86 protein-coding genes, 1 tRNA gene and 3 rRNA genes (2 of these 90 running past the window's edge) are annotated in these 115,343 nt (G+C 39.8%); 57 read left to right on the top strand and 33 right to left on the bottom strand.

What is annotated here, in order from left to right:
• From IPZ59_RS09830 to IPZ59_RS09875, 10 genes are all read left to right on the top strand, one after another.
• Positions 1 to 193 carry the final stretch of a hypothetical protein gene (locus tag IPZ59_RS09830; protein ID WP_236139673.1) on the top strand. Its footprint begins 3,248 nt before the window's first position, so the window shows 193 of its 3,441 coding nt (coding positions 3,249–3,441); its start codon lies off the left edge, out of view; it ends in the stop codon at positions 191 to 193.
• A gap of 167 nt (positions 194 to 360) precedes the next feature.
• Complete coding sequence (locus IPZ59_RS09835) at positions 361 to 996, top strand: hypothetical protein (protein ID WP_236139674.1); 636 nt, start codon at positions 361 to 363, stop codon at positions 994 to 996.
• A 56-nt stretch (positions 997 to 1,052) separates the two neighbouring features.
• On the top strand, positions 1,053 to 3,491 hold the full coding sequence (locus IPZ59_RS09840; RefSeq protein ID WP_236139675.1) for a heavy metal translocating P-type ATPase: 2,439 nt from the start codon (positions 1,053 to 1,055) through the stop codon (positions 3,489 to 3,491).
• Positions 3,492 to 3,493: 2 nt separating this feature from the next.
• Entirely contained in the window at positions 3,494 to 3,676 is a 183-nt protein-coding gene (gene ccoS / locus IPZ59_RS09845; RefSeq protein WP_236139676.1) for a cbb3-type cytochrome oxidase assembly protein CcoS, read from the top strand.
• Between the two features lie 2 nt (positions 3,677 to 3,678).
• Positions 3,679 to 5,811 (top strand): cytochrome-c oxidase, cbb3-type subunit I, encoded by a 2,133-nt coding sequence (gene ccoN / locus IPZ59_RS09850; RefSeq protein WP_236139677.1) that lies wholly within the window; start codon positions 3,679 to 3,681, stop codon positions 5,809 to 5,811.
• Between the two features lie 11 nt (positions 5,812 to 5,822).
• Complete coding sequence (locus tag IPZ59_RS09855; RefSeq protein ID WP_236139678.1) at positions 5,823 to 6,014, top strand: cbb3-type cytochrome c oxidase subunit 3; 192 nt, start codon at positions 5,823 to 5,825, stop codon at positions 6,012 to 6,014.
• Positions 6,001 to 6,927, top strand: a complete 927-nt coding sequence (locus IPZ59_RS09860; RefSeq protein ID WP_236139679.1) for a cbb3-type cytochrome c oxidase N-terminal domain-containing protein — start codon at positions 6,001 to 6,003, stop codon at positions 6,925 to 6,927. The genes IPZ59_RS09855 and IPZ59_RS09860 overlap by 14 nt, the downstream gene beginning before the upstream one ends.
• A gap of 100 nt (positions 6,928 to 7,027) precedes the next feature.
• Positions 7,028 to 8,440: a cytochrome c oxidase accessory protein CcoG gene (gene ccoG / locus IPZ59_RS09865; RefSeq protein WP_236139680.1), complete on the top strand. Its 1,413-nt coding sequence runs from the start codon at positions 7,028 to 7,030 to the stop codon at positions 8,438 to 8,440.
• 421 nt (positions 8,441 to 8,861) lie between these two features.
• Complete coding sequence (locus tag IPZ59_RS09870) at positions 8,862 to 9,287, top strand: FixH family protein (RefSeq protein ID WP_236139681.1); 426 nt, start codon at positions 8,862 to 8,864, stop codon at positions 9,285 to 9,287.
• Complete coding sequence (locus IPZ59_RS09875; RefSeq protein WP_236139682.1) at positions 9,287 to 9,994, top strand: sulfite exporter TauE/SafE family protein; 708 nt, start codon at positions 9,287 to 9,289, stop codon at positions 9,992 to 9,994. The genes IPZ59_RS09870 and IPZ59_RS09875 overlap by 1 nt, the downstream gene beginning before the upstream one ends.
• A 52-nt stretch (positions 9,995 to 10,046) precedes the next feature.
• On the opposite strand, the gene hemN is transcribed toward IPZ59_RS09875, so the two are convergent.
• From hemN to IPZ59_RS09890, 3 genes are all read right to left on the bottom strand, one after another.
• Entirely contained in the window at positions 10,047 to 11,408 is a 1,362-nt protein-coding gene (hemN, locus tag IPZ59_RS09880) for an oxygen-independent coproporphyrinogen III oxidase (RefSeq protein ID WP_236139683.1), read from the bottom strand.
• Between the two features lie 107 nt (positions 11,409 to 11,515).
• Positions 11,516 to 13,147 (bottom strand): putative ABC exporter domain-containing protein, encoded by a 1,632-nt coding sequence (locus tag IPZ59_RS09885; RefSeq protein ID WP_236139684.1) that lies wholly within the window; start codon positions 13,145 to 13,147, stop codon positions 11,516 to 11,518.
• Positions 13,140 to 13,856, bottom strand: coding sequence for an ABC transporter ATP-binding protein (locus IPZ59_RS09890; protein WP_236139685.1), 717 nt, complete (start codon positions 13,854 to 13,856; stop codon positions 13,140 to 13,142). Before IPZ59_RS09890 ends, IPZ59_RS09885 begins: the two co-directional genes overlap by 8 nt.
• A gap of 113 nt (positions 13,857 to 13,969) precedes the next feature.
• Between IPZ59_RS09890 and IPZ59_RS09895 the strand changes: the two genes are divergently transcribed.
• A complete protein-coding gene (locus IPZ59_RS09895; protein WP_236139686.1) occupies positions 13,970 to 14,566 on the top strand; it encodes a hypothetical protein in 597 nt (198 codons plus the stop codon).
• Positions 14,567 to 14,570: 4 nt separating this feature from the next.
• Here the strand turns inward: IPZ59_RS09895 and IPZ59_RS09900 are convergent, their stop codons facing one another.
• The 6 genes from IPZ59_RS09900 to IPZ59_RS09925 all read right to left on the bottom strand — a co-directional run bounded on the left by IPZ59_RS09900 (position 14,571) and on the right by IPZ59_RS09925 (position 21,883).
• The gene (locus IPZ59_RS09900) at positions 14,571 to 15,200 is read right to left on the bottom strand and encodes a hypothetical protein (RefSeq protein WP_236139687.1); all 630 of its coding nucleotides are present in this window, start codon (positions 15,198 to 15,200) and stop codon (positions 14,571 to 14,573) included.
• 68 nt (positions 15,201 to 15,268) lie between these two features.
• Positions 15,269 to 16,636 carry a cystathionine beta-synthase gene (locus IPZ59_RS09905; protein WP_236139688.1) on the bottom strand — a complete coding sequence of 456 codons (1,368 nt, stop codon included), beginning with the start codon at positions 16,634 to 16,636 and terminating at the stop codon, positions 15,269 to 15,271.
• Positions 16,637 to 16,721: 85 nt separating this feature from the next.
• A complete protein-coding gene (locus tag IPZ59_RS09910; RefSeq protein WP_236139689.1) occupies positions 16,722 to 17,603 on the bottom strand; it encodes an ROK family protein in 882 nt (293 codons plus the stop codon).
• Between the two features lie 80 nt (positions 17,604 to 17,683).
• Positions 17,684 to 20,011: a glucosamine-6-phosphate isomerase gene (locus IPZ59_RS09915; protein ID WP_236139690.1), complete on the bottom strand. Its 2,328-nt coding sequence runs from the start codon at positions 20,009 to 20,011 to the stop codon at positions 17,684 to 17,686.
• A gap of 106 nt (positions 20,012 to 20,117) precedes the next feature.
• Complete coding sequence (locus IPZ59_RS09920) at positions 20,118 to 21,575, bottom strand: DUF294 nucleotidyltransferase-like domain-containing protein (RefSeq protein WP_236139691.1); 1,458 nt, start codon at positions 21,573 to 21,575, stop codon at positions 20,118 to 20,120.
• Positions 21,576 to 21,691: 116 nt separating this feature from the next.
• On the bottom strand, positions 21,692 to 21,883 hold the full coding sequence (locus tag IPZ59_RS09925; protein WP_236139692.1) for a cold-shock protein: 192 nt from the start codon (positions 21,881 to 21,883) through the stop codon (positions 21,692 to 21,694).
• A gap of 89 nt (positions 21,884 to 21,972) precedes the next feature.
• Between IPZ59_RS09925 and IPZ59_RS09930 the strand changes: the two genes are divergently transcribed.
• The 5 genes from IPZ59_RS09930 to IPZ59_RS09950 all read left to right on the top strand — a co-directional run bounded on the left by IPZ59_RS09930 (position 21,973) and on the right by IPZ59_RS09950 (position 35,098).
• Positions 21,973 to 22,461, top strand: a complete 489-nt coding sequence (locus IPZ59_RS09930) for a SixA phosphatase family protein (protein ID WP_236139693.1) — start codon at positions 21,973 to 21,975, stop codon at positions 22,459 to 22,461.
• A 272-nt stretch (positions 22,462 to 22,733) separates the two neighbouring features.
• Positions 22,734 to 23,507: a class I SAM-dependent methyltransferase gene (locus IPZ59_RS09935; RefSeq protein ID WP_236139694.1), complete on the top strand. Its 774-nt coding sequence runs from the start codon at positions 22,734 to 22,736 to the stop codon at positions 23,505 to 23,507.
• 128 nt (positions 23,508 to 23,635) lie between these two features.
• A complete protein-coding gene (locus tag IPZ59_RS09940; RefSeq protein WP_236139695.1) occupies positions 23,636 to 30,253 on the top strand; it encodes a type I polyketide synthase in 6,618 nt (2,205 codons plus the stop codon).
• Positions 30,254 to 30,265: 12 nt separating this feature from the next.
• Entirely contained in the window at positions 30,266 to 34,303 is a 4,038-nt protein-coding gene (locus IPZ59_RS09945) for a non-ribosomal peptide synthetase (RefSeq protein WP_236139696.1), read from the top strand.
• A gap of 48 nt (positions 34,304 to 34,351) precedes the next feature.
• A complete protein-coding gene (locus IPZ59_RS09950; RefSeq protein ID WP_236139697.1) occupies positions 34,352 to 35,098 on the top strand; it encodes a 4'-phosphopantetheinyl transferase family protein in 747 nt (248 codons plus the stop codon).
• 69 nt (positions 35,099 to 35,167) lie between these two features.
• On the opposite strand, the gene IPZ59_RS09955 is transcribed toward IPZ59_RS09950, so the two are convergent.
• The 7 genes from IPZ59_RS09955 to IPZ59_RS09985 form a co-directional block, all read right to left on the bottom strand.
• Positions 35,168 to 35,896, bottom strand: coding sequence for an SDR family NAD(P)-dependent oxidoreductase (locus tag IPZ59_RS09955; protein WP_236139698.1), 729 nt, complete (start codon positions 35,894 to 35,896; stop codon positions 35,168 to 35,170).
• 7 nt (positions 35,897 to 35,903) lie between these two features.
• On the bottom strand, positions 35,904 to 37,310 hold the full coding sequence (gene hslU / locus IPZ59_RS09960) for an ATP-dependent protease ATPase subunit HslU (RefSeq protein ID WP_236139699.1): 1,407 nt from the start codon (positions 37,308 to 37,310) through the stop codon (positions 35,904 to 35,906).
• A 14-nt stretch (positions 37,311 to 37,324) separates the two neighbouring features.
• Positions 37,325 to 39,808: an endopeptidase La gene (gene lon, locus IPZ59_RS09965; RefSeq protein WP_236139700.1), complete on the bottom strand. Its 2,484-nt coding sequence runs from the start codon at positions 39,806 to 39,808 to the stop codon at positions 37,325 to 37,327.
• Between the two features lie 154 nt (positions 39,809 to 39,962).
• The gene (locus IPZ59_RS09970) at positions 39,963 to 42,023 is read right to left on the bottom strand and encodes a Kelch repeat-containing protein (RefSeq protein ID WP_236139701.1); all 2,061 of its coding nucleotides are present in this window, start codon (positions 42,021 to 42,023) and stop codon (positions 39,963 to 39,965) included.
• A 13-nt stretch (positions 42,024 to 42,036) separates the two neighbouring features.
• Complete coding sequence (locus IPZ59_RS09975) at positions 42,037 to 43,266, bottom strand: hypothetical protein (RefSeq protein WP_236139702.1); 1,230 nt, start codon at positions 43,264 to 43,266, stop codon at positions 42,037 to 42,039.
• A 113-nt stretch (positions 43,267 to 43,379) separates the two neighbouring features.
• Positions 43,380 to 44,693 carry an RIP metalloprotease RseP gene (gene rseP, locus IPZ59_RS09980; RefSeq protein ID WP_236139703.1) on the bottom strand — a complete coding sequence of 438 codons (1,314 nt, stop codon included), beginning with the start codon at positions 44,691 to 44,693 and terminating at the stop codon, positions 43,380 to 43,382.
• Complete coding sequence (locus tag IPZ59_RS09985) at positions 44,693 to 45,859, bottom strand: 1-deoxy-D-xylulose-5-phosphate reductoisomerase (RefSeq protein WP_236139795.1); 1,167 nt, start codon at positions 45,857 to 45,859, stop codon at positions 44,693 to 44,695. Before IPZ59_RS09985 ends, rseP begins: the two co-directional genes overlap by 1 nt.
• Before the next feature lie 186 nt (positions 45,860 to 46,045).
• On the opposite strand from IPZ59_RS09985, the gene IPZ59_RS09990 reads away from it, so the two are divergent.
• The gene (locus IPZ59_RS09990; protein WP_236139796.1) at positions 46,046 to 47,485 is read left to right on the top strand and encodes a trypsin-like peptidase domain-containing protein; all 1,440 of its coding nucleotides are present in this window, start codon (positions 46,046 to 46,048) and stop codon (positions 47,483 to 47,485) included.
• 29 nt (positions 47,486 to 47,514) lie between these two features.
• Entirely contained in the window at positions 47,515 to 47,925 is a 411-nt protein-coding gene (locus tag IPZ59_RS09995; protein ID WP_236139704.1) for a nucleotidyltransferase substrate binding protein, read from the top strand.
• 271 nt (positions 47,926 to 48,196) lie between these two features.
• Here IPZ59_RS09995 and IPZ59_RS10000 read toward each other — a convergent pair whose 3' ends face one another.
• Entirely contained in the window at positions 48,197 to 49,459 is a 1,263-nt protein-coding gene (locus IPZ59_RS10000; RefSeq protein WP_236139705.1) for a replication-associated recombination protein A, read from the bottom strand.
• 151 nt (positions 49,460 to 49,610) lie between these two features.
• On the opposite strand from IPZ59_RS10000, the gene IPZ59_RS10005 reads away from it, so the two are divergent.
• The gene (locus tag IPZ59_RS10005; RefSeq protein ID WP_236139706.1) at positions 49,611 to 50,483 is read left to right on the top strand and encodes a geranylgeranylglycerol-phosphate geranylgeranyltransferase; all 873 of its coding nucleotides are present in this window, start codon (positions 49,611 to 49,613) and stop codon (positions 50,481 to 50,483) included.
• 4 nt (positions 50,484 to 50,487) lie between these two features.
• On the opposite strand, the gene IPZ59_RS10010 is transcribed toward IPZ59_RS10005, so the two are convergent.
• Positions 50,488 to 51,153, bottom strand: a complete 666-nt coding sequence (locus IPZ59_RS10010) for a heme exporter protein CcmB (RefSeq protein ID WP_236139707.1) — start codon at positions 51,151 to 51,153, stop codon at positions 50,488 to 50,490.
• 262 nt (positions 51,154 to 51,415) lie between these two features.
• A complete protein-coding gene (locus tag IPZ59_RS10015; RefSeq protein WP_236139708.1) occupies positions 51,416 to 52,198 on the bottom strand; it encodes a formyl transferase in 783 nt (260 codons plus the stop codon).
• Between the two features lie 1,554 nt (positions 52,199 to 53,752).
• On the opposite strand from IPZ59_RS10015, the gene htpG reads away from it, so the two are divergent.
• The 16 genes from htpG (at position 53,753) to speB (ending at position 70,924) form a co-directional block, all read left to right on the top strand.
• A complete protein-coding gene (gene htpG, locus IPZ59_RS10020) occupies positions 53,753 to 55,636 on the top strand; it encodes a molecular chaperone HtpG (RefSeq protein ID WP_236139709.1) in 1,884 nt (627 codons plus the stop codon).
• 475 nt (positions 55,637 to 56,111) lie between these two features.
• A complete protein-coding gene (locus IPZ59_RS10025; RefSeq protein ID WP_236139710.1) occupies positions 56,112 to 57,071 on the top strand; it encodes a Fic family protein in 960 nt (319 codons plus the stop codon).
• A gap of 557 nt (positions 57,072 to 57,628) precedes the next feature.
• Entirely contained in the window at positions 57,629 to 58,792 is a 1,164-nt protein-coding gene (locus tag IPZ59_RS10030; protein ID WP_236139711.1) for a hypothetical protein, read from the top strand.
• A 533-nt stretch (positions 58,793 to 59,325) separates the two neighbouring features.
• Entirely contained in the window at positions 59,326 to 59,583 is a 258-nt protein-coding gene (locus tag IPZ59_RS10035; protein ID WP_236139712.1) for a hypothetical protein, read from the top strand.
• Between the two features lie 221 nt (positions 59,584 to 59,804).
• Positions 59,805 to 60,221 (top strand): RrF2 family transcriptional regulator, encoded by a 417-nt coding sequence (locus tag IPZ59_RS10040; RefSeq protein WP_236139713.1) that lies wholly within the window; start codon positions 59,805 to 59,807, stop codon positions 60,219 to 60,221.
• A 72-nt stretch (positions 60,222 to 60,293) separates the two neighbouring features.
• Positions 60,294 to 60,566: a DUF2061 domain-containing protein gene (locus IPZ59_RS10045; RefSeq protein WP_236139714.1), complete on the top strand. Its 273-nt coding sequence runs from the start codon at positions 60,294 to 60,296 to the stop codon at positions 60,564 to 60,566.
• On the top strand, positions 60,541 to 61,254 hold the full coding sequence (locus IPZ59_RS10050) for a phosphoadenylyl-sulfate reductase (protein ID WP_236139715.1): 714 nt from the start codon (positions 60,541 to 60,543) through the stop codon (positions 61,252 to 61,254). Before IPZ59_RS10045 ends, IPZ59_RS10050 begins: the two co-directional genes overlap by 26 nt.
• Positions 61,255 to 61,467: 213 nt before the next feature.
• Positions 61,468 to 62,364, top strand: a complete 897-nt coding sequence (gene cysD / locus IPZ59_RS10055) for a sulfate adenylyltransferase subunit CysD (RefSeq protein WP_236139716.1) — start codon at positions 61,468 to 61,470, stop codon at positions 62,362 to 62,364.
• A 289-nt stretch (positions 62,365 to 62,653) separates the two neighbouring features.
• Positions 62,654 to 63,916, top strand: a complete 1,263-nt coding sequence (locus tag IPZ59_RS10060) for a sulfate adenylyltransferase subunit 1 (RefSeq protein ID WP_236139717.1) — start codon at positions 62,654 to 62,656, stop codon at positions 63,914 to 63,916.
• Positions 63,917 to 64,202: 286 nt separating this feature from the next.
• Positions 64,203 to 66,305 (top strand): HEPN domain-containing protein, encoded by a 2,103-nt coding sequence (locus IPZ59_RS10065; RefSeq protein ID WP_236139718.1) that lies wholly within the window; start codon positions 64,203 to 64,205, stop codon positions 66,303 to 66,305.
• Entirely contained in the window at positions 66,302 to 67,072 is a 771-nt protein-coding gene (gene cobA / locus IPZ59_RS10070) for a uroporphyrinogen-III C-methyltransferase (RefSeq protein WP_236139719.1), read from the top strand. The genes IPZ59_RS10065 and cobA overlap by 4 nt, the downstream gene beginning before the upstream one ends.
• A gap of 298 nt (positions 67,073 to 67,370) precedes the next feature.
• The gene (locus IPZ59_RS10075; RefSeq protein WP_236139720.1) at positions 67,371 to 67,952 is read left to right on the top strand and encodes a precorrin-2 dehydrogenase/sirohydrochlorin ferrochelatase family protein; all 582 of its coding nucleotides are present in this window, start codon (positions 67,371 to 67,373) and stop codon (positions 67,950 to 67,952) included.
• A gap of 299 nt (positions 67,953 to 68,251) precedes the next feature.
• On the top strand, positions 68,252 to 68,629 hold the full coding sequence (locus IPZ59_RS10080; protein ID WP_236139721.1) for a GxxExxY protein: 378 nt from the start codon (positions 68,252 to 68,254) through the stop codon (positions 68,627 to 68,629).
• 152 nt (positions 68,630 to 68,781) lie between these two features.
• Positions 68,782 to 69,462 (top strand): hypothetical protein, encoded by a 681-nt coding sequence (locus IPZ59_RS10085; RefSeq protein ID WP_236139722.1) that lies wholly within the window; start codon positions 68,782 to 68,784, stop codon positions 69,460 to 69,462.
• 527 nt (positions 69,463 to 69,989) lie between these two features.
• On the top strand, positions 69,990 to 70,133 hold the full coding sequence (locus tag IPZ59_RS10090) for a hypothetical protein (protein ID WP_236139723.1): 144 nt from the start codon (positions 69,990 to 69,992) through the stop codon (positions 70,131 to 70,133).
• Positions 70,130 to 70,924 (top strand): agmatinase, encoded by a 795-nt coding sequence (speB, locus tag IPZ59_RS10095; protein ID WP_236139724.1) that lies wholly within the window; start codon positions 70,130 to 70,132, stop codon positions 70,922 to 70,924. Before IPZ59_RS10090 ends, speB begins: the two co-directional genes overlap by 4 nt.
• Positions 70,925 to 71,013: 89 nt before the next feature.
• Here the strand turns inward: speB and IPZ59_RS10100 are convergent, their stop codons facing one another.
• A complete protein-coding gene (locus tag IPZ59_RS10100; protein WP_236139725.1) occupies positions 71,014 to 71,793 on the bottom strand; it encodes a prohibitin family protein in 780 nt (259 codons plus the stop codon).
• 219 nt (positions 71,794 to 72,012) lie between these two features.
• Here IPZ59_RS10100 and purN point away from each other — a divergent pair, with 219 nt between their 5' ends.
• A complete protein-coding gene (gene purN, locus IPZ59_RS10105; protein WP_236139726.1) occupies positions 72,013 to 72,570 on the top strand; it encodes a phosphoribosylglycinamide formyltransferase in 558 nt (185 codons plus the stop codon).
• Between the two features lie 109 nt (positions 72,571 to 72,679).
• A complete protein-coding gene (gene purH / locus IPZ59_RS10110; protein ID WP_236139727.1) occupies positions 72,680 to 74,206 on the top strand; it encodes a bifunctional phosphoribosylaminoimidazolecarboxamide formyltransferase/IMP cyclohydrolase in 1,527 nt (508 codons plus the stop codon).
• Between the two features lie 75 nt (positions 74,207 to 74,281).
• Here purH and IPZ59_RS10115 read toward each other — a convergent pair whose 3' ends face one another.
• On the bottom strand, positions 74,282 to 75,400 hold the full coding sequence (locus IPZ59_RS10115; RefSeq protein ID WP_236139728.1) for a 6-bladed beta-propeller: 1,119 nt from the start codon (positions 75,398 to 75,400) through the stop codon (positions 74,282 to 74,284).
• A gap of 509 nt (positions 75,401 to 75,909) precedes the next feature.
• Here IPZ59_RS10115 and cysS point away from each other — a divergent pair.
• The 6 genes from cysS (at position 75,910) to IPZ59_RS10145 (ending at position 84,323) form a co-directional block, all read left to right on the top strand.
• A complete protein-coding gene (cysS, locus tag IPZ59_RS10120) occupies positions 75,910 to 77,403 on the top strand; it encodes a cysteine--tRNA ligase (RefSeq protein WP_236139729.1) in 1,494 nt (497 codons plus the stop codon).
• Positions 77,393 to 78,373 (top strand): M28 family peptidase, encoded by a 981-nt coding sequence (locus IPZ59_RS10125; RefSeq protein WP_236139730.1) that lies wholly within the window; start codon positions 77,393 to 77,395, stop codon positions 78,371 to 78,373. Before cysS ends, IPZ59_RS10125 begins: the two co-directional genes overlap by 11 nt.
• 24 nt (positions 78,374 to 78,397) lie before the next feature.
• Positions 78,398 to 79,423 carry a LacI family DNA-binding transcriptional regulator gene (locus IPZ59_RS10130; protein ID WP_236139731.1) on the top strand — a complete coding sequence of 342 codons (1,026 nt, stop codon included), beginning with the start codon at positions 78,398 to 78,400 and terminating at the stop codon, positions 79,421 to 79,423.
• Between the two features lie 34 nt (positions 79,424 to 79,457).
• Positions 79,458 to 80,519: an aldose epimerase family protein gene (locus tag IPZ59_RS10135; protein WP_236139732.1), complete on the top strand. Its 1,062-nt coding sequence runs from the start codon at positions 79,458 to 79,460 to the stop codon at positions 80,517 to 80,519.
• A gap of 383 nt (positions 80,520 to 80,902) precedes the next feature.
• Positions 80,903 to 81,883, top strand: coding sequence for a ribonucleotide-diphosphate reductase subunit beta (locus IPZ59_RS10140; protein ID WP_236139733.1), 981 nt, complete (start codon positions 80,903 to 80,905; stop codon positions 81,881 to 81,883).
• 37 nt (positions 81,884 to 81,920) lie between these two features.
• The gene (locus tag IPZ59_RS10145) at positions 81,921 to 84,323 is read left to right on the top strand and encodes a ribonucleoside-diphosphate reductase subunit alpha (protein ID WP_236139734.1); all 2,403 of its coding nucleotides are present in this window, start codon (positions 81,921 to 81,923) and stop codon (positions 84,321 to 84,323) included.
• Positions 84,324 to 84,381: 58 nt separating this feature from the next.
• Here the strand turns inward: IPZ59_RS10145 and IPZ59_RS10150 are convergent, their stop codons facing one another.
• Complete coding sequence (locus IPZ59_RS10150; RefSeq protein ID WP_236139735.1) at positions 84,382 to 85,116, bottom strand: nitroreductase family protein; 735 nt, start codon at positions 85,114 to 85,116, stop codon at positions 84,382 to 84,384.
• A gap of 87 nt (positions 85,117 to 85,203) precedes the next feature.
• Between IPZ59_RS10150 and IPZ59_RS10155 the strand changes: the two genes are divergently transcribed.
• On the top strand, positions 85,204 to 86,691 hold the full coding sequence (locus tag IPZ59_RS10155; protein ID WP_236139736.1) for a DUF5687 family protein: 1,488 nt from the start codon (positions 85,204 to 85,206) through the stop codon (positions 86,689 to 86,691).
• Positions 86,688 to 87,383 (top strand): ABC transporter ATP-binding protein, encoded by a 696-nt coding sequence (locus tag IPZ59_RS10160; RefSeq protein WP_236139737.1) that lies wholly within the window; start codon positions 86,688 to 86,690, stop codon positions 87,381 to 87,383. Before IPZ59_RS10155 ends, IPZ59_RS10160 begins: the two co-directional genes overlap by 4 nt.
• A 209-nt stretch (positions 87,384 to 87,592) precedes the next feature.
• On the opposite strand, the gene IPZ59_RS10165 is transcribed toward IPZ59_RS10160, so the two are convergent.
• From IPZ59_RS10165 to IPZ59_RS10185, 5 genes are all read right to left on the bottom strand, one after another.
• Positions 87,593 to 89,482, bottom strand: a complete 1,890-nt coding sequence (locus IPZ59_RS10165) for a carboxypeptidase-like regulatory domain-containing protein (RefSeq protein ID WP_236139738.1) — start codon at positions 89,480 to 89,482, stop codon at positions 87,593 to 87,595.
• 242 nt (positions 89,483 to 89,724) lie between these two features.
• Positions 89,725 to 90,951, bottom strand: coding sequence for an ATP-dependent Clp protease ATP-binding subunit ClpX (gene clpX / locus IPZ59_RS10170; protein WP_236139739.1), 1,227 nt, complete (start codon positions 90,949 to 90,951; stop codon positions 89,725 to 89,727).
• A gap of 2 nt (positions 90,952 to 90,953) precedes the next feature.
• Positions 90,954 to 91,625: a ClpP family protease gene (locus IPZ59_RS10175; RefSeq protein ID WP_262912275.1), complete on the bottom strand. Its 672-nt coding sequence runs from the start codon at positions 91,623 to 91,625 to the stop codon at positions 90,954 to 90,956.
• Positions 91,626 to 91,705: 80 nt separating this feature from the next.
• Positions 91,706 to 93,034, bottom strand: coding sequence for a trigger factor (tig, locus tag IPZ59_RS10180; RefSeq protein WP_236139740.1), 1,329 nt, complete (start codon positions 93,032 to 93,034; stop codon positions 91,706 to 91,708).
• 108 nt (positions 93,035 to 93,142) lie between these two features.
• A tRNA-Leu gene (locus IPZ59_RS10185) sits at positions 93,143 to 93,224 on the bottom strand.
• Positions 93,225 to 93,351: 127 nt separating this feature from the next.
• Here IPZ59_RS10185 and IPZ59_RS10190 point away from each other — a divergent pair.
• The 10 genes from IPZ59_RS10190 (at position 93,352) to rrf (ending at position 107,691) form a co-directional block, all read left to right on the top strand.
• Positions 93,352 to 95,574: a RelA/SpoT family protein gene (locus IPZ59_RS10190; protein ID WP_236139741.1), complete on the top strand. Its 2,223-nt coding sequence runs from the start codon at positions 93,352 to 93,354 to the stop codon at positions 95,572 to 95,574.
• Positions 95,575 to 95,636: 62 nt separating this feature from the next.
• Positions 95,637 to 96,104, top strand: a complete 468-nt coding sequence (locus IPZ59_RS10195; RefSeq protein ID WP_236139742.1) for a Fur family transcriptional regulator — start codon at positions 95,637 to 95,639, stop codon at positions 96,102 to 96,104.
• On the top strand, positions 96,101 to 96,445 hold the full coding sequence (locus IPZ59_RS10200; protein WP_236139743.1) for an STAS domain-containing protein: 345 nt from the start codon (positions 96,101 to 96,103) through the stop codon (positions 96,443 to 96,445). Before IPZ59_RS10195 ends, IPZ59_RS10200 begins: the two co-directional genes overlap by 4 nt.
• Positions 96,445 to 97,602 (top strand): hypothetical protein, encoded by a 1,158-nt coding sequence (locus IPZ59_RS10205; RefSeq protein ID WP_236139744.1) that lies wholly within the window; start codon positions 96,445 to 96,447, stop codon positions 97,600 to 97,602. The genes IPZ59_RS10200 and IPZ59_RS10205 overlap by 1 nt, the downstream gene beginning before the upstream one ends.
• A 119-nt stretch (positions 97,603 to 97,721) precedes the next feature.
• Positions 97,722 to 98,993, top strand: a complete 1,272-nt coding sequence (locus IPZ59_RS10210; RefSeq protein WP_236139745.1) for an adenylosuccinate synthase — start codon at positions 97,722 to 97,724, stop codon at positions 98,991 to 98,993.
• A 125-nt stretch (positions 98,994 to 99,118) separates the two neighbouring features.
• Positions 99,119 to 101,428, top strand: a complete 2,310-nt coding sequence (locus IPZ59_RS10215; RefSeq protein WP_236139746.1) for a PKD domain-containing protein — start codon at positions 99,119 to 99,121, stop codon at positions 101,426 to 101,428.
• Positions 101,425 to 102,441: a PorP/SprF family type IX secretion system membrane protein gene (locus IPZ59_RS10220; RefSeq protein ID WP_236139747.1), complete on the top strand. Its 1,017-nt coding sequence runs from the start codon at positions 101,425 to 101,427 to the stop codon at positions 102,439 to 102,441. The genes IPZ59_RS10215 and IPZ59_RS10220 overlap by 4 nt, the downstream gene beginning before the upstream one ends.
• A 412-nt stretch (positions 102,442 to 102,853) precedes the next feature.
• Positions 102,854 to 104,377, top strand: a 16S ribosomal RNA gene (locus IPZ59_RS10225).
• 154 nt (positions 104,378 to 104,531) lie between these two features.
• Positions 104,532 to 107,413 (top strand): 23S ribosomal RNA (locus IPZ59_RS10230).
• Positions 107,414 to 107,579: 166 nt separating this feature from the next.
• Positions 107,580 to 107,691, top strand: a 5S ribosomal RNA gene (gene rrf, locus IPZ59_RS10235).
• Together the 16S, 23S and 5S rRNA genes form the textbook arrangement of a ribosomal RNA operon.
• A gap of 822 nt (positions 107,692 to 108,513) precedes the next feature.
• Here rrf and menD read toward each other — a convergent pair.
• Genes menD through IPZ59_RS10250 form a run of 3 tightly spaced genes read right to left on the bottom strand, consistent with a single transcriptional unit; the run spans position 108,514 to position 111,831 of the window.
• A complete protein-coding gene (gene menD / locus IPZ59_RS10240) occupies positions 108,514 to 110,196 on the bottom strand; it encodes a 2-succinyl-5-enolpyruvyl-6-hydroxy-3-cyclohexene-1-carboxylic-acid synthase (protein WP_236135949.1) in 1,683 nt (560 codons plus the stop codon).
• Positions 110,193 to 111,407 carry a chorismate-binding protein gene (locus tag IPZ59_RS10245; RefSeq protein ID WP_236135950.1) on the bottom strand — a complete coding sequence of 405 codons (1,215 nt, stop codon included), beginning with the start codon at positions 111,405 to 111,407 and terminating at the stop codon, positions 110,193 to 110,195. Before IPZ59_RS10245 ends, menD begins: the two co-directional genes overlap by 4 nt.
• A 1-nt stretch (position 111,408) precedes the next feature.
• Positions 111,409 to 111,831, bottom strand: coding sequence for a hotdog fold thioesterase (locus IPZ59_RS10250; protein WP_236135951.1), 423 nt, complete (start codon positions 111,829 to 111,831; stop codon positions 111,409 to 111,411).
• A gap of 53 nt (positions 111,832 to 111,884) precedes the next feature.
• Between IPZ59_RS10250 and IPZ59_RS10255 the strand changes: the two genes are divergently transcribed.
• Positions 111,885 to 112,502: a histidine phosphatase family protein gene (locus tag IPZ59_RS10255; protein WP_236135952.1), complete on the top strand. Its 618-nt coding sequence runs from the start codon at positions 111,885 to 111,887 to the stop codon at positions 112,500 to 112,502.
• On the opposite strand, the gene IPZ59_RS10260 is transcribed toward IPZ59_RS10255, so the two are convergent.
• From IPZ59_RS10260 to IPZ59_RS10270, 3 genes are all read right to left on the bottom strand, one after another.
• Positions 112,492 to 112,914, bottom strand: coding sequence for a hypothetical protein (locus tag IPZ59_RS10260; RefSeq protein ID WP_236135953.1), 423 nt, complete (start codon positions 112,912 to 112,914; stop codon positions 112,492 to 112,494). The two genes, IPZ59_RS10255 and IPZ59_RS10260, sit on opposite strands and share 11 nt — an antisense overlap.
• 81 nt (positions 112,915 to 112,995) lie before the next feature.
• Positions 112,996 to 113,763 carry a zinc ribbon domain-containing protein gene (locus IPZ59_RS10265; RefSeq protein WP_236135954.1) on the bottom strand — a complete coding sequence of 256 codons (768 nt, stop codon included), beginning with the start codon at positions 113,761 to 113,763 and terminating at the stop codon, positions 112,996 to 112,998.
• Positions 113,764 to 113,766: 3 nt separating this feature from the next.
• On the bottom strand, positions 113,767 to 114,867 hold the full coding sequence (locus IPZ59_RS10270) for a Nif3-like dinuclear metal center hexameric protein (protein WP_236135955.1): 1,101 nt from the start codon (positions 114,865 to 114,867) through the stop codon (positions 113,767 to 113,769).
• Between the two features lie 47 nt (positions 114,868 to 114,914).
• Between IPZ59_RS10270 and lpxK the strand changes: the two genes are divergently transcribed.
• A protein-coding gene (gene lpxK, locus IPZ59_RS10275; protein WP_236135956.1) for a tetraacyldisaccharide 4'-kinase crosses the window boundary here: on the top strand, positions 114,915 to 115,343 show its start. It continues 639 nt past the right edge of the window; the window shows 429 of its 1,068 coding nt (coding positions 1–429); it begins with the start codon at positions 114,915 to 114,917; the stop codon falls past the right edge of the window.

A 115,343-nucleotide genomic window follows, 5' to 3' on the forward strand; every position in this document is an offset into this window, starting at 1 on the left:
TCAGCCAAATACCCCTGTTGGATATGAAATGTTGCAAGCATTGACACCGGGAAATAATGTAACATGGTCGTTTAATTGGCTCCAAAAAATAGGGGAAGGATTGCAAATGAATGTAGTCTATGAGGGAAGAAATTCTCAAGGGCTCAATCGATTGGTACACATAGGCAGAATGCAGGTTACTGCCTTATTTTAACTAAAAGAAGTATCAACTGTATATTTTTGAGTATCAACCAATCTCAAACTGCTGACTTTAGTATTTTTTTATTAGTATCAAACATGATATTTATCATGTTTTAACCTTGTTAATATCACCTTCTTTCAGCAATCCAACTTTTAGATTTGTAAATAAATATTTTTGTTATGCAGGGAAAAGTAGATCATAAGATGAAGTTTGTAGTGCCTGAGGAGATTATCTCTACCCACTACTGCGAAAAATTACCGGAAGGGTTTTCTAACCACTTATTGACGGGTGAGGACTCACTTGCTTGTAGCCCTCAACATGACCCTACTTTATTTACCGTTCATCTGCCAGAAGTCTTGGATTGGTTGCATCAGCATGATCATCCCAAGTCATTGGAGGAAGAACCTTGTCAAATTCCAGTTCTTTTGTATGATAAGCATTTGTCAATGGATCGTTTACTTTTTCATTATGACGGCACTCCTGCTTCAGCCAAACTTATTCGTAATTTCATCCAGCTATTTCAAAATAATATCAAAAACAGTCGGGCAACAATTATTTCACCTTCTTTCATTCCAAAATCTAAATTAAAAGAAGAGCAAGAGATTGTTCAATTAGTCACCGCATCAACGGAGGAGACCTCCTTCATCAAATTTAACTTCTCACGTATCGGAGATTTTTGGTCTTATGCGGTTAAACATCAGTGTACGCTATTAGTCACAACAAAAAATTACCAATCTGATTTAGCAAAGGTTCTTTTCCATTTTTACAAAGGAGGTATGTGGTATGATCGTTTGGCATTTTATCTATCTTTCTAAAATAAAAGTATGACAAAAGTCATTTTTTTGAAACAAAAATTTATAAATTAGATGAAATGAGTAACCCAGTACGATTGAAACCGATTACCGAACATCAAGCCTGTTTTCACTGTGGCGAGCAATGCACAAGCGAAATTCTCCATTTCGATGGAAAAGAGTTTTGCTGTTCGGGTTGTAAATTGGTGTACGAAGTGCTCTCTGAAAGTGAACTTTGCAGCTATTACGATATTGCTGACACACCTGGAATTAGTCAAAAATCTAATCAAGGAAAAGATAATCGGTTTGACTATTTGGATGATGCAGATATCATCGATAAGCTAGTAGACTTTAAAAATCAACAGGAAATTCACATTACTTTTTTTATCCCTTTGATTCATTGTGCATCCTGCATTTGGTTATTGGAAAATCTTCACAAACTACACTCCGGTATAGTGTCGGGTCGCGTAGATTTTATTAAGAAAAAAGTTCAGGTAAAATATAATAGTGACCAAATAAACCTGAAAGAGGTCGTTCAACTTCTTTCTAAAATTGGCTATGAACCATCCATCAATTTGGCTGATTCTGATAAAAAGAAGCCGGAAATCTCGGATAAAAAGTTGATTAAAAAACTAGCGGTTGCTGGTTTTTGCTTCGGTAATATGATGTTATTTTCCTTACCGGAGTATTTCTCGGAAGCGGAACTTTTGGGTGAAGGTTTCAAAAAGACATTTAATTACCTCAATGTATTCTTGGCATTACCGGTATTTTTCTACGCTGCTACAGATTACTATCGTTCGGCCTGGCTTTCAGTCAAGAATAGGGCCGTGAATATGGATGTGCCCATAGCGATTGGGATTGTTACCTTGTTTATCTACAGTCTCTTTGATATTTTATACTTAGGCAATGAAGGATACATGGACACCTTGGGTGGATTGTTATTCTTCCTTTTGATAGGGAAATATTATCAACAAAAAACCTACGATACCCTATCTTTTGATAGAGATTATAAATCTTACTTTCCTATCGCAGTCACTAAAGTGGTGAGAAATCGGGAAGAGGTGATTCCATTGATCAAACTTCAGGTTGGAGATATCATCAAGGTAAGAAACGAGGAATTAATTCCGGCAGACAGCATTTTATTGGAAGGGGAGGCAACCATTGATTATAGTTTTGTGACAGGTGAAGAAGTGCCCATTTCGAAGCAAAAAGGGGAGTTGATCTATGCGGGGGGAAGACAAAAGGGCAATGCCTTGACTTTGACTGTCCAAAAATCACCTTCCCAAGGGTATTTGACGGATCTTTGGAACAATGAGAGTTTTGAAAAGGATAAAATTCAAGATTTGGCATCCTTAGCTAACCGCATTTCTGGGAAGTTTACATTTATAGTAATTTTTATCGCACTCTTAGCATTTGCCTATTGGGCTTATGCGGGGCAAGTTTCTACTGCAGTGTTGGCATTTACCTCTGTATTGATCATTACTTGTCCGTGTGCTTTGGCCATGTCTACGCCATTTACTTTGGGGAATACGCTTCGAGTTTTTGGACAGGGTAAGTTTTATTTGAAAAATGCTCAAGTGATCGAACGTTTGGCTCGTGTGGACACAGTCGTTTTTGACAAAACAGGAACATTGACGGATCCTGGTAAGGCTTCGGTCACGTATTCAGGTGAGTCACTTTCCCCTGAGACACAATCCTTGATCAAGGGGATGGTCTCCCAGTCTACGCATGCTTTGAGTAATCGCATCAATTCTTGGCTCGAAGGAGTGACAGCAACTTCATTGGAACAGGTGTTGGAATTGACTGGCAAAGGACTGCAAACCATCTACAAAGGACAGCAAATTCGTTTAGGTTCGGCGGTATTTGTAGGGGCGAATACTAAGAACTTACCTAGTGGAGGTAATTTGGTGTTCCTTGCAATTGAAGAACAAGTGCTAGGGTATTTCTATATTCTTTCTGGATTGAGAGAGGGAATTGCGGAGGTAGTATCTGAGATACAGGGTCAAGCGAAAGTCCATTTGCTATCTGGGGACCAAGATCATGAGCGAGAGAATCTCCAACAAACGTTTGGGCAAGATGTGCTGATGAATTTCAATCAAAGTCCGAAAGATAAATTGACCTACATACAGCAACTCAATCAGTCAGGTGTGCAGACGTTGATGGTAGGAGATGGCCTCAATGATGCGGGGGCTCTACAGGAAAGTCAGGTAGGGATCGCTTTGACGGATAATATCACTAATTTCTCTCCAGCTTCTGATGCGATCATGGATGCCTCCATGGTGCAGAAGTTACCTCGGTTTTTGCAATTCGCTAAGACCAGTAGAAATATTATCAAAGCCAGTTTCGGCCTAAGCTTTACATACAATGTCTTTGGAGTCTTTTTCGCTGTGCAGGGCCTAGTCAGCCCGGTATTCTGTGCGATTTTGATGCCGATATCCAGCATTTCTGTGGTAGTGTTTACCACGGTTACGACTAATTATCTAGCTTACAAACGTGGGCTTAAACCAAAAATCTGGTAATCATGGAAGTAATCTTTGTGCTCATAGCCATCAGTCTTATCCTCGCAGGAACCTTTCTTTTCCTCTTTTTTAGAGCAATGAAAGGAGGACAGTTTGATGATAATCATACGCCTGCGATCAGGATTTTATTTGAGAATAAACCAAACAATAAAAATAAAGAAGTACCATCAACAAAATCGAAGTAAGTATGTCAGGAACAACTCTGGAACAGTTTAAGTACGATAACACAATTGTTAAGTACTTTGGCGTAGCCACCATAGCATGGGGCATCGTCGGAATGTTGGTTGGGGTGATAGCTGCTACCCAGCTATTTTTACCCGAAGCCAACATGGGGAATCCCTACACCACATTTGGTAGAATCAGGCCATTGCACACCAATGCTGTCATTTTTGCCTTTGTGGGTAACGCAATTTTTGCAGGAATTTACTATTCCATGCCAAGATTGCTCAAAACACCTATGTGGAGCAAAGCTTTGAGCTGGTTTCACTTTTGGGGTTGGCAATTAATTATTTTATTGGCAGCAGTTACCCTGCCTTTGGGAATTACCAGTTCCAAAGAGTATGCGGAGTTGGAGTGGCCAATTGATATATTGATTGCAGTAGTATGGGTAGCTTTTGGTGCAAACATGATTGGTTCTCTGATCAAAAGAAGAGAGAAGCACATGTATGTAGCCATTTGGTTTTACTTGGCATCCTTTGTTACAGTAGCAGTTCTCCATATATTTAATTCCTTGGCTTTGCCGGTTAGCTTTTTCAAAAGTTACTCTGCTTATGCAGGGGTGCAGGATGCCTTGGTACAGTGGTGGTATGGACACAATGCGGTAGCATTCTTCTTGACTACTCCATTCTTGGGTTTGATGTATTATTACCTTCCAAAAGCCGCTAATAGACCGGTTTATTCGTACAAACTCTCGATTATTCACTTCTGGTCCTTGATTTTCTTGTATATCTGGGCAGGACCTCACCACTTGTTATATACCTCTTTGCCTGAATGGGCTCAGATTTTGGGTGTGGTATTCTCCGTCATGTTGATTGCTCCATCTTGGGGTGGTATGGTGAATGGTCTCCTAACCTTAAGAGGTGCTTGGGATAAAGTACGTGTAGATCCTGTATTGAAATTCATGGTGGTTGCTGTGACGGCATACGGTATGGCGACCTTCGAAGGTCCTATGCTTTCTCTTAAAAATGTGAATGCCATTGCTCACTATACTGACTGGATCGTAGCACACGTGCACATCGGTGGTTTGGGCTGGAATGGTTTCTTCACCTTTGCGATGTTATACTGGTTATGGCCTAAAATGTGGAAAACCAATTTGTATTCCAATAAATTGGCGACTACTCACTTTTGGATGGGTACCTTGGGGATCATTTTCTACGCACTTCCGATGTATGTGGCAGCTTTGACGCAGTCTTTGATGTGGAAAGAATTCACAGAAGCAGGTAGATTGGCTTATCCTAACTTCCTTCAGACCGTGATTCAAATTGTCCCGATGTATATGTTGAGAGCTTTTGGCGGGTTATTATACTTGTCAGGTGTATTCTTGATGGTATATAACATGATCAAGACTGCCAAGCAAGGAACATTTATGGCTGAGGAAGCTGATGAAGCGCCTGCATTGAAGCCTCATGTGGCGCATGATGGTGAGTTTTGGCACAGAGCATGGGAAAGAAAACCAGTTTTCTTTACCGTATTGGCAACGATAGCTATCTTGATAGGTGGTGCTGTGGAGATTATCCCAACAATTTTGGTGAAGTCCAACGTGCCGACAATAGCTAGTGTAGAACCTTATACTCCGTTGGAATTGCAAGGTAGAGATTTGTATATCTCTCATGGTTGTGTAGGCTGTCACTCTCAGATGATCCGTCCGTTCCGTTCTGAAACAGAGCGTTATGGAGAGTATTCTAAAGCTGGCGAGTTTGTGTATGACAGACCATTCTTATGGGGTTCTAAGCGAACAGGTCCAGATCTACACAGAGTGGGTGGTAAGTATCCAGATAGCTGGCATTACAACCACATGGTAGACCCTACCAGCATGTCTCCAGGCTCTTTGATGCCTCCATATCCATGGATGGCAGACAATATCATGGATCACTCCATTGTTCCTGCTAAAATAAATACACTTAGAAAGCTGGGGGTTCCTTATCCAGATGGTTATGAAGAGGAAGCAAATGCCGACTTGATGGTGCAAGCAGATGGTATTGTGAAGAATCTGAAAGAGTCAGGAATTGCAGTCATGCCAGAGTCTGAAATTGTGGCTTTGATTGCCTACTTACAGCGCTTGGGTACTGACATCAAAAAGACAACCGCTTCTAACCCCTAAATAACTGAGCTATGAAAAAGGACCTTTTGAATTCTATCGAAAACATAGAAATATATCCGATCATCTCCCTCTTGATCTTTGTGATCTTCTTTGCAGGCATGTTTATATGGGTGATAACAACAGATAAGAAATATATCAATTACATGAAAGACATGCCTTTCAGTGATGAACCAGAAAAGAACAGCGACTATGAAAAAGTTTAAATTCCTTCTTATCATGATGCTTGGGTTAGCGAGTGCGCTCCCGGCATCAGCACAGACCAGTGAGATGAACTGGGTGTCTAATTTGCAAAGCCTTGATTCCAGCCAAGCAACTCTCTTAGTGATTATGGGGGTAGTACTTTTTGTAATCGTGCTCCTACTCGTATTGATGATCTACCTTATGAGTTTTATGGTGGCCGTATTCAAGAAAGAAAACCCTGCATTAGCTGCGCAACCTACATGGTGGGATGAGTTTAAACTCAAGTACATCGTAGGTAAAATGAAGCCGGTAGGAGGCAAAGAAGAAAAAGAATTGATGCTAGATCACTCTTATGACGGTATTGTAGAATTGGATAATCACATGCCTCCATGGTTAGCAAATGTATTTTACATCACCATTGCTTTTGCGGTTGTTTACTTTACGTACTACAGTGTTTTAGGACTTGGAAAAACTCAATTAGAGGAATATGCAGAAGAGCAGCGAGTGGCGGCTATCAAGATAGAGGCATACAAAGCAACACTTGCTAATTTGATTGATGAAACCAATGTGGAGTTTGACGAAAGTGCAGCAGCGCTAGCAGCTGGTAAAAGCATCTATTCGGCCAACTGTGCAGCCTGTCACGCAGCAGATGGTGGAGGAGGAGTTGGACCTAACTTTACAGATGAGTACTGGATTCATGGAGGAAGTATCAATGATATCTTCCGCATCGTGAAATATGGTGTACCTGCCAAAGGGATGATTCCTTGGCAAGACCAACTGAGTCCAGAAGAAATGCAACAGGTATCAAGCTATATCAAAACCTTGGTAGGAACTACACCGGCAAATCCTAAAGCTCCCGAAGGAGAGCTGTATAGACCAGCCGCTGAGGAAGAAGCAGAAGTGGTATCAGACGAGGCAATTGCTGAAGCTATCTGATACCATACAAAGTATCCCGATGGCCAAGTAGTGCCATCGGGATCCCTAATTGTCCCACACCACCACAACTGAGACAATTTAAATATTACACCAGTTTATCATGAGCAAAATTAATCCGAGTCTTGACCCCGAAAAATTCAGAGATTCCTTAGGTACGGTCAGTGCCGAGGGGAAGCGTAACTGGATTTACCCCAAAAAAGTAAGCGGTAAGTTCTACCAATGGAGAACCTATCTTTCTTGGGTGTTGCTCGCTATCTTGTTTATTGGCCCATTTATCATTGTAGATGGGAGACCATACATGCTTTTCAATATTTTTGAGCGGAAATTCATCATATTTGGGGCTGCTTTTTGGCCTCAGGATACGCATATTTTGATCTTTTTGTTATTGATATTCTTTGTCTTTATCATTCTCTTTACAGCTGTTTTTGGGCGTATATTTTGTGGATGGGCCTGTCCTCAAACCTTATTTATGGAGATGGTTTTTCGAAAAATCGAGTATTTGATCGAAGGAGATGCTAATCAGCAACGAAAACTAAATGAAATGCCATGGAATGGAGAAAAAATCTGGAAAAAAGGACTGAAGATGTCTATTTTCACATTGATTTCCTTGGTAATTGCACATTTGGTGATGGCCTATCTTATTGGCATTGATCAAGTCAAAGAAATTGTATCCCAGCCACCTAGCGAACACATGGCAGGCTTTATTGGGTTGATGGCATTTACTGGTGTGTTCTTATTCGTGTTTTCATGGTTTAGAGAGCAAGCTTGTATTGTAGTGTGTCCTTATGGGCGTTTGCAGGGAGTATTACTTGATGCCAACTCCATCAATGTAACCTATGACCACGTTCGAGGCGAACCTAGAGGGATGATACGAAAAAATAAAGTGGAAGAACAACCCAAGGGAGATTGTATTGATTGCGGACTTTGTGTGCAAGTATGCCCAACTGGAATAGATATCCGCAATGGAGTTCAGATGGAATGTGTCAACTGTACTGCTTGTATCGATGTATGCGATGAGGTGATGGTGAAAGTAGAAAGACCCAAAGGGCTGATTCGCTATGCCTCTGATAATAGTGTCATTGAAAAAACACAAAAGCTGATTACCCCAAGAGTCCTCGGGTATGTTGCTGTGTTGGTAGTACTGATAGGAGCCTTTATTACCTTGTTGGCAACCCGAGAAGACCTACATGCAACTGTTACTCGATTCAGAGGGATGACCTATCAAGAAAGAGAAGGTGGTCAGGTCAGTAATTTGTATGAGGTGACATTTATCAATAAAACCTTCAAAGATCAAGTGGTGGAAATTCAAACGGAAGACAATGACTTTCTAGTTGAAGTGATCGGAGACCAAAACTGGCACTTGGGAGGACAAGCGAAATTTGAAGGAAGGTTCTTCTTGGTAAAAGATCAGCAAAAAATCAATAGAAACCAGGAGGATGTCGTGCTCTTACTCTTACAAAATGGAGAAGTAATTGACAGGATTGAGACGAGCTTTGTAGCACCGGTTAGGTAGAAGCGAGAGACGAGATGCGAGAGTTTAGAAACGAGAAGCGAGATGCGAGAGTTTAGAAGCGAGAATCAAGAATCAAGAGGCAAGATGTAAGAGTGTACCAAGAACTAATTAAGGAATCATGTAAAAAAAAGAATAACCGTATTTCAACCACTAACGAAACCGTTGACTGTCGACAGTGGACCGAGGACCTCTAACCACTGGCTTCGGCTCCGCTCAACCAACAATAACTCAATAAACCAATCACTAAGATGTACCAAGTACCAAGTACGAAGAACCAAGAAGGGATTCAGGAAATAAAAAAGAATAATCGTATTTCAACCACTAACGAAACTGTTGACCGTCCACAGTGGACTGTTGACATCTAACATCTAACAACTAATCACTCAATAAACCAATCACTAATCACTAACTCACTATACCAATGGACTGGGGAAAAGGAATCATATTAACATTAACTGCTTTTGCTGGGATAATTATCAGCATGGTGGTGATTTGTGTGCGTCAGGATGACATACACTTAGTTACGCAAAATTATTACGAGGAGGAAATCAAATATCAGGATCAGATTGATAAAATGATTAATGCTAATCAATTGGACTACGAGGCAATGGCATATGATGCACAGCGTCGGTTGATAGAACTAAATCTTCCAAAAGGCTCCAAAGGTACTTTACATTTATTTAGACCATCCGATGCACGATTGGATCAAAAGTTGGATTTCGATATTCAGGATGATGAAGCCAATGCCATCAATTTGAGTGAGTTGAAGCCTGGTTACTGGAAGATCAAAATGACTTGGGTGGAGGACGAAACTTCGTATTATCTGGAGAAAAAAATAAACATCTGATGATCTGGACGGCATTTTTACTGGGGTTTTTTGGGTCTTTTCACTGCTTAGGTATGTGTGGCCCCATCGCTTTGGCTGTTTCGGCCAAGGATAACTCCCGGTTTATTGCCAATAAAATTATCTATAATCTTGGGAGAACTCTTACCTATGCTGCGCTTGGTGCAGTGATAGGCTTGGTAGGATTTTCTTTGGCTTTAGCGGGCATCCAACAGTGGATATCCATAGGGATGGGAGTGCTCATTTTGCTGATGGCATTTTTTTACAAGCGATCTGAGCGCTATATCACCCAATCTGGCTTGTTTGGTTTGGTCAATCAACTGAAATCTAAGCTTGGTTTTTTCCTAAAAAGGGGAGGAACACAAGCATTTTTTGCTTCGGGTTTGCTCAATGGATTACTGCCCTGTGGTATGGTATACATTGCCCTGATTGCCTCTTTGGCTTTGCAGAGTCCTTGGGAAGGCGCTCTGTACATGTTCTTTTTTGGGATAGGCACAATCCCCATGTTACTGGCAGTGATGTTATCCGGTAAGGTCCTCCCCTTAGTGTGGCGGGAACGCTTTGTGCGGAGTGTTCCTTATTTTGCCATGTTTATTGGTATTTTGTTTATCGTCCGAGGTCTAGGGGTTGGTAATCAATGGAGTCCTAAGCCGCCTGTAGTGGAGGTTGATGGAACAGTTACGGAGATGACGGTGTGTCATGGGGATTAAAAAAAGCCCCAATTTCTCAGGGCTTTTTTAGTGGTTAGGCTGGGTTGAACTGTCAAATTGCTTTACTAAAGCTGAATCTTTCTTGGTTTCTTGCTTGCATTCGTAAATCAAACACCATACAGATATTGCGCAAGAAGGGCAAACCTGCGGGTAGTACCTCAATACCGGAGGCATCAAAGGCGATCAGTCCTTCCTCTCTGAATGTTTTGAGCTTTTCCCAATTTCTCTTTCCTAACAGGGAGTAATAACAAAAATTCCAAGAGGCTTGCTGATTGCATATCAGTTGTAAGATCAAATTTCTATTGTCTATGTCTTCTGAACTCATACAGTGTCCTTTGCTAATAGCAAAATGGCCGGAAGCTATTTGTTCTTTGTAAAGATCGATTTCCTTGACATTCTGCGCATATGCATAGTACACATCTGATATAGAGCTATTTCCTAAGCCGATTAATATCCGCGATGGGGATGTGGTGTAGCCCATGAAGTTTCTATGCAGGGTTTTGGTCAATTTGGCAATATAAAGTGGGTCTCGAGGCAAAGCAAAATGATCCATGCCGATTTCTACGTACCCCATACCAGCCAAAATCTCCTTTCCTTTTTCATATAGGTTTCGCTTTTCTGATTCCTTTGGGAGAAATTGTTCGAAGCTTTTCTGAGCGGGAAATGACTGGGGCAAGTGAGCATAGCTGTAAAAGGCTATCCTGTCAGGCATTAGCTCAGCTACCTTTTCAAAGGTGGCTGCGATGGTCTCTGTCGTTTGATGGGGTAACCCATAAATCAAATCAAAATTCACCGAAGTATAGCCGATTTCTCGAGCTACGTCCGTTGCCTCTTGTACCCGCTCAAAGGGTTGTATTCGATGAATCGCTTTTTGTACTTCTTCATTGAAGTCCTGAATGCCGTAACTCACCCTTCTGAAACCTAGGCCAAACAATACTTGCAAGTGTTCCCGCGTGGTATTATTGGGATGCCCTTCAAAACTGAATTCTGCATCGTCCATCGGAAGGCTGCTATTGATGATAAAGCTGAGCATTTCCTGAAGGGATTCCGGTGAAAAAAATGTTGGGGTACCACCACCCAAATGGATTCCTTTCAGTTTGGGTTGCTCTCCAAGTAAGTTGAGGTAAGCATCCCATTCGTTCATGATGGCTGTAATGTAAGGTGTTTCTACTGCATGGTTTTTGGTGATTCGCTTGTTACAGCCACAGTAAGTACATAAACTTTCGCAGTAGGGAAGGTGGATGTATAAGGTGATACCATCTTCCTCTCCAAAGCTATTGTAGGCCTTTTGAACAAATCCTCTCCAACTGGTAGGTGTTAGGTCATCTTCCCACAAAGGAACAGTTGGGTAAGAAGTATAGCGAGGTGCTGGAACGTTATATTTTTGGATTAAATCGATCGTAGGAACTGACATAGGCCATTTTTATTTCCTACAAATTTCAAACAATTTCAATAGCAATTAGCTGATGAAAATCCCAAGTAAACCTGATAAAAATCAGGTTTTCAAAGAGGCCCCTGTTATTAGGCCTCTTTGAATTCTACTTTTGAAATGATATCGTAAGTCAAATGAATCATGATGGCAGTCACCAAACTCATGCCTATAGCCATCCCTAACATAGCGTAAACGAATTTTTGGCTGATGATAAACGTCAGGACACCGACTCCTACCGATGGTAAAACCCCAAATAAAATAACTCCGAAAATGATCAGGGGACGAATGAGTTTGCGGTCCCATCCTTCTTCAAATCCTACATGTGTCACAAGTGCAACGGAAAATCCAGTGACATAATACATCAACAAGACAAGTGGGAAGATAAGTACCAAGCCCCAACTTAATTGTCCAATGAGCACAGTTGGCACGATGAGGGCCAAGGAAAACAGGAAGGTCTGTATCAGATCCAAGCGGATCATGTTCCAGAACTTGGATGTCCATGAGGCAGGAATCAAGATGAAGTAAGGCTTTTTCAAATCACCAATATTGGTCCTTCCCATTCCAGAAAAGAAATAAATGACCAATAAAAAGATCATATAGCCATAGACGACTTTGTGTGAAAACCAATCAAAGTGAGAAAGCCCTGCCATGACTACGGCAATACCTGCAAAGGCTAGAGCATACACACCAAAAAGAGGATGAAAATCCTGTCGGCTTGCATGTACGTAGTTTCTCCAATACAAGGCAGTAGCTCCCGTTCCAAAGTTTTTGAGATCTAGCTTCTTCTTGGTGTTTAAACTCATCGCTGACTCGGAAGCCTCTTGTTTTTGCGCTTTTTCTTTAACTTCTTCGTTGGATTTGGTGGATTCTAAAACATCTTCGTAATAGTAGCCCGAGTGGTAAATGACCTGTTGGACTATGAGTAGGAAAATCAAGATGTATACTGTAACGAATCCACCTGCTATCCAAAGGCTTTCATGCCCTAGATAGGTGACGATTCCTCTACTCCAACCTACCAACGGGAAAAAGTCAAACCAGGGAGAACTGATCCATAGAAACATCCCCTGCCAAAATTTTTCAGCGAGTAATCCAGGAATCAGAATGAGGAGCGCTAGTGAAAGTCCTAGACCAAAAATCAGACCTTTGATGGTCGGTAAAATATGATATTTAGTATTTAAGGTATAAATTAAAAACCGTACCGGTGAAAGGATGAAGAAAAATAATGTAAAGCCTAAAGACATAATCAGAATATTGCCTACAGTCAGCTCAAATACATCGTTGAGTTGGGCTGTACTGTACACGACAAACAAAATAGAACCACCCAACGCAGGGATGATGGATCGGACCATGTAGTACAATAAAATATTGGCAGGGACAACAGGACCTGTGAAAAGTAGATTCACATCAGCCATGCTAAAAAAACTGATATTCTTTTTAGTTGCCTTGTAGAGTTGGAACATTAAAAAAATCAAGGCGATAAGTGTCAGTCCTCCTTTGATATTGATGAGTTCATAGTTGACTTCTGATAGCTGATCGGATACTTGATCCAAATCATTAGTATTAACAGAGGAGGATTTTTTTCCTCGGTTGAAATAGAAAAAGCTGAAGTAGCCTACGATGAAGATATAGGGTAAAAGACGTGCTGGATTTTTTAAAATCAGCTTGATATTATTTAAGACAATATACCAGTCTTTGCGAAGTAATAGTTTGATCTCATTCATCTTTTGTCAGTTCTAAAAATAGATCTTCTAAACTAGAGTCTTGACTTTGGCTAAAGGTTGTTTTTAAATTAGTCAAGGTGTCGTTTCCGATGATATTGCCATCTTTCATGATCATGATTCTATCAGCTATGGTCTCCACAGAATCTATCAGGTGAGTGCTTACCAAAATGGTTTTCCCACTTTCTTTAAGCTCTTTGAATATTCGCTTGGTATTCTTGATTGCTTTAGGATCGAGCCCAATCATCGGCTCATCAAAAAATAGCACTTGAGGCTCGGTTAGTAAAGCACAGCAAATAGATACTTTTTGCCTCATCCCTTTGGAAAGGTCTCTGCCTAGCTTGTCTTTTTTATCCGCAAGTTCATACACTTCCATCCAATGTTCAGCTTTTTCTTTCCAATTGGGGACATTGTAGGCTTGCGCAATGAATTGCAGGTGCTCCCAAGTAGTCAACAAATCATATACGTGAGGGGTCTCTGGGATATAAGAAAACAGTTTTTTGGCATTTACGGACAAGTGATCGTGTCCACCGATGTAAATTTCACCAGCTGTTTTCCTAAGGAGCCCGACAATACATTTCATGGTGGTGCTTTTACCAGCACCATTTGGACCCAATAGTCCGACTACTTCCCCTCCTTCTAATGAAAAAGTAATGTTATTGACAGCATTTTGTTTCCCGTATTTCTTAACCAAATCTATGACTTGAAGCATGCCTGCATTTTTTTATAAATTTCAATTCCCCAATATTAATCTTTTACCAAGTATTTACCCACTTAGTTCTATTATTTTCCTAATTTTATCAAAGAAAATAATCAAACTATACCATGAGAAAAATCATATCATCCACCATAATCGCATTGATGATGTGCGTAGGTTCAATAATGGCCCAAGAATCTGGAAAATTTCGTGTTGGATTCGATCTGGGAATGGCAGTTCCTCAGGGAGGTGGTGCAGGACTCGGATTTTACCTAGAACCGAAGTTTAACTTGAATGAACGCATGAACATAGGGATTCGCTATGGGGGTGCAGCAACCTTTAGAAATATAGAGTTGAATCAGTCCACATCAGATGTGCGGGCAGAAGTAGGGGCTACCGGAACCTTAGGTCTTACATTTGACTACTACTTTATTAATGGAAGTAAATTTGTTCCGTTTGTTGGTGGCGGTATTGGCTACTACGGTTTTGCGAATATAGAAGTTGATTCAAGTGTTATTTCTGATGATACGATGCTAGATACTTCCATGGCCATAGCCCCAATGATTCGTGGTGGGTTTGAATTTAGAAAACTTAGAGTTTCTTTAGATTATAATATTTTACCAAGTTCAGAACTTGTGAATATGCAAAATCAACGCGTTGGAATTGTGGCGAATTCGTATTTGGGGGTCACCCTTGGTCTGTATGTAGGTGGAGGTAAATGGTAAATATTTAACCTTCGAATGCTTCTTTCGTCAAATCTTCAAACAAGATATAGGTAGCATAAAAGGTTAAGGGAATCGTGATAATCAGACCTAGAAAATAAAGCAGTGCACCTGCAATATTTAACCCAATGAATATTAATGTGAGTAGGAAGAATTTAAGCCATTTTCCTGTGATGAGCTTACGGCTTTCTTCTAGGGCTTGCCATGCATTCATTCCTCCAAAGATACTCATCAATACAGCAAAGTTATAGCTCACCATCAAATAGATACCAGGTATGATGAGCAAGAGTAAACCTATGGCAGTAAGTGCTTGTCCTAAAAGCCAAATCAAAACAATTGGAGTATAGAAGGCAAAACCTCCATAGAAGTGCCCATAATGTACAGGTAGACCTTGATTCAGTTTATTTGCTACTAGGTAAAATCCAGAGAAAAGAGGAGGGAAAAGTAAGATGGAAACAACTAAACTAGCTTGTGGTAAATATTGAAAAGTCAACAAATGAATGGATAGAATCAACATGGTATAGGCAGCGCTGTTGATAGCTTGTTTTTTAAACATCAACCAAGCACGTCCTAAAATGTCTGCGATATCGAAGTCATATCCTCGCTCTCGTATCGCTGCTAACTTTTCTTGATACATATATTTTGCAAAAGGAAGGCAGTATATCTTCACATACACTGCCTTCTTACTTTAGATATTCGGTTGAATTATTTCGTCATTGCTTCCAAGATATCATGCTTCGTGACTATGTGAATCCCATGTTGCTCATCACGCACGAGTACAGCTTTTTCTTTCTCCAACATAGAAGATAATACATCCAAGGTACTATCCAATGCAACAAATTTCATAGATCCTTCCATTACTTCTGATACATCGGCATCTTTGAGTGCTGGGTTTTCTATAATCTTGTTGAGAAGCTTGCTATCTGTAATGCTACCGATGACATGGCCGTTTTCCATCACTGGAATTTGTGATACGGATTTTGTATTCATCAGGTTGATAGCTTCTTTTACGGAGTCTCCCTTTTTAGCAGTTACTAGCTGATAACTTCCATTTCTGGACGCAATGATTTCTCTTGCTGTACCAAAGGATTTGTTTTCTAGGAATCCGTGGTTTCGCATCCAGTCATCGTTGTAGATTTTGCCCAAGTAGCGCGTACCATGGTCGGGCAAGATGATGACCATTCTATCCCCTTCTTGTAGGTGTACTTTGGCATATTCCAAGGCGCCATGAACAGCAGATCCACAGGACCAACCTACAAAAAGTCCTTCCTCACGGGATAGTCTTCGAGTCATAATTGCAGCATCCTTATCGGTAACTTTGATGAAATGATCTATCATGTCGAAATCTACATTCTTAGGAAGAATGTCTTCACCTATACCTTCGGTGAGGTATGGGTAGATTTCATTTTCGTCGAAAACACCTGTTTCCTTGTATTTTTTAAAGACCGATCCATAGGTGTCAATTCCTACGGTTACGATGTTTGGGTTTTGTTCTTTTAAAAATTTGGCTGTCCCACACATAGATCCCCCAGTTCCTACACCGGCAGCATAATGCGTAATTTTACCCTCGGTATCTTTCCAGATTTCAGGTCCAGTTGTCTCATAATGTGCCACTGCATTCGAGAGATTATCGTACTGATTGGGATAAAAAGAATTGGGGATATCTTGATTGAGTTTTCTTGCAACTGAATAATAGGAGCGAGGATCCTCCGGAGATACATTAGTTGGACACACAATCACCTCTGCACCAACAGCTTTCAAGATATCAATTTTTTCTTTGGATTGCTTATCTGCCATGGTGAAAATACATTTGTAGCCCTTGGCAATGGCAGCTAAAGCTAACCCCATTCCTGTATTTCCACTGGTGCCTTCGATAATAGTTCCACCAGGCTGTAAAATGCCTGCTTTTTCCGCATCTTCAACCATTTTGATGGCCATGCGGTCTTTCATCGAATTACCTGGATTGAAATATTCTACTTTTACAAGTATTTCACCTTTAATCCCTTTGTTCAATTTATTGAGCCGAATCAATGGAGTATTACCAATCGTCTCAATGATGGAATTATAAATCATAACTATTTGGATTTCTAAGGTCGCAAGTTACAAATAATTTCAACCTTTCCCTTGCTTAGAGGATGGAACCCAAAGAATATTCTGTTTACTTTTCTCCAACGGTGCTTAGAGGAATAGCAAACTCATCAATCAAAGCAACAGCTCCGTGAATACCTGTTTCATCCAAGTCTGATATGAGGATTTTTAAATTTTTGCTTACCGATGGATATTTGAAAGTAGTGATAGAAGCCAACATGCTTTTTTCAAATAAAGGATAAGCCTTTCTGATGGATCCTCCTAAAAGGATTGCTTGTGGGGCTAAGGTGTATAAAATATACTTGATCAGCTCCCCTAGATGATGCCCATAGTCTTGAAATGCTTGAATAGCTACCTGTTCCCCATTTAAGGCTTTTTTTGCCAAAGCTTTCGGTTTTGACCCATAGTAATGGATAAAAAACTTGCTACTACAATAAAATTCAAAATCTTTATCCAGATAAGGAATTGAACACCATTCTCCCGCAGCACAATTAAACCCATTGTATAAGTGGCTATTGGCGATGATACCCGCACCTAATCCCGTGCCGAGTGTAATCCCTACTACATGTTTAAATTGACCTGCTTTTCCAAACTTATATTCCCCTAAAACGTAGCAATTCGCATCATTATTGATAAAGACAGGTCTATTGAAGCGAGCTTGCAGAAAATCTCTCAAATGTACTTTTTGGAAAGAAGGGATGTTTGAGAGATTGAGCACAATGCCATCTTCGGTGTTGATTAGACCTGGAATTCCTATGCCAATTGCAAAAAAATCGTGATGTATATAGGATTCAATGATATCAGAAATAGTCTCTAAGATGTATTCCTGTGTCTCCATGGCCGGAGTGGGGCTGCTTCGGATATCTATCAATTGATTACCCACCAAGACACCTGTCTTGATGTTAGAGCCTCCTATATCTATACCTAAAATAGGTCTTTCGGTTTTGAGCATAAAACAAATTTCAATGATAAAAACTGGAAGAGGCTACAGTGGACTTACATAGCCTTTTCGGACAGATTTGATAGTGGTTTTTATATCATACCCTCAATTGACTTTTCTAGTTCCCTAGCGTGGGCTAAAAATTCCTCAACATTCATGTCCTTGAAGAATAATAAACCATGACTCGAACGCACTTTTGCTGTTTCATGCAAATAGAAATAGTTTTTACCTAAGAGTAATTGGATGTCGCTGAGTTGACTAACCCATACTCTCTTGGCTACGGTAGAAAACTTCCCATTGTGTGAATAGCTAGGGAAAGAAGCATTTACTTGAGAAAGGTAACAGTTGCTAAAGGAATCTTCCATAACAGACATGTCGCCCAACGATACTGGTACGATGACATTGGCTTCATGAGGTTCAAATTTAAACCAAACGTTTCTGTATCCAATGATCCTTAGATCGCTTAAATCTTTTTCTTCTCCCCATTGTCTAACTGCTTCTGCGGTTGCTTGCAATACTTTGTAATGGGTGTCTGGTCCTGAACCTTCCGGATCCAGGGTCAGGCTAATTTTTGTAGGGTTGACCTGTCTGAAAAGGCTGACGATGGGTTCGACATCACGTTTCTTATCGGGTTGTTCAGTAAAGATATCGCCTGTATAAAACCCTAGCCTTAGATGGTGTACATTTTTAACTTGTACTCCGAAATGTGCCCAAACCAATTCTTCTTCAAACTCTCGGATCATTCCTTTGAGTTTTTGTATTTTGGATGGATTTTTCTCTCCATCATAGCTGTTTCTAAGGATGCTGATGACATCATTGATAGTTTCCCTGAGCTGTTGCTTATTTTTTACTTCGAAGATGTCAACTAAAGCGCGGATTACCCGGTGGCTGAGACCACGTGCACGTCCGGCTGGGTCTTCTGCTGCTACCTTTGTTAAGTAATGGTATACATCTTTATCAGTTTTGAGCTTATAGCCTATTCTAAAAAAGTCCTCATAATGGACCATCTGTATTTCTCCATTATCCAATAGTTTTTTAGTATGGAGCAGAGTTTCTATAACAAAGGTATTGGTAACTGCGGTAAAGCCAGATGTCAGAACTGAAAAATGGGCTTCATTGCTATTTTCACTTAATTGATTGGTGATATGTGGCAAAATTCCCAAGGAAATATCATCATGGTGAGGTCCCGTGTGAAGAAGGACTTCATTTTTTTCTTTGCTTATTCCTTTATTGATCTTTGCAATCATGCTGTCCATCACCTGTGTGACGGTGTTTTCGGATAAATCGGGAATTTTTGAAGCATAGCGGTCATTTTTTAGATCTTCCAGCTTTAGCCGCTGGCCATATTTTTTCAGCTTTTTACACAGTTCAAGTACTGCTCGCTCAGTTTTTTCCCAAGTCCATTCTCCTTGAAAATAGTAAGCATCCACAGAGTCATTTAAGCGAACAGCTGCTCCCTTGGTAAGGTAAAAACGGCCATTTTTCAATTTCTGTAAGACTGTGGCCGGGTAGATATTGGTCAGATCTTCTTCCAAAGAGTCCTTGACTATCTGAGCCTTGGCTTCCCCAGCTGCAATAATTATCCCAACCGCATCTTTATTGTAAACAATAGTATCTAAACCTATAGTAATAACGAGACGGTTAGCTGAAACTTCAATGCCCCCTAAATCCCCAGCAGCTACTGCCTGTGTCTCAAAATTGGTTTCTGTCAAGCGTGTGGTAGAGAATAGGTGAGACCCTCTTGTATTGAATGCAATGTGGCCATCAGGTCCTATCCCACCCAAAAAGAAACCGATTCCACCTTTATCACGAATGCGCTGTTCGTATTCTCCACACCATTTGTCTATCAAATAGATAGATTCTTGTTGGAGCTTTTCCAGGGGTGTTTGAGCTTCTCTAAATCGTAAAGATAAATCTACTTTTAAGTCAGGAAATATGTCTCGATAGTGCTTTCCTTCTGCCAGAGGAATTTCATCTGAGTTGATCAGAATTGCCTTTGCTTTACTCAATCCAAACCCCTCCAAATAAAATTTATTTACATAATCAAAAAAGCTATTTTTTTGCTTAGAAGAAATGGGGTAAAACTCATCTATTTGAACAAATGTTAAGTCTTTTAAAATGGGCTTTGGGGTGTTTTCAAGTCCGTATTGTTTTCGAATATCTTTCCCGCGCTTGCTGTCCCAGTTTTCCAATAAATACTGTGTCCATTTGATAAAGTATTCGGGAGTTTTTCCTGTAGGTAAACTGATGACACCTTCTGGATTGGCTGCCACCCATTCCAAAAACCGGCATGCAGTCATCAACCCAAGTTTAGGAAAATTATCAACTACTAAATAGGGGATTTTTGTGCTGATTTTTTCAACACCTGATTCTCTTTGAAATGCTTTCTCTACTTCGGATAGTGGATAATTGCTCAGCATAATTTCTGGTTTTGTTGATTGGCTAATTTCTCACACAAAATAAAAAAACTTTTCTCTAAAAACGCAAACTTTATAGAAAAAATTAAAAAAGATATTTTACGATTTGTTAAAATATTGTATTTGTAAAAACTACTTTCACCTTTAGCTGAAATGATTTTATAACTTTGAAGATTTCCACGAGAGTGACTAGTTGTACTTTGGTTAATTCTTGAACGTTGATAAAATTATCTGCAACCTGCCCATTTTTAATAAGTTGAACAGCCTGTTTTTCTAATCTTAAGGCCATTAAATAGTAGTATGCATGATCTAGTTCTTGTGCTTCTTTATGAGAAAATACATTAATGGATTCGAGTAATTCAATCCGTTTACCAGTATTGGTTTCCTCTATTCCGTTTTTTAAAGCAAAGACCCGTACGAGGTCCACTAGTGGATTCATCATTTCTTTGCTATTGATTTTCTTCTCTCCATCAATTTTGATGGTTTTGATGCCTTTGAAGATTGTTAATGGGGGATTGTACTTGAGTGCATTTTCTCCCATGTGTACCCAAAATCGTTCACCTGCTTGGCTAAGTAATTGATTGGTATAAATTTTTAATTCTTCAAGTAATGAAAAATCCCCATAAATCGCTCTACAGTCAAAAAAGGTCGCATATTTCATAATGGTTTCTTCAGTAGATTCTTGAATCCAAGCTTCGTAATTTCTTTTCCAGTGGCTCAGAGAATGAGTCCACTTGGGGTTTTTGGCCATGAATCCCCCTTTACAAAAATCTATTCCGATTTCATTTAATTCGGTAGATATGCGATCGGCAAATGAAAGAAAGTATGCCCGTACTTCTTCCCGATGTTCGTTGGCTTTGTCTTCGTAGATAATGGCATTGTCTTGATCTGTTTTCAGTGTTTGTTCTCCTCTTCCTTCCGATCCTAGCACAAAAAAAACAAATTGAGCTGGAGGCGATCCCATTTCATGAATAGTGTTTTCAATTACACGAAGCGTGATAGTATCTGCAATGCTGGTAATGATTTGATTGATGATGGATGCCTTGAGCCCTTGCTGTACCAGTCGATTGACAAGATGAGGTACTTGCTTCCACTTTTTTCTCAATTCATAGGTGTCCAATGCTTGCCTGACAGATTGGATAAAAATAAAGGGACTGTTAGATTGCTCCATCAGAATTTTGGTTCGGCTGATCCAGCCTATGAAAGATTCTCCGTTTTTTACTAAAAGGTAGCGGGTTTTAGTCTGAAACATTAACAGCAAGGCTTTGTAGAGATATTCATATTGATCAATACTGATGATATTATCCTCCATAATTGAGGAAATGGGATGTTCTGAACTGATTCCTTTGGCCAGAACGTTATCTCTTAAGGTAATATCTGTAATGTATCCAACTAGTTTTTCTGACTCATCTTTTACAAAAAGTATAGATATTTTTTCTTGAGCCATGAGTACCGCTGCTTGCTGAATACTGCTGTCGGTCTTGGTAGTTGTAATACCATGATAGTGAAGTTCGCTGAGTTTTCGCGAAAAAAATTGCTCAGAAAAAGAAGCGTTCAAGGTACTCATATTATTTTCAACTGGAGGTTTTTGATTAAGTCAGCATACAAAAGCTTACTCAAAAATAAAGAGACCAAATACGAATTTGGTCTCTTTATAATTTCTAGTGCTGGGTAATTTACTATTTAAACTTTTTTAACGTTTATAGCATTCAGGCCTTTTTTGCCGTCTTTTACATCGTAAATTACTTTGTCATTTTGCGCTACTTTGTCAACTAAACCTGTGGCATGGACAAAGACATCGGATTGAGATTCATCATCTACAATGAATCCGAACCCTTTTGCTTCATTGTAGAATTTTACTGTTCCGGTAAGCATGATAAATTGGATAAATATGTGGTTAAATGCCTTATAAATGTAAATAATGAATTTTAAAATTCAAACAAAAATTTCGTTAAATTGCTTACATGAAAAAACTTGTACTCGTAAGACATGCGAAGTCATCGTGGGACAACCCCACTTTATCCGATCATGCAAGGCCTTTAGCTTCGAGGGGTTTAAGAGATGCACCCTTGATGGGCAAGCGGATAAAGAACAACAGTATCCTTCCGGATTTGATCATTTCTTCTGATGCAGAACGAGCCAAAGAGACGGCATTTGTGTTTGGTGAAATCTTGAAATATCCAAAGGAGAAAATTGTACTGACCAAGAACTTGTATCATGCAGCAACTTTTGAAATCATTTCAGTGATCCGGTCAGTGTCCTCAGATGTGGAGGTGTTGTTTATTTTTGGCCATAATCCTGGTATGAATGAATTGATGTGGAAGATGGGAGGTAAGCTGGATAATCTACCAACCACAGGGATCTTTGCTGTGAACGCCACCATAACTGATTGGAAGGATTTTGAGACCAGTAAGGTGGAGTTTTGGTTTGAGGATTACCCGAAGAAGTTTTGATTGAAATGTCAGATTTCATTTCCAATTTGAAAGTAAAGAATAAAAGTTTCATGGTCAATCGTGTATTTGTTGAGTGTGCTTCCTTTTATCGAAGTTCTATTTTTTACTACAAAATTGCTTTAAACTTTATGTTTAATGATTTTTTTGTTATGTTGGACTATTGATAATTTTTATGGCTATCTCATATGAATACGAAAGAGTTACAATTTCCTGTTTACATCCCTAAAAAATCATTAAAGGGTCAAGTAAGACTATTGGTGGGTTCATTGATTTTGGAGTTAAATAAAAAATTGAAAACACGACTTGAGCGTGGGGAACATCCTCAGGGGAAGCTGGAAAGATGGGCGTTATCTGCTTTAATTATCAATCTAGAAAAAAAACAAGATTTAGATGGCTTAGCCAATTTACACGCAAAATTATGGTCTAACCCACAATATTTGTCATACTATGATCAAATAGTAGATAGAAATAAAAGGGGTTTTGCGATGTTAAAAGAAGAGTTGTTGGCAGCATTGTCAACTCTGACCACCGGAACTCACACAATTAACAGGTTGGTTGAGTTTGGTTGTGGTAATGGTTGGCTACTTAATCAGCTCTCCTACATTCCTGAACTTCATGCGATCAACGAATTTGTGGGATTAGATATTAATGACTCTCAGATCAATAAGAATAGAAAAGCTTTTGAAGAAAACGGTAAGCTGAAGTTTATACATGGAGATATCACTGCTATGCTGAAAGAAGATTTGGGAGAGAGAACTGTTTATTTTACTTTTGGAGGAGTATTGGAGTATCTTAATGGAAAACAGTTTGAAGAATTGATACAGTTAATAGCAGATAAGAAAAGTTCTGCATTAATGTTTTTTGAGCCTATTGAGGATGCACAGGCATTGGAAAGTCAAGATCAGACCAAAGTATTTGGAGTTGAATTAAGCTTCAGTCATCCTTATTCTAACCTGATTCGAAAAGGTGGATTTCAAATCGTAGTTTTTAAAACCATTTATTGGATAGGGGGGGATTGGGTATTTGTGGTTGCTGCAAAAAATTAAACCTAGGCGAACGTATTTACCTACATACTTAGTGTTATTTTTTAAATAAAGAAAAATCATTTTCATATATAAATATTTGTTTTATATTTTTCAAATTGTATTTTTGATTATATTCTTTCAGGGTAATTATGAGTTTTTTACATATATATTTCCAGAAATCGGTAAGTAGCTTTCCAGAAAGGAAGGCCTTGGTTTTAGGTGAACAATATTTGACTTTTCATAGTCTTGATGAAAAATCAAAATTTTTTGCAAGTCAAATCCATTCAAAATATGGTGAGGGAAATATAATTGGCTTAAGTGGTACCAAAAACTTAAACATGATAGTAGCGCTTTTAGCTATTTTCAGGTCGGGAAATGCGTATCTTCCATTGGATCCAACTTTCCCCAAGTCTAGGCTTCAAGATATGATTACTACTGCACAACTCAGTACAGTAATATGTCAAAACGATGAAATAAACCTATGGACGGATTTAGAATTAACCGCGTTTCCAGTTCCAAAAGAAATGACTACGGTTGAATTTGAGGACAAATTTTTTCCTTTAGCGGCAGTCTTGTTTACCTCAGGGTCCACAGGTAAGCCAAAAGGGGTGAAATTACTCCATAAAGGATTACATGGACATATCGAAAATAAATTAAACATAGGGAAGCAAATCTTTGAACTTTGTTCTGAAAAGATTTTTAAATTTACTCAGTTTGCTCATATTGGTTTTGATGCTTCTATCAAAGAAATTTTTGAATGTTTCGCAGTAGGTGGGGAGCTTCACTTATTAGGTGATGAAGTGAGAAAAGATTCTTGGGAGTTTTTAAAATACCTAAAGAGTCAATCCATTAATTCAATAGATATACCTATTGCAACGCTTACTTTATTGGTTGAAGAGGTGCTCAAGCAAAAGGAAACGCTCCCGTCGTTAAAACAAGTGACAGTCGGAGGAGAAGTCTTAAAAATAACTACTCAAATCCGTGAATTCTTTACCAATCATACAAAAGCTATTTTAGTGAATGATTATGGCCCAACTGAGGCATCGATTGCCGTAACCCATAAGGTTTTGAATGGAGCTCCTCAAGATTGGGACGAACTGCCGTCTATAGGGGAAGCCTTAGATAACGCCACACTTTTTGTTTTAAATGAGCGATTAGAAGAGGTGGGTGAAGGAGAAATCGGAGAGTTATTCATAGGTGGGCCATGTTTAGCTGAAGGCTATATACATAATCAGAGCCTAACGGATGATCGTTTTATTTTCTGGGATAGAGGAAGGGAAATTATCCGATTATACAGTACAGGTGATCAAGTTTGTAAACTCGGAAATGAGTTTTATTTTAAAGGAAGGGCAGATGATCAGATAAAAATTCATGGTAATCGTGTAGAGCTTGCTGAGATAGAGCTCGCGATTTCATCCATTCCAGGTGTAGGAGAATCTGCTGTGAAGCTTCACACGGAAGAGTCAGGTCTAAAATCGATCATTGGGTATTTCACAATAACTGACATTTCTATTGTGAATAAGGTAGATGTTTTGAAAGGGATTGCTTCAAAACTTCCATCCTACATGATTCCTGCTCAATTGATAGAATTAAATGAGATTCCAAAAACATCCACTGGGAAGATTGATAAAAGGGCGTTGCCAATTACCACGAAAGAAAGACCAGATTGGTTAGGTGAACTTTTGATACCTACTAATAAAACTGAGGAGAAAATACTTGCAATATTTAAATACTTTTTAAGGTATGAAGTTCTTGGGATTAATGATAATTTTTTTGAATTAGGAGGTAATTCCTTTTTAGCTCAGAGGACTATTTCAGAGCTTCGATTCCTTTATCAACTAACTATTCCAATAATTGAGTTTTATAAGTCTCCAACCACAAAAGCTTTAGCTGCTTTTTTAGATGGCAAAAATCAGAGCTTAGAATTATCTAATGCAAACAAATTAGATTCTCAAAGGCCTGAAGTGGCCATAATTGGAATGGAATTCAACTTTCCAGGGACTTCAAATGAAGAAAGTTTATTGAAAGTTTTAACAGAAGGTAAAGAAACCATACAGTTTTTCACCAAAGATGAACTTGATGCTTCACTTTCATCTGCATTATTGAACAATCCCAATTTAGTTGCAGCAAGGGGTATAGTTGATGGTTATAGGGAGTTTGATAGTGGTTTTTTTGGGCTCAATGTTAAAGTAGCTGAATTAGCTGACCCCCAAATTAGGAAATTGCTGGAGTTGAGCTATGCAGTTCTCGAAAAAACAGGATATGCGTCTACAGATGAAGGTGGATTGGAAATAGGTGTATTTGCAGGAGCTTCTAAGAATACTTATTACGAGCATAACCTGCTTTCTCATAAAGATTTGTTGTCTATGTATGGGGATTTTCAGGTGGATTCCCTCAATGAAAAAGACTACATAGCTTCAAGGATAGCTTATCACCTAAATCTTACTGGTCCCGCTGCAAGTGTCTACTCTGCGTGTTCGACATCACTACTAGCCGTAGCTCAAGCGGTGGAAGCAATTCAATCAGGTAAGTGTTCGATGGCTCTTGCAGGAGCAGCTAGCATACACAGTCCAGTTGAAACGGGTCATGTTTATGAAGAGGGAGGGGTTTACAGTCGTGATGGTCATGTGTATTCATTTGATTCAAGGGCAAATGGAACTGTTTTTAGTGATGGTTTGGGAGTAGTGCTATTGAAGCGGCTTGATCAAGCGCTTAAAGATGGTGATCCGGTTTTGGCGGTAGTCAAAGGTGTAGGTATAAATAATGATGGAGGTGCCAAGGGAAGTTTTTCTGGTCCAAGTGCTTTAGGACAGGCCAAAGCCATTCGAATGGCTTTCGAAAAATCAGGTTTACAGCCCAAAGATGTAAGCTATTTAGAAGCTCATGCCACAGCCACTCCTTTAGGTGATCCAATTGAGATTGATGGATTAACTATGGTCTTTGGCAAAGAAAAGTCAAAACATGGGTGTGCTATTGGAACTATCAAGGCTAATATAGGGCATTTAAACGCAGCGTCAGGGATGGCTGGAATGGTAAAAGTACTTTTGTCAATTAAATACAAGCAACTCTTTCCTCAGATCAACTACAAACAGACAAATCCAAATATCAATTTTGAGGATAGTCCATTCTATGTAAATACGGAGTTAAAAACTTGGGAAACTACGGCCAACCAACCAAGAGTTGCAGGTATCAGCTCTCTTGGAGTAGGTGGTACAAATGTTCATCTAATTCTTGGGGAGTACCAATCGAAACAAGACACTCAACTACCTAATAAAATTAGTCGTCCTGCGTACCTACTTGGTTGGTCAGCTAAATCACAGGAAAGTGCTGATGCTTATAAAGAAAAATTAGAAAGTTATTTGCAAAAAACGCCAGTCTTAGATTTGCAAGACGTGGCCTATACGCTTCATCAAAAAAGACCTTCTTTCCAATGGAAAAATTTCGCTGTAGCTAGTAAAACAGACGGATATTTTATTTTTGAGTCCGCAGTTCCATCTGTAACGAGCTTAAAGCATCAAAAAAACGTATTTTTATTTCCTGGCCAAGGTGCACAATTTGTCAATATGGGTTTGCAACTTTTCAAATCCAATGAATTTTTTAAAGCATCTGTAGATGCTTGTGATGCCATTATTCAGCGAGTTGCAGGCTTTTCGATTTGCGAATCCATTTTCAAAGAAATTGTTGATGAGCAAGCGATTTTAAACTTGAATAATACCAAATTCACGCAGCCTGCATTATTTTCGATCGAATATGCATTAGCAAAGTTAATGCAAGAACTAGGTATTCAGCCAGACTTATTATGCGGTCATAGTGTTGGTGAGTTTGTGGCAGCACATTTGGCAGGAGTTTTTTCATTGGAAGATGCTTTGAAGTTGGTTTGTGAACGTGGTCGATTGATTTCCGAACTTCCAGGAGGAATCATGATGTCCATTCGGGCTACCTTGGAAGATGTTAGTCCATTCCTCACTGAAGGAGTTTCTGTGGCTGGGGTTAATGCTGCTAAACAAATTGTTGTGGCTGGGGAGCAAGAAACTATTGAAGCACTGGAAAAAGTCCTTTCGAGGAATGGAATTGTTAATAGGATACTTCGAACTAGCCATGCATTTCATTCACACATGATGGATGCGGCCAAGGAGCCATTCCGTGAATTATTTTCCCAAATTCAACTTTCCCCACCTAAGAAACCAATCATTTCCACAGTTACTGGCCAATTATTGACAGCGGAGGAGGCTTGTGATGTAAATTATTGGGTGGGACACATGAGAGAAGCAGTCATGTTTTACGATGCAGCTTCTACAATTTTACAGCAGGAGGAATATGCAGTTTTCATTGAACTTGGACCTGGCAAAGTACTATCTTCATTGCTCAGGCAGCATTCTCAAAGTAAGGGAAAGCTCATTGTAAATACCTTAGATGAAGAAAACTCCTATGCAGCATTTTTGACTTCACTTGGAAAACTTTGGTCTATTGGGCTTCCATTAAAACTTGATACGATCAATGGTGAATCTGGTAAACTAGTGGATTTGCCAACCTATGCTTTCAGAAAACAAAAACTGTGGATCGAACCAGCTTTGCAGGCCAGAACTGAGGAAATGAAACAAGAATTTTCTCAACCTATTCAAGAACAATTTATTCAACCAATAAACAAGCCTATGGAACGCTTGACAACTCTTAAAAATAAGGTGTTTGAAATGTTGGCAGATGCTGCTGGCATTGAGTCTCAATCAGAAGACGAATCATTTTTTGAAATGGGTATAGACTCCTTACTGCTTACTCAAATGGTCAGCATGGTGAAATCCAAATTCAATGTTCCGGTGACATTTAAACAATTGAATTCAGAGCTTTCAGATGTAAAATCTTTGGCAACCTATCTAGATCAAGTATTACCAAAAGAAGCAATCCCCGTCGCGGCAGTTCAACCTGTCTCTCAGATACCAAGTCAAGCAATTCCTTTGGGGGTATCTTCTGCTGTTCCTCAGATGCAACAGGTGCAATCGATTCAACCTATTCAGTCTGGAGCAACAGGCAACCTTCATCTTCAATTGATATCCAGGCAATTGGAGTTGTTGTCGCAACAAATTCAAGTTTTAAGTGGAGGAATTACCGAAAACTCTTTGGTACCATCTCAACCAATTACTCAGGATGTCTCCCAAGCTCCCGAAGCTAATTCTCTGGTAGCTTCTGAGAAACCCGCTCCTCAAGCGCCAGTCGAGGTCAAAAAGCAGAAAACTTTTGGTGCTATGGCACGAATTGAAAAGCAACGGGCCAAGTTGAGTGCCAGTCAAGAAGTCTTTATTCACAATTTTCAAAAACGATTCAACGAAAAAACCAAGGGAAGTAAAGCATACACTCAGGAGCATAGGCCATACATGGCTGATCCTAGAGTAGTATCAGGTTTCAAACCTGCGATCAAAGAAATTACCTATTCTCTTGTAGTTAATAAATCCAAAGGAAAGTATCTCTGGGATGTTGATGGGAACCAATATTTAGATGCATTGAATGGATTTGGTTCTGTTTTCTTGGGCCATAATCCAGATTTTATCAAAAATGCCATCATTGACCAACTTGAAAAAGGCTATGAAATTGGTCCACAGCATGAATTGTCCGGTGTGGTCAGTAAAATGATACAGGAAGTATTAGGTCATGATAGAGTTGCTTTATGTAATACAGGGTCCGAAGCGGTATTGGGAGCAGTGAGGATGGCTCGGACAGTGACGGGAAGGTCTTTGGTAATTTCTTTTAACGGGTCTTATCATGGTATTTTTGATGAGGTGATTGTTCGTAGTTTGCCAAATGGGAAAAGCTACCCTGCAGCTGCTGGTATTATGCCTGAGTCGGTACATAACATAATGGTGTTGGAGTACGGTACTCCTGAGTCATTGGAAATAATCAGGCAAAGGAAGGATGATATAGCTGCTGTATTGGTAGAGCCTGTTCAGAGTAGGAGTCCAGAATTTGTGCCCATAGAGTTTTTGAAAGAAGTGAGGACTATATGTAATGAATCAGGTTCTGCGTTGATTTTTGATGAAGTGATTACAGGATTCCGAATGGGCATGCAAGGTGTGCAAGGATTAATGGGAATCAAGGCTGATATTGCAAGTTATGGTAAAGTTGTAGGAGGAGGGATTTCCATTGGTGTGATGGCTGGCTCATCTCGATTTATGGATGCATTGGATGGTGGCTTTTGGCAATATGGAGATGATTCTGTTCCTGAAGCAGGGGTAACCTATTTCGCTGGCACATTTGTCAGGCATCCCTTAGCATTGGCTAGTACCAAGGCCTCTGTTGAATACTTAATCAAAGACAATGGTGCAATTCAGAGACGGCTCAATGATTATACTACACATTTGATGAAACGCTTAAATCAGGTTTTTGAGCATTATAACCTTCCGATGTATACGGTTAATTTTGGATCACTTTGGTTGACTAAATACAAAGAAGAGTTGCCACAGTCTGAGCTTATTTTTGCTTTAATGAGAGAAAAAGGAATACACATATATGAAAACTTTCCTTGTTTCTTGACAGAACCTTATGAAACATCTGACTTGGACAGGATTGTACAATCTTTCCAAGATAGTATTCAAGAGCTTGTAGCTCACGGTTTTTTTGCTGATTATGTGGGAGAACTCAAAGAAAAAAGGTCCAATCCGTTTGAGCAGGCTCCGATTCCAGGGGCAGAATTAGGTTTGGATTCACATGGTAAACCTGCTTGGTTTAAAAAAGATACCACCCAATCCGGTACATTTTACAAAATAGACGTAAATTAGGCTACCGAGGATATGAGCGATTATAGACTTACAGAAGTAGCATACAATCCATTTTCAAAAGGGATCATTGAGCGTGTTTTTCTACCTACGGAAGCTCAAAAAGAGATATTATTGTCTTGCTATTTAGGGGGTGATGAAGCAAATCTATCTTACAATGAGTCAATTTCTTTGGATCTCAGAGGTACTTTGGATGTGCAAGCACTAGAAACATCCATTCAAAGTCTTGTCAAAAAATTTGATAGTTTAAGGATGATTTTCACCCATGATGGCAGTCATGGACTTGTCCTTAAGGAACCGATCATTGATTTTCAAGAGATAGATTACAGTCTTTTAGATGAGCTTGAAAAGCAGTTAGCTGTCCAAGAGATGGTTACTACAGAAGCATCAATACTATTTAATTTAGCAGACGGTCCTTTGATACGTTTTAGATTGCTCAAGTTATCCGGGGATTGGTATCAGTTAGTGATTGTTGCACATCATGTGGTTTGTGATGGATGGTCTTACGGACTTATTTTAGAGGACTTGGCGAAGTCTTATAATAACCCAGAGTTAGCTCATTCGAATTTTGTAAACAAAGCTATTCAATTTGCTGATTATGCTAATTTTTTAAGATCTGACGATGGTATTTCAATCAGCAAACAAGCTGAAAATTATTGGTTGCAAAAATTTCAAGATTCTCCACCTAAACTAAATCTTCCCACTATCCGAGAAAGACCTAAGTTTCGGACATTTAAAGGTAAAAGGCTTGACTTTGAGTTGAATGAAGGTGTAGTGGATTTGATTAAAAGACTCAGTGCTGCATCTAAAAGTTCTTTGGTTCATACCTTAAAAAGTTTATTTGAAATCCTGATTCATAAAATTTCGAATCAGCATGATTTTGTCATTGGATTTCCTGCAGCTGGACAAAATCTAACAGGTTTTGAGAATGTAGTTGGCCATTGTGTAAACTTGCTGCCAACACGGGTGATTATCCAAGATAATATCACTGTTTTAGACTTTATCAAACAACGGAAAAATGAAGTTTTAGATGACCTGGAATTTCAAAATTTAACTTTTGGGACACTTGTGCAACAATTAAAAATTGAGCGGGAGAGAGGACGAATTCCTTTAGTACCTGTGGTTTTTAATGTGGATTTAGGGATGGATGATTTAGTCTCTTTCGATGGGCTAGAATCCTTTGTGCTTTCTAACCCTAGATTGTATGAGAACTTCGAAATTTTTTTCAATGTTACCCAACGAGACCAAGCCCTCGTCTTAGAGTGGTCTTACAATACCCAGCTTTTTGATGAAGAGTTGATTACTTATTGGATGCACACACTGGAATGGATCATTCAAATGGTTTCAGCGTCACCTGAAATGTATGTAGAAAAAGTATTGTGCCAAAGTAAAGATTTTTCTAATTCTCTGTTAAGAATTAATACCACCGAATTTTTGCTTCAAGGGAAATCAAGTTTTTTGGAACACTTTCTTCGACAGGTCTCTAATGACCCAAAAGCTACAGCAGTTATAGCAAGAGATGAAATCTTTAGCTATCGGAAACTAGACGAACTTTCGCGGACAATTTCTCAGAATCTTAATGCATTGAATCTTCCTAAAGGTGCAATTGTAGCTATTTATTTGACTAGAAATATTGAGCTGATTGCATCTCTTTTGGGAATTTTAAGAAGTGGTTTGACCTATCTTCCGATCGATCCCAGTATGCCAAAAGAAAGGATTGATTACATTTTAGCAGATGCTCAAGTAGCATTGGTTGTCACTCATGATGATTTAAAGTATAATATTGAGGAGGATTTCCAGGTGAAGCTAATAGATGAATTATTGGAGTCAAGTCGAAATCCTGATCATTTCGAAGAGCAAGTGCCAGCATTTGATGATTTAGCCTATCTGTTGTATACCTCAGGGTCGACGGGTAAACCGAAGGGTACAAAAATCAGTCACGGGAATCTGTTGAATTTTTTAGAGAGTATGCAGCAGCGTCCAGGAATTTCTAAAGGACAGCGGCTTTTGGCTATAACTTCTATTTCATTTGATATTTCTGGTCTGGAGCTCTTATTGCCTTTGATTGCAGGGGCTACGGTTGTACTTGCGACGAGTGAAGAACATAAAGACGGGAAAGCGATAGCCCGACTTATTCAAAAATGTGATGTAGATATGATGCAGGGGACCCCTAGCACATTTAAAATGTTGAAAGCTTTGGACTGGTCACCTCCACAGCGATTGAAAATTTTATGTGGTGGTGAACCATTGTTCTCTGATTTAGCCAGATTTTTACTTAAAAATTCGAGTTCGCTTTGGAATATGTATGGACCTACCGAAACAACCATTTGGTCAACTGTCAAAGAAGTAAAAAATCCAGAATCAATAACGGTAGGCCAGCCAATTGGAAATACTCAGATTTATATTCTTTCATCTAGAGGGAATATGGTTCCATTGGGTTCTACTGGCGAAATCTGTATAGGAGGACTTGGGGTTGGGAAAGGTTATCTGAACAGGGAAGATTTAACACAGCAGCGGTTTTTACTTCATCCTGTAAATCCATCTCTGGGAATGATTTATAAAACAGGTGATATTGGTCGCATAAACCTGAAGGGTGAATTAGAGTGCTTTGGAAGGATGGATGATCAAGTGAAAATCCGTGGTTTCCGAATAGAGTTAGGAGAAATCGAGTCTGTTTTAACCAGTCTTCCCGCTATCAATAACGCCGCGGTATTGGCTTTTGATGAAAATCAGGAAAAGTTCTTAGCTGCTTTTATTACCAGATCTAATAAAAGTATGGTATTGGATGAACAGGCACTCGTTCAAGAAATTAGATCAGCATTGCTCCAGAAATTACCAGATTACATGGTACCGACAGCATGGAGTGTTTTAGAGGAGTTCCCTCTCACGACAAGTAGAAAAATAGATAAAACGAAGCTTGCTCAGTTAAAAATAGAAAAATTAAGCAAGGTTGTTTCAGCCCTACCAGAAACTGCTTCAGAGAAAAGTATTGCAGCTATTTGGCGGAAATTTTTAAAGGTAGAGGAGTTAGGAATGGATGATGATTTCTTTGAATTGGGAGGTCATTCCCTACTTGCAGTAGAAATTATGGTGGAGATTGAGCGGACACTTGGGAAAACATTTCCAGTAAACACTATTTTTCAAAGTCCTGTTTTTAGAGATTTTTGCGCCAAGGTAATAGAACAAGAGGAGTCTGATGTTTCTTGGGATGTCATTGTACCCATCAAGCCTACTGGGAATAAACCACCACTCTTTTTGATCCATGGAGCAGGTGCAAATGTCACACCATTTTACGGACTTTCCGCTCAGATGGACGAGGATCAACCTGTATACGGTATTCAGTCCAAAGGCTTGAATGGGATAGATGAACCTTTGCAAACAATTGAAGAAATGGCGGCTTTTTATTTGCAAGAAATCAAAAAAGTATGTCCCACAGGAATCTTTCATATTGGAGGACAATCTTTTGGAGCCTACGTAACATTTGAAATGGCCAAGCAAATGAAAGCCCATGGCGCAGAGATGGGTAAAGTTATCTTGTTTGACGTGCCAGCCTATCAATCTGAAACCGCTTTGGACACTTGGGGTAAAATAAAAATGAAAGTGGAGAATGAGTTCGAAAAAAGAGTAGTTGACTTGCAATTGGCAGTGAAAAATCCTGAAAGTTTCAAACGAATGAAAGTGAACTCGTTTACTAGAAAGGGAACCTTCCTCAAAAAATGGCTTGGTTTAGAAAAAGCCGATGAGGGTACCGATCTGTTTACAACCATTGAAAAAATCCGATCCATTAATCATAAGGCAAGTGATTCCTATCTACTTTCGTATTTTGAAGGCTGTATTTATTTGATAAAAGCAAAAATTAAAACATTTCTAGTTTCCGATAAATTGAATTACGGATGGCAAAAATTTGCTAAGGAAGTGGTTCCGATTGATGTGGATGGAGATCATAATTCAATGATTGATGACCCTGAGTTGGTAATGAATTTTGCGGAAAAACTGCAACAAATTCTAGATGAGAAATTGAGTTTAGATAATAATTCTCAAGAATCTGCATGATAAATAAGAAATAAAAAAACTCGAGATAAAACTATCGTTATCTCTTTAATGGAATTTTACCCAATCATATCGCAAGTGCACTGGGAAGATGCCCCTAAACATGACTTGAATCATGGTTATCAGTTGTGGAAAGTGGATATCGCACGGGATTTTTCTTCATTTGAAGTATATTATGATCTCATAAAAGAGGAGGATTGGCTAGCAATTCGGAAGTATAGACACGAGGAAGATCAACAAATACGGATTATTAGTACCCTATTTCCTAAATTACTTATTGGAGCGTATTTGAATGAAAGCCCGTGTAAAATCTCTTTTTTTACCAATGAATTTGGAAAGCCATTGTTACAAAATGACCCATCCTTTTTTTTCAATATCGCACACAACAGGAGTTACTTTATGTTGATCTGCGGGCCGAAACCTTGTGGAGTGGATGTGGAAAAACAAAAGCAAATTCCTTTAGAACGTTATTTCCTAGAAGATATCTTTCATCCAGATGAATTAGCTTATATTGAGCGAGGCCCCCAACGTGAAGATGCTTTTTTCAAACTTTGGGTGTTAAAAGAAGCCTATTTAAAGCGATTGGGTACGGGCATACAGGAAAAGCTTCATGATATCTCTATTTTCCAAAGTAGCACTTATGGTCACCACTGCCAGTCTCGGCATGTATCCGAAATACAGCAAGTATTCAAACTTTCCCAAGATCAATGGTGCGGATTAAGTTTGGAAGGTGATAAGCAGACAACTATCCGTTATATTGACTTTAAAAAAGAGATTGACTTTATCGTTGGGAAATGATGAACTTAGAAAAGGGTAATGGATGTGGGAGGAAGGAGTAGGAGGAGTCTTAATTCAAAACTCTAAGATCTAAAACTCCCTTACATCTTGCAAAACTCCTTCAAATTCCTCGAAGTTTTCGATGAGATGAATTATTTTTTGAGCAGCATATTGAGGACTGCTGAGTTGCTTGTTCTGATAGAGTCCTTGAAATTTGGCAAGCGAAGAAAAGGAAGCTGATTTGGCGGAGCGTATGTCAGTTTGCATGGCGGTATCTACCACTCCAGGTGCCACAGCAAAGTAGCGGATACCATTAGCATTGAGATTGGATTCGTTTTGAGTAGCTTCTGTGAAAAGGTTAATCGCAGCTTTGGAAGAGGAATATCCTGACCATCCATCCAACCCTTTCTTGGCAGCTCCCGAACTGATATTAATGACAATTTTCACGGCATCAACTTTTTCATAAGCTTTGGCGAAGGCATTGCATAAGATGGCTGGGGCGGTTACATTGAGATTATAAAGGCTTATGATATTCTCAGGCTCAATGTGCCCTACATGTTCGATTTGCCCAATCCAACCAGCATTATTGATCAATACAATCCTTTCGAAAGGAGTGCTTGGGAAAAAATTATCAACTTGATGAATGAGTGCGTGGACATCGGATAAATCTGATTGAAAATGTTGGTATCGCTCATGAGTCAGCGGTGAGGCCGAACGAGCGATACCAATAATATGATGGGAGGGATGCTCCAATAATTGCTCCACCAATGCAAGACCGATGCCTTTGCTACTGCCGGTAATAATGAAAAGAGAATCCATACCTGTATTACAAAATGTATTGAGATAAATCGCGGTTTTTCACTAATGAACTCAAGCGCTCTTGAACCATCTTGCGGGTAATCATGATTTTAGAGTTTGGCTCAATGCTATCCGGTACATCGAACAAGAAATCATTGAGTAAGTGACTCATGACTGTATGGAGTCTTCTTGCGCCAATATTTTCTACTTCCTCGTTAATTTTAAAGGCTAAATGAGCAATTTCGTGAATCGATTCATCATTAAAGTCTAAGTACACTTCCTCTGATTCAAACAAGGCTTGGTATTGTTTAGTCAATGCATTTTTAGGGTCCTTTAAAATCCTGTAAAAATCATCTTCCGTTAAGCTTTGAAGTTCCACACGAATCGGGAATCGACCTTGCAATTCTGGAATCAAATCTGAAGGTTTTGCCACATGGAAAGCTCCTGCAGCGATAAAAAGCACGTGATCGGTATTGATGATTCCGTACTTGGTATTTACAGCAGAACCTTCTACAATCGGAAGTAAATCTCTTTGTACGCCTTCTCTGCTTACATCGGGTCCGCCACCACTTTTACTGCTTTTGGACGCTATTTTGTCTATTTCATCAATGAAGATAATGCCATTGTTTTCCGCTAGCCGAAGTGCTTCTTCCTTCAACTCATCAAAGTCTATTAATTTAGATATTTCTTCTTCTAGTAAAACTTTGCGTGCTTCTTCAATGGTCAATTTTCTTTTTTTGGTTTTTTTAGGCATCATGCCTGAAATCATATCCTGAAGACCTTGCATGCTGGCATCATCCATCATGCCGTTACCTATCATTCCAATACCTACAGGAGGAGCTTGTTTTACTTGAATCTCAATTTTCCGATCCTCCAGTTCTCCATTTTTCAATTTTTCTCGGAATCGCTCTCTTGTACGTTCGTTTAATTCATCGTCACCGGCATTGGAAGGATCAAATGTGGAATCTTGGCTTTGGCCTCCATTGCGAACAAATCCAGGACTTTTAACAGGAGGGATAAGGATGTCCAATAACTGCTCTTCAACGGCAAGTGCTGCTTTTTCTTTTACTTCTTCGTTTTTCTTTTCGCGTACCAAGTGAACTGATTGCTCTACTAAATCACGCACCATACTTTCAACATCACGTCCTACATAACCTACTTCTGTGAATTTGGAGGCTTCTACTTTGGTAAATGGTGCATTGGCAATTTTTGCCAGCCTTCTAGCAATTTCGGTTTTACCCACTCCCGTAGAGCCTATCATCAGAATGTTGTTAGGAACAATATCTTTTTGAATATCACCTTTCACATGCATTCTGCGGATCCGATTTCTAAGAGCAATGGCTACATTTCTCTTGGCATCGTGTTGTCCAATAATATATTTATCAAGCTCTCCCACAATTTGTCTGGGAGTCAATTCGTGAAAATCTTTTCTCATAAGTTTTTGCGGGCTTAGCCCTCAGTTTTTAAGTGCTCTATTGGGAAGCTGAATTTCATAGGATCTTCAACTTTCGTTTTCAACAAAGCAATGTCCAATACTTCCTCTACTTTATCAACAAAATGGAACTGTATACCTTTCAAGTATTCCTCATCTATTTCTTCAATATCCCGTGCATTTTTACTGCATAGAATGATCTCTTTAATTCCTGCTCTGCGAGCGGCTAGAATTTTTTCTTTAATTCCTCCAACAGGCATTACTCTACCTCTTAACGTAATTTCTCCTGTCATGGCTATTTTTGCTTTCACTTTGCGTTGAGTGAAAATAGAAGCCATAGCTGTCAGCATAGTAATACCGGCTGACGGCCCATCTTTGGGCACAGCTCCAGCAGGTACGTGGATATGAAGATCGTAATGATCAAATGTTCGATAGTCTATGCCAAGTTTATCAGCCTTCGATTTCAAATAGGAAAGTGCTGTCATAGCTGATTCTTTCATGACATCTCCCAATTGTCCAGAGAGTGTGAGCTTACCTTTTCCTTTGCTTAAAGATGTTTCGATGAAAAGAATCTCACCTCCAAAAGAGGTCCAAGCCAAACCGGTTACCACACCGGCCACAGAGTTGTCCTGATAAGATTCCTTGTCAAAAATCTCTCCTCCCAATACTTTTCTGACCGTTGCAGGGGTGATTTTTTTGTTGTATTCTTCCTCCATAGCTATGGATTTAGCAACATTTCGGATGATTTTTCCGATGGCTCTTTCCAAGCTTCTGACCCCTGATTCTCTGGTATAATCTTCAATGACTTTAACAATCGCTCCCTTATCAAAGGTAATATCTCGTCCCTTCAATCCATGCTCTTTGCGTTGCTTTGGTATTAAATGGTTTTTAGCAATTTCAACTTTTTCCTCCATGGTATACCCTGTAACCTCGATAATTTCCATACGGTCACGCAAAGCAGGTTGGATGGTATCCAAAGAGTTGGCAGTAGCAATGAATAAAACCTTGGATAAATCATATTCCACTTCCAAGTAATTATCTACAAAGGTGCTGTTTTGCTCTGGGTCCAATACCTCCAAAAATGCGGAGGAAGGATCTCCTCTGAAGTCAGATTTTAACTTATCTATCTCATCCAACACGTATACTGGATTGGACGATTTCACCTTTTTCATGTTCTGGATGATTTTTCCAGGCATGGCACCTACGTATGTTTTTCGATGCCCACGGATTTCTGCCTCGTCGTGTACTCCTCCTAAGGACATGCGGATATACTTCCTGCCCAATGCTGCTGCAATAGATTTACCTAAGGAGGTTTTTCCTACTCCTGGAGGGCCATACAAACATAAAATAGGGCCTTTTAAGTCGTTTTTCAACTTCAAAACAGCCAAATATTCGATGATGCGTTCTTTTACCTTTTCCAAGCCAGAATGATCTTTGTCGAGGATAGCCTTGGCATTTTTTAAATCGAAATTATCTACTGTAAACTCATTCCAAGGTAACTCTACCATGGTCTCAGCATAATTTAAGGCGATGGGATATTCTGCAGCTGAGGGATTGATTCGAAGGATTTTATTCAGTTCTTTTTCAAAGTGTTCAGCCACAGCTTTTGGCCAATTTTTCTTGGCTGCCTTTGCACGTAATTCTTCCACTTCCTTTTCCGGTCCTTCCTCACCAAGCTCGGTTTGAAGAACCTTCATTTGTTGACGTAGGAAGTAATCTCGCTGTTGCTGATCAATATCGGTGTGTACCTTGCGGTGAATTTCACTTTTTAGTTCGAGCATTTGAATGTCCTTCATCATTAGCTCCAATAGCAAAGTAGCTCTCTCCAATCCATCATTGATTTCCAATAGGCGTTGTTTAGCTTCTACGGGCGCATTGATGTTGGAAGATAGGAAATGGGTAAGAAAAGCGGTATTGTCAATATTGTCCAATGCCACCTGAGCTTCTCTTGGGATTTCCGGGTTCAAATGAAGGATTTTGGCAGCCGCTTCCTTGATGGATTCTTCCAGGGCTTGGATTCGCTTACTGTTTTTGGGGAAATTTTCCTCCAAATATTCAACTTTTGCTGTAAAGTACGGATCCTCAGTTAATGTTTCCGCAATTTTAAATCGCTTTTTGCCTTGGATAATGATGGTAGTATTTCCATCTGGCAATACAATCATTTTTATTATTTTGGCAATAGTGCCTACATGGTAAATATCATCCCAGCTAGGTTCGTCATTATTAGGGTTTACCTGTGCACAGACCCCAATCAGTTTGTCACCTTTTTGTGCCTTTTTAACCAATTTGATGCTTCGCTGTCTTCCTACCGTGATAGGGATGACTACACCGGGAAAAAGAACAGTATTTCGTACGGATAAAATAGGGATTTCATCTGGATAGGAGTCGGCTTGGTTGCCTGTTTCTCCTTCCTCTTCTGTGATTAGATGGATTAAATCCCCCTCACCTGCAAAATCTCCTAATACTAATGATTGATATGGATTGTTGTTGTGTCTGTTCATAAAGGACAAGATGACAGGTTTACTGCCACGTTAATCGTATAAATAGAAAGAACCTTCAATGTAAGAAGGTTCTTTCAAATAATTCAATGAATATGCCAATGTTTATTTCAGTACAAATTGGCAGGTGTCTTTTGCCTCTTTGATTAACTTCCGCTTATTGATCAAATAATTTCATATTTAAATAGACTAATTGATCATCACCGCTGTACATAAAAAGTTCATCATTAATATTCACGGCCATAGATTGATTAAATTCATTGAAAAAGTTACGAGTAGCAATAATAGTTGGGTTGACTTCCATGGTCTCCATATTTAATTCATAATACCCATTTCCCACAGATAAATATACCTTATTCCCTCTTACAATAGGTTCACTTATTTGCAGATTAGGTAAGTTGACAGCAGTTAGGTCTCTTAGTTGCTCTTGAACTTCATCGAAGACAAGCAATCTTTGGCTGCCATTGAGGTGTCCGATCATAAATGTTTGACCATTGTATCTAAAACTTCGGTGAAATCTGACTCCTGCTTCACGGGATTCTGTTACTTTCGATAACAGTTGCCAAGATTGTTGTGAGTAATCAAATTTCCAGCGTTCCGTAATATAGGTTCTACCACCTATCTCTTCATTCCAAAAAGTATCTTCTGATTCTAAGTAAAAATAATCCTTCAGTGCAAGTGCTGCTCTAATGAACAATAAATTTGAAGGCAAGTTTGGTAACTTTTTCAAATTATTAGTCGCTGGATCAAATTCATAAAAATCAGAAGGGGCTTGGGAATTCCAAGGATCAGCTGCCGCTGTATAAATTTTCCCATTCGGAGATCTCATGGCGAATAGATTAGCGATAGTGTTCTTAGTTGATTCACTATTACTGTTTTTAAATGTCAATTGATTAGTTTTTGGGTCGTATTGGTAGATGCTTCTTCTTCTAAAGAAATATCCGACGTTTTTTGAATCATCACTAATACCTATACCCCCTACGCCTAATATGTTTATTTCTTCTGGTGTTAAATGAAGTATTGGTAAATAAGGGCCTATAATTTGTAAGTTGAGTGGATTTTCTGATTGATTATTTGAGTTTTTTAAATAAACCTTGTGCTGGGATTTACTCAAATTATTTACCTGTAAGATTCTAAAATTAACAGTATTAGTAGTTTCAGGAAATTGTACTTCCTGCAACTTTAAGCTTTCATTTTCTACGAAAAAGGTGTTTCCAACAGGATTTTTATTTATTACCGGAACTGTAATACGATCCAGCCAGTTGGAAATGACTAAGGGTTCTGTAGTTGTAAATTCAGTAGGGTTAATCTTAAAGCTATTTTTCACGATGTAGGGCCTCCCTCTTATCCATACATCAATAGTTGGAGTAGCTTCATTGAAACGAGCATTTAGCCTGAAGGTAAGCTGATTGTTTGATTTTTGTACGACTGTTAAAGGCTGCTGTTGATATTCCACACGTACTTCTGACGATTCTAAAAATTCTCCTTCCAACACTACGTTTTGATCATAATTCACGGCAAAAAGGGAGTTTTCTTTAAAAATAGGTTCTTGAAACTTCACCTCTTTCAGTACTGTCAAAGTGTTGTCTGCAATTTTTAGGTCAAAACGAAATATGCCTTCATCAGAGTTGCGGGTATTGAATTCAAATACTTCTGGAAAGATGAATTTAAAGCTATTTTTAGTAACCTCAATAGTTTTAGCCGGTCTGGTTTCTTCTATCCTTATATCATAATAACTGATTATTTCACTGATGTTTTCAGCTAAAACAGTAATAGTGTCACCAAAATAAAGCGGCTGAGGAATCAACATGTCGAGTAATACAAAGCCTTGAGAACCTTGACTTTCAAATCGCACATTCTCTGAGTAAATATAACCGGAGGCTGTTTGCATGTAAGCAACGACGTTGTAAGTAGTCCCTTTTTTCATGGAATGAATAGCGGTCATTTGAAAGGTTTTACCGGGCTTACCAGACTCAGAAACCTTCACAGCATTGTTGACCCTTGGAACAGCAGTGGAGGTGTACATAAAACCATGCTCTAAAATTTCCTCACTGCCAAAATCATGAACATCGGCGGATAACTGAACTCCGTTTTCGCTGATGTCTTGAATAAATGCAATTGTAAATCGGGGATGTGTGACAGGTTCTACTCGATCAGAATGGCAAGATAAGAGCGTAACGAATGAAAGGGCTACGATATAAAGTTTGGAACGGATCATGTCTGTGTGCGCGTTAATACCTAATTCCAATCAATAAAGAATTGATGACCTCGCTATACTTTGCGATGTTATTTTCTATGCGGACGGAATAGCTGCTGGGTAATAAACTTGTTTGTAATTCAACTATAAACCCCAATTTTTTGGAGTGCCTGATATGCGTGCCAAGCTTAAAAGTAGGACTGGTAATTCTTTCTTTGTAGCTCGTAAGCCTGACTTCTGTTAAAACAGTTGAGTTGATGGCTTTACTTTTACTGTCCATAATGGAAAACTCTGATTCAATTGTGGAGATGCGGTGGATGATACCTAAGCCCACAAATGATTCAAAATTTCTATTTCTTTGGAAAGAATAATTCAAAGAAAATGGAAAAAACGTAGATGAGATGCTGTATTTTTCTGTTCCTGTGAACAGTTGGTTTGGATTTTCATACCGAGCACGTACCATACTTGAAAATTCGCTTTTACCAACCCCAAGATCAAAACTAAACTTGGGTATGATCCTAAATTGGTAGAAGCGTAACCCCATTTGAATAGAGGGCAAAAATTGTTGCTCGAAGACATCGGTCCGATTGTCTGAACGATCACTGATAAGTGTCCCCATCATGTTACCTCCGACACTCAGGGTTGGAGACAGCCTCAAGCGAGGGATACTTTCAATATGTACTGTGTAAGGTAAGTTTTCGCATTTGTGGTATTTTATCAATAAGTCTAAAAAGCTTTGCTCGGAATAATAAGTCTTTTCAATTGACTTTTTTAGTGTATTTCCACAATTTCCTGCAAACAAAACCAAAAGATCGTCAACGAATGGTTTTCTGTAATTGGTGACAACCCTACCTGCAAAATTATTTTCCTCCAATATTTTATACATGTAGATCAACTCTACTTCAGTCTCTATGTAAATATCATCTTGATAACTGAGTAGGCTAAATGTACCAGAGAAAAGCTGTTGGACAAATACGTTGGTTCGCATCCCTGGAAGTTTCATACTTCTGAAAATTCTTCCATTATCTAATCCAAAGCCATTGATTTCATGAGGAGCAAAATCTTTTCGATCTCCTGAACGAGATTGGAATTTGACTACCTTGTAATTGCTTTGGTCAAAAGATCGAAGGATTTGTCCATATTCTACCTCTCCAGATAACGTGATGATGTAATCCTGATTGACCGGCTGCTGGGCTTGACATTTTTGATAACTGCTTGCAAAAATGACTAAAAAGCTAAAGCTAAGTGAGACTAAAAACTTCATATGCTAATTCAATTCATTGAAGAATTTTAACGAAAAAAGTAATACTAAAAAAGTAAATCGAGCGTAAAATTTACGCTCGATTTTTAAGTTGCTGATAAACAGGTAGTAAAATTTTAAGGAGTGAATAGTTTTAAGATGTCGTTTCCAATCGCGAATACCATCAAAGCTAACAAAACTACCATGCCCACCTTTTGTGCATTTTCCAAGAATTTATCGGAAGGTGCCCTACCTGAAATCATTTCATATAACAAAAACATCACGTGTCCTCCATCCAATGCAGGGATTGGTAGTAAATTCATAAAAGCCAAAATCATAGAAATCAAGCCTGTAATACTCCAAAATTTTACCCAATCCCATTGATTGCCATAAATCTTCGCCATGCCAATCGGGCCACTGACATTTTTAGCAGATACTTCTCCTGTAAACATTCTACCCAGGGCCTTTGCATTGATGATAACTACTCCAAATGCGCGTTCAGTTCCTTTAGTTAAAGATTCTGCAATTCCATATTTTCTAACCACAGGCTCAAGCAGAGAATTGACTGCGATGCCGATAGTGCCTTCTGAGCTAACCATTGCGGTTTTTTCCAAGGTCGCACCATCCCGCTCAATTGTAAGATTGACTTCCTGCTCTTTGACTTCTGCCAAGGCTTTTTGTAGTTCATCAAAATAGAAAATGGATTCCCCATTGACAGCTGTAATCTTATCATCTGTTTGTATACCGATTTGTTCGGCAACTGAACCAGGGGCTACTTCACGGATATCAAAAGGAAAGCGAATGTTGATAAAGCTGGACATGGCCTGCTCATTGCTGAAGGAATTGATAAACCCTCTGGGGATGGCGATCTGCATGGTTTCCCCGTTTCTTTCAATAGTGTAATAGCCACTGCTCAAAAGTGCTTCTCCTCCGCTTAATTCGGATAAGCTTCTGTAGGTTTCACCGTTGATGTCTAAAATTTTATCACCATCCTGAAAACCAATTTGCTGCCCGATTTCATAGGCTACAATGCCATGCTCCAAAACTTGATCTCTAGAGAAGTACGTTTCCCCATTTTGATATACCAATACTACAAATATGATGATACCCGTAACAACGTTGACGATGATACCTCCCAACATCACAATTAAGCGCTGCCAGGCTGGCTTGGATCGGAATTCCCATGGTTGAGGTTCGGACGACATTTGCTCGGTATCCATAGACTCATCGACCATGCCGGATATTTTGACAAATCCGCCAAGAGGAATGGCCCCAATGGAGTATTCTGTTTCACCCCACTGAAAACCGATGATTTTGGGAGGGAAACCGATGGAGAATTTCTCCACACGCATGCCAAACATTTTGGCGGTAAGGAGGTGTCCCAACTCATGTAGGCCCACCAAAATTGACAACCCAAGCAAAAGCTGGGCTACCATAATCAAAGTATCCATTATATGTTACGCGTTATTAGTTCTGTTGCCATCAACCGCGATAGTTTGTCTGTTTCTACGTAATCTTCCAAACTAGGCTGTTGAATATAATTCATTTTCACTAAGGTTTCTTCGATAATGTCTGACATTTCTAAGAAGCCAACTTTATCTTGCAAGAATGCTGCCACAACAATTTCGTTGGCGGCATTCAAAATACAGGCAGTATTTCCACCCTTTTCTAAAGCATCATAGGCCAATTGAAGGTTGCGGAATGTCTTTATGTCAGGTTGCTCAAAGGTAAGATTTGGGTAATTCATAAAATCAAACCTTGGGAAATCAGACTGAAATCTATCCGGATAGCTCAATGCAAATTGAATAGGGATACGCATATCGGGCAGCCCTAGTTGTGCTTTGATGCTTCCATCTTCAAACTGTACCAAGGAATGTACGATACTTTGAGGATGTACGATCACATCAATCTGATCTTTTCGTACGCCAAACAACCATTTTGCCTCAATGACTTCCAAGCCTTTGTTCATCAAGGAAGCTGAATCAATGGTGATTTTGGCACCCATATCCCAATTGGGATGCTTCAACGCCTGTTCTTTAGTTACATTTGCCAAAAACTCTCGGTTTTTGCCACGGAATGGTCCTCCAGAAGCCGTGAGGATTAGTTTTTCAATGGGGTTATGAAACTCACCCACCAAACACTGAAAGATAGCAGAGTGTTCTGAATCAACAGGATAAATATTGACTCCCTTACTTTTTGCCAACTCGGTGATCAATTCCCCAGCGACGACCAAGGTTTCTTTGTTGGCCAAAGCGATATGTTTGCCCGCATGAATTGCATTGATGGTGGGTAACAGTCCAGAATATCCAACTAAGGCCGTCAATACAATATCAATGCTCTCCATTTCAACTACTTGAGCAAGCGCTTTTTCACCTGCATACACTTTGATATCCAAAGGGTCTAAGGCGGCTTTGACCTGTGAATAGAGAGATTCATTGACTATGACAACAGCATTGGGTAGAAATTGCTTTGCCTGGGCAATCAATAAATCTGCATTATTTTGAGCAGTTAAGACTTCTACCACAAACTTGTCAAGATGTGCTTGGATGACATCCAAGGTCTGTGTTCCTATGCTTCCTGTCGACCCTAGAATGGCGACGTGTTTTTTTTCTGACATCAACGAATCCCTGAAGAAATTATTTGGGTTACTAAAATAATCTGACAAAATTACAAGGTTATCTTACTTTTCCTGCTAAATTTTCGTTTGTTTTTACTAGACTTCCAATTTGGCATGCAAATGGGAAAAGTAATTGGTAATTGGAATGTTGTTAACTGTTTTAATTCGAATATCGTTACAGATTGTATGGGAAAGAATTTGAAATTTATTGTATTGGCCTTTATTGCTGGTTTAGCGGGTGCATGGACCTATCAGCAGCTTTTTGTTTCTAATCAAATTACTGTAAGCGAAACAAGTCAAGCTCAACAAGTACCCTTTCAAGTGAACTTTGAGCGGGATGAAAACGTGAGCGTTGCAATGAATGCGCCGATTTCCTTTGTGGAGGCTTCGGAAAAAAGTACTCCCTCAGTAGTTTTTATCAAGAATTTTTCTGGAACAGATCAACGCAGATACAGTATTTTTGATTATTTCTTTGGTACAGGCCCCAATCAACGGGTAAGTACAGGGTCAGGTGTAATCATTAGTTCGGATGGATACATTATTACCAATAACCATGTGATTGACAGAGCGGAAACCATTGAGGTAGTCCATCAAAAACGCACGTATCCTGCACGATTGGTAGGTACTGACAAAAATACAGACATTGCAGTGTTAAAAGTGGAGGCAGCCAATCTCCCTGCAATCCAACAAGGTAGCAGCAGGGAGTTGAGGATCGGAGAATGGGTGATTGCTGTAGGAAATCCATTTAACCTTACGTCCACAGTTACAGCAGGTATTGTGTCAGCAAAAGAGCGCCAGATCAATATTTTAGGAGGGGAATTTCCCTTGGAATCATTTATACAAACGGACGCACCTATCAACCCTGGTAACTCTGGTGGAGCTTTAGTAAATGTTAAAGGAGAATTGGTTGGGATTAATACGGCTATTCTTTCTAGAACAGGCTCATATACGGGCTATGGATTTGCTGTTCCAGTAGATATTGCGGTTAAAATTGCCAATGATTTGATCAAGTTTGGAGAGGTTCAGAAAGCCATTCCAGGCGTTGATGTAGTGGAGGTTACCCCTGAACTGGCAGAGGAAATGGGATTAAATTCTTTAGATGGAGTCATTGTGACCCATGTTATTCGCAATGGAGCAGGAGAAAAAGCGGGTTTGCAAAGAAATGATGTAATTACGCGGATCGAAAACCTGCCTATTACGGGTAAGGGCAGCTTTGAAGAGGTGTTGTCCTATTACTATCCAGGGGATAAAATAACGGTTCAGCTTCGGAGGGGTAGGGAATCCAAAACAGCTCAGTTGACCCTTCAGAATCTAGAAGGAGGAACAGGAGTGATTCGAAGGGAATTCTTTACTTCCAGCATTTTAGGTGCACAGTTAGAAACTATCAATACGCTAGAGAAAGACAGATTCAATATCAGTCATGGTATCAAAATCACGGCGATGACCCGTGGTTACTTGAGAGATCTAGGATTGAACAATGGCTTTATCATCACTCAAATCAACGGTGAACCTGCTAAAAACCCGGAGCAAACCGGTCAATTCTTAGAAAAGTTCAGCGGTCGATTGCGCTTAGAAGGCATTACTGCCAATGGTCAACCGTTTATGCAATCCTATAATGTGCGCTAGAAAAATCAAAAACCTTACTCAACATTTCTATGAAATCTTTTAAAACAAGCTCCTATTCTCCACATGCCAAATTTCAAGAAGCGTTGGCTGAGTTGAATGAGTACATTCATCTGGCAGAAGCCAAGAAAGGTGATTTGAAGAAGTACCATCAGCAACTGGCACGCCTATTTGAGATCACCCACCAACAGGCCTTGCATTCGATGGAAGATTTTTTTCGGAAGCAGGGGAAGGGGCCTTTTACAGGATCAAGGGATTTGACAGTGGAGGCCTTTCATGCTGATTTGATTGATGATGGGAAGGGATGGCTGGATATGATTATTGATCGTATTAAGTTTTCGCCCGTCTATCCTGAAGATTATGATGCTGAGTTGGCAGATAAGATTATCAAAAAATACATCAAGCTCATGGATAATTTCGAACGGAAGTTTACGAAGATTTGAATACTGTTTACCGCCCCCTACTAACAGCAAATAGATCGTTGGCTTCGACTTCGCTCAGCCAACAGTGAGTGTAAACATACGAAGTACCGCAGCCTGTCCCGACCCTCGGGATACCAAGAACCAAGTAGGGATTAAGGTAAAAAAAACGAAAAGTAAGTCTACCACTAACGAAACCGAGGACTGTCGACAGTGGACAGTTGACCTCTCTCCACTAATCACTTAATCAACCAATCACTTAATAAACTAATTGTGCACTTCTCACTTCTCACTACTAATACCCATACTTCCCCTTCCATTTATCTTTCAGATAACGTTTGAGTTCTTGTTCTCGGGCATTGTTGCCAGGGCGGTAAAATGAGGTGTTTTTGAGTTCGTCGGGTAGGTATTCTTGGTTGATAAAATTTCCCTCGTAATCATGAGCATATTGATAGTTTTTGCCATAGTTTAAATCCTTCATCAATTTGGTGGGGGCATTGCGAAGATGGAAAGGGACAGGCAGGTCACCGGTTTGGCGGACGGCTTGCTGAGCCTCATTGATGGCCATATAGGCAGCATTACTCTTGGGACAGCTAGCTAGGTAGGTTACACATTGAGAGAGAATGATTCTTGCTTCGGGGTAACCAATGATTTTCACTGCTTCAAAGCAGTTGGTCGCCAATAGCAAGGCATTAGGATTGGCGTTGCCAATATCCTCAGAAGCTAAAATCACCAATCTTCTAGCGATAAATTTCACATCTTCACCTCCTTCAATCATACGTGCCAACCAATAAACGGCAGCATTGGGGTCAGAACCTCTGATGGATTTGATAAAGGCAGAGATGATATCGTAATGTTGCTCACCACTTTTATCATATAAAGCTACTTTTTGCTGGGCAATGGTACTCACTTGTGCGTCGGTGATTACACATGACTCCCCTTCAATAGCATTGACCACAATTTCAAACAAGTTGAGGAGTTTGCGTCCATCTCCACCCGATAATCGAAGTAAAGCTTCCGTTTCTTGGAGATCAATGGTTCTTTTTTTTAAGTCAAGGTCTTTTTCCATGGCCTGTTTCAGCATGGCCAATAATTCATCCTTACCCAAGGCATTCAAGGTGAAGACCTGACAGCGGGAGAGAAGGGCAGCGTTGATCTCAAAAGATGGGTTTTCCGTTGTAGCACCGATCAGTCTAATGGTGCCTTTTTCTACTGCGGCTAACAATGCATCCTGCTGGGATTTGTTGAAACGATGAATTTCATCGATAAATAAGACCACTCCTTGTTGGAATTTGGCCTTTTCGATGACTTCCCGGATGTCTTTGACTCCACTGCTAATGGCTGAAAGCGTATAAAAAGGTACTTTGATTTCGTTGGCGATGATGTTGGCGATTGTAGTCTTTCCTACTCCCGGAGGTCCCCATAAAATAAGGGATGGGACATTGCCAGATTGAATGGCCCTATAGAGAAAGGTGTTGGATGCACTTAAGTGCTCCTGTCCAATCAATTCTTGCAGTCTGCTAGGCCGCATGCGTTCGGCTAAAGGGGTATTGTTCATAGGCGTTGGTTGCTCTTCCAAGGTCAAAGATAAAAAAGCTATGGCTTCTGAATAGGGATTTCAGGAAAGCTTACTTAAAACATCCAACATTAAATTCCAGCTACCCGTTTATAACCTCTACAAAGCCATGATTTTTGATTAATTTTGTCCCATGAATTCCATGACCGCAACACCTATATTTACAATCAAAGGCTTGCTGAAAATCAGTAGGCCTTCCAATTTACTGATTGTGGTGTTTGCACAGTTGATGACTGCCCATTTTTTGGTAGAGACTACCCGTCAAGGCGTACCCGTGTTACAGGATATTAATCTTTACCTCATTATCCTTTCAACAGTGATCATTGCTGCTGCGGGGTATATGATCAATGATTATTACGATGTGAAGATTGATTATGTCAATAAACCAGAGGAGGTAATTATAGGCAAGGGGATGAAGCGGCGCGTGGTTATTTTTTTACATACCTTACTTAACTTTTCAGGAATTGGGATAGGCTATCTTGTCAGCCCACGAATTGCCGTGATTAATTTTATTGCCGCTTTTTTACTGTGGTGGTACAGCAACGCACTGAAGCGCTTGCCATTTATAGGGAATTTAGTAGTCGCTTTATTGACTGGAGTCTCGATTTGGATTATTGGGTATTATTATCAAAACGCCGAATTGTTGGTGTTAACGTATGCCATTTTTGCCTTTTTTCTGAATTTGATACGGGAGATACTCAAGGATATCGAAGATAGACATGGGGATAGAAAACATGGATGTCAGACCCTGCCGATAGTCTTTGGTTTCCGAAATACCAAGTATATCATATTTTTGATTGCCTTCGTGTTTGTAATTGCGATTTTGATAGTGACTTTTAAAATCAATAAGCTATCCCTGTTTTATTATTTTGGAGGGCTGAGTTTTCTTTTCTTTTTGTTTATGTACAAAATATATCAAGCCGATCGAAAAGCTCATTTTTCGCAATTAAGTTTGCTCTCTAAGTTATTGATGTTGGCTGGAATTCTGAGTATGGGACTTATCTAAACGATCAACTTCTCCACAAATACGGGAACAAAATATAAGCAGCAGCTGCAATGATGGCGTTGATGGCTGCGAGTGTAATTAGTTTATCCACGCTCACTGAAAAATCCAAGCCATCGATCGCATTTTTGGATACCCTGATGGCCATCAGAAGAATGGGAATAATCACAGGAAAGCTCAAGATGGCCATTAATGTGGCATTGTTGCTGGCTTTGGAGGCGATTCCCGACACCATGGTCAGACAGGCTGAAAAACCTATGGAGCCCAAAAATAAGTTAAGGATAAATAATCCCTGATCTTGAACAGGGTTGCCTAGGATGATGCTAAATACCAAGTAACCTAACAAGGCCAAAACTAGTGTTAGGAGTGTATTGTAGAGCATTTTTGAAATGATGATAGCTTCCGGAGAGGCTATCATGTAGTAGTATAATTGTCGGCCTTGATGTTCCTGCATGAAACTCTTCGCCACCGCATTGACCGCTGAAAAAAGGATAATAATCCAATATAGGGCATTCCAAGTAGGGACTGCTATATTTCCTTGCTTTGCACCTACACTCAAGTATACGATAAAAACAGCTGACACTACGTAGAGTAATATCCCATTGAGGGCATACTTCTGTCTCCACTCAAGGGTGAATTCCTTAATGAGAAGTGTTTGGATCTGTTGCATCATAGGGCAAAGATAGGGGATTTTGGGAGAAAAGGATTTAGAGGCAAGAGGCAAGAAACAAGAAACAAGAAACAAGAAACAAGAAACAAGAGGCAAGAGGCAAGAATCAAGAGCTCGCAGAATGTACAGAAAGTACAGAAAAATTAGCATAGAAAAGTTTGTTCCCAACGAAAGAAATAAAGAATCAACTAGCTAATTCTATCAATTGACCCAAATTTTTACCTGGGACAACATGTCAAGAACTTTCGGAACAAGTTAAAGAATATTAAATGAAATATTCGATGCGTTCTTCTCTTGGGATAGGTTTGAGGAGTCCGAGATTTTTTTTGAACTGATAGGAAAGATTAGCTGAGAGGGAGCGATCTGATTTTTTGTAATTTTTCCCTAAAGTCTCTTGTTTCATTCCTTTTGGCATTTGTTGCTCTTGCTTGACTCGCTTTAATACTTCCACAACTGCTCGAGAGATTACTAAACTGGTTTTGATATCAATGGTGACTTCATCATCTTTTGCCTGTAAGCTTGGATAGCCTACTGCATAGATGTCTCCTCTATCGACTCCGGTGTTGATTTGGTGAACAGAGGCGCCAATAAAATCAAAATCCTTCTTCAAAAACGCCCAAAATAAGGTATCATTTCCTCTGTATTTTGGAGGAACACCGTAATGAATATTGATTGCCCCTATTTTTGGAATCGATAGTAAGTCTTTGGAAAGCATAGGAGCTCTACAGGTCAATAAGATATCAGGTTTCAAATTTTGAATAAGTTGAATACTTTCCGGATTGTTCAGCTGAGAAAACGGTACAAGGATGGTTTCATGAGGGATTTCATCCAAATTGTACCCTTTGATTTTTTTATTGAGTGCATTTTGATGCAGTTTTTTGAAAATTCTTTGAGAAAAACTTGCTTTTCCTTTTTTCGATTTCACATCATTGCTAACCGAAACCTTACCGCTAGGAGCAATCACTGATACATCTCGAAAGTTGTTGAGCACTTCATACACTATGATCCGTTCTCTTGGTGTACATTCACTGATAATTAAAATTTTCATCGTCGATGATTAGTAAAAATTGGGTCGAATATAAAAAAATCAGTTATGGAGACCATGGAAAAATGTTTAAAAATAGGGTTTGAAGGTTTAAATGGTACTCCTTTGAAAATCATCTTATTTTAAGATGATGACCAATTGGAATCTACTTTTTAACACAGATCAACCATTATTTCCATTTATTTCTACCTTATTTCCTCTCTCTACCCCCAAAAATCTCTCCATCCCAAATATCCCAATATCCAATATCCACCAATATCCTTTCTGTCCACAGATTGCTCAGATTTCCACAGATTTTTTTAACAAAATTGAGTTTAGCACCCCTCAACAATTATTTCAATTTATTTACACCTTATTTCTACCTTATTTCCTCTCTCTATCCCTAAAAATCTCTCCAACCCAAATATCCCAATATCCAGTATCCACCAATATCCTTTCTGTCCACAGATTGCTCAGATTTCCACAGATTTTTTTAACTAAATTGAGTTTAGCACCCCTCAACAATTATTTCAATTTATTTACACCTTACTTCTACCTTATTTCCTCTCTCTACCCCCAAAAATCTCTCCATCCCAAATATCCCAATATCCAGTATCCACCAATATCCTTTCTGTCCACAGATTGCTCAGATTTCCACAGATTTTTTTAACAAAATTGAGTTTAGCACCCTTCAACCAATTATTTCAATTTATTTACACCTTATTTCTACCTTATTTCCTCTCTCTATCCCTAAAAATCTCTCCACCCCAAATATCCCAATATCCAGTATCCACCAATATCCTTTCTGTCCACAGATTGCTCAGATTTCCACAGATTTTTTTAACAAAATTGAGTTTAGCACCCCTCAACAATTATTTCAATTTATTTCCACCATATTTCTACCTTATTTCCTCTCTCTACCCCATAAAATCTCTCCACCCCAAATATCCCAATATCCAGTATCCACCAATATCCTTTCTGTCCACAGATTGCTCAGATTTCCACAGATTTTTTTAACAAAATTGAGTTTAGCACCCTTCAACCAATTATTTCAATTTATTTCCACCTTATTTCTACTTTATTTCCTCTCTCTATCCCAAAAAATCTCTCCATCCCAAATATCCCAATATTCAGTATCCACCAATATCCTTTCTGTCCACAGATTGCTCAGATTTCCACAGATTTTTTTAACAAAATTGAGTTTAGCACCCTTCAACCAATTATTTCAATTTATTTCCACCATATTTCTACCTTATTTCCTCTCTCCACCCCAAATATCCCAATATCCAGTATCCACCAATATCCTTTCTGTCCACAGATTGCTCAGATTTCCACAGATTTTTTTAACAAAATTGAGTTTAGCACCCCTCAACAATTATTTCAATTTATTTCCACCTTATTTCTACTTTATTTCCTCTCTCCACCCAAATAAAACTCTCCAACCAATAATATCCTACTACCCAATATCAATCAATATCTTTTAAAATTCTGCCAAAATGACATTTTTCCACCTTTGGAACAGGCATTGATAAAGAGCCATTATCAATAATGTATTTCACAACATAAAATTATAGAGCTATGCAGGAAAAAGGTACGATCTCGATACATACCGAGAACATTTTCCCTATCATCAAGAAGTTTTTATATTCCGATCATGAGATTTTCCTTCGGGAATTGGTGTCCAATGCTGTAGATGCCAGCCAAAAAATCAAGCGATTGGCTCAACTAGGACAGTATAGTGGTGAGTTGGGTGACCTGACTGTGGAGGTTGCTTTTGACAAAGACAAAAAGACCATCACCATCTCTGACAGTGGTCTTGGGATGACTGCAGAGGAAATTAAGAAGTACATCAACCAGATCGCGTTCTCTGGTGCTACTGAGTTTGTAGAGAAATTCAAGGATGCCAAAGATGCCAATGAAATCATCGGTAAATTCGGGTTGGGCTTCTACTCTGCATTTATGGTGGCGAAACAGGTAGAAATCAATACCCTTTCTTACCAAGAAGGCGCTGCCTCTGCCCGTTGGACCTGCGATGGGAGTACAGAATTCGAAATCTCCGAAGGTGACAGAAAAACACGCGGTACAGACATCATCCTTCATATCAATGAGGATTCCGAAGAGTTTTTGGATAAATGGAAGTTGCAGGGAATTTTGGACAAATACGCCAAATTTTTGCCTGTTCCAATCAAATTCGGCACCAAGTCTGAAAGCGTAGAGGATGGTGTAGATGACAAGGGCGAGAAAAAGTGGAAGTCGGTAGAGGTGGATAACATCATCAATACAACAACCCCTATCTGGACCAAATCTCCGAGTGACCTGAAGGATGAGGATTACTTAGCTTTCTACAAGGAGTTGTATCCAATGAGTGAAGATCCATTGTTCTGGATTCACTTAAATGTGGATTATCCATTTAACTTGACTGGGGTATTGTACTTCCCGAAAGTGAAAAATGATTTTGAGTTCCAGAAAAACAAAATCAAACTTTTCAGCCGTCAAGTATTCATCACCGACGAGGTAAAGGACATTGTACCTGAATTTTTGATGTTGTTGCATGGGGTGATTGATTCTCCAGATATTCCGTTAAACGTGTCCCGAAGCTTCTTGCAGTCTGATGGCAATGTGAAGAAGATTAACAACTACATCACCAAGAAGGTGGCAGACAAGTTGGCAGAATTGTTCAAGAAAGACCGCAAGGTTTACGAAGAAAAATGGAATGACATCGGTCTTTTTGTGAAGTACGGAATGATCAGCGAAGAGAAGTTTGCTGAAAAAGGGAAAGACTTTACCTTGTTGAAAAATACCAATGGGGAATTCTTTACGCCATTAGAATACAAAGAAAAAGTAAAAGCCCTTCAGACCAATAAAGAGGAGCAAGTAGTGTACTTATACGCAACGGATGTGGCAAAGCAAGATGCCTTTATTCAGTCAGCGAATAAAAAAGACTACGATGTCTTGGTGATGGATTCACCGATTGATAGTCATTACATTCAGCATTTGGAAATGAAGGAGGAAAAAACCACCTTGAAGCGTGTGGATTCCGATGTGGTAGATAAGTTGATTGTCAAAGACGATGGTTATGCCAATCTGTTGACAGAGGAACAGTCTACTCAGGTGACGGAAATCTTCGAAAAAGCTATCGGAAGTCAGACCTACAGTGTGGCAGTAGAAGGCTTAAGTCCGGAGGAAATGCCAGTGACGGTGACCATGGATGAGTTTATGCGCCGCATGAAGGAAATGTCCCAGATGGGTGGAGGTATGAGTTTCTACGGAGCCATGCCAGATAATTACAAAGTAGCGGTTAATGGTAACCACCCGTTAGTAGATAAAATCCTCAAAACCGAATCAGCCGAGGAAAAAGAGAAATTGGCGAAGCAAGCATTTGATTTGGCGCTCTTAGCACAAGGAATGTTGACAGGCAAGGATTTGACCGCCTTTGTGAAGAGAAGTGTGGAGATGATATAAGTCATTGATGTCTTTAGAACTTCATTGATTTACATTACAGAAGGCCTTTGGGTGCAGTTAGATGTACTCAAAGGTTTTTTTTATCCTGAATGGGCAGAATTTTTGGTATGAATGATTAAGTAATTTTTAAAACACAGATAGAGAGGGATTTTCACTGATTGACACAGATTTTTTTGCTGACGCAAAGTTAGTTTAGCACAACCAACGAAGTAGTTCCAGTTATTTTCACTTTATTTCCTCATCCTCTATCTCCAAAAAATCTCTCCTTTCAAAATATCCTAATATCAACAAGTATCCATGAATATCTTTTCATCCCAAAGATATTTTGCTTATGCAAACTATGGTTGATGAGAATTTTTAGTGTATAGTAAGTTGCATGGTTTTTTGGGTGAGTATTATTTGTGAACGGGGGCTTAGGTATAATTATTTCCCAAAAATTACTATTTTTGATAGTATCATTTGATACTATCAAAAAATGAAACCTCCATACGATCTTACACCTGCAATCCTCAAGCTCATTACTTCTATTTCAGAAAAAATAGGAGCGGTCAATGCTAAATTAATTGTTAGCCAAAATCCGAAACTTAGAAAGCAAAATCAAATCAAGACTATCCATTCATCTTTAAGTATCGAAGGAAATACCTTATCTGAAGATCAAATTACTGCCATTATCGAGAATAAAAGAGTGGTTGGGCCTGAAAAAGATATTCTTGAAGTCTTAAATGCATTGGAGGCGTATAAGAATTTGAAACAATGGAAGTCTTCTTCAGAAAAAGACTTTTTGAAGGCTCATAAGATGTTGATGAATAAATTGATAGAGGTTCCGGGCAGATATAGAGCAAAGGGGGTAGGAATTGTCAAAGGTTCTAATGTTGAACATCTTGCTCCTCCTGCTTCTAATGTTCCTTTCCTCATGAAAGAACTTTTTACATACCTTAAGGATAAGTCTGAGCTACCTTTGATCAAAAGCTGCGTTTTTCATTATGAGATGGAATTTATTCATCCATTCATGGATGGAAATGGTAGAATGGGTAGGCTTTGGCAAACGGTTATTTTGATGGAGAATTACCCGTTATTCGAATTTCTTCCATTTGAAAGTCTCATCGCTAAAAATCAAAAGGAATACTACCAGGCTCTTTCTGCAAGTGATAAGGAAGGCAAATCAACACAGTTTATTAAATACATGCTATTGCTAATTCAGCAATCCTTAGATGAACTTCTTGAAAGCGACACAAAAAAGCTTGATGGAACAGAAAGACTAGAAGTTTTCTTGGAACAATCAAGCGACATGTTTTCTAGAAAAGAGTATATGAAGTTCCATAAGGAGATATCTTCCGCTACGGCAAGCAGAGATCTCAAAAATGGAGTAGCGCTTGGTTTTGTTACAAAATCTGGAGATAAAAAAACAACCCTCTATCAAAAGAAAAAATCTTGAAGTCATTTAGATATTAAGCTCTCAATTTCTATTCTACTTATCAACTTAATCCATCCCATCAACAAGCCATCCTTCCTTAAGAGATTCAAGATCAATGGGATGGAAATAGTCAGGTATTGGTAATGAGAGCGGTGAGGAGTAAGTGACCAGTGGTTAATAAAATTTTTTATACTGTAAATCAATGGCTTATGAATTTTATTAAAAAAAATAATTCTGAATATTTGGAAGTTAGTTACGGGGGGGGGTATATTAATTCAAGTTTTTAGCGCTAAAGACTTTTTAAATCAATGTTTTACCAAAATAAAAATTATTATGAAAAAAATCATGTTAGTAATGCTATTTGCATTTATCTCTTTTGGTATTTATCCATGTAGTGGTGTTTATATTGCAAACAATTCAGCGGATGCTTGGAGTATTCGAGATGACTTTTTTTACAATTGTTGTAAAAATAGTACTATTTACATCTATGATGTTAATTCGGGACAAACAATAAAGCTCACAACAACCCAACACGGGGCCAATTCTTCTTGTTTGGAATATATAGTTTAAGCGATTTTATGTTAAAGTATTTTATTTTTGTCTTTGTCTTGATAAGTTGCTCCTCTCCCAAAGAAGAGGAGCATCAATCTTTTTTTAATCTTTCAGAAAAGAAGTTTATTGAGTTTAATAAAATTGCAATTGTTCCTGATTACCCTTTTCCTCCGTATGTAGTCTATCAAGAGCACGATTCCATTATTTTTTTTAATTCATTTACGTCTGGATTATCCTCATTGACTTTGTATGATGAGCAGTTTAGGTATAGTGATATTGAGTCATTTAAAAAGCTAGGCGAACCAACAATAGGTGGTATGCCATATCTTTTTATTGGTTCAAAAAATTTTAGAGGAGTTGGAAGTACACCAGTAATTGATTTTTATAATAAAAATTTAGAGTGGGTAAGTTCATTGAATATTTTTGATTTGGAAGTCTTAAAAGATTATCAGTCCCCGTCTTTAAAAGGACCTAATAGTTTTCAAATAGGAATACCCTATAACGGTGTGGATTCAGAAAAAGATCGGTTTTATTTTTTTGTCTCGGATTATGAAAGTGATTTAATTGATCTGATTGCAATGGAAATCGCTTCATACCAAGCTGAAGTATTACCGCCATTCTATGATAAGAAATTAATAAATAGTCAAAAAATAAAGCATGAAAATTTTAGTTTAGAATATCTCCCTTTTGTTTTGTATCATAATGATAGTTTGATTGTATCGTACAATTATCATTCAAAAATTGATGTTTTTAACTTGATAAAACAAAAGTCTAGTTCTTTAGAAATCTCTACATTAAATTATCCATTTGAAAAAGTTAAGAAACCAAAATTTACTAAAGAAATGTCTTTTAAAAATATGATGGAGCTTGCTAGTGATTGGGACGGAGAGGTTGCCTTTGGTGAACTGATTTACTTTAAATCGTGTGGCTGTTATTACCGAACAGTTAAGGGCCCAATAAAAAGTGAAAAACTGCAAGATTTTGACGTATTTCTGGAATTATTTGATATTAATCTTAATAAAATCGAAGAAACTAATCTCTCCAAGATAAATTCTAATTTAAGTAATTTTACAATACCGCTTAATGGTAAGATTTTGATTAAAGCAAAATCTCAGCCAGGTGAAGATAGACTTTATTTTTACTATCTGGAGTTAGATATGGAACAGATTGAGCATTTGGATCCCTCTTAATAACAAACCATCTTCCTGAAGAGACTCTAGAGCTATAAAATGCGTATGGTCATGTATTGGTAATGGGAGTGGTGAGGAGTAAGTGATCAGTGGGTGGTTAATTTTTTGTGCTTTAAATCAATCGATTATCAATTTAAATTCAAAAGTAAAATAACTGCCAAAATTTGATTGTGTTGGATTTTTAATTGATTTAGAAAGGTTTAGAGTTTTATCTGAATAAAATATTTCCAATGAAGAATAGAAAATTATAATTTTAAGTAAATTGTAATTTATTAATGAATTGGATGCAATCAAAAGCTGTTCTAAATAGTAACGTAAATTCTAGGTTATCAGATTACGGTGTTGACGGAATCGCCGGAGCGGATGTTGGTTCTGTGGCAGTAGGTGTATAAACCTTACCTGGAGCTGCTGCTGGTGCTATTTCTGGCTGTGCTGCTGTAGGATTAGCTGGTGCTGTGGGAGGCGGTTTAACGTGGGCAGCAGTGGGTTGCAAAAATTTCTATTGATATGAAAACACACCATAACCTTTTAACATGGATTTAAAATCAAAATTGAAATTTTTAAAATTTATAGGTTACACATGTGCTCTAGTTGCTGTGATCACTAGCGGCAATACTTTAGCAAATACAATTCAAACCTTACATACTTCTGAATCATGGAAGTTTTATGCTGCATTAGCAGGTTTTACTATTTTCTTGTCCATGTTGATAGTATTGGTAATGGTTGACTTGGCATTGGTGATTACACCTGAAATTATGAAATATTTCAAAGGTAAGCTTGGATTGACATGAGGTTTCACTAGAAAGAGTAATAACTTAACTTTGTTATGAAGCCTCAAGTAGGCTTTGTGACAACTTGTTGTTGGGCCCTCAGTTAGGAGAGGATACATTTATTTTAGTGCTGTGTAAGTTGAAGTCATTGAATTAAATAATACAAGAGTTCCAGTAAGCGCCCAAGTTTTTTACAGGATACAGAAGTAAACACCTTTTCAAAAATTCTTGTATTTTTGACCATGCTATCCAAAAAAACCAAATACGCTTTCCACGCCCTTACCTATCTGGGCAAAAACAGAGATCAAAAGACCGTATTGATCCAAGACATCTCCAATGAATATGGGATTTCCCATAAATTTCTGGAAAACATACTCTTGGAATTGAAGAAAGCAGGTATCCTCGGTAGCAAAAAAGGAAAAGGTGGGGGATACTACCTTATCAAGGATCCAAAAGATGTTGCCTTATCCAAGGTCATCCGATTACTAGATGGGCCTATCGCATTACTTCCATGTGTGAGTTTAAATTACTACGAACCTTGTGTAGAATGTAAAGACGAGACAGCATGTGGCCTGAATAAAGTGATGATTCAAGTGCGTGATGAGATGTTAAACGTATTGGAAAACAAGACCTTAGCGGATATTTTAGATAAAGAATAAAATTTTTTCCCTTTTTACCCTATAAAATAAATAGGTTTTATATACTTTTGTAAAATACTTGTATTTGAACCTATGATACTAGATCAGCCCATCAAGCGATGGTTTATCAATAAAAAGGGACAGGACAGCAACTTCAAAAGCTTCCTAAAGTCCATATCCTGGAGGATAGTCGGTACCTTGGATACCATGGTTATCTCCTATTTTGTGACAGGAGAATTGATGATGGCGATATCTATAGGTTCTATTGAAGTCATTACTAAAATCGCTTTGTATTACTTACACGAGCGTGCATGGGAAGCAGCAACCAAACTAGAAAAAGATGAGCCTACAGAAAAGTTTGCATGAGTTAGAGGCAAGCATCGCCGATCTTTCTTTGGAAGAGGAGCTGCAAGTCTTAGGCAATTATTTCCAAGGGAAAATAACCTTTTCTACTTCCCTAGGACAAGAAGATCAGGTGATTACTCATTTGATAGCTTCTCTGAAATTACCCGTAAGTATCTTTTCATTAGATACCGGACGCCTCTTTCCGGAGACCTTGGACTTATTGGCGCGTACACAAGCGAAATATAAACTTCCTATCAAAGTATATTATCCCGAAACTCAACAAGTGGAAGATCTAGTCTTGCAACAGGGCATCAATGGATTTTATGAAGGTGTGGAGCAGCGGAAAAACTGCTGTTTCGTCCGGAAAGTAGTCCCTTTGCAGAGAGCACTGACGGGTAATCAAGTTTGGATAACCGGCCTAAGAGCTGAGCAAAGTCCTAATCGCGCCAGCATGAAGCGCTTAGAATGGGATGAAGCCAATCAAATTATCAAGTACAATCCTTTATTGGAATGGACCTACGAACAACTCTTGCAGTACATTCAAACTCATACTATTCCTTACAATCCATTGCACGATAAAAACTTTATCAGCATAGGCTGTGCCCCTTGTACCCGAGCTATCCAACCCGGAGAAGATGCCCGGGCAGGAAGATGGTGGTGGGAAGAATCGAAGAAGGAGTGTGGATTGCATGGGGGGGAGAAAGGATGAAGTAGGAGGGATGAAGGATGAATTGGGAAAAAAGATTGTCACAAGGATATAAGTAAAATATTAGAATAGTTATCAGTTGTATTAATATTTGATAACCAATACTTTAAATATTAAACAAATGCTAGAATTAACGTTTTCTGACGAGAATTGAGTCTTACATCTTGTTTCTTGATTCTTGTTTCTTTTTCAAAAAAATCTAAAATCAAAAATAACATGTCCAACATATATTTCAATCCTAAAGAATCCGAATCCATCCACATCCTGAGGGAAGTGGCGGCGCAGTTTGAGCGACCGGTTTTGCTTTTTTCGGGAGGCAAGGATTCCATTACTCTGGTGCGTTTGGCGCAGAAGGCTTTTTATCCTGCGAGGATTCCTTTTCCACTATTGCACATCGATACGGGACACAATTTCCCTGAGACTATACAATTCAGAGATGAATTGGTAAAGGAATTGGGATTGGAACTGATCGTTCGCAATGTGCAGGATTCCATCGACCAAGGAAAGGTTCGTGAGGAAAAAGGCCGCTATGCCAGCCGGAATACCTTACAAACTACCACCCTGTTGGATGCTATCGAAGAATTCAAATTTGATGCATGCATCGGTGGGGCAAGAAGAGACGAAGAAAAAGCAAGGGCTAAAGAACGTGTTTTCTCCGTAAGAGATGATTTCGGGCAGTGGGATGAAAAAAACCAACGCCCCGAACTCTTCGATATGCTTAATGGAAGAATCGACCAAGGGCAAAATGTACGGGTTTTCCCGATTTCTAATTGGACAGAATTGGATGTATGGGAATACATCAAAACCGAAAATATTAACATCCCATCCATTTATTTCGCTCACAAACGGGAAGTATTCTTCCGTGACGGCTTAATCTGGACAGCTAATGAACATGTGTATAGAGAGCCTCATGAAGAGGTGAAAGAAAAAATGGTGCGCTTCCGTACAGTCGGCGATATGACCTGTACAGCAGCGGTCTTATCCGAAGCAGATACCTTGGATACAGTGGTCGAAGAAATTCGCCAGTCAACTTTATCCGAAAGAGGTGCCAGAATCGATGATAAACGCTCAGAAGCAGCCATGGAAAAACGGAAAAAGGTAGGGTATTTCTGAGAAGCGAGACTTGCCTGCTGCAAGCAGGAGTCGAGAAACGAGAGTTTAGACTCAAGAAGCAAGAACCAAGAACCAAGAATCAAGAATCAAGAAACAAGAATCAAGAGACAAAATTCAGGTTAAAAATCAATCGTTCCTTACAAAACCAGCGAAATTATGGAGTTTATCCAAACCCATTATTTCAACCTTATTTCTAGTTATTTCCACTTTATTTCCCTTCGAGAATATTCGCATTTCTAAAACCATCAAAGTCTAGCGTCTCATGTCTAGCATCTAATGTCTTTAAAAAATGGAAAATAGAAAATTGATAAAAATAGCTACTGCCGGTTCGGTGGATGATGGAAAAAGTACCTTAATCGGCAGATTGTTGTACGATACGGGTTCCTTGACCACCGACAAATTGGAGGCAATCGAGAAGACAAGTCGTCAGCGTGGTTTTGATTATTTGGATTTCTCCTTGGCGACAGATGGATTGGTTGCTGAACGGGAACAAGGCATCACCATCGATGTAGCCCATATTTATTTCAATACAGATAAGACCAACTTTATCGTAGCCGATACCCCTGGACACGTGGAGTATACCCGGAATATGGTGACAGGTGCTTCTACCTCACAAGTGGCCATTATTTTGATTGATGCGAGAAAGGGAGTGATCGAACAAACCTACCGACATTTCTTCATCAGTAATTTGCTACGCTTAAGTCATGTAGTAGTTGCCATCAATAAAATGGACTTGGTAGGCTATGATGAAGATGTGTTTTTGAAAATCAAAGCGGATTTTGATGCGTTGGTGGAGAAGAGTAACTTCCAAACGGAGCAAATTACCTTTATTCCCATTTCAGCACTCAAAGGTGAAAATATCGCCAAGAAGTCCGCTGAGATGCCTTGGTATGTAGGCAATACCTTGTTGGATCATTTGGAAGTATTGGAGCCAGAAGATTTGCAGGAACAAGCCTATGCGAGATTTCCAGTACAGTATGTAATACGACCTAAAACTGATGCTTTTCATGATTTCAGAGGCTTTTCGGGGAAATTGTATGGAGGAAATCTACAGGTTGGCGATCAGGTAACTATCCTACCATCCTTCACGGAATCAAAAATCAAATCCATTCAACTTTTCGATCAGGAGTTGGAAGTGGCTGTTCCGGGGGCGTCCGTTACCATAACCTTAGAAGATGAAGTGGATATTAGTAGAGGCGATATGATTGTCAAGTCTTCGGAATTACCCAGTTCTGAAAAAAGCATCACAGCCACCATCTGTCAGGTCAATCATAAGCCTCTGAAAATCGGTCAAAAATACACCTTACAGCATGGTGTTAACAGGGTTTTGGCAAAAGTGGAGTCCATCCAATCCAAGATACAAACCGACTTCAGCGGAGAGGAAAGTACCGAGGCATTGAAATTAAATGATATTGGCAAGGTGAGTTTCAAACTCAGCAAAGCCATCCACTTCGACCCCTACCAAGTTAATCGTTCTAATGGAAGCTTTATCCTCATTGATGAAGGAACGCATGATACGGTGAGTGTAGGGTTTATAGAAGCGAGAGATTAGAAGCGAGATATTAGAAATAAGAATCAAGAGACAAGAAACAAGAAACAAGAGAGAAGGCATTTCAAAAATACGGTATGAAGTACCAAGAAGGTCGCGAAGTAATTATGTATTACAACTTGAATTCTGGACTTTTTAGAAACCAAGGTTTCTAAAATACTTAAAAAATCTCTAATAAAACCAAATCGTAAACTCACGAAAAACTCATACTTGGTATCCCGATACTCGGGACAAGCTCTTGTACTTGGTACAATAAAATACTCTACTTAACCTATAGACAAAACTAACAATGGAAAGCTTTAGAACCGAGATTGAAAACCCCCTTGTCGAAAAGGACATCATCGAATTGGAGCGGAAAATCCGGCTATTTCGGGAGGGGAAAATAGATGAAGAAAAATTCCGCAGTTTGCGCTTGGCGCGTGGGGTCTATGGACAGCGGCAGCCGGGTGTGCAGATGATCCGTATTAAATTGCCTTATGGACGTGTTACGGGTAATCAGCTGAAACGCATCTGTGATGTTTCGGATAAGTATTCCACTGGTAAACTCCACATTACTACCCGTCAGGACATTCAGATTCATTATGTGAGTTTGGACGAAACCCCACAACTTTGGGCTGATCTCGAAAAAGACGATGTAACCTTGAGGGAAGCTTGCGGAAATACGGTAAGAAATGTGACCGCTTCCGAAGTTGCCGGCATCGATCCTAACGAACCTTTTGATGTGACTCCTTATGCGGATGAGGTATTCAAGTATTTCCTGAGAAACCCCGTATGCCAGGAAATGGGCAGGAAGTTTAAGATGTCTTTTTCCTCTTCCGATGAAGATACAGCGCTTTCCTACCTGCATGATCTGGGCTTTATTCCAAAAGTAAAAGCAGAGAACGATCAAGAAATCAGAGGTTTCAAAGTTTTGTTAGGGGGTGGTCTCGGTTCCCAGCCTCGGCATGCAGATACCATTACGGATTTCCTCGCTATTGAGGAATTGATTCCATTTATTGAAGGGGTTTTAAGAATTTTTGACAGGCATGGGGAACGCTCCAGACGCTTGAAGGCTCGGATGAAATTCTTGATCAATGAGATTGGTATTGAAGCTTTTCTGCAATTGGTTGAAGAAGAGAAAAAAGCTTTACCGTATAAATCTTATCCTATTGATGTGGAGGACTACGAAGCAAGCAAAAGTCTTCCATTCCCTGAATTGGTCAAAGTTGCCGAACCTCATGATCTAGCATACGAGCAATGGAAACTAACGAACGTCATTCCACAAAAGCAGGCTGGATATGTGGCCATTGGAGTGAAAGTACTGTTGGGCGATTTTACGACTGCGCAGGCGAGGTTTATCGCAGATCTAGCACAGGAGTATGCCAATAATGAAATCCGTTTTACACTCAGACAAAACTTTCTAATCCGAGATGTAAAAGAGGAGTTAATTCCTTATTTCTACCAAGAGTTGAAGAAAATTGGTTTGGCCGATTATGGTTATAACTCTTTGGGAGATATCACCGCCTGCCCGGGTACAGATACTTGTAACTTAGGAATTGCCAGCAGTACAGGGATCGCTAGGGAATTGGAGAAAGTCATTGCGCAAGAATATCCGCAATATATGAGGTCCCAAGATTTGACTATCAAGATTTCAGGATGTATGAACGCTTGTGGGCAGCACAACATGGCGCATATCGGATTCCAGGGTATGTCCTTGAAAGCTGGAAAAGCCGTTTTTCCTGCCCTGCAAGTTTTGTTGGGTGGAGGAAATTTGGGAGATGGCAATGGACGCTTTGCGGATAAGGTGATCAAAATCCCTAGTAAAAGAGGACCTCAGGCTTTAAGGGTCTTATTGGATGATTTTGCCCAACATCAAGAGGCAGGAGAAGATTTCCTTCACTACTATGATCGCAAAGGACAAATGTACTTCTACGATATCCTCAAAAGCTTGACCGATACAGATACCTTGACCGAAGAAGATCAGGTGGATTGGGGCAATGAAGACGCTTATAAAGTCGCTGTAGGTGTTGGGGAATGTGCGGGAGTGGTAATTGACTTGGTTGCTACTTTGTTGTTAGAAGCTCGGGAGAAGTTGGATTTATCCAAAGAGGCCTTTGTGGAAAAACGTTGGTCTGATAGCATCTACCATACTTATGCCGCCCTCGTCAATGCAGCCAAAGCCATCTTATTGTCTGAAAGCAAAAGCACCAATTCCTATGCGAATATTGTGAATTTGTTTGATGAGACCTTCGTGGAGACTGGCAAGATAGCCATTGAAGGAACCCTCAAAGACATCATTTATCAAATCAATCAACAGGAACCTTCAGAAGCTTTTGCCCGATCCTATTTTGAGGATGCAGGAAAAGTCTTTGAAGCCATCAGTGCATATAGAGAAAAGGAGGTACTCGCATGAATCAGCTTATCAAACCAAAAGTTACACTCGTAGGAGCCGGTCCAGGGGATCCCGAATTGATCACCTTGAAAGCAGTCTTGGCCTTGAACAAAGCCGATGTGGTCTTGTACGATGCTTTAATTGACAAATCCCTACTCAAACATGCACCTGCTCAAGCCATCAAGATCTTTGTTGGTAAGCGTGTAGGCAAACACTCCTGTCCTCAGGATGAGACTAACCGACTTTGTGTGGAATACGGACTGAAGCATGGGCATGTAGTCCGTCTCAAGGGAGGTGATCCTTTTGTATTCGGTCGTGGTTCGGAGGAGATTGACTACATCGAGGCTTTCGGGATTCCCACCGAAGTGGTACCGGGCATTACTTCCGCGGTGGCAGTTCCTGCTTCCATAGGAATTCCTGTGACCAAGCGGGGTGTTTCTGAGAGTTTCTGGGTCATCACAGCGACCACAAGTTATGGGGAACTCTCTCGAGATATCGCCATCGCTGCTCAATCCACGGCTACTGTTGTCATCTTAATGGGCACCAAGAAACTACCTGAGATTGTGAATGCGTACACAGCAGCAGGTAAGTCTGATATTCCTGTAGTCATTATTCAAAACGGCACTACCAAGGAAGAGCAGTTTGTCGCAGGCACCATCCAAGACATCACCTTAAAAGCCCGCCAAGCAGGCATCGCCGCTCCTGCAATTATTGTGGTAGGAGAGGTGGTGAAGGAGAGTTATCGATTGAAGGAGGTTTATGAACAAACGGTCAATATCGGTCATTGAAAAACCTACTTAGCAAAAAAGATATTTATGGATATTGGATATTATTGGATATTGGGATTCCCGTCTTACCGACAAATACCTATATTTAAATGGAACGCACCAATATCCTAATATCGCAAAGCAAGTATCGACCAATATCAATTCTAATTTCCACCATATTTCAATAGTAAACGCTTCGTATTTCCTCAGGAAATCCAAGTCTTGCATCTTGCATCTTGATTCTTGTCTCTAATCTAATTTCTCGCTTCTCGCATCTAAATTCTCGTCTCTCGCTTCTCGCCTCTAACCATCTAAAACCATGAACCATTTATATCCCATTTTCCTCAAAGTCCACCAACTCAACGTCCTCTTGGTCGGAGGTGGTTTTGTAGGTACGGAGAAACTCTCCTTTTTACTCAAAAGTAGCCCTGAGGCTCATGTTACCGTAGTATCCAAGGAATTCAATGAAGAGTTTTTGGAGCTTGCCCGGTCTGCTTCTCATGTTACGCTCATAGAAGATGCTTACCATGAGAAGTATTTGGGAGGCAAACATATTGTCATCGCAGCCACCAATTTTCCAGAAGTCAATAAGCAGATCCATGATGAGGCCAAGGAGCGCTTTATTTTGGTCAATGTTGCCGATACGCCTGCTTTATGTGATTTTTATTTGGGTGGGATTGTAACCAAAGGGAATTTGAAAATCGCCATCAGTACCAATGGCAAATCCCCGACCACAGCCAAGCGTTTGCGGGAGCTTTTTGAAGAAATCCTTCCCGAGGAAATTGATGAGTTGTTGGAAAACCTGAATGCCTATCGTGCTACCCTCAAAGGTGATTTTGAGTACAAGGTCAAGGCAATGAATGAAATCACGGGGATGCTAGTGGAGAAGGAGCGAGCGTAGATTTCTAGGGTTCTCGCAACGCTCGCAACGAAATGACGCAACGCTCGCAAAAAATATTATTTACTCTAAGCGTACGTGGCGCTCTTCTTTGCGCTCGTTGCGTGAACTTATCTCCGCAGAGGATAGCTGTATTGATAGCAAAAGTTAATTTTTTTTCACTGAACAATTTGCGTATTGGTAGTATGCGAAGCGTACCCCTTACTATAGTTATTCGACTATTTAATCGTTTAAGTTGTTTGTAAAAGTTGCTTAGTTTTTTAATCTGTCTGTACTTTGAAAGTAATCAAACTTTTATTGATATGACCGAAAATGAGATTGCAAAAATAGTTCTCGATAAATCTTTTGAAATCCATAGATCACTTGGTCCGGGTTTATTGGAATCAGTATATGAAAAGGCCTTAGAGTTTGAATTAAATCAGACTAAAATCATGGTTGCTTCCCAAGTGCCAGTTCCCTTGGTTTACAAAGAAGTAAAGTTTGAATCTGGTTTTCGCTTGGATTTACTAGTAGAAAACAAAGTGATTATTGAAATTAAAGCCAATGAAGGACTTGCCCCAGTACATTTTGCTCAAACATTGACCTATTTAAAGCTTGCTGATAAAAGATTAGGACTCCTGATTAACTTTAATGTAAAATTTTTAAAGGATGGAATTCATAGATTAGTTAATAACTTATGAGATAAATAATGAGGTTCACGCAACGCTCGCAACTATGTGGTTTTTTCCTTAGCGTCCGTGGCGTTTATCTTAGCGCTCGTGGCGAGAAATTTAAACCCAGTTCTTAATTTTTCGTTGAAAAAGGCAATACCTTCTTCTGAAAATTTGCGCTTATGAAAACAATACTTTCTTTCTTCTTGCTTTTGCTTAGCTTTTCTTTTTCAGTTCAAGCGCAGGAAACGCTAGGGGGAATACGAGTCAATGTTGGCTTACCTACCGTTGATTTCCGCTCGGAAGTGGGCAGTCAATGGTTTCCCTCTCTCAACCTTGGAGTTCTCAAGCAGCTTGCAAATACTCCCATTTACGTAGGTGGGGAATTCGGATACATGCTTTATGGAACAGCGGTTCATAGGAGTAGAGAAGTGATTAACGGTACCGATCAGCGATTCAGAATCCGAAGAAATAACAATGCCATTCATCTGTCAGGAGTAGTTCGTTTCATGCCGGATTTTGGGATAGGGGTTCGACCTTTTGTTGAAGGACAATTCGGGGCCATTCATACCTACACTCGATCTAAGGTCAGGGAAAACAGACTGGCTGAACCATTTGTCTCAGGAACTGAGGTGTATGATTGGGCTCATATGTATCAATTGGGAGGCGGCTTGATGATACCCTTAGAAAAGGGAGGAGATACATTCCTGGAACTGAGGGTGAATTACATGCAAACAGGCACCATGGATTTCCTTACCAGCCGCGATGCGAGCTATGACAATCAAGGGACAGTCACCCTCAATACCCGAAATGCAGCCTTTCAAATGCTGAGTCCCAGCCTTGCTGTTAAGTTTAGGTTTTGACGCTTTTGAATGCAAGTAATGGTTGAAGTCGTTTTTTTCTTTACCTTCATATCCGTTATAAAGAAGGATTGATTAAAAGACAGATAAGGGTGGAGAGGTGAACAGTCACTCACAGATAAAGCTGATTCAACCGATTTAGCGCAGATGTAATTTATTTCAATTTCGCTAAATAAAAAACTATATTTTTGGTTTCAAAGAATTACCGCTATTATCGAATTCAAAAAATAATTGTATTCATTCATATGGGGAAAACTATTTCACTAAAAATTTGAAAGCAGGCAAATGATTCTGCCGAATACCTAATATCATGAAAAAAGTCCCTTTACTAATTTTTCTAATTCTAAACACTTCTCTTTTATTTGGGGAATCCCAAGTCTTTTCTAAATTGAACTATCAACTATCCACGCTCAATCAATGAAAAAACATTTCCACTTCTTTTGGGTCTTTTTCCTGTGGGCGATCCATTATCTTCAGGCCCAAACTACCCCTGATCTTTAAACGCTCGAAACATTGGCATGATAACACCTATGAAATCATCTGGAATTTGGTTTAACTTCGGTACCCTTCAATTTATTCTCAATACTAAGTTGGAGGTGACAGGAATGGACTTTAATGTTCCTAATGATGATATTTTCTTTGAGGAATTGAAACCCGTAAAAATAAACCAATGATCAAAGTTTTAGGAATCCCCTTTGATGCTAACAGTTCCTTCCTTAGAGGACCTTACTTGGCTCCTCCCAGAATTCGTCTGATGGCAAGTGAAGGATCCGCCAATAACTACACGGAAGAAGGAGTGGAAATCCTAGCAGGCAGGGATTTTCAAGATTTAGGGGATTTATTGTTTGCTAGTCAAGATCCCCAAAAGGCATACGAATACATCAAAACATTCGTCAGCAAAGCCATTGCCGATGGTAGCAAACTCTTAAGCTTGGGAGGAGATCATTCCATTGCATACCCCGTTATTGAAGCGCATGCGTTGAAACATGGTCCTTTACATGTTTTACAGTTGGACGCGCACGGTGATTTGTATGAGAATTTTGAAGACAATCCCTATTCCCATGCTTCTCCTTTTGCCCGATTATTGGAAAAAGGCTTGCTGAAATCCCTGACTCAAGTTGGGATTCGAACCTTGACTCAACATCAGCGGGAACAGGCTGCCAAGTACAAGGTATCCATCGTTGAAATGAAAGATTTTAGCATGGATTTCATACATACCTTGGAAGGGCCGTTGTATATTTCCTTGGATATAGATGTATTAGACCCTGCATTTGCGCCGGGAATATCGCATTATGAGCCAGGTGGCATGAGTACTCGGCAGCTGCTCGATATCATTCAGGCTATCAAAATACCCATTATTGGAGCAGATTTGGTAGAATATAATCCTGTTCGTGATCATCATGACATGACGGCCATGGTAGCGTTCAAGTTGATGAAAGAGTTGATTGGAAAAATGAAGCAATAAGAAAAGCCCTGCTGAGTATGCAGGGCCTTTACGGTTCTGGTTAAGAGAACCTATCGTTAACACCGCTATGATTCAGTTACTAGGGATATTTATTTTTGAGAGTTGATAAGGTATGGAGTCTTACCGTCGGTGATTATAATTTTGGTATTAGGAGAGTTGGCTAGCTCGCGGAAAGCTTCGATACTTCTTAATTCGATGATTTCTCTCACAAGTCCTTCAGCTAGAATTTTTTGTGCTTCTCGTGTACCTTCGGCTTCAATTTTTCGTCTTTCAGCTTCCTTGCGTTCGCGCTCTAAGATGTACTCCATTTGCTGCGCCTCTTGTTCAGCTTTCAATTTACGCTCAATGGCACGGCTCAATTCAGCAGGAAGGTTGATGCTTTTCATCAATACCCGCTCTACCACAAATCCTCTTTGTCTCAACGATTCATGCATTCTGTCCTGAATCTCCTTTTCAATCTCAGAGCGCATCCCTGAGTGCATGTCTTTGGCCATGTACTGCGCTGTGATGTCAGCAGCTGCCGAGCGGAACACATTCAAGATTAAAACTCTTTCATAGTTAGTTCCAATATCTTCTAAAATAAAAGGAACCTTACTTTTCTCAATGCTATACAAAATGGAGATTTCGGATTCAATGGTCAACCCTTCTTTACTTGGAAGAGGTAAGCGAATTTCCTGATTTACAGTACGAATTGGGACTTTTATAACTCGGGTGGTAAATGGATTAAACCCTACCAAGCCTGCATCTAGAGAGGTATCGGAAAGTTTTCCAAATCTACTTTTGACTCCCACCTCTCCTTGACGGATGACAGCACAAGAACTAAGGAAAAATATTCCCAAAAGGCTAACTAATAACAATCGGTTTTTCATGGTACATATTCTATTGGTTTAAGTGTTCATACGGAATAATCTTTCTCTAAGGTTTCGTTAACAAAAATTAATTTTAAAATAGTCTTTCCAATGAAACAAAGTATCTGAATTTTCGTTTTTTGTAAAATAATTTAAGCGGTTGAAATTGAATGATTTAAAACTAATTTTGGTAGCTAACACCTTAGTCCCTATTTTTGAAGGACACTAATCCCCTCGCACGTGAAAAGAATCGCAATTTTGGCTTCCGGTAGTGGTTCGAATGCCGAAGCAATTACCCGATATTTCCAAAACTCCGAAAATGGTAAGGTAACTTTGATCGCCAGTAACAAGTCAAATGCTTATGTATTGGAACGAGCTAAACAATTGGAAATACCTTCTGTGATTTTTTCAAAAAAAGAGTTGGAGTCAGGAGTATTGACCCAGCTATTGCTCCAGAAAAAAATAGATTGGGTTGTATTAGCAGGGTTTTTATTGAAAGTTCCCGAAAATTTAATCCAAGCATTTCCCAATAAAATCGTCAATATTCATCCCGCTTTATTGCCCAAATTTGGCGGAAAAGGCATGTACGGTGCGCAGGTGCATGAAGCTGTGAAAGCTGCGGGAGAAACGCATACGGGAATTACTATTCATTTGGTCAATGAGCAGTATGATGAGGGTAAAATCATTTTTCAAGCAGCGGTGGAGGTGACGCCTGAAGATACACCAGAAAGCATTGCTTCCAAAGTTCATGAATTGGAATATAAATACTTTCCAAATGTGATTGAAAGCCTGCTTTAATCTATTGATTTTCCTACCTTTGCCACTTGAAAAATTTTCCACCAAAATATAGCCACAAAGTCCAGGACAATTCCTTTGTGTCTTAACGTCTTTGTGGCCGTCAAAAATCATGGCTACCAAAAAAATACAATCTGCATTAATCTCCGTCTATTACAAAGACAATCTTGAACCCATCATCGCTCAATTGAAAGCACAAGGTGTGACCATTTATTCCACGGGTGGCACACAACAGTTCATAGAAGAGCAAGGTGCTACTGTTGTTCCTGTAGAAGAGTTGACAGGGTATCCGTCCATCTTCGGTGGAAGGGTGAAAACCTTGCATCCAAAGATTTTTGGAGGGATTCTTCACCGTCGGGAAAATGATTCTGATGTGGCGCAGGCTGCTGAGTTTGCTATTCCTGCTATTGACTTGGTGATTGTGGATTTGTATCCATTTGAAGAAACAGTTGCTTCCGGTGCATCAGAAGCAGATGTGATTGAAAAAATTGATATTGGCGGGATTTCTTTGATCAGAGCCGCTGCCAAAAACTTCAAAGATGTAGTCATCATTGCTTCCAAAGCTCAATATGGTGAATTGGAAGCCCGCTTGAAAGCACAAGATGGAGCTACTACTTTGGAGGATAGACGCTACTTTGCAGCTCAGGCATTCCAAGTATCTTCCAATTATGATACCCATATTTTCAACTATTTTAACCAAACTGAGCAAATCCCTACATTAAAAGTATCTGAGTCCAAAGCGAAGGCCTTAAGATATGGAGAGAATCCTCATCAAGCAGCTCACTTTTATGGAGATTTGGAAGCCCTATTTGAGCAATTGAATGGTAAAGAACTTTCCTACAATAACTTGGTAGATATCGATGCTGCCGTTGCCTTGATTTCTGAATTCAAGGGAGAGACTGCATTTGCCATCTTAAAACATACCAATGCTTGTGGTTGCGCTACAGCTGATAGCGTGAAAGAAGCCTATCAAAAGGCATTTGCTGCTGATACTACTTCTGCATTTGGAGGTGTGTTGGTTACCAATCAGCCAGTAGATTTGGCTGCTGCCGAGGAAATGAACGGCTTGTTTTTCGAAGTATTGATTGCACCGGCCTTTGATGCAGATGCATTGGCTGTATTAAAGGGTAAGAAAAATAGAATTCTCTTGCAACAGAAAATGGACTTGCTAGGTACCAAGCAAATCAAGACCTTGTTGAACGGGATTATCGAACAGGATAAAGACTTACAGACCGAAACGAAGGCTGATTTCAAAGTGGCCACCAAACTCGCTCCAAGCGAGGAGGAACTAGATGCCTTGGTATTTGCTGCCAAAGTATGTAAACACACCAAGTCCAATACCATTATTTTGAGCAATAGTAATCAGTTGTTTGCTTCAGGGGTAGGGCAGACCTCTCGTGTAGATGCTTTGCGTCAGGCAATTGAAAAGGCAAAAGCTTTTGGATTTGATTTGAAGGGCGCTGTAATGGCTTCCGATGCCTTCTTCCCATTTCCAGATTGTGTAGAAATTGCTCATGAAGCAGGCATTTCAGCTGTGGTACAGCCAGGAGGTTCCATTAAGGACCAGGATTCCATCGATTTCTGCGATGCCCACGGCATGAGTATGGTGATGACAGGTGTCAGACATTTCAAACATTAAGAGTTGAGATAAAACTAAACCAAGGCTGTCTTCGAAAAGGAGGCAGCTTTTTTTTGTAAATTATCAGTAGTTTTATTAAAAGTTTTTCAACTTATACTTGACCACAACAAAATTTGGCTCTGTTTCCAGTTGGTTTAGATACTTGGATATCTGAGAGTCCGTTTGGCTATTTTTGGCTTGCGCCCAAATATATTCAAATTGATGAATCGTGTAAAAATAGCCTTCATTATCAATATGTTTGGGTTGTATATAATTCATGCCCAAATTTATATCATCAATAAATGTGCTTCCGGCAATTACATTGTTTGTCGATTTATTGAGGATAAAAAAATTAATTGCGTTGTTAGTGACATAATTCGAAAGTAGAAATTGGTCCGAAATTTTGATTAATGGATAATGATGAGAATATTTATCCGAATCCAAGAGTGAGTTTTGACTTTCGATAACTTCATAAGTAAGGAGCTCTAAAGGTAAATTTTCCTTGGGGAATTTTAGGAAAATTTTCCCCAATTCTCCTTTCGTTAGGGTGTATATCGTATCCAAAAATACATGAGAAGCATAAATGGTATCCCGATGTTTGGTAAGGTTGTTGACATCCTTGAATGATATCACCCCTTCGTTTACTCTATGTTGGATAATTGGAGTCACTGTTTTTTTCTCTAGGTTCCATTTCACCAAAAAGTCTGTTGCGCTATTGATTGCATGAGATTGATTTTGAGGATACAGTATATAATCATCCCCTGAATCATGGACTAAATTATTGATCCAAGTAATAGGAACTTCAGCTGAATTGATAAATTCTCCATCTATTGAGTAACGAAGAACATTCTTTATGGTTAAAATTTCCACTAGCTGAGACTCTTCATTGAATGCAAGATTCAGCACAGTAAGATACTGACCAGGACCTTCCCCATAGTTGTTGATAATAGATACCAACTCAAAGTTTTTTGAAAGGATATAGGTGTTTAAACTACTTTGGATATCCCCAAGGATAAAATAGTTTTCTGATTCAAGGAATTTGTCGAAAGAATAGCCATTAACCTCCTCCGGTAAACTAATAAAAGATACTTCCTCGATAAATTCGCTCAATTTCAAATTTTTACCTTCGATGATATGAATTGTTTTGACTTCATCTTTTGGTTTTTGGCAGGCAGTCAATAAAAGTATAAAAATAAAGATGGTAGTGGGTTTCATTCGATGGATAAGTTTTTTTAAAAGTAGTTTTGGTTCATTTCAATTAGAATCCGAATCTTATGTGAGCCAAAATAAGGATTAATCATCAGTATCGTTCTCTGAATTTGAATAAATTTCACAAATCATAAGCTACTGCATATTTATCTTTATTTTAGCGAGATGAATTTTAAGATTCATTTTCCAGCGAAATAAAAATGTCCATGATGACAGCTTCAGAAGTCAGAAATCTATTTTTGATTTGACACTTACTACAAAATTTAAAGTTTCCATTCCTATTAATATAAAATGGTTATGATAATGAAAAGATATTGAGATAGTTGGTTAAGACTAGCGAGAAAATGTTACATGTTTCTCTTCAAAAAGAAAAAAATCTTTGTAAGGAGGGTTTATTGCTGTATTTAAATCACCCCGAATCTCCCTCTTTTTAATTTTATCCAGTAATTTGCAAACTTATCCGTTATTTTGTGTGGTTATTGGTTTAGGACTGCCTAGACTCTGATAAATCAATTATGAAACATTCTTCAAATCTGAAAATTTATAATACCCTTTCCAGGGAAAAAGAAGCTTTTGAACCACTAAATGCACCTTTGGTAGGCATGTATGTCTGTGGACCTACGGTCTATGGAGATGCACACCTTGGGCATGCTCGTCCAGCGGTCACTTTTGATACGGTTTACAGATACTTATCTCATTTGGGATACAAAGTTCGCTATGTCCGGAATATCACTGACGTGGGTCATTTGACAGGTGATGCGGACGAGGGGGAAGATAAAATTGCCAAAAAAGCGAAGTTGGAACAACTTGAGCCCATGGAGGTGGCCCAGCAATATACAGATACCTATCATCGGGATATGGAATTGCTCAATACCATCAAACCAAGTATTGAGCCTCGAGCCACCGGACATATCCCGGAGCAAATTGCCTTAGTGCAAGCTATCTTAGAAGAAGGACTTGCCTATGAAGTCAATGGTTCGGTGTATTTTGATGTGTTGAAATATAACGAGCGGGAGAAATATGGCAAGTTGTCTGGTCGTGTGTTGGATGACTTAATGTCTGGGACTCGTGATTTGGATGGACAAGGAGAAAAGAGAAATCCAGCTGACTTTGCCCTCTGGAAAAAAGCAGCTCCCGAACACCTGATGAAATGGGATTCACCATGGGGGATGGGCTTTCCGGGTTGGCACTTGGAGTGTACAGCCATGTCTTCCAAATACCTTGGAAAGCATTTTGATATCCACGGAGGAGGAATGGATCTGATGTTTCCGCACCACGAGTGTGAGATCGCTCAAGGCAATGCCTGCAACCATCAAGATCCTGCCAAGTATTGGATGCATAACAACATGATTACCATCAATGGACAGAAGATGGGCAAGTCCTTGGGGAATTTCATTACTCTTCAGGAGTTGTTTACAGGAAATCATCAGTTGCTAGAGCAGGCATATAGCCCCATGACGATCCGTTATTTCATGTTGACGGCTCACTATCGCTCAACCTTGGATTTTTCCAATGAAGCTTTGAAGGCTGCTCAAAAAGGATATAAAAAGATTATCAATGGTTTCAAAATAGCCAAAAAGCTGGGGTATGTAGCAGAAGATATTGCCGTTGATGAAAATCAGGTGAAGCAGGTAACTTCAAGTATACAAGCTGCTTACCGTGCCATGGATGATGACTTCAATACTGCCCAGGCCATCGGGCATTTGTTCAACCTCTTGAAAAAAATTAATTCCATCTACACCGGTCAGCTGAAATCTGCGCAATTTGGTGAAGAGGTCTTTACAGAAATGCTGCAGACATTTATGCTGTTTGTGGAAGAGATTTTGGGTATTCGTGAGGAGAAATCAGATGTGCAAGAGGACTTGTTACAGGTATTGTTAAATCTATACTCCGAAGCGAAAACAGCCCGAAATTATGACAAAATCGACGAAATCAGGGCAGCATTAAAAGCCATGGGTTTTGTAGTAAAAGATATGAAAGATAAAATTGATTGGGCATATGAAGAGTAGATTTTGGATTGGCATAGTGGCGGTACTTTTACTTGGATCCTGTGCCAGTGAAAAGCAAAGTGACCAAGGTCAGACATCCATTCCATTACGGGAAGCTCCTGAGTTTTCGGCTGATTCTGCCTATCAGTTTATCCAGCGACAAGTGGACTTCGGTCCCCGAGTTCCGAATACTCCTGGTCATGCTGCCACGAAAGAATGGTTGATAGCACAATTTAAATCCTATGGTTGGGAAGTTCAAACTCAGGAATTCCAAGCAACCACCTATGACAACTTGACTTGGGACTTGACCAACATCATAGCCAGCTACAATCCCAATGCGAAAAAGCGGATTTTGTTAGGGGCTCATTGGGATACTCGAAGGATTGCAGATAAGGATACAGAGCGAATGGATGAACCCATCGATGGGGCTAATGATGGAGGTTCTGGAGTGGCTGTTTTATTGGAAATTGCTCGCGTGATTGGTACTGGTTCAGATAAACCCGACGTTGGAATTGACATTATTTTATTTGATGGAGAGGATGATGGAGAGCCTGAGCATATAAATTTCAGAAATAATTCCAAAGTTTGGTGGTGCCACGGATCCCAATATTGGTCTAAGAACCTACATGAACCGGGCTATACTGCCTATTTTGGCATTTTGGTAGATCTGGTAGGAGCGAAGGGAGCACGATTTTATCGGGAGGGATATTCGATGTATTTTGCCAAAAACATCGTCCAAAAAGTATGGAATTATGCTACCGATTTAGGGTTTTCAGACTTCTTTATCCACAAGGATAGTCCTGAGATTATGGACGATCATCTTTTTGTCAATAGAGATGCAAAAATCCCCATGATCAATATCATTGAATATTCACCTCAAACAGGCTTTGGATTGTACCATCATACCCATTTGGATAATATGGATATCATCGATAAGAGAACATTAAAGGCTGTTGGACAAACTGTCTTAGTTAGTTTATATCAAGAATAATCATCCTCACCCCAACCACCAACCATGAAAAAAGGGCATCAAGTAACCATGAAAGAAATCGCCAAGAAACTGGGCGTTTCAGTGTCCACGGTTTCGAGAGCGTTGAAAGATTCTCCCGAACTTCATCCGGATACCAAGAAGCGGATTGTGGAGATGGCCGAGAGCATGAATTACCAGTATAATTTACTTGCTCAAAGTTTGCGGATCAGCAAGACCAAGGTATTGGGCGTGATTGTTCCAGAGTTGACTTCCCACTTTTTTTCGTCCAATATTTCCGGCATACAGGATACCGCATCCAAGCGAGGTTATAATGTTATGATTTGTCAATCCAACGAATCTTTTGACCAGGAAAAAGCCAATTTGAGAACATTAGTGGCGGCTCAAGTGGATGGATTATTAATCAGCTTAAGCAGAGAAACCAAAACCTACGATCATTTACATGATTTATACAATCGGGGAATTCCCTTCATGATGTTTGATCGGGTGACTGAGGAGATACCTGTTTCGAAAGTCACAGTGGACGATGCACATGGAGCATATTTGGTGGTAGACCATCTATTGAAACAAGGGTGTAAGCGTGTCGCATTTGTTTCAGGACCGGAGGATTTGTACATCAGTAAAAAGAGAAAAGAAGGCTATCTCAAAGCACTCTTAGAACATGGAAAATCTGTAGAAGATGCCATCATTTATACCACAGATTTAACTACAGAGGGGAATAAGCAAGTAGGCGAAAAGATACTTTCAGACAGCAACCGACCTGATGGAGTATTCTGTCTTATTGACCCGTTGGCCATCGATGTTTTGATGGTATTTAAAGAAAACGGGATTAAAGTACCGAAAGATATTGCGTTGGCTGGATTTACTAATAATCCGACTTCTGGCGTTATTGAACCATCATTGACCACAGTTTCGCAACCCGGTTATGAAATGGGTGTAATTGCTGCGGGGCATTTATTGGATCAGCTCGATGAAATTGTAACAACTGAGCCACGCTCTTTTGTGTTACAGACCACCCTCATTCCGCGCAACTCTACCAAACTCAACGCTTAATAATCATTTCCATACTCAACTGCCTTTCATCCATATGTTAACTATTGAACAAAAGCTTTTTGGTAAACTTCCTAATGGTCAAGATGTAACCTTGTTTACCATGAATTTCAAGGATGAAGTGATTGCCTCAGTCATGGACTATGGGGCTACTTGGACGCATTTTTTTGGAAAAGATCGGGATGGAAAATTAGCTGATGTGGTGTTAGGTTTTGATACGTTGGAAGGATACTTGCAGGAAGATTATCAAAATAACTACTGCTATATTGGATCGACAGTTGGAAGAATTGCCGGAAGGATTAAAGGGAATCAATTTTCATTGGATGGCCAAACCTTTCATTTGCCACTCAATGCTGGAGCGATACATTTGCATGGTGGGATTGAAGGTTGGGATCGCAAACTGTGGAAAGCAACCTTAATTTCTGAGACCAATCAAGTAGGAGTAAGGTTTTACTATCAAAGCCCTCATGGAGAGGAGGGCTATCCGGGAACGGTAGATGTTTGGGTTACTTATACGTTGAATACTTCCGGAGAATTATCCATTCACTACAAAGCCATAACAGATAAAAAAACCATTATAAATCCTACCAATCACGCCTATTTTAATCTGAGTGGTGACTTTCGGCAGCCAATTACTGATCATATGTTCACAGTAGATGCTGATTCTTATCTTCCCGTGGATAGTCAGGGAATGCCCACTGGAGCCATTGTTGAGGTAGCTGAGAGCCCGTTTGACTTTCGAACACCCATCTTGCTTGAGGAGCAGTTGGGGAAGGCTGAGGAGCAGCTTCAACTTGTCGGAGGTATCGATCATAGTTTTGTACTGAACAACTCCGAGTATGCAGCTACCCTTTTCCATCCTTTGAGTGGAAGAAAGTTAATCGTGCATACACTCGAGCCAGGGCTTCAAGTTTATACTGGTAATTCACTAGGGAATGACTTTCTAGGTAAAGGAGGAGTTACCTATGGCAAGTACAGCGCGATCTGTTTGGAAACGCAGCATTTTCCAGATGCAATTAATCAGCCGGCCTTCCAATCTGTTGTTGTAGAGCCAGGAGAGGGATTTGAAAGTAAAACGGTTTTTGTGCTAACAAGCTAACTATGAGTGTTATACTTAGGTGTTTTGGGAATTTTCAGCAATTAAGCTTCTTGAACAATGTTCAAAAATCGAATAAAATACAGTCATTTTGAAAGTGTTGAAATTTTTTAAAATTTCTTCAAAATCTTTAAAAGGCTGAAAAAGACCGATTTGGAATCATTTAAAACTTTAAATAAATGAACTTAAAATATTGATTTTAAGATAATTAAACAAAATTTGAATTCAGTTCAATTTTTTTCTATTTCTACAGCTTTAGGTTTTTATTTTTGAAAATTGCTTGGCATATTTGTTAACACCGTTTGGGTTTCCCGAACGCATTTCCAGCATTTGAAGAGAAGTGATAGTCCTTTACTTCTTGATATTCAAAACAAACCAACAAAAAAATGCAGCAGACAGAACCAATTTTAGAGGAGAACAAAGGTCGTTTTGTTTTATTTCCAATTCAACACGATGACATTTGGCAGTATTATAAGAAGGCAGAGGCGAGTTTTTGGACCGCGGAGGAAATTGATTTGAGTCAGGATTTGAAAGACTGGAAAGAATTGAATGATGGAGAGCGTCATTTTATTTCTCATGTGTTAGCATTTTTTGCAGCCAGCGATGGTATTGTGAATGAAAATTTAGCAGAGCATTTTGTCGCAGAGGTACAGTATACGGAAGCCAAATTCTTTTATGGTTTTCAAATTGCTATGGAAAATATCCATTCTGAGACTTACAGTTTGCTGATTGATACTTACATCAAGGATGCAGCTGAAAGAGATAAATTACTGAATGCTATTGAGCATATTGATTGTGTAAAGAAAAAAGCGGATTGGGCTTTGCGTTGGATTGACAACGGGTCTTTCCAAGAGCGATTGATTGCTTTTGCAGCAGTGGAAGGGATTTTCTTTTCGGGCTCGTTCTGTTCTATTTTCTGGTTGAAAAAAAGAGGTTTGATGCCTGGATTATCCTTTTCTAATGAATTGATTTCAAGAGATGAAGGATTGCACTGTGATTTTGCGTGTCATCTTTATACCAAACACGTTGTGAATCAATTGCCAAAGGATACAGTAACCCGAATCATCAAGGATGCAGTTGAAATTGAAAAAGAATTTGTTACAGATGCTTTGCCAGTACGTCTGATCGGAATGAATTCTGACCTTATGTGTCAATACATTGAATTTGTGGCAGATCGTCTTTTGATGGAATTAGGTTGTGAAAAAGTTTGGAACAGCACCAATCCGTTCGACTTCATGGATATGATTTCTTTGCAAGGCAAGACTAACTTCTTTGAGAAAAGAGTTGGAGACTACCAAAAAGCAGGAGTCATGAAAGGTAAAGAAGTAGTTGACTCACCAAAATTCTCCATTGGAGAAGATTTCTAATAAGTAATTTTTCCACCAACCCCCAAATCACACAGGTATGTTAGTAATAAAAAGAGATGGAAGAAGAGAATCTGTACGATTCGACAAAATCACCACTAGGATAGAAAATCTATGCTATAGTCTGGATAATCGTTACATCCAACCTATAGAGGTAGCCAAAAAGGTTATCGACGGTTTGTATGATGGAGTTAAGACCACAGAGTTAGATAATTTGGCGGCGGAAGTGTGTGCATCTCTAACCGTAAAACATCCTGATTATGCTGTGTTGGCTGCGAGAATTGCTATTTCCAATCTTCATAAAACCACCAGTCAGTCTTTTTCTAATACCATGAAAAGACTGTATACGCATATTAATCCCAAAACTGGTGATAATGCTGCTTTGATTGCTCCTGATGTTTACGGGATAGTAAAGAAGCATGCAGCCAAGTTGGATGAGACAATCGATTACTCCAGAGACTTTGATTATGATTTCTTCGGTTTTAAAACCTTAGAGAGAAGTTATTTGATCAAATTGGATGGTGTGGTTGTAGAAAGACCGCAACACATGCTGATGAGAGTAGCAGTAGGTATTCACAAAGAGGATATTGATGCTGCCATTGAGACATATCACTTACTATCTCAAAAGTGGTTTACGCATGCGACCCCAACGTTATTTAATGCGGGTACTCCTAAACCTCAATTATCTTCATGCTTTTTATTGACCATGAAGGATGATAGTATTGATGGTATCTATGATACATTGAAGCAATGTGCAAAAATATCCCAGTCTGCTGGAGGTATTGGTCTTTCCATTCACAATATCCGGGCGAAAGGTAGCTATATCCGAGGTACAAATGGAGTATCCAATGGGATTGTACCGATGTTGAGAAACTTTGATATGACGGCCCGCTATGTGGATCAGGGTGGAGGCAAACGTAAAGGTAGTTTCGCTATTTACTTAGAGCCATGGCATGCAGATATCAAGGATTTCTTAGACCTAAAGAAAAACCACGGAAAAGAGGAAATGCGTGCAAGAGACCTGTTCTATGCAATGTGGCTTTCAGATCTTTTCATGAAGCGTGTGGAACAAAATGAAAGTTGGTCTCTTTTTTGCCCCAATGAGGCTCCTGGATTGGCAGATTGCTACGGAGAAGAGTTTGAAAAATTGTATGAAAAATACGAAAAAGAAGGCAGGGCAAGAGAGGTTATCAAAGCACAAGACTTATGGTTTGAGATCTTAGAGTCTCAGATTGAAACAGGTACACCTTACATGCTATACAAGGATGCAGCAAATGCTAAATCCAATCAGAAAAATTTAGGTACAATCAAGTCTTCTAACCTTTGTACGGAGATTTTGGAGTACACCTCGCCTGATGAAGTTGCTGTATGTAACTTGGCATCTATTGCGTTGCCAAAATTTGTGAAAGAAGGACCTGATGGAAAGAAATATTTTGACCATCAAAAGTTGTACGATATTACTAAAGTAGCAACTAAAAATCTCAACAAGGTAATTGATGTCAACTATTATCCTGTAGAAGAAGCTAGAAGATCCAATTTCCGTCACAGACCCATAGGTTTGGGTGTTCAGGGCTTAGCAGATGCATTCATCATGTTGAGAATGCCATTTGATTCTGACGAGGCAAAAGGGCTGAATGAAGACATCTTCGAAACAATTTACTACGCTGCCGTGGAAACTTCCATGGAGCTAGCTAAAACCCAAGGGACTTATGAGACCTATGAAGGATCACCCGCCTCTAAAGGGATTTTGCAGTTTGATATGTGGGGGGTAACTCCTAAATCAGGTAGATGGAATTGGGATGAATTAAAGCAAAAAGTGGTAAAGTATGGCCTGAGAAACTCCTTGCTTGTAGCACCAATGCCTACCGCTTCTACTTCACAGATCTTAGGTAACAATGAGTGTTTTGAGCCGTACACAACGAATATTTATACCCGAAGAACACTCTCTGGGGAATTTATCGTGGCAAATAAGCACTTGATGAAGGATTTGATTCGTTTGGGTCTATGGAATGATAGCATGAGAAACCGACTCGTAGCTGCCAATGGATCTGTCCAAAATATCCCTGGAATACCACAGAATATTAAAGATTTGTATAAGACTGTTTGGGAAATTTCTCAAAAGACCATCATCGATATGGCGGCAGATAGAGGAGCCTATATCTGTCAGTCTCAGAGCATGAATGTGTTTCTACAAGATCCAAATTTTGGAAAACTGACTTCTATGCATTTCTATGCTTGGAAGAAAGGATTAAAGACAGGTATGTACTACTTGAGGTCTCAAGCAGCTGCTAGTGCCATTCAGTTTACGGTTGATAAGGCTGCTTTAGATGATCAACCAAAAGCGGCCACTCCTGAATTAGATATGACCAATAGAGCAAACAGTCAAGCCGCCATTGCATGTTCTTTGGATGATCCAGAAGGATGTGACATGTGTGGTAGTTAAAAAATTAAGTTAGAGTTCGTTATGGTAAAAAAGCGCCCGAATGTTTCGGGCGCTTTTTTTATAAGATCTCATAAATAACCTCTGAATTTGGGATCCTGAAACGTTCACCATAAATCCCTTCCGGCATTCCTTTTCCACACCCAATAATCATACTGATTTCCGACGCAGCAGGTAAGCCCAATAATTGCTTTACACGCTTGGAGTCAAAACCCTCCATGGGACAGGTATCGTATCCATGTGCTGTCATCGCATGCATAAAAGTCATAGCAGCTAAGGCCACGCTCTTATGGACAGATATCCTCACGGATGTTTCAGAAACTTCCCGTACCATTGGTCTTCCTAATCCAGCGAGAAAAGCAATTCCTTTTTTAAGTAAAGACCAGCCAGGGTACTTGCTGTATAGTTTTGGGATTAAGTTGCCATAGTAGGAGAGGGCCTGTTTTTGTTTCTTCGGATCGGCATCCTTGTAGCAATCCTCGATATAGTCATAATTAGCTTTTGCGCGTGATTTCCATAAGTCCCTCCTAGCAACAACAACTACCAATTCTCTAGAAGTCTTTGCTGCTTTTTGCCCCATACAGAGCTTGACCAGAGCTGAAAATTTAGAGGAAGACTCCTTTACTCGATAAAGTTCCCATAGTTGAAGGTTGGAACTGTTTGGTGAAAGTGTGGCCAATTCAAGGCATTGCGTGACCATGTTATGATCAAAAACACTGTTTTGGTCAAATATTCTTACCGATCTGCGTTTATGTATGATTTCTGAAAATTCTTTGGCGTAAGTATTATGTTGCATTAGTCGATTAATTTTAAAATAGTTGAAATTGGATTGTTATATTTATCACTTCAATGTTTCAAAAATACTATTTCTAATCCACTGCCTATGATAGTTGTATTATTAAAATTGCAATTGCTCAAAACCATTCGCTCGACAGCATTTGCGAAAAGTGTATTAGTTGCAGTTTTTCTCGCCTTCTTAGCAGTCTTACTCTTAGGCTATGTATTTATAGCAGGGATCTTATTGAAGGAAATCATAGTAAAAGGACTGGAGAAAGAAGATGCCTACGCCTTCCTAAGTGCCAACTTGATTTTCTTTTTCCTGACAGAGTTTATGTACCGTTATTTTATCCAAAAACTTCCAGTGTTGGATTTACAGAGTTTCCTGCATCTGCCAATCAAAAAGAAGTGGTTAATGCATTTCTTGCTCGGTAAGTCCATCGGTTCTCCTTTAACCTTGATCGCACCCTTATTATTTTCTCCGTTTGCATTTATGGAGATAGCACCCCGATTTGGGACAGATGCGGCAATTTACTGGTTAGGTTCTGTCATCCTCACATCTTGGTCTTTGCATTGGTTGATGCTATGGTTCAAACAAAAGTTTGAAGATAGCTTGGCAGGTATTGGTACAGTCTTCGTTGTGTTCTTATTAGGAGCTGGCTCGAATTATTTTGGTTGGTTTAATTTGGGAGACTGGATGAAGCCCTTGTTTGACTGGTCTTTGACAAGTCCACTTCCCGTATTAACATTATTGGTAGTTTGCATAGGTCTGTATTTTTTTGCTTACCGGTATTATTTTGACAATGCTTATTTGGAAGACTTGGTGGATGAGGAAGTGGATGCCCGTATCAATCAAGATATTCCTTTTTTAGATCGCTTTGGTTTGGCAGGTGAGTTGGCCAATTTGGAATGGAAACTAATTTTGCGCCACAAGAAAAGTAGAACTTATCTAATGCTTGCTGGCTTCTTGCTGTTATATGGGTTGTTTTTCTATACCAACCCCTTGTATGCATCTGAGGAAGGATTTAGTCATATGTTCGTCTTTGTGGGATCCTTTATTACAGGGATTTTCATGTTGCAATACGGACAGTTATTTCTTAGCTGGAACTCATCTAATTTTGATTTTTACATCAATCAAAAAGGTGGGTTGGAAGCCTTGATTCGGGGGAAATATTTGCTATTTATCGGTATTTCCTTACTCTGTCTGCTTTTCTCTATTCCCTATGTTTACTTTGGAGTGGAGATTTTAATGATACATGTGGCGGCATTTTTATTTAATATTGGTGTTGTGATTCATATGGTCATCTACTTGGCATTATGGAAGCCTAAGCCTATGGATCTGAACAAAGGAGCCATGTTTAATTATGAAGGGGTAGGGATCGCGCAGTTCTTAATGATTATCCCTATGATGGGGGCTCCTTATGCAATTTATTTGCCATTTGCATTATTAGTCAATCAGTACGTGGGCTTGGTAGCTTTGGGAGCAGTAGGTGTCATTGGCATTATTGCATACCCTTTTATGGTCCAACTGATTATTAAAAGAGTTATGGATAAACGTTATGAAATTTCAGCTTCATTTAGACAAGAATTATGATACAGGTAGTAGAACTTAAAAAACAATACAAGGATGCTGTAGTCCTGGATGTGGCAGGCTTGACAGTTCCTCAAGGAGAATGTTTTGGCTTAGTAGGTAATAATGGGGCAGGTAAAACCACTTTGTTTCGAATCATGCTGGATTTGGTAAGAGCTACTTCCGGAGAGGTTCGTATGCATGATTTGAATGTCGCCAAAAATGAAGATTGGAAAGGAAAAGTTGGTGCTTTTTTAGATGAGCATATGTTGCTGTCTTATTTGACAGCTGATGAGTACTTCGAAACGCTTCGGAAAATCCACAAACTTTCCGATGCAGATATGCAGGATCACTTGGCCAAGTTTGAAGAATTATTCAACGATGAAATTGTAGGGAAAAAGAAATACATCCGAGACTTATCCAAGGGGAACTTAAAGAAAGTAGGAATCGCCGCTGCAATGATCGGTAATCCCGAAGTGGTGTATTTGGATGAGCCTTTTGAAAATTTAGACCCTAGCTCGCAGGTTAAATTGAAGAAATTCATATTGCAGGAAAAAGAAGGTAGTAATACGACGTTTCTGATTTCCAGCCATGATTTGAATCATGTGACGGAGATTTGTGATCGCATTGTCTTACTGGAAAAAGGAAAAATCATCAAAGATCTGCATGAGAAAGAGCAGATGCTGGAGGAGTTGAATACCTACTTCGGAACGTAGGTTCGTGGAATGAGCGGAATCGGGCTCGCAGATACAGAAGATGTAGCCGATTTGACGCAGAATGTTGCTCCATAATCTAAAAGTATATGGTTTGTAACTAAAAGGGGAGAGACCAGGTAGGTTTTCAAAACCTGCCTGGTCTTTTTACAAAGCTACGGAGCTCCATTATACTCAAACTGCTGACATCATCAGGATTATCATTGTCATCACTATCGTATTCTGTAGTTTAGACGAAGAATTGGCATATTTTGCATTATTCGATTAGTTGCGTTTTCAGCAAGAAGGGTATTGGGTAGATATCTACTTGCTCGTGCGTTAAACAGCCCTCCGCCTTGCTCTCGGAAATAAAGCCCTGAACCACTTACTAATGCAAGAGGAAATTCAAATGTCACAAGCCATCCAGTGGTATTCTTATTGCCAAAAAGGAATCCAAGTTTAGGAGTGAAAACAAGCTCTCGCTGTCTAGTGAAAACCAAGGTTTCTCCGCTGCTGAAATCTCTATTTCTGATTCGGGTTTTTTCTTCCAAAATGGCATCTTCAAGCTGAATTCCTGATCGTTGTCGTCCTACACCAACTCCTAAAAGGAATCGGTGCCCTTTTGTTTTGCTGAGTGAATATTGTTGCTCGATACCGAGTTCAAATCGATTGTAGCGTTGCTGTTGGAAGGAACCAATAAATCCATAATAGATTCTAGAATTGTTGGTAAGCTGGTAACTAATATCCCAACCAATTAATGGTACTATTCTAGTTCCTCCGCTAATTTCTTGTTCATACTCTATGGGCTCATCCAATTGAGTGGAAAATGAGTCCCAAGACTGTAATGTGCTTCCCAGTGAAATTTGGGAATGAAGTTGCAACAATGAAAAATATCTTTTTCCCTCTCCTTTTTCCACGGTATACGAATAGGCAAATAAACTGTCAGGTTCGGAAATACAAATCAAGTATTCATCCATTATTTTGCGATATGCTTCTTCTCTGGTTAAAATTGGTTCGCTGTAGGGGTGTTGTTTAGAAATGTGGATTGCTTTGAAACCTGGTTCGAATTCCTGCAAAGTATAAATGTTTTCCAAATAGAGAGATTTATCAGGATAAACAAAATAGGTAGTGTAATAGGCGTATTGGAAGCGGTAAAAATTATCGGGATACATCAAATACTCAACATTAACAGTCATACTCTTTCTATTTTTATCTCGAAATAACTGTCCATTAATACTGTTATAAAAATCCTTAGAGAGGTCAGTAAACTCAACTTCTATTTTTTTTACCCCTAGATTTTGTGTATTGATGAAAATTTTACCGCTAGCTTCATTTTCACTGACAAAATCCATGACTATATACTCTTGATTATCATAAACCAACGTGTCTTGGATACTGAAATCATAAAGAGATATGTTAGAAAGTTTGAATGGTCCACTTCTTTGAGCAATCAGATCAAATCGCTGAATATTATATGCACCGGAGCTTATTGTTATAAAACTTCCCATGGATGTATAATCTGGGTATAATTCAACCTTTTTATCCAAGATTTCCACATTCACCGTTGTGTTTTTTTTGGAATAGCTGAATATATCCGCTTGTACATCCGCCACCAATTTATAAAAAGGTGTTTGTTTGTCAGGGGAGGCAAATGTTTGCTCTGTAGTCACGGCAAAAATCCGCTCATGTCGATTGGGATAGTTTTCTGGTATTCTTTCAATCACCTGACGCATAAGGTTACGTTCAAAGTCATCGGGAATGACGATCACTTCCCTTAATTCCTTGACATTTTCAGCCAATGCGATCTGGTGCATGGTACCTGCTTGAATGGTCACTTCTTTGTTTTGGAATCCAAGAAAGGAGATTTTGATCCGTATTTCTTGAGACCAGTTTTCTTTTCTTCGAAATTGGAATTCTCCGTGTGTATCACTAACAGTTCCAAACCCTGGGAAATCTACTACTTGTATTGTAGCAAATGGTATGACTTCTTTTGTCTTTTGATTGATGATTTTACCCTGAAATATGGGTGGATCAATTGGATTAACACTTGCAAAAAGAAATATTGGGGTTAGAAATAAAAATAAAAGCATCACTCGTGCTTTTGAGAATAGATGTAATCTCATACGCGTAAACTTTAAAATCAATATATTAAACGCTTTCAACAGATCCTGGTTTCAGAATTTTATTTGTTACAGATAGCTTAATTTAGTCAATCATTATTTTTTTCTATCACACTACATTTAGCTAAAAATATGTAGTTTACATTTTTTGTTTTAAGAAAATAACTTTTAGATGATTTCGGTAAGCTGATAGCGTGGGTAATACAAATAAACCAAAAAAAACCCTCAATTTGAGGGTTTTTTTGTTAGGCTACTTGAAGCTTTTTGAATTTGGATTTATCAAATTGCTCTTGAGCATATTTTTCGTCAATAATTAATTCCTTGATGGTATCATCGGAGGGGAGTTCGTACATCGCGTCGGTAATGATGGCTTCGCAAATAGAGCGTAGCCCTCGTGCGCCAAGATTGTATTCCACTGCTTTGTCTACAATATAGTCGATGCCACTTTCCTCAAATACCAAGTCTACACCCTCCATTTTCAATAACTTGATGTACTGTTTGGTTAGTGCATTTTTTGGTTCGGTTAAGATTTTCTTCAGTGCCGCACGATCCAATGGATCCAAATGCGTCACTACTGGAAGTCTTCCGATCAATTCAGGAATCAACCCGAATGATTTCAAGTCTTGGGCAGTTACGTACTGCAAAAGATTAGCACGGTCGATAACCTTGCCTTCCACCACTTTATTGAATCCTAGTGGCTGCGTATTCATACGCTTGGCAATGTGTCGACCAATACCATCAAAAGCCCCTCCGCAAATGAAGAGGATGTTTTCAGTATTTACCGCAATCATTTTCTGATCTGGGTGCTTACGCCCTCCCTGAGGTGGAACATTTACAACGGTTCCTTCCAATAACTTCAATAAAGCCTGCTGAACACCTTCTCCAGATACATCTCTTGTAATGGACGGGTTATCTGATTTTCTAGCTATTTTATCAATTTCATCGATGTAGACGATACCTCTTTCGGCCGCTTCTACATTGTAGTCTGCTGCTTGGAGCAAGCGTGTCAAGATGCTTTCAACATCTTCGCCTACATATCCCGCTTCCGTAAGAACAGTAGCATCTGCAATACAAAAGGGAACTTCCAGGGTTCTGGCCAACGTTTTGGCAAGATAAGTTTTACCTGTACCAGTATCTCCAACCATGATGATGTTAGACTTTTCAATTTTGATTTCGTCCTCATCCATGGTTTTCTGTTGCAGTCTTTTGTAATGATTGTAAACCGCTACAGTCAAGACTTTTTTAGCTTCCAGCTGACCAATGACATATTGGTTGAGATATTCTGTAAGCTCCTTTGGTTTTTTGAGCTTAAACTTTGGACTTTTTGCGGTTTTTTTGCTCTTATCTTCCTCTCCGAGAATTTGATAAGCTTGATCAATGCAGAAATTGCAGATATGGGCAGAAATCCCTGATACCATCAACTCGACATCTTTCTTATTTCTTCCACAAAAAGAACAGGTAACTTGTGCCATGATTATCCTTTTCTGACTAGTACTTCATCAATGAGTCCGTATTCCTTAGCTTCTGGTGCTTTCATCCAGTAATCTCTGTCGGAATCTCTTTCGATTTCTTCGAATGTTTTCCCGGAGTGATCGGCTAAGATTTGGTACAATTCTTCTTTCATCGAAAGGATCAATTTCAAAGAAATCTCCATATCCTTAGATTGTCCTTGCATCCCACCGGATGGCTGATGGATCATCACTCGAGAATGCTGTAAAGCAGAACGCTTGTCTTTTGCTCCTCCAGCCAACAATACAGCACCCATAGAAGCAGCAATACCTGTACAGATAGTAGCTACATCCGGGTTGATGTATTGCATGGTGTCATAAATTCCCAAACCCGCGGTTACCGAACCACCCGGGCTGTTAACGTATAACAATACGTCTTTTTTAGGATCAGTTGACTCCAAGAATAGTAATTGTGCAGTGATGATATTAGCAATAAAGTCATCCACTCCAGTGCCAAGGAAGATAATTCTATCCATGATTAAACGGGAGAAAACGTCGATTTCCCTAAAGTTGGTCGGGCGCTCTTCAATGACAGACCTTGTCATGTTCTCTACATGCGTGCTGTATTGATCAAAAGCATTGCCGCTAATTCCTCTGGAATGTACTGCGTATTTTCTGAATTCGTCTTTGTTGAACATATGTTACTTCGTTTGTGTGTTACAAAAATAAAAAAAGCCCTTAAAGAAGGACTTTTTATATTAACGATTTTAGGATTGATTTAGTTTTCTAAGAGCTCTTTGAATTTTTCAACAGAAACCACTTCTTCCTGAATGTTCAATTTCTCCTTTACAAAGTTCAATACTTTATCATTTTGAACAGATGTGATCATTTGCATATAGTTTTGACCTTCATTGCCTTGTAGGTAGTTGTCCACAAACATGCCCATGCTGTCTTCCAATTGTGCACCTAGACCTGAAGAAGCAAACTGTTCACGGATCATTTCTTTTGTTTTTTCAATGACATCTTCATGTTCAGCTTTAATTTCATTTGCCTTAGCGATTTCATTGGAAACAATCGTCCAAGCAAGTTGCTTTGCGTAAATTGGGTATTCTTGTTCTACCTGAGCTTCTGTCACTTTACCTTCATTCGCTTTTAGTAACCATTCTTTTAAGAATGCTTCTGGGAGATCAATGTTGGCATTGGCTACTAATTTGTCTTTGATTTTCTCCTCGGAATAAACTTTTATCTCTTTATTGTAATTTTCTGCGAGAATGCCTTTAACTTTTTCAACAAATTCTTCTTCCGAAGTTACCTGACCCGGACCAAATAGCTTGTCAAAAAACTCTTGGTTCATTTCCGCATCTTCAGTTCTATTGATATTTTGAACTGTTAGTGTGCAAACCTCTCCCAGTTGAGCGACTTCCTCAGCTGATAGGCTAAGTACAGTAGCTACGTCCTCGCTGATAGCGGTGGATGGGTTGAATGTTACTATATCACCTTTCTTCAGACCGATGAAGTTAGTAACGTCTGCTTCATTGATTTTAGAAAGAGGCAATGACAATGTTTTTTCTACAGTACCAGCTTCGTTTTTCAAGTCTCCGTAGATAAAGTCATTTGCTTGACTTACCTCAGGATTGGTCATGTTGCCGTATTGTCTGCGAAGGTTTTGAATGGCATCTGCTACCTCTGCTTCACCCATTTCTACTTTATATGCAGTGACATCAATAGTGCTGTCTAAGTCAACAGTAACATCTTCTACAAAACCAATTCTATATTGAAACTCAAATTCATTTTGAGTTTTCCAGTCTATTTTATCAGCATCTTCAATCACAGGAAGTGGATCGCCAAGGATTCTAAAAGTCTGTGATTTCAGGTAGTCATTCAATGACTTGGATAGCAAGTCGTTGATTTCTTCTACCAATACGGAAGTTCCGTACATCTTTTTGATCATACCAATAGGAGCTTTGCCAGGTCTGAAGCCTTTGATAGTAGCTTTTTTGGCATAATCCTTAAGTTTAGCATCAACCTTTGGTTGATAATCTGCTTCATTTAGCTTAATTTTAACTGAAGCTTGATTTGCTGATTGCTTGTCTAATGTAATTTCCAAGGCTTCTAAATTTTAAAGTAGATACTATGTAAAAACCCTCAATCTCTTTTCTCAAATTCGTGCTCCATTGCTGGGCCAGAATTGGAACCGTGATTGAGGGTCGTCGTGTGCGGATAGAGGGACTCGAACCCCCATGCCTTACGGCGCTAGATCCTAAGTCTAGTGCGTCTACCAATTTCGCCACATCCGCTTAAATGTGGATGCAAAAGTAGTAAGTAAAATTTAACTTGCAAATGATGGAATCAAAAAAAGATAAAAATTTTTATTTTTTCTTCGTGTGTGGTTTCCATTGCTAGAATAGATATATATTCGACTATATGATACAAGTGGATCTTGAAGTAGAAAGAAAAGAAATTCTCAAGCGTTACCGTAAATTGCTCCGTACTGCGAAGCCTTTGCTGAAGGATGGTGATGCCAAAATCATTAAAAAAGCATTTAACGTCGCGAATGATGCGCACAAGGAAATGCGGAGAAAATCCGGTGAACCTTATATTTATCACCCATTGGAGGTTGCCTTGGTATGTGTGGAAGAAATCGGTTTAGGGACTACCAGCATTGTAGCAGCGCTCTTACACGATGTGGTGGAAGATACAGAGTGGGAGTTAGAAGACATTGAGCGTGAATTTGGTCATAAGGTGGCTACCATCATCGACGGCTTAACCAAGATTTCGGGAGTGTTTGAATACGGTTCTTCACAGCAAGCTGAAAATTTCAGAAAAATGCTGTTGACACTTTCGGATGATGTGCGGGTCATCTTGATCAAATTGGCGGATCGGTTGAATAATATGCGCACCTTGGAAAGCATGCCTCGGCATAAGCAATTGAAAATTGCTTCCGAGACCATGTACTTATATGCACCTCTTGCGCATAGGTTAGGTCTTTATGCCATTAAGTCCGAATTAGAGGATCTTTATCTCAAATACACCGATTCGGATACCTACGCTTTTATCATTGAGAAGATTAATGAAACGAGGCTTTCTCGCAATAAATTTATCAAAAGTTTCATTGCTCCTATAGAAGAAGAGCTGATTTCCTTGGGATTTAACTTCACCATCAAAGGGAGACCCAAATCAGTACATTCCATCTATACCAAAATGAAAAATCAGAATATTCCTTTTGAGGAAGTGTATGATCTATTTGCTATTCGGATTATACTCGATTCAGAAGTGGATGTGGAAAAGCAGGATTGTTGGCAAGTATATTCGATTGTCACTGATTTTTACAGACCTAATCCAGATCGTTTGCGCGATTGGATCAGTACACCACGGGCCAATGGTTATGAGTCATTGCATACGACAGTGATGAGTAATACTGGACAGTGGGTAGAAGTTCAAATCCGAACTGTACGCATGGATGAAATTGCCGAAAGAGGGTATGCTGCTCATTGGAAATACAAGGATAAAGAAAGCGCCAGTCAGAAATCAAAATCAGGACTAGATACTTGGATCACTCAAGTGCGCACACTCTTAGAGTCGAATGATGGATCTGCCATTGAATTTATGGATGATTTCCGGGGGAATTTATTTCATGATGAGGTATTTGTGTTCACCCCAAAAGGTGATCTTCGAGTAATGCCATTTGGTGCCACGGCTTTGGACTTTGCATTTGAAATTCACACCGAGGTAGGAGCGAAGTGTATTGGAGCCAAAGTCAATAATCGCCTTGTTCCGATCAACCACAAATTAAAAAATGGTGATCAGGTAGAAATCCTTACGTCCAATAAGCAGAAACCAACCGAGGATTGGTTGAGTGTGGTGGTGACATCCAGAGCAAAAGCCAAAATCAAGGACGCCCTCAGGGATGAAAAAAAATCTACGATGCTTGATGGCAAAGAAATCGTACAGCGTAAGCTTAAGCAAATGAAAATGGATTTTAACTCCGAGATCGTTGAGCAACTACGCGCGTATTTTGAGACTAAAACACCGAATGAATTTTATTACAAAGTTGGAAAAGGGGCAATTGATTCCACATTGATTAAGGGCTTTAAGGATTTCAAAGAGCAGAAAAAGCAAAAAGGGAAGCCATCCACGGAAAAAGTAAAGGATGAATCTTCTTTTACCAAAGAATTAAAAAGCCTCAAAGGCCCCGAACATGATCAATTACTGATTGGAGAAGATATGGATGTGGTAGATTATGTGCTCGCAAAGTGCTGCAACCCCATACCTGGAGATGATGTGTTTGGGTTTGTTACGATCAATGAAGGCATCAAAATCCATCGGACATCTTGTCCTAATGCCGTGGAACTCCTATCCAATCATGGCAATCGTGTAATCAAGGCCAAATGGACTTCCCAACAAGAAATAGCCTTTTTGGTGGGACTAAAAATTATTGGTACAGACAGGGTTGGTTTGATCAATGATGTTACAAAAATCATTTCCAGCGAATTGAAAGTAAATATGCGTTCGATTACGGTCGACTCTGACAGTGGGGTTTTTGAAGGAACAATCAAGCTTTATGTGAACAGTACTCAACATTTGGATAAGCTTATTGATAACCTAGTAAAAGTAGAGGGAGTTATCAAGGTCAGTAGATTCGACTGATTTCTCCTTATTTGAATCATTTCTAAATTAGATACGTTATATTTGAGAAAAAATCCTAAGACATGGCCCTTAATGTGGAACTCTACGAAGAGGTAAAAAAGATCTTTACTGCCTATTTGGAAAATCAAAAGCTTCGAAAAACTCCGGAACGCTATGCGATTTTAGAAGAAATTTATGGCAGAACAGGACACTTTGATGTAGAATCTCTTTACATCAGTATGAAAAATAAAAATTATCGTGTCAGCAGGGCTACTGTTTACAATACATTGGACTTATTGGTAGAGTGTGATTTAGTAACGAAGCATCAGTTTGGCCAAAATTTAGCACAATTTGAAAAATCCTATGGGTATAAGCAGCATGATCATTTGATCTGTGTGGATTGTAATCAAGTATTGGAATTCTGTGATCCACGCATCCAAAACATTCAAAATACCGTTGGAGAAGTGCTGGACTTTAAAGTACTCCACCATTCCCTCATATTATACGGGAATTGCCAAAAATCAAATTGTGAACATAGACCTCAAGTATGAAATTAACGTACGATTTAACCAAAGAAATGCAGTGGCACCTATTAAGCCTGGATGGTGATTTAATAGGAGATGAAGTAGGCCCTAAATTGGTAGAGTTTGTTTCTGATGCAGTCAATGATGATGTGAAAAACTTTATTATTGACTTATCCAATATTCGATACGTCAGCTCTAGTGGCATCGGATTATTGATTACTATGTTGACGAAAATGAGAAATGCAGATGGAGAAGTTTATCTTTGTTCTCCTTCAGAGCATGTAAAAAAGCTCTTGATCATTACCAAACTCAACAATATTTTCACTGTTTTTGAGTCTCTTGATGAAGCAAAAAATAAAATAGGCTAGTGAAGGGAGCTTTCTTTATTTTAATTGTCATATTCATTTCGATCTCTTGTTCTACAGAAAAATTTACTGAAGGACAGGAGATTTACGTTACAAGCAGTTCCAAGTTACGCGTGTATTATGCGGACACCGATTTAAGTGCTCATTACCCCTTTCCTTCTGTTACTTTTTTGAATGAAAAGGAGATGCTTTCGTATAACATGATCCGAAATGCTATCGATACTCTTTTTTTTGATGGGGATTCCCTACGGATCAAGGCAGGAACTTTTTTGCAAAAGGATGGTCCCCGAAAAATTGAAGGTATTACAAACATCGTCAATACCCAATCGGGTTTGATTGTTTTTAATTTAAAAAACATCATGATTGATCGAGATGGATCATCAGAAATTGAAAACAACCGTTTGGTCAATGCTGCTGTATTTGAAAAAGATAAATTCTATAGCCTTGCACATGGGGTAAGTTTTTATTTGGATAACCTTTACAAGGGCTACGATCAGCAAAAGGAACGACTTTATTTTTTCGCTGAAAATTTCAATACTGAGGAGTTTAAACTTATTGCGTTTGATTTAACCAATAGGGATTTTGTTGAACTTCCTATGTGGGCAGATGTTGAATTAGTGCATGCGAATTCAGCGCGATATAATAACATTTCCAAAAACCACATGCCCTACATTTTTGTCCATGAGGAATCATTAGTGATTTCTTATAGCTATAGTAATGAGTTTGTAGTAGTGAATCTGAATACCTACGAAATTTCCGAAATGAATCATTCCTCGAAATTGTTTCCCTTGAAAAAAACGGTACAGATTTCTATTCAAGAAGACTTGGATTTAAAATCCCGTGAGGAATTAAAAAGGGTATTGGAAATCTTAGAAGAGTGGGATAAAGATGTAGTTTTTGGAAATTTTGAGAAACTGCCAAATAACAAAGGCTTTTTCAGAATGGTCAAGTCGCCTCAATTAGAAACTAGCACAACAGAACAGCTCAACATTGAAGTTTATGATTCTTTATTCGATAAGGTAGGGGAGATCAATCTCTCCAAAAACCATCCTGATTTGAGCACCACATTCTTTACCTACGGCGATCGCGTATTTTTTAAAGCCATACAACAAGACCAAGAGGACTACTTGAATTACTATTTCGTAGACATTGACTTTTAACTAGTAGACTAGCTTTTTGGCCGTCTGAATTAAGAATCTGTAATAAATAAATACTTTTCCTTGCAATTCATTAACCTTATTCCAAATTTCACGGCTTAATACTCTTTGCATATAAAATCATGAAGATGGATGTTCTATTAGGCTTGCAGTGGGGAGATGAGGGGAAAGGTAAGGTTGTGGATGTGTTAGCTCCACAATATCAGGTAGTTGCAAGATTTCAAGGTGGTCCAAATGCTGGCCACACATTGGAGTTTGATGGTATCAAGCACGTGTTGCATCAGATTCCATCGGGTATTTTTAGAGAGAATATTGTCAATATCATTGGTAATGGCGTAGTGCTTGATCCAGTGGTTTTAAAAAAAGAAATTGATGGGCTTCAAAAGTTTAACATTGCTTTTAGATCCAATCTTTTTATTTCCAAGAAAGCGACAATTATCATTCCCACCCACAAATTACTGGATGCTGCCTATGAGAAATCTAAGGGAGATAAGAAAATTGGATCTACCTTAAAAGGTATAGGTCCTACTTATCAGGATAAAATTGGGAGAGTTGCACTTCGTGTTGGTGATATTTTGGCTCCTGATTTCATGGAGAAATATCAAACACTCGTCGAGAAACATAAAGGAATTCTTTCTTTCTATGATTTTGATATCAGTCCGTTGGCAGAATTGGAAACCGTTTTCTTTGATGCTATCGAATTTTTCAAAACTTTAAATTTGGTGGATAGCGAATATGAAGTGAATACCTATTTAAAGGAAGGTAAATCTGTTCTGGCGGAAGGTGCTCAGGGATCTTTATTAGACATCGATTTTGGTAGCTATCCATTTGTGACATCGAGTACGACAATGGCTGCTGGGGCTTGCACGGGCTTAGGTGTAGCGCCATCAAAAATTGGAGAAGTATTCGGGATTTTTAAAGCATATTGCACACGAGTAGGTAGCGGACCTTTTCCTACCGAATTGTTTGATGCTGATGGAGAAGCCATGAGAAAGGAAGGGAATGAGTTTGGTTCTACTACAGGCCGTCCTAGAAGATGTGGATGGATTGATTTACCAGCTTTAAAATATTCGATCATGATCAATGGAGTTTCTCAGCTGTTCATGATGAAAGCAGATGTTCTCAATATTTTTAAAGAAATCAAAATCTGTACACACTATAAACTCGCGGATGGTTCGTTGGTAGATAAGCTTTCGTATGAGTTGAATGATGTGGATGTGAATCCAGTATATAAAACGGTGAAGGGTTGGAATACAGATTTAAGGCATGTAAAATCGTACGAAGATTTCCCGATAGAATTGAAAGATTATGTGGCTTACCTAGAATCAGTTTTAGAAGTACCTATTAAATTGGTTTCTGTCGGTCCTGATCGAACCCAGACGATATTAAGATAAGCATAGGGCTCCTTTATCACAGGAGCCTTTGTTTTTTTAGTTGAAATCCCTTTCTTTAAGAAAAAAAGATTGTGGGGAGAAAAATTCCTTTTTTTGTACTAGTAGTTTCTTTGATTCAATGTTGTTTGGTCTCTAATGATGTGCATGGCCAAATTGGATTTCCTTATTGTGAGGATTTCGGAGGTGGAACTTTGCAGGAATCTACCGTTTTAGGTGGAAGAGCTAGAATTGTCGATGGAGTCTTACGGTTAACAGATGCCCAGCAATTCCAGAGTGGTTTCATGTATATCGATATTCCTTTTCCTTCGGCATTTGGGATTAAGACCTCTTTTGAGTTTTTTATGTATGGGGGAGATGGTGCGGATGGCTTTTCTGTTTTTTTATTTGATGGGGATGCGCCTTTTTTCTCTCCTGGCGGGTTTGGAGGTTCTTTGGGGTATGCCCCAAGAAATGATGAACCCGGATTATCCAGAGCTTATCTAGGAATTGGAATTGATGCTTTTGGGAATTTTGCCAGTGTTGCTGAGGGCAAAGTAGGAGGCTTCAGTTCAAATCCTGATGATCGCTTTCCAAATTCTGTATACCTAAGAGGAGCAGGAAATCAATTTTTAGGTTATCAAGGCATAGGAGGAGTTGTCACGCAAATGTCTCCACAAGTTCCCAATGGATCTCCTTTATTGTTAAATGCAGTCAATCGTTTTAATTTATCCTCAGGTGGATCTGGAACACAGCGTGTCACGGATCCCAATCAAGTAGGATATCGAAAGGTATTTATTGACTTGTCTCCAAGGCCTAATGGGGTTGGATACCTACTTAATGTTGAATTTTTGGTTACCACCACTCCAAATCAACCCAGACTTGTTCCCGTGTTAGTCGATCAGGCATATGATTTTGCTGCTCCAAGAAATCTAAAAATCGGTTTTGCGGCATCTACTGGAGGGTCTACAAATATCCACGAAATCCGTGACCTGCAGGTGGAAGTTTCAGATCAAGAAGGCCTAGAGAACCCTTCAGCTATTGATATCGATGATAAAGCATCGTGCGAAGGTCAAGAAAATACCTATGTTATTGGAGAAGAAGAAGTTTTACTCCCAAATGATGATTCGTCCATTCGATGTATACAATTTTATGCGAGCTTGGATGAAATTCGCGCGGAAGAAGAAGATGTATGCTCTCAAGGAAGGTGTAGGCCGGAAAACAGGGTCCTCATCATACCTCAGGGTACATTTACTGCAGATGAGTTCGGGGGAGGGTTTACTTTTTTCCCCAATCCTGGTTTTATAGATGAAACTGTAGAAATATTTTATACAATTACAGATAGTTATGGTAAATCTTCTTCGGGAAATTCCATTCGTTTATTGATCCAAGAATCTCCTGAACCGGTTCAAATTGTCCATGCGGAAACTGGATTGCCTATAAATCAACAAAGGATTTGTGAAGGAGATATCGTGCCTCTTTTAGCGCAAGGGGAAGAGACCTACGTACGATTTGAATGGTACTTTAATGACAATTTAATACTAGATGCTGATGAAGCTGTCTTCCAAGCTCGTGAAGCTGGTTTTTACAAGGTGATTGCGTTTAATGATAAAAGTTGTCCGACAGAATCCGAGACAATAGAAATATTTATTCCCGATTTTCCTTTCTTAGAGGTAACTAGTCCTGCAATTACTTGTGAGATTGGGGGCGAGGTAGATGTAAGGGAATATATCACCGGTTATGATGAGGCACTGTTTGATTATAGGGTGCTGAGTTTTGGAGGAGATATTTTAATCAACGAAGAACTGGGGGGTATTGCTATTGCAGGTATATATGAAGTACAAGTCAAACACAAGGACTTGGAATGTTGGTCTCCATCAGTATCGCTTGAGGTTTCGATCAATTTGGAGGAAATGGTTCCAGCTTTCACTTTTGAAATCGAGGGTACGGGTGTTTCGATTGAAGATGCAGGGGGGATATTTATAGATGACCCTATTCGATTTATAGCAAGTTCAGCTGGAAATGTTGATAGGTGGCTTTGGGATTTTGGGGATGGCAATGTAAGTGAGGGTCCTTCGCCTGTGCATGTATTTGGCCAAAGAGGAGAATTTGTTGTGACACTGACCGCTGAAAATGAGTTAGGGTGTCAAGAATTTTTCAGCAATGTAGTGGCGGTTACCCAAAGTTTCCGGGTAATGATTCCAACAGGCTTTACCCCAAGCTTAGCACAAAACAACTTTTTCGTACCTAAGACAAAAGGGATTGTTTCGATCGAGTTATCTGTGTTTAATCTCTGGGGGAATCTTGTATATCAAAGTTCAGGGGTAGATATTCCAGGGTGGGATGGTCGCATAAATGACCAAGATGCACCTTCTGGCACGTACGTTTACAGTGTTCAACTCCGAAGTGTCGATGGGGAGATAATTGATAAAACTGGAAAATTTAAATTGATCAGATGAGATACTTTTTCACAGTTTCAGTCTTATTTATTCTGATGTTTGCACCTGTTCAAGCTCAACAAGTTCTCTTTTCTCAGTTTTACGCTGCAGGCCAAAATCTCAACCCTGCCTTGACGGGGACGGCAGGAGTGTCTAGATTAGGCTTCAATTATAGAAATCAATGGCCTGCTTTAGATCAAACGGTACAAGCTTTTGCTGTTTCAGGTGACACCTATTTGGAAGGCAAAAATTCGGGCATTGGTTTTTTGGTCAATGGTTTTCGTGAATCATTTACACAGCTGCAGCATTTTGATATAGGCTTGTCGTATTCGTATCAGCTTCGGTTGGGAGAGCGCTCATTTTTAAGTGCGGGTGTCTTGGGTACATATGCTGTACGTTCCGTGGCATTTGATGAAGTAGTGTTGGGTACTCAGTTGGATATTGATCGGGGAATGGTTGTTGGGTCTAATGGGCTAATGGTTGATGATCGTCAGAAAAGCTATGCAGATTTGGCAGCGGGGCTTTTATTTTATAATCAAAAAGTATGGTTGGGGCTATCTTCTTTTCAAATTACACGACCTAATCTCTCATTTTTGAATGAAATCGATCGATTACCGATTCGTTGGAGTGCCCATGGAGGGATGCGGATTGATTTGGAAAAAGGAGGGATCAATGATTACTTCAATAATTCGAGGCAGGAGCGATCCTTGGCATTGGCATTTCATTATCAGCAGAAAGGTGTATTTCAGCAGTTTGAAATAGGTTCAGAATTGTTTTTGGAACCATTATCACTAGGGCTTTGGTATCGTGGAATTCCTCGGGTCAATGACTTGCCTAATCAAGAATCATTGATAGCACTTGTAGGATTTGACTTAGGTACTGGTATGGAAATAGGCTATAGTTATGATTTTACCCTTTCAGGATTAGGTTGGCAAAACACAGGTGGAGCTCATGAATTGTCTGTTCGATTTCATTTTATTCGGGAATTACAGAATAAGCGAAGGAGGGATATACGTCCAGGTTTCCGGTTTTAAAAATTTTTCTCCTTGACTTTCAGCTTCTTTAACTGGGTTTCTAAATTATTTTGAGTTGGTATTTTGTGAATGCGAAAAAGAGTTGCACTTTTGCAATCCCAAACGGGGGTAAAGGATGAAAAGACGGTTACGAACTGTTTTTAAATTGGCATAAAGTAGGGAGGAATCGAAATAAAATTTTTCAAAATTTTGCTTTGGATTTAAAATATTCTTCTTACCTTTGCAAGCCTGTTCGGGAAAACAGAAAAGATTTAAGAGTGCAAGATGAGTGGTGAAGGCTACTTACGAACTATCGAAAGTGATAGAGAAGTTCTTTGAAGTATTGGACGAATGAAAGAAATTTAAACAGCAAAAAACCTGGGATCTTATAGGAATAAAAATGACTATAGGAATATAAGTCGGAACTAACTTTACAATGGAGAGTTTGATCCTGGCTCAGGATGAACGCTAGCGGCAGGCCTAATACATGCAAGTCGAGCGGCAAGTTGAGTAGCAATACTTGACCTAGAGCGGCGCACGGGTGCGTTACGCGTATGCAACCTACCTTAGACTGGGGGATAGCCCGGAGAAATCCGGATTAATACCCCATAGTATTATTGAGTGGCATCACTTGATGATTAAAGATTTATCGGTTTAAGATGGGCATGCGTAGGATTAGCTAGTTGGTAAGGTAACGGCTTACCAAGGCTACGATCCTTAGGGGTTCTGAGAGGAAGGTCCCCCACACTGGCACTGAGATACGGGCCAGACTCCTACGGGAGGCAGCAGTAGGGAATATTGGGCAATGGTCGGAAGACTGACCCAGCCATGCCGCGTGCAGGAAGACGGCCCTCTGGGTTGTAAACTGCTTTTATCAGGGAAGAAAAAGGCCATGCGTGGCAAATTGCCGGTACCTGATGAATAAGCACCGGCTAACTCCGTGCCAGCAGCCGCGGTAATACGGAGGGTGCGAGCGTTGTCCGGATTTATTGGGTTTAAAGGGTGCGTAGGCGGCTGCTTAAGTCAGTGGTAAAAGGCACGGGCTCAACCCGATGTAAGCCATTGATACTGGGCAGCTTGAGTTCTCTGAGAGTACATGGAATTGATGGTGTAGCGGTGAAATGCATAGATACCATCAGGAACACCGATAGCGAAGGCATTGTACTTTGGAGCGACTGACGCTGATGCACGAAAGCGTGGGTAGCGAACAGGATTAGATACCCTGGTAGTCCACGCCGTAAACGATGATTACTCGCTGTTATTCTGTAATGGAGTAGCGGCTTAGCGAAAGCGTTAAGTAATCCACCTGGGGAGTACGCCGGCAACGGTGAAACTCAAAGGAATTGACGGGGGTCCGCACAAGCGGTGGAGCATGTGGTTTAATTCGATGATACGCGAGGAACCTTACCTGGGCTAGAATGTGAAGGAATGATGTAGAGATATATCAGTCTGCAAAGACCTGAAACAAGGTGCTGCATGGCTGTCGTCAGCTCGTGCCGTGAGGTGTTGGGTTAAGTCCCGCAACGAGCGCAACCCCTATTGTTAGTTGCCAGCATGTTAAGATGGGGACTCTAACAAGACTGCCTGCGCAAGCAGAGAGGAAGGAGGGGACGACGTCAAGTCATCATGGCCCTTACGCCCAGGGCGACACACGTGCTACAATGGCGCATACAGCGGGTAGCTACCTGGCAACAGGATGCCAACCTCTAAAAGTGCGTCTCAGTTCGGATTGGGGTCTGCAACCCGACCCCATGAAGCTGGAATCGCTAGTAATCGCGCATCAGCCATGGCGCGGTGAATACGTTCCCGGACCTTGTACACACCGCCCGTCAAGCCATGGAAGTCGGGTAGACCTGAAGGCGGTAACCGCAAGGAGCCGTTAAGGGTAGAACCGGTAACTGGGGCTAAGTCGTAACAAGGTAGCCGTACCGGAAGGTGCGGCTGGAACACCTCCTTTCTGGAAGGGTTTCAGGTTTTGTTTAAAAGAGATTGAGTTCGTTCATACTTCACTTTTGAATCCGATGGGGTTCATAAGTTCTTTGACATGTTGAGTAGAGAATGCAATAGTAATAAGAGAGTTTATAGAGTTTGCAAAAGGGCTCTATAGATATAAGTAAGTGAATAAGGGCGCACGGGGGATGCCTAGGCTCTTGGAGGCGAAGAAGGACGTGCCAAGCTGCGATGAAAGCTGCAGGGGACCTGCAAGGGGGTTTGATCCGCAGATGTCCGAATGGGGCAACCCATCTCAATTTATTGGGATATATCGAAAGATAAGCGAACCTGCCGAACTGAAACATCTAAGTAGGCAGAGGAGGAGAAAACAACAGTGATTCCGTGAGTAGTGGCGAGCGAAAGCGGATTAGCCCAAACCGGAGTTGTTACGGCAACTTCGGGGTAATAGGACCTACATGAGGGATATGAATGAGACCGGAACGCACTGGGAAGTGTGGCCATAGGAGGTGAGAGCCCTGTACGGGAATCATGATTATTTTGGTGGGTATCCTGAGTAGGCCGGGACAGGAGAAATCCCGGTTGAATTATCCGGCACCATCCGGAAAGGCTAAATACTCCCAAGAGACCGATAGTGAACAAGTACCGTGAGGGAAAGGTGAAAAGTACCGTGAATAACGGGGTGAAATAGAACCTGAAACCGTGCGCTTACAAGCGGTCGGAGTCCTTTAGTGGGATGACGGCGTGCCTTTTGCATAATGAGCCTACGAGTTACTCCTCACTGGCGAGGTTAAGGATATAGATATCCGCAGCCGGAGCGAAAGCGAGTCTGAATAGGGCGTATAGTCAGTGGGGTAGACGCGAAACTTTGTGATCTACCCATGGCCAGGTTGAAGGTGTGGTAACACACACTGGAGGACCGAACCGATAAGCGTTGAAAAGCTTCCGGATGAGCTGTGGGTAGGGGTGAAAGGCCAATCAAACTGAGAAATAGCTCGTACTCCCCGAAATGTTTTTAGGAACAGCGTCGTGGAATGTATTGATGAGGTAGAGCTACCGATAGGACTAGGGGGAGTCACATCCTACCAAATCCTGACGAACTCCGAATGCATTGATACAGTAACGGCAGTGAGGGCTTGGGTGCTAAGGTCCGAGTCCGAGGGAAAGAACCCAGACCTACCGCTAAGGTCCCAAAATCCACACTAAGTTGAACAAAGGTGGTCCAGCTGCTTAGACAGCCAGGAGGTTAGCTTGGAAGCAGCTATTCCTTTAAAGAGTGCGTAACAGCTCACTGGTCGAGCGGCAGGGCGTCGATAATAAACGGGCATCAAGTGTGGTACCGAAGCGTAGGATTATCCGCCACGAGCGGATGATGGTAGGGGAGCATTCCAACGGCGGCGAAGGTACATGGTAATGTGTGCTGGAGCTTTTGGAAAAGCAAATGTAGGCATAAGTAACGATAATGCGGGCGAGAAACCCGCACACCGATAGACCAAGGTTTCCTGATCAACGTTAATCGGATCAGGGTTAGTCGGGTCCTAAGGATAACCCGAGTGGGGATTCCGATGGCAAATGGGTTGATATTCCCATACTGTATATACAGGTGATGGAGTGACGGAGTGATGAAAGATCCGCGCGGTGACGGAATACCGCGTTAAAGCGAGTAGGTATTGGTTTTGTGTAAATGCGCAAGATTAGCCGAACGTGATAGTACCGGGAGTCTACGGACGACTGGATAGTGATCCTAAGTGCTTCCAAGAAAACTTCTAGCGTTAAGCGTATATGCACCCGTACCGCAAACCGACACAGGTGGTCAAGGAGAGAATCCTGAGGTGCTCGAGTGAGTCATGGCTAAGGAACTCGGCAAAATGGCCCTGTAACTTCGGGAGAAGGGGCGCCTACCCAAGCGATTGGGAGGCCGCAGTGAAAAGGCCCAGGCGACTGTTTAGCAAAAACACATGGCTTTGCGAACTCGAAAGAGTATGTATAAGGCCTGACACCTGCCCGGTGCCGGAAGGTTAAGAGGGGATGTTATCGCAAGAGAAGCATTGAATTGAAGCCCCGGTAAACGGCGGCCGTAACTATAACGGTCCTAAGGTAGCGAAATTCCTTGTCGGGTAAGTTCCGACCTGCACGAATGGTGTAACGATCTGGGCGCTGTCTCAGCCATGAGCTCGGTGAAATTGTAGTCACGGTGAAGATGCCGTGTACCCGCAACGGGACGGAAAGACCCCATGAACCTTTACTGCAGCTTAGCATTGGTATCGGGTAAACGATGTGTAGGATAGGCGGGAGACTGTGAATTGGCGTCGCCAGGCGTTGAGGAGTCGCTGTTGAAATACCGCCCTTTGTTTGCCTGGTATCTAATCCCGAGTTTTCGGGAGACATTGCTTGGTGGGTAGTTTGACTGGGGTGGTCGCCTCCAAAGGATAACGGAGGCTTCCAAGGTTCCCTCAGCACGCTTGGTAACCGTGCGTGGAGTGCAATAGCATAAGGGAGCTTGACTGTGAGGCCTACAAGCCGAGCAGGGTGGAAACACGGGTATAGTGATCCGGCGGTACTGTATGGAAAGGCCGTCGCTCAAAGGATAAAAGGTACTCTGGGGATAACAGGCTGATCTCCCCCAAGAGCTCATATCGACGGGGAGGTTTGGCACCTCGATGTCGGCTCGTCACATCCTGGGGCTGGAGAAGGTCCCAAGGGTTGGGCTGTTCGCCCATTAAAGTGGCACGCGAGCTGGGTTCAGAACGTCGTGAGACAGTTCGGTCCCTATCTGTTGCGGGCGTGGGAAGTTTGAGGAGCTCTGACCTTAGTACGAGAGGACCGGGTTGGACTGACCGCTGGTGTACCGGTTGTGGTGCCAACTGCACTGCCGGGTAGCTACGTCGGGAAGGGATAAGCGCTGAAAGCATCTAAGTGCGAAACCCCCTCCAAGATGAGACTTCCAAACAGGGCCGTCAGAGACGATGACGTTGATAGGCTGCAGGTGTAAAGTCAGAGATGACATAGCCGAGCAGTACTAATTGCCCGAAAACTTACTTTCTCGAATGCTGTTGCATTCTCTGCGAAACATGATCAGGAGAGCCAAGAGTCAAGAACCAAGAATCAAGACCGGGTTACTCTAGAGAACAAAGATATTACAGATTGAAGACAGAAATACAGGATGGGATTAGTCTCATGTCTAGTGTCTTATGTCTCACATCTAAAGATTAGGCGGCCTAGCGCAGGGGTCCCACCTCTTCCCATCCCGAACAGAGAAGTTAAGCCCTGCAGCGCCGATGGTACTGGGGTTACACCCGGGAGAGTAGGTCGCCGCCACACTATTGAACCCTCAGGAGAAATCCTGGGGGTTTTGTGTTTGTAGGCTGTTAGGATAGATTGTTAGGGATAGCAACTGATATATGCTTGCGCGATATAAATGGATATATGCCTGCGGCGATATAAAGGGGCAGGAAGTAGAGGAGATTGTTTTTTTTGTATTACTTCACATGGTAGCGTGGCGTTCTTTGCGTTCTATCGTTGCGTCCGTTGCGTGAAACTTTGCGGCTTGGCGCATTTGCGAGACACCCAAAGTTACGGTTTACTGATGTTAGAAAATTTTAAATGATGAACTGGTGGTTCACTGTTCACTCTCCCTTTATCCTTTCACCTTTAGCCTTTCTCCTAAATCACTCAATCAACCATTTACTCAATTTACCAATAAACTTAACAAATGGTTACACCCGGGAGAGGAGAGCCTGTCCCGAGGATCGGGATCGCCGCCACATTATTGAACCCTCAGATGAAAATCTGGGGGTTTTGTGTTTGTAGGCTGTTAGGATAGATTTTTAGGGATAGCAACTGATATATGCTGACGCGATATAAATGGATATATGCTGACGCGATATATTCGGGGGCAGCAAGTAGAGGAGATAGTTTTTTTTGTATTACTTTACATGGTAGCGTGGCGTTCTTTGCGTTCTATCGTTGCGTCCGTAGCGAGAACCAACACTTTGACGATCAAGGTATAAACCTACTTTATGGTTTTCCCAAACAGCGGATCGTGTAATGAAAAAACGAAGGTCCAAAAGGTAATCGGTATCTAAACATCAATCCAACTAGTCACTCCATCAACTAAATGAACTCTTCTTATCGATTACTCAATCAACCAATTTGAATGAGTCTTTTCACCTTTTTCTTAATTTCTTTCAGCACTTGTGCGTTTTGTTTGGATTCAGAGAAAACTTCTATCAACTTTGGTCTCTTGCTTATGCTGTAAAAATCTTGAAGACTGTCATTCAAACTGTATTCATCTAAAACTGCTAAGTACTCTATATTAAAGTCCTGACATAAATTCTTCGCATCCAAAGCCTGCTTGGTTTCAAAAAATTCTTCCAACTCAGGTTGATTGGCAGGCCCTTCTATTAATCGAAATATTCCCCCAGCATGATTGTTGAAGACAATTATGCGAAGATTTGATATTGGATAATTATGCCAAAATGCATTGCGGTCATAAAAGAAGGCCATATCACCCGTTAATAAGGTTACGAAAGCATCTGTAGTGAAACAGCAACCTACTGAAGTACTGTTGCTACCATCTATGCCTGAGGTCCCTCTATTGGCCACAATTTCTTGCCTGCGGGGTCCTAAGAAATTGAGATACCGCACTGCCATGCTGTTTGCAACATGGATGATAGAGTCGGTGGGAATTTCTTTTAGAATTCTATTGAACGCTTTGTATTCACCAAAAGTAGCTTCATCAACAAAGTCAGGTAGATTTTTGGCTAGAGACTGTTCCACAGTATGCCAGGTTGTGTAATAGGAAGCTTGCGTTTCCTTTCCACGGGCAAGAACTTGTAAAAAATTGATGATTTCTGTTCGAATGATTTTTGATAGTTTTTTGAATGTGTCTGGTACATAATCATCAGGACTAACATGCCAATGTTGTGCATCTGATTGGCGGAGAAAAAGCTTTAGATTTTTTGAAATAATGCTTTTACCAAAACTAATGATAAGGTCAGGTTTTAGGCTTTCTTTTAATTCCTCCATTCCTGTAAAGTGGTCGTGGAAGCAAATACTTCCATCTACCTGACAATTTGAAATGGTATCGGTGATGAGTACAGCTGTTTTATGTTGAACGATCGAATCAAGGGCTTGCCTTACAAAAGGATTTGGGCGTTGCTGCCCACAAACAAGTACAATTCTATTGAATCTTTCTAATTCCGTTAAGAGCCGCTCTTGCTGGTTTTCGTTAAGTTGTCTTTTAGCTTCTAAAAGTTCAAAATTAGCAGCTGCTTTGAATTCAAATCGTTCCGTTGGGCTAGGGTAAAATGGTTCACGTAAAGGGATATTGATGTGTACAGGACCCATAGGGTGTTCTCCTGCGGTCTGTATAGCCTCGCGTACCATTCTTTGAGCATGCCATATTTTATCTTCGTGTTCAAATGCATCTGGGAATTGGAAAGAGGCTTTGATATGCTTGCCGAAAATTCCCTGTTGACGGATTGTCTGCCCATCCCATTGATCGATCCATTCCGGCGGTCTGTCAGCAGTCAAAACTAAAAGTGGAATCTGTTGGAAAAAAGCCTCCGAAATAGCAGGAGCATAATTGTAGGCAGCCGAACCTGAGGTACAGACCAACACAGTAGGGACTTCTTTTTGCTGGGCAATCCCCATGGCAATAAATGCTGCTGCTCGTTCGTCTGAGATGGTTTTTACCATAATAGCCGGGTGACGAGAAAAAGCCAAGGTTAAAGGGGCGCATCGTGAACCTGGTGACAAAACTGCGTCTTTTATTCCTTGCGCAACACAAATGCTTACAAGGTCAAGTATGGGTTGTAAGATCAATCTTTCGGGGATTTTAGGAAGTTACCGATAATATCACACTTCATTTCTGTTTCTTCCCATTCTTTTTCTGGGTTGGAATCTTCTGTGACACCTGCTCCTGCATAGAGTAAGGCTTCTTTTTCTAATAAACGGGCAGTTCGCAAATTTACAAAAATCCGCGTTTCACCGTCCATATTCACCGGGCCTATAAATCCTGCAAACAAAGAGCGGTTGAATCGTTCGTGAGTGCTTAAAAACTCAAATGCTTCTTTTCGAGGCATGCCACATACCGCAGAAGTTGGATGTAAGAGTTTGAGCATCACTGATCCTAGTTGTGGAAAATTAGTAGCCTCCATATCCACTTTGAAATCGGAACGTAAATGGAGTAGATTTCCTGCCACAACAGTCTTTGGGCCTTGTTCTGTATACTCTCGTAAACGTATTTTTTTAAAGCAGTCAACAATGTATCTACTTACCAAAGCCTGTTCTTCAATCTCTTTCTGTGTCCAAGCAGCATTTTTTATTGGATTATCACCATATGCTTTTTGAGTTCCTGCTAAAGACATCGTGAAAAATTCTTTTCCTTTTGTCTGAATCAATGTTTCTGGAGAAGCCCCTATCCAGGTACCTATTCCAGGGATATGGAAGAAATTAATAAATGCATTCGGATAACTTTCCAGTAATCGATGCATAGAATGAATCAAATTGAAGTCCTTTGAAAGCGGTAGACGTTTGAGTTTAGCAGGCACAATTTTATGGAGCTTTCCTGTTTGTATAGCCTCAATTCCTTGCAAAACCAACTCAATAAAGTCTTCTTTGGTGTACGCAATTTCTTGTTGACAAGGTCCGTTACGATCCAAAGGGGTAAAAGACTTTCGGATGATTTCATGTACGCGTAAGGGGAGGGGATCAGTATTTTCTAGAAGAAAAGGAATTTCCTGATCGGATAGAGGGATATCTAACTGAATTGTAAAATAGGTGTGTGCCTCAAGAAAATAGGCTTTTTGATCTTCTTGATCTTCGAAGGGGTGCACAATAAATCCTGCTGGAAGTTCTTCCAAATCCAGTGGTACGCGTTTGATAATTTTGGAATCATCAATCAACACATGCAAAACATTGGACTTCGGAAATCTCCAGATCGCCAATTGATTATCATTTTGTAAATGCTTCGCAATAAGTATCCCCAAAAGTTCATCTAAGTCCAAAGACTGATGTGTGATTGAAGTCTGCATGTTATTTTTTCTCCATTACAGCCATGGTGATTCTGCTGATACAACTCAAATCGCCCGATGCTGTGTATATTTTAATCTCCCAGATTTGTGTTTTTTTTCCGATATGAATGGGCTTTGTGATACCTTTCACATGTCCTTCTCTAACGGATTTTATGTGGTTGGCGTTTATTTCCAGTCCTACACAGTAATGAGTTTTAGGGTTTACGGTTAAGGTCGCTGCCACACTCCCCAAAGTTTCCGCCAAAACCACATTCGCACCCCCATGTAACAGTCCTAAGGGCTGTTTGGTTCGATCGGTTACTGGCATTGTAGCTTCTAAAAAATCATTTCCAATAGCTGTAAATTGAATATTTAGGAAGTCGGTCATCGTATTTTTTCCCCAATTATTGAGGGTATCTAATTCAATGTTTGCAGGAAATATCATGTATTGTCAGCTAAATGCGTTTTCTTTGGGAATTCAAACAAAAATAAAGAATCTTGTCGAGCAAAAAAATTTACTTGGTCCGACACGGACAGACGGATTACAATCTAAAAGGAGTAGTGCAAGGAAGTGGGATAGATGCTCCCCTTAATGATACCGGCTTTCAACAAGCTAAGGCATTTTTTGACTATTATAAAGATGTTCCATTTGATAAGGTTTTTTATACGGGATTACAACGAACAAGGCAGTCAATACAAGGTTTTCTGGACCTCGGATTGCCATTTGAGTCTATCCCAGATTTAAATGAAATCTCTTGGGGTAAATATGAAGGAGTTCCAATGACACCCTCCGAACATCAATATTACCAATACATGTTGCATCGATGGTCTACAGGAGACTTGAATTATGCAATTGATGGAGGGGAGAGTCCCAATCAAGTGGCTGTGCGGTTGAAGCGGGGAATGGATTATATCTTAAAACAACCTTGTGAGACTATATTGATTTGCATGCATGGTCGGGCAATACGTATCCTAATGGCGGTTTTATTGGAGATGGATTTGCGCTATATGGATGTTTTCCAGCATCAGAATTTAGGTCTCTACTTGCTTCAGACGCAAGGAAATGGAAAATTTATGATTGAAAAGTATAATTCAGGAGACCATTTTAAGGAGTAGCAATATCTTTGGAGGGTTTGTTGCCCCTTTTTGATTTGGTAATCTTTTCCTCTAATCCCAAATACATAGCATTGAAAATTGCCCTGTTTTCATCCATATCAATGATTTGCAGGGCGATTTCTTCCAAAGGTGTGATCCGAGAAGCATTTACGCGGATAAAAAAATCACCCAATTGACGCTTATCAATGTTACCAAATGGGACTTTTACTAGAATGGCAGCATCTGAATTACCCGCATAAGCTTTGGTTTTGAAAATATTCATCAAACTAAGTTCTATGTATGCGGTACTGGTCTTGTTTGCTTTGAGTTCAGCTTTATCAAAAAGAATTAAAAAAGTCTTCTCCACTGGGTCGCTGGCAAACGCCCCTGTAAACAGTAATAGACAGATGCATGTAGAAATAAACTTTTTCATACTTGAAACTTATGAAAGTTTAACGAGCATTCCAAAAAACTGTTTTATAAAAAGAAAACCCGGAATTTCCGGGTTTTAAAATTAAGCTCTGCTTCTTTTCTTTTTTGTAGTTGGTTCTTCTTCGATTTCATCTTCAACTCCAGCGAAGATTCTTCCGCAATGTTCACAAACTATCAATTTTTTCTTCTCTCTAATGTCTGCTTGTCTTTGAGGAGGAACTACATTGAAACATCCACCACAAGCATTTCTCTTAACCATTACTACAGCCAAACCATTTTTGGCATTCTCTCTGATTTTGGTGTAAGATTTAATTAATCGCTCTTCGATTTTTTTAGCTGCTTTCTCTTTCTCATTGATAAGCTTAGCTTCTTCCGCTTCACTCTCAGCTACGATTGTATCAAGTTCTCCCTTTTTACCATCCAAATCCTTCTGTCTATCCTTCAAAATTTCTTTCAAAGCCTCTACATCAGTATTTTTTTGCTCGATTTTAGCTTGAGACTCTCCAATTTTCTTTTTGGAAACTTGGATTTCAAGGTCTTGAAGCTCTAATTCTTTTGTGATGGCGTCATACTCACGGTTGTTTCTGACGTTCATCTGCTGCTCGTTGTATTTCTTTATCAACTTCTCCGATTCTTTGATATTATCTTTGAATCGCTTGATATCGTCTTCGAGCGTTTGGATGTCGGTCTGGAATTTATCCAACCTAGTCTGATATCCTATAATTTCATCCTCAAGGTCTTGAACTTCTTCCGGTAGAGCACCTCTAACTTTAAAAATCGCGTCAAGTCTGGAATCTATTTTCTGAAGGTTTAATAAGGCTTCAAGCTTCTGTGCAACTGTACTTTCCATGTACTATATGTAAGTTATGGGATTCGTAACTACTTTTGTCAAATAGAGTGCAATATTAGTAAATTTTTGTGACAATATGTCGGCTAATAATTCTTTTGTGTATATTTCACTTTCATAATGGCCAATGTCACAAATAACGATCTGATTTTCAGCATCAAAGAATTCGTGGTATTTCACATCAGAAGTTATAAAAAATTGAGCCCCAGATTTTTTAGCTTGGGAAAGAAGAAATATTCCTGCTCCGCCGCAAACTGCAATTTTTTTTACGGGCCCTTCCAGCAAGCGCGTATGTTTCACGACTTGTAGATTCATGGATTTTTTTAAATGAAGCAAAAACTCTTCTTCATTCAAAACTTCATTCAATTCCCCAACCATTCCTGCACCTACTTCTTGATTTTCATTTTCTAATCGTTGTAGGTAGTAAGCAACTTCTTCATACGGGTGTGCTTTTTTTAAAGCTTGGATAATCTGCTTCTCCAAATGGTTAGGAAAGAGCACTTCTATACGGGTTTCATTTTCTTCATGTGCTTTTCCTGGGCTACCGATATAGGGGGTTGCTTGACTCGATGGAGTAAACGTGCCCTTGCCCTCTACTAAAAAACTGCAGGAGGAATATTCTCCAATCTCTCCTGCACCTGCATCAAATAAAGCTTGTAAAACATTTTCCGTTGCATGGATAGGACTAAAAGTGACTAATTTAGAGAGTGTGGCTTTTTTTGGTGCCAAAATCTTTGTGTTATTTAAACCAAGTTTATCACAGATTTTTTTATTCACTCCATGCGCTACATGGTCTAAGTTGGTGTGGATAGCGTATATTGCAATATCGTGCTTGATAGCGAGAATAATGGTTCGTTCTACATAATCTCTCCCTGTTAGACTTTTAAGTCCCTTGAATACGATTGGATGATGGGCTACAATCAAATTGCACCCCAAGTCTTTGGCCTCTTGCACCACAGCTTCGGTTGCATCAAGGGTGCATAGAATGCCTGTTATTTCAGCCTGAGGATTTCCTGTGATAAGTTGTGCATTGTCATAAGACTCTTGATAGGCCGCAGGGGCAACTTGCTCCAAGTAAGAAACTACTTCATGAATCGTATATGCCATATATTTTCCTTTACTTTGTTTTCTTCAAAAGTACTTAATTTTCGGTAATGCCTACCCATAATCCATTTCTTTACCTTTTGTCCCGGCTGTATGATGCTGTCACTGCGTTTAGAAATCATAGGTTTGATTCCGGGAAAAAGAGAATGACTGTATTTGAAGTGCCGACCATAGCTGTTGGAAATTTGAGTTGGGGTGGGACTGGGAAAACTCCTATGATTGAGTTTTTAATTACTCTCTTTCAAGAAAGATACAGGTTAGCTGTTTTAAGTAGGGGCTATGGTAGGAAAACGCAAGGGTTTTTGTTGGCTGATCAAACAACGGATGCTAAAAAAATCGGAGATGAACCATTTCAGATTTACACAAAATTTGGTAAAAAAGTGAGTGTGGCGGTAGGGGAGCAGCGGGTCTTGGCAATACCAGAATTGCTGGCTTTAAGACAGGATACAGATTTGATTTTGTTAGATGATGCATATCAA

This window comes from Mongoliitalea daihaiensis (assembly GCF_021596945.1).
In the GTDB taxonomy this organism is placed as follows: domain Bacteria; phylum Bacteroidota; class Bacteroidia; order Cytophagales; family Cyclobacteriaceae; genus Mongoliitalea; species Mongoliitalea daihaiensis.

Excerpts from the sequence above, each read along its gene's own strand:
- IPZ59_RS09835 (WP_236139674.1), top strand. The coding sequence starts at position 361 with ATGCAGGGAAAAGTAGATCATAAGATGAAGTTTGTAGTGCCTGAGGAG.
- IPZ59_RS09840 (WP_236139675.1), top strand. The coding sequence starts at position 1,053 with ATGAGTAACCCAGTACGATTGAAACCGATTACCGAACATCAAGCCTGT.
- ccoS (WP_236139676.1), top strand. The coding sequence starts at position 3,494 with ATGGAAGTAATCTTTGTGCTCATAGCCATCAGTCTTATCCTCGCAGGA.
- ccoN (WP_236139677.1), top strand. The coding sequence starts at position 3,679 with ATGTCAGGAACAACTCTGGAACAGTTTAAGTACGATAACACAATTGTT.
- IPZ59_RS09855 (WP_236139678.1), top strand. The coding sequence starts at position 5,823 with ATGAAAAAGGACCTTTTGAATTCTATCGAAAACATAGAAATATATCCG.
- IPZ59_RS09860 (WP_236139679.1), top strand. The coding sequence starts at position 6,001 with ATGAAAAAGTTTAAATTCCTTCTTATCATGATGCTTGGGTTAGCGAGT.
- ccoG (WP_236139680.1), top strand. The coding sequence starts at position 7,028 with ATGAGCAAAATTAATCCGAGTCTTGACCCCGAAAAATTCAGAGATTCC.
- IPZ59_RS09870 (WP_236139681.1), top strand. The coding sequence starts at position 8,862 with ATGGACTGGGGAAAAGGAATCATATTAACATTAACTGCTTTTGCTGGG.
- IPZ59_RS09875 (WP_236139682.1), top strand. The coding sequence starts at position 9,287 with ATGATCTGGACGGCATTTTTACTGGGGTTTTTTGGGTCTTTTCACTGC.
- hemN (WP_236139683.1), bottom strand. The coding sequence starts at position 11,408 with ATGTCAGTTCCTACGATCGATTTAATCCAAAAATATAACGTTCCAGCA.
- IPZ59_RS09885 (WP_236139684.1), bottom strand. The coding sequence starts at position 13,147 with ATGAATGAGATCAAACTATTACTTCGCAAAGACTGGTATATTGTCTTA.
- IPZ59_RS09890 (WP_236139685.1), bottom strand. The coding sequence starts at position 13,856 with ATGCTTCAAGTCATAGATTTGGTTAAGAAATACGGGAAACAAAATGCT.
- IPZ59_RS09895 (WP_236139686.1), top strand. The coding sequence starts at position 13,970 with ATGAGAAAAATCATATCATCCACCATAATCGCATTGATGATGTGCGTA.
- IPZ59_RS09900 (WP_236139687.1), bottom strand. The coding sequence starts at position 15,200 with ATGTATCAAGAAAAGTTAGCAGCGATACGAGAGCGAGGATATGACTTC.
- IPZ59_RS09905 (WP_236139688.1), bottom strand. The coding sequence starts at position 16,636 with ATGATTTATAATTCCATCATTGAGACGATTGGTAATACTCCATTGATT.
- IPZ59_RS09910 (WP_236139689.1), bottom strand. The coding sequence starts at position 17,603 with ATGCTCAAAACCGAAAGACCTATTTTAGGTATAGATATAGGAGGCTCT.
- IPZ59_RS09915 (WP_236139690.1), bottom strand. The coding sequence starts at position 20,011 with ATGCTGAGCAATTATCCACTATCCGAAGTAGAGAAAGCATTTCAAAGA.
- IPZ59_RS09920 (WP_236139691.1), bottom strand. The coding sequence starts at position 21,575 with ATGAGTACCTTGAACGCTTCTTTTTCTGAGCAATTTTTTTCGCGAAAA.
- IPZ59_RS09925 (WP_236139692.1), bottom strand. The coding sequence starts at position 21,883 with ATGCTTACCGGAACAGTAAAATTCTACAATGAAGCAAAAGGGTTCGGA.
- IPZ59_RS09930 (WP_236139693.1), top strand. The coding sequence starts at position 21,973 with ATGAAAAAACTTGTACTCGTAAGACATGCGAAGTCATCGTGGGACAAC.
- IPZ59_RS09940 (WP_236139695.1), top strand. The coding sequence starts at position 23,636 with ATGAGTTTTTTACATATATATTTCCAGAAATCGGTAAGTAGCTTTCCA.
- IPZ59_RS09945 (WP_236139696.1), top strand. The coding sequence starts at position 30,266 with ATGAGCGATTATAGACTTACAGAAGTAGCATACAATCCATTTTCAAAA.
- IPZ59_RS09950 (WP_236139697.1), top strand. The coding sequence starts at position 34,352 with ATGGAATTTTACCCAATCATATCGCAAGTGCACTGGGAAGATGCCCCT.
- IPZ59_RS09955 (WP_236139698.1), bottom strand. The coding sequence starts at position 35,896 with ATGGATTCTCTTTTCATTATTACCGGCAGTAGCAAAGGCATCGGTCTT.
- hslU (WP_236139699.1), bottom strand. The coding sequence starts at position 37,310 with ATGAGAAAAGATTTTCACGAATTGACTCCCAGACAAATTGTGGGAGAG.
- lon (WP_236139700.1), bottom strand. The coding sequence starts at position 39,808 with ATGAACAGACACAACAACAATCCATATCAATCATTAGTATTAGGAGAT.
- IPZ59_RS09970 (WP_236139701.1), bottom strand. The coding sequence starts at position 42,023 with ATGATCCGTTCCAAACTTTATATCGTAGCCCTTTCATTCGTTACGCTC.
- IPZ59_RS09975 (WP_236139702.1), bottom strand. The coding sequence starts at position 43,266 with ATGAAGTTTTTAGTCTCACTTAGCTTTAGCTTTTTAGTCATTTTTGCA.
- rseP (WP_236139703.1), bottom strand. The coding sequence starts at position 44,693 with ATGGATACTTTGATTATGGTAGCCCAGCTTTTGCTTGGGTTGTCAATT.
- IPZ59_RS09985 (WP_236139795.1), bottom strand. The coding sequence starts at position 45,859 with ATGTCAGAAAAAAAACACGTCGCCATTCTAGGGTCGACAGGAAGCATA.
- IPZ59_RS09990 (WP_236139796.1), top strand. The coding sequence starts at position 46,046 with ATGGGAAAGAATTTGAAATTTATTGTATTGGCCTTTATTGCTGGTTTA.
- IPZ59_RS09995 (WP_236139704.1), top strand. The coding sequence starts at position 47,515 with ATGAAATCTTTTAAAACAAGCTCCTATTCTCCACATGCCAAATTTCAA.
- IPZ59_RS10000 (WP_236139705.1), bottom strand. The coding sequence starts at position 49,459 with ATGAACAATACCCCTTTAGCCGAACGCATGCGGCCTAGCAGACTGCAA.
- IPZ59_RS10005 (WP_236139706.1), top strand. The coding sequence starts at position 49,611 with ATGAATTCCATGACCGCAACACCTATATTTACAATCAAAGGCTTGCTG.
- IPZ59_RS10010 (WP_236139707.1), bottom strand. The coding sequence starts at position 51,153 with ATGATGCAACAGATCCAAACACTTCTCATTAAGGAATTCACCCTTGAG.
- IPZ59_RS10015 (WP_236139708.1), bottom strand. The coding sequence starts at position 52,198 with ATGAAAATTTTAATTATCAGTGAATGTACACCAAGAGAACGGATCATA.
- htpG (WP_236139709.1), top strand. The coding sequence starts at position 53,753 with ATGCAGGAAAAAGGTACGATCTCGATACATACCGAGAACATTTTCCCT.
- IPZ59_RS10025 (WP_236139710.1), top strand. The coding sequence starts at position 56,112 with ATGAAACCTCCATACGATCTTACACCTGCAATCCTCAAGCTCATTACT.
- IPZ59_RS10030 (WP_236139711.1), top strand. The coding sequence starts at position 57,629 with ATGTTAAAGTATTTTATTTTTGTCTTTGTCTTGATAAGTTGCTCCTCT.
- IPZ59_RS10035 (WP_236139712.1), top strand. The coding sequence starts at position 59,326 with ATGGATTTAAAATCAAAATTGAAATTTTTAAAATTTATAGGTTACACA.
- IPZ59_RS10040 (WP_236139713.1), top strand. The coding sequence starts at position 59,805 with ATGCTATCCAAAAAAACCAAATACGCTTTCCACGCCCTTACCTATCTG.
- IPZ59_RS10045 (WP_236139714.1), top strand. The coding sequence starts at position 60,294 with ATGATACTAGATCAGCCCATCAAGCGATGGTTTATCAATAAAAAGGGA.
- IPZ59_RS10050 (WP_236139715.1), top strand. The coding sequence starts at position 60,541 with ATGAGCCTACAGAAAAGTTTGCATGAGTTAGAGGCAAGCATCGCCGAT.
- cysD (WP_236139716.1), top strand. The coding sequence starts at position 61,468 with ATGTCCAACATATATTTCAATCCTAAAGAATCCGAATCCATCCACATC.
- IPZ59_RS10060 (WP_236139717.1), top strand. The coding sequence starts at position 62,654 with ATGGAAAATAGAAAATTGATAAAAATAGCTACTGCCGGTTCGGTGGAT.
- IPZ59_RS10065 (WP_236139718.1), top strand. The coding sequence starts at position 64,203 with ATGGAAAGCTTTAGAACCGAGATTGAAAACCCCCTTGTCGAAAAGGAC.
- cobA (WP_236139719.1), top strand. The coding sequence starts at position 66,302 with ATGAATCAGCTTATCAAACCAAAAGTTACACTCGTAGGAGCCGGTCCA.
- IPZ59_RS10075 (WP_236139720.1), top strand. The coding sequence starts at position 67,371 with ATGAACCATTTATATCCCATTTTCCTCAAAGTCCACCAACTCAACGTC.
- IPZ59_RS10080 (WP_236139721.1), top strand. The coding sequence starts at position 68,252 with ATGACCGAAAATGAGATTGCAAAAATAGTTCTCGATAAATCTTTTGAA.
- IPZ59_RS10085 (WP_236139722.1), top strand. The coding sequence starts at position 68,782 with ATGAAAACAATACTTTCTTTCTTCTTGCTTTTGCTTAGCTTTTCTTTT.
- IPZ59_RS10090 (WP_236139723.1), top strand. The coding sequence starts at position 69,990 with ATGAAATCATCTGGAATTTGGTTTAACTTCGGTACCCTTCAATTTATT.
- speB (WP_236139724.1), top strand. The coding sequence starts at position 70,130 with ATGATCAAAGTTTTAGGAATCCCCTTTGATGCTAACAGTTCCTTCCTT.
- IPZ59_RS10100 (WP_236139725.1), bottom strand. The coding sequence starts at position 71,793 with ATGAAAAACCGATTGTTATTAGTTAGCCTTTTGGGAATATTTTTCCTT.
- purH (WP_236139727.1), top strand. The coding sequence starts at position 72,680 with ATGGCTACCAAAAAAATACAATCTGCATTAATCTCCGTCTATTACAAA.
- IPZ59_RS10115 (WP_236139728.1), bottom strand. The coding sequence starts at position 75,400 with ATGAAACCCACTACCATCTTTATTTTTATACTTTTATTGACTGCCTGC.
- cysS (WP_236139729.1), top strand. The coding sequence starts at position 75,910 with ATGAAACATTCTTCAAATCTGAAAATTTATAATACCCTTTCCAGGGAA.
- IPZ59_RS10125 (WP_236139730.1), top strand. The coding sequence starts at position 77,393 with ATGAAGAGTAGATTTTGGATTGGCATAGTGGCGGTACTTTTACTTGGA.
- IPZ59_RS10130 (WP_236139731.1), top strand. The coding sequence starts at position 78,398 with ATGAAAAAAGGGCATCAAGTAACCATGAAAGAAATCGCCAAGAAACTG.
- IPZ59_RS10135 (WP_236139732.1), top strand. The coding sequence starts at position 79,458 with ATGTTAACTATTGAACAAAAGCTTTTTGGTAAACTTCCTAATGGTCAA.
- IPZ59_RS10140 (WP_236139733.1), top strand. The coding sequence starts at position 80,903 with ATGCAGCAGACAGAACCAATTTTAGAGGAGAACAAAGGTCGTTTTGTT.
- IPZ59_RS10145 (WP_236139734.1), top strand. The coding sequence starts at position 81,921 with ATGTTAGTAATAAAAAGAGATGGAAGAAGAGAATCTGTACGATTCGAC.
- IPZ59_RS10150 (WP_236139735.1), bottom strand. The coding sequence starts at position 85,116 with ATGCAACATAATACTTACGCCAAAGAATTTTCAGAAATCATACATAAA.
- IPZ59_RS10155 (WP_236139736.1), top strand. The coding sequence starts at position 85,204 with ATGATAGTTGTATTATTAAAATTGCAATTGCTCAAAACCATTCGCTCG.
- IPZ59_RS10160 (WP_236139737.1), top strand. The coding sequence starts at position 86,688 with ATGATACAGGTAGTAGAACTTAAAAAACAATACAAGGATGCTGTAGTC.
- IPZ59_RS10165 (WP_236139738.1), bottom strand. The coding sequence starts at position 89,482 with ATGAGATTACATCTATTCTCAAAAGCACGAGTGATGCTTTTATTTTTA.
- clpX (WP_236139739.1), bottom strand. The coding sequence starts at position 90,951 with ATGGCACAAGTTACCTGTTCTTTTTGTGGAAGAAATAAGAAAGATGTC.
- IPZ59_RS10175 (WP_262912275.1), bottom strand. The coding sequence starts at position 91,625 with ATGTTCAACAAAGACGAATTCAGAAAATACGCAGTACATTCCAGAGGA.
- IPZ59_RS10190 (WP_236139741.1), top strand. The coding sequence starts at position 93,352 with ATGATACAAGTGGATCTTGAAGTAGAAAGAAAAGAAATTCTCAAGCGT.
- IPZ59_RS10195 (WP_236139742.1), top strand. The coding sequence starts at position 95,637 with ATGGCCCTTAATGTGGAACTCTACGAAGAGGTAAAAAAGATCTTTACT.
- IPZ59_RS10200 (WP_236139743.1), top strand. The coding sequence starts at position 96,101 with ATGAAATTAACGTACGATTTAACCAAAGAAATGCAGTGGCACCTATTA.
- IPZ59_RS10210 (WP_236139745.1), top strand. The coding sequence starts at position 97,722 with ATGAAGATGGATGTTCTATTAGGCTTGCAGTGGGGAGATGAGGGGAAA.
- IPZ59_RS10220 (WP_236139747.1), top strand. The coding sequence starts at position 101,425 with ATGAGATACTTTTTCACAGTTTCAGTCTTATTTATTCTGATGTTTGCA.
- IPZ59_RS10245 (WP_236135950.1), bottom strand. The coding sequence starts at position 111,407 with ATGCAGACTTCAATCACACATCAGTCTTTGGACTTAGATGAACTTTTG.
- IPZ59_RS10250 (WP_236135951.1), bottom strand. The coding sequence starts at position 111,831 with ATGATATTTCCTGCAAACATTGAATTAGATACCCTCAATAATTGGGGA.
- IPZ59_RS10260 (WP_236135953.1), bottom strand. The coding sequence starts at position 112,914 with ATGAAAAAGTTTATTTCTACATGCATCTGTCTATTACTGTTTACAGGG.
- IPZ59_RS10265 (WP_236135954.1), bottom strand. The coding sequence starts at position 113,763 with ATGGAAAGTACAGTTGCACAGAAGCTTGAAGCCTTATTAAACCTTCAG.
- IPZ59_RS10270 (WP_236135955.1), bottom strand. The coding sequence starts at position 114,867 with ATGGCATATACGATTCATGAAGTAGTTTCTTACTTGGAGCAAGTTGCC.